At 39.7% G+C, this 115,343-nt stretch carries 98 protein-coding genes, 4 tRNA genes and 3 pseudogenes (2 of these 105 cut by a window edge); 44 read left to right on the forward strand and 61 right to left on the reverse strand.

The window, feature by feature from the left end:
- Positions 1-278 carry the beginning of a hypothetical protein gene (locus tag E0709_RS01160; protein WP_132299723.1) on the reverse strand. The gene continues 415 nt to the left of window position 1, outside the view, so 278 of the gene's 693 nt are visible here — the first part of the coding sequence; its start codon is at positions 276-278; its stop codon lies off the left edge, out of view.
- Positions 279-483: 205 nt separating this feature from the next.
- Positions 484-1,428, reverse strand: a complete 945-nt coding sequence (coaA, locus tag E0709_RS01165; RefSeq protein ID WP_391540685.1) for a type I pantothenate kinase — start codon at positions 1,426-1,428, stop codon at positions 484-486.
- 216 nt (positions 1,429-1,644) lie between these two features.
- Here coaA and E0709_RS01170 point away from each other — a divergent pair.
- From E0709_RS01170 to E0709_RS01210, 9 genes are all read left to right on the forward strand, one after another.
- Positions 1,645-1,720: transfer RNA gene (locus E0709_RS01170), tRNA-Thr, on the forward strand.
- A 30-nt stretch (positions 1,721-1,750) separates the two neighbouring features.
- Positions 1,751-1,835, forward strand: a tRNA-Tyr gene (locus tag E0709_RS01175).
- A 41-nt stretch (positions 1,836-1,876) separates the two neighbouring features.
- Positions 1,877-1,951: transfer RNA gene (locus E0709_RS01180), tRNA-Gly, on the forward strand.
- Between the two features lie 7 nt (positions 1,952-1,958).
- Positions 1,959-2,034 (forward strand) — tRNA-Thr (locus E0709_RS01185).
- Positions 2,035-2,141: 107 nt separating this feature from the next.
- On the forward strand, positions 2,142-3,326 hold the full coding sequence (gene tuf / locus E0709_RS01190; protein WP_132299727.1) for an elongation factor Tu: 1,185 nt from the start codon (positions 2,142-2,144) through the stop codon (positions 3,324-3,326).
- Between the two features lie 177 nt (positions 3,327-3,503).
- A complete protein-coding gene (locus tag E0709_RS01195) occupies positions 3,504-4,166 on the forward strand; it encodes a PIN domain-containing protein (protein WP_132299729.1) in 663 nt (220 codons plus the stop codon).
- A gap of 178 nt (positions 4,167-4,344) precedes the next feature.
- Positions 4,345-5,466, forward strand: coding sequence for an MBL fold metallo-hydrolase (locus E0709_RS01200; protein WP_207905205.1), 1,122 nt, complete (start codon positions 4,345-4,347; stop codon positions 5,464-5,466).
- A 182-nt stretch (positions 5,467-5,648) separates the two neighbouring features.
- A complete protein-coding gene (gene adhE, locus E0709_RS01205) occupies positions 5,649-8,264 on the forward strand; it encodes a bifunctional acetaldehyde-CoA/alcohol dehydrogenase (protein ID WP_132299731.1) in 2,616 nt (871 codons plus the stop codon).
- 258 nt (positions 8,265-8,522) lie between these two features.
- The gene (locus E0709_RS01210) at positions 8,523-9,326 is read left to right on the forward strand and encodes a DAPG hydrolase family protein (protein WP_132299733.1); all 804 of its coding nucleotides are present in this window, start codon (positions 8,523-8,525) and stop codon (positions 9,324-9,326) included.
- A gap of 354 nt (positions 9,327-9,680) precedes the next feature.
- On the opposite strand, the gene E0709_RS01215 is transcribed toward E0709_RS01210, so the two are convergent.
- Both E0709_RS01215 and E0709_RS01220 read right to left on the reverse strand, forming a co-directional pair.
- Complete coding sequence (locus tag E0709_RS01215; protein ID WP_132299735.1) at positions 9,681-10,367, reverse strand: class I SAM-dependent methyltransferase; 687 nt, start codon at positions 10,365-10,367, stop codon at positions 9,681-9,683.
- Between the two features lie 23 nt (positions 10,368-10,390).
- Positions 10,391-11,371 carry a carboxylesterase family protein gene (locus tag E0709_RS01220; RefSeq protein ID WP_132299737.1) on the reverse strand — a complete coding sequence of 327 codons (981 nt, stop codon included), beginning with the start codon at positions 11,369-11,371 and terminating at the stop codon, positions 10,391-10,393.
- Positions 11,372-11,662: 291 nt separating this feature from the next.
- Between E0709_RS01220 and E0709_RS01225 the strand changes: the two genes are divergently transcribed.
- Positions 11,663-12,877 (forward strand): MFS transporter, encoded by a 1,215-nt coding sequence (locus tag E0709_RS01225; RefSeq protein WP_165867190.1) that lies wholly within the window; start codon positions 11,663-11,665, stop codon positions 12,875-12,877.
- Between the two features lie 329 nt (positions 12,878-13,206).
- On the opposite strand, the gene E0709_RS01230 is transcribed toward E0709_RS01225, so the two are convergent.
- From E0709_RS01230 to malT, 4 genes are all read right to left on the reverse strand, one after another.
- Positions 13,207-13,614, reverse strand: a complete 408-nt coding sequence (locus tag E0709_RS01230) for a hypothetical protein (RefSeq protein ID WP_132299741.1) — start codon at positions 13,612-13,614, stop codon at positions 13,207-13,209.
- Between the two features lie 62 nt (positions 13,615-13,676).
- Positions 13,677-14,537 carry a LysR family transcriptional regulator gene (locus tag E0709_RS01235; protein ID WP_132300276.1) on the reverse strand — a complete coding sequence of 287 codons (861 nt, stop codon included), beginning with the start codon at positions 14,535-14,537 and terminating at the stop codon, positions 13,677-13,679.
- On the reverse strand, positions 14,524-14,697 hold the full coding sequence (locus tag E0709_RS12375; protein ID WP_209300502.1) for a thioredoxin domain-containing protein: 174 nt from the start codon (positions 14,695-14,697) through the stop codon (positions 14,524-14,526). Before E0709_RS12375 ends, E0709_RS01235 begins: the two co-directional genes overlap by 14 nt.
- 298 nt (positions 14,698-14,995) lie before the next feature.
- A complete protein-coding gene (gene malT, locus E0709_RS01245) occupies positions 14,996-17,707 on the reverse strand; it encodes an HTH-type transcriptional regulator MalT (protein ID WP_132299743.1) in 2,712 nt (903 codons plus the stop codon).
- 148 nt (positions 17,708-17,855) lie between these two features.
- Here malT and glgP point away from each other — a divergent pair, with 148 nt between their 5' ends.
- The 11 genes from glgP to E0709_RS12565 all read left to right on the forward strand — a co-directional run bounded on the left by glgP (position 17,856) and on the right by E0709_RS12565 (position 32,249).
- Positions 17,856-20,246: a glycogen/starch/alpha-glucan family phosphorylase gene (gene glgP / locus E0709_RS01250; RefSeq protein ID WP_132299745.1), complete on the forward strand. Its 2,391-nt coding sequence runs from the start codon at positions 17,856-17,858 to the stop codon at positions 20,244-20,246.
- Positions 20,247-20,290: 44 nt separating this feature from the next.
- Positions 20,291-22,351 carry a 4-alpha-glucanotransferase gene (malQ, locus tag E0709_RS01255; protein ID WP_132299747.1) on the forward strand — a complete coding sequence of 687 codons (2,061 nt, stop codon included), beginning with the start codon at positions 20,291-20,293 and terminating at the stop codon, positions 22,349-22,351.
- A gap of 102 nt (positions 22,352-22,453) precedes the next feature.
- The gene (locus E0709_RS01260; RefSeq protein WP_132299749.1) at positions 22,454-23,203 is read left to right on the forward strand and encodes a DeoR/GlpR family DNA-binding transcription regulator; all 750 of its coding nucleotides are present in this window, start codon (positions 22,454-22,456) and stop codon (positions 23,201-23,203) included.
- A 212-nt stretch (positions 23,204-23,415) separates the two neighbouring features.
- Entirely contained in the window at positions 23,416-25,176 is a 1,761-nt protein-coding gene (gene fucI, locus E0709_RS01265; protein WP_132299751.1) for an L-fucose isomerase, read from the forward strand.
- A 103-nt stretch (positions 25,177-25,279) separates the two neighbouring features.
- The gene (locus E0709_RS01270) at positions 25,280-26,329 is read left to right on the forward strand and encodes a sialidase family protein (RefSeq protein WP_132299753.1); all 1,050 of its coding nucleotides are present in this window, start codon (positions 25,280-25,282) and stop codon (positions 26,327-26,329) included.
- A 26-nt stretch (positions 26,330-26,355) separates the two neighbouring features.
- Positions 26,356-27,336 (forward strand): tripartite tricarboxylate transporter substrate binding protein, encoded by a 981-nt coding sequence (locus E0709_RS01275; protein ID WP_132299755.1) that lies wholly within the window; start codon positions 26,356-26,358, stop codon positions 27,334-27,336.
- 60 nt (positions 27,337-27,396) lie between these two features.
- Positions 27,397-27,855, forward strand: a complete 459-nt coding sequence (locus E0709_RS01280; RefSeq protein WP_132299757.1) for a tripartite tricarboxylate transporter TctB family protein — start codon at positions 27,397-27,399, stop codon at positions 27,853-27,855.
- A 13-nt stretch (positions 27,856-27,868) separates the two neighbouring features.
- Positions 27,869-29,356: a tripartite tricarboxylate transporter permease gene (locus E0709_RS01285; RefSeq protein WP_132299759.1), complete on the forward strand. Its 1,488-nt coding sequence runs from the start codon at positions 27,869-27,871 to the stop codon at positions 29,354-29,356.
- An 84-nt stretch (positions 29,357-29,440) separates the two neighbouring features.
- Positions 29,441-30,364, forward strand: a complete 924-nt coding sequence (locus tag E0709_RS01290; protein WP_132299761.1) for a dihydrodipicolinate synthase family protein — start codon at positions 29,441-29,443, stop codon at positions 30,362-30,364.
- A 41-nt stretch (positions 30,365-30,405) separates the two neighbouring features.
- Positions 30,406-32,001, forward strand: a complete 1,596-nt coding sequence (locus E0709_RS01295) for a xylulokinase (RefSeq protein ID WP_132299763.1) — start codon at positions 30,406-30,408, stop codon at positions 31,999-32,001.
- Positions 32,002-32,054: 53 nt separating this feature from the next.
- On the forward strand, positions 32,055-32,249 hold the full coding sequence (locus E0709_RS12565) for a hypothetical protein (RefSeq protein WP_341539168.1): 195 nt from the start codon (positions 32,055-32,057) through the stop codon (positions 32,247-32,249).
- 238 nt (positions 32,250-32,487) lie between these two features.
- Here E0709_RS12565 and E0709_RS01305 read toward each other — a convergent pair whose 3' ends face one another.
- Both E0709_RS01305 and E0709_RS01310 read right to left on the reverse strand, forming a co-directional pair.
- A complete protein-coding gene (locus E0709_RS01305) occupies positions 32,488-33,576 on the reverse strand; it encodes an ElyC/SanA/YdcF family protein (protein WP_132299765.1) in 1,089 nt (362 codons plus the stop codon).
- A 140-nt stretch (positions 33,577-33,716) separates the two neighbouring features.
- On the reverse strand, positions 33,717-34,064 hold the full coding sequence (locus tag E0709_RS01310; protein ID WP_132299767.1) for a type II toxin-antitoxin system HicB family antitoxin: 348 nt from the start codon (positions 34,062-34,064) through the stop codon (positions 33,717-33,719).
- A 281-nt stretch (positions 34,065-34,345) separates the two neighbouring features.
- Here E0709_RS01310 and E0709_RS01315 point away from each other — a divergent pair, with 281 nt between their 5' ends.
- Positions 34,346-35,047, forward strand: a complete 702-nt coding sequence (locus E0709_RS01315; protein WP_132299769.1) for a hypothetical protein — start codon at positions 34,346-34,348, stop codon at positions 35,045-35,047.
- Positions 35,048-35,083: 36 nt separating this feature from the next.
- Here the strand turns inward: E0709_RS01315 and E0709_RS01320 are convergent, their stop codons facing one another.
- The 14 genes from E0709_RS01320 to E0709_RS01385 form a co-directional block, all read right to left on the reverse strand.
- Positions 35,084-35,551, reverse strand: a complete 468-nt coding sequence (locus E0709_RS01320) for a NanQ anomerase/TabA/YiaL family protein (RefSeq protein ID WP_132299771.1) — start codon at positions 35,549-35,551, stop codon at positions 35,084-35,086.
- Positions 35,552-35,553: 2 nt separating this feature from the next.
- Positions 35,554-36,732 (reverse strand): sialidase family protein, encoded by a 1,179-nt coding sequence (locus tag E0709_RS01325; RefSeq protein WP_132299773.1) that lies wholly within the window; start codon positions 36,730-36,732, stop codon positions 35,554-35,556.
- 18 nt (positions 36,733-36,750) lie between these two features.
- On the reverse strand, positions 36,751-38,628 hold the full coding sequence (locus E0709_RS01330; protein ID WP_132299775.1) for a TRAP transporter permease: 1,878 nt from the start codon (positions 38,626-38,628) through the stop codon (positions 36,751-36,753).
- Positions 38,629-38,712: 84 nt separating this feature from the next.
- The gene (locus E0709_RS01335; protein WP_132299777.1) at positions 38,713-39,702 is read right to left on the reverse strand and encodes a TAXI family TRAP transporter solute-binding subunit; all 990 of its coding nucleotides are present in this window, start codon (positions 39,700-39,702) and stop codon (positions 38,713-38,715) included.
- Between the two features lie 28 nt (positions 39,703-39,730).
- Positions 39,731-40,897: an iron-containing alcohol dehydrogenase gene (locus E0709_RS01340; protein WP_132299779.1), complete on the reverse strand. Its 1,167-nt coding sequence runs from the start codon at positions 40,895-40,897 to the stop codon at positions 39,731-39,733.
- A 12-nt stretch (positions 40,898-40,909) separates the two neighbouring features.
- On the reverse strand, positions 40,910-41,809 hold the full coding sequence (locus E0709_RS01345) for a dihydrodipicolinate synthase family protein (protein WP_132299781.1): 900 nt from the start codon (positions 41,807-41,809) through the stop codon (positions 40,910-40,912).
- 9 nt (positions 41,810-41,818) lie between these two features.
- Positions 41,819-42,817 (reverse strand): 4-hydroxythreonine-4-phosphate dehydrogenase PdxA, encoded by a 999-nt coding sequence (gene pdxA / locus E0709_RS01350; protein WP_132299783.1) that lies wholly within the window; start codon positions 42,815-42,817, stop codon positions 41,819-41,821.
- 9 nt (positions 42,818-42,826) lie between these two features.
- On the reverse strand, positions 42,827-44,053 hold the full coding sequence (locus tag E0709_RS01355) for a four-carbon acid sugar kinase family protein (protein WP_165867191.1): 1,227 nt from the start codon (positions 44,051-44,053) through the stop codon (positions 42,827-42,829).
- Positions 44,054-44,218: 165 nt separating this feature from the next.
- Complete coding sequence (locus E0709_RS01360; RefSeq protein ID WP_132299787.1) at positions 44,219-45,373, reverse strand: XylR family transcriptional regulator; 1,155 nt, start codon at positions 45,371-45,373, stop codon at positions 44,219-44,221.
- Positions 45,374-45,481: 108 nt separating this feature from the next.
- Positions 45,482-46,609: a sugar ABC transporter permease gene (locus E0709_RS01365; RefSeq protein ID WP_132299789.1), complete on the reverse strand. Its 1,128-nt coding sequence runs from the start codon at positions 46,607-46,609 to the stop codon at positions 45,482-45,484.
- Positions 46,606-48,126: a D-xylose ABC transporter ATP-binding protein gene (xylG, locus tag E0709_RS01370; RefSeq protein WP_132299791.1), complete on the reverse strand. Its 1,521-nt coding sequence runs from the start codon at positions 48,124-48,126 to the stop codon at positions 46,606-46,608. Before xylG ends, E0709_RS01365 begins: the two co-directional genes overlap by 4 nt.
- 74 nt (positions 48,127-48,200) lie before the next feature.
- Positions 48,201-49,202: a D-xylose ABC transporter substrate-binding protein gene (gene xylF / locus E0709_RS01375; RefSeq protein WP_132299793.1), complete on the reverse strand. Its 1,002-nt coding sequence runs from the start codon at positions 49,200-49,202 to the stop codon at positions 48,201-48,203.
- A gap of 279 nt (positions 49,203-49,481) precedes the next feature.
- Entirely contained in the window at positions 49,482-50,825 is a 1,344-nt protein-coding gene (locus E0709_RS01380; protein WP_132299795.1) for an MFS transporter, read from the reverse strand.
- Position 50,826: 1 nt separating this feature from the next.
- A complete protein-coding gene (locus tag E0709_RS01385; RefSeq protein ID WP_165867192.1) occupies positions 50,827-52,245 on the reverse strand; it encodes a family 43 glycosylhydrolase in 1,419 nt (472 codons plus the stop codon).
- Between the two features lie 224 nt (positions 52,246-52,469).
- Here E0709_RS01385 and xylA point away from each other — a divergent pair, with 224 nt between their 5' ends.
- Both xylA and xylB read left to right on the forward strand, forming a co-directional pair.
- Complete coding sequence (gene xylA / locus E0709_RS01390; protein WP_132299799.1) at positions 52,470-53,789, forward strand: xylose isomerase; 1,320 nt, start codon at positions 52,470-52,472, stop codon at positions 53,787-53,789.
- 56 nt (positions 53,790-53,845) lie between these two features.
- Entirely contained in the window at positions 53,846-55,294 is a 1,449-nt protein-coding gene (gene xylB / locus E0709_RS01395; protein WP_132299801.1) for a xylulokinase, read from the forward strand.
- On the opposite strand, the gene E0709_RS01400 is transcribed toward xylB, so the two are convergent.
- The 11 genes from E0709_RS01400 to E0709_RS01450 form a co-directional block, all read right to left on the reverse strand.
- A complete protein-coding gene (locus E0709_RS01400) occupies positions 55,267-55,689 on the reverse strand; it encodes a nucleoside transporter C-terminal domain-containing protein (protein WP_207905206.1) in 423 nt (140 codons plus the stop codon). The genes xylB and E0709_RS01400 overlap by 28 nt on opposite strands.
- 53 nt (positions 55,690-55,742) lie before the next feature.
- Positions 55,743-56,657: a pseudouridine-5'-phosphate glycosidase gene (locus E0709_RS01405; RefSeq protein WP_132299805.1), complete on the reverse strand. Its 915-nt coding sequence runs from the start codon at positions 56,655-56,657 to the stop codon at positions 55,743-55,745.
- On the reverse strand, positions 56,654-57,742 hold the full coding sequence (locus tag E0709_RS01410) for a PfkB family carbohydrate kinase (protein WP_132299807.1): 1,089 nt from the start codon (positions 57,740-57,742) through the stop codon (positions 56,654-56,656). Before E0709_RS01410 ends, E0709_RS01405 begins: the two co-directional genes overlap by 4 nt.
- Before the next feature lie 268 nt (positions 57,743-58,010).
- Positions 58,011-58,430, reverse strand: coding sequence for a putative toxin-antitoxin system toxin component, PIN family (locus E0709_RS01415; protein ID WP_132299809.1), 420 nt, complete (start codon positions 58,428-58,430; stop codon positions 58,011-58,013).
- Positions 58,417-58,695 carry a type II toxin-antitoxin system Phd/YefM family antitoxin gene (locus E0709_RS01420; protein ID WP_132299811.1) on the reverse strand — a complete coding sequence of 93 codons (279 nt, stop codon included), beginning with the start codon at positions 58,693-58,695 and terminating at the stop codon, positions 58,417-58,419. Before E0709_RS01420 ends, E0709_RS01415 begins: the two co-directional genes overlap by 14 nt.
- A 112-nt stretch (positions 58,696-58,807) precedes the next feature.
- Positions 58,808-59,668, reverse strand: a complete 861-nt coding sequence (locus E0709_RS01425) for a ribokinase (RefSeq protein ID WP_132299813.1) — start codon at positions 59,666-59,668, stop codon at positions 58,808-58,810.
- Between the two features lie 10 nt (positions 59,669-59,678).
- Entirely contained in the window at positions 59,679-60,539 is an 861-nt protein-coding gene (locus tag E0709_RS01430) for a MurR/RpiR family transcriptional regulator (protein ID WP_132299815.1), read from the reverse strand.
- A gap of 4 nt (positions 60,540-60,543) precedes the next feature.
- A complete protein-coding gene (locus tag E0709_RS01435) occupies positions 60,544-61,476 on the reverse strand; it encodes an ABC transporter permease (protein ID WP_132299817.1) in 933 nt (310 codons plus the stop codon).
- A gap of 19 nt (positions 61,477-61,495) precedes the next feature.
- Positions 61,496-62,995 (reverse strand): sugar ABC transporter ATP-binding protein, encoded by a 1,500-nt coding sequence (locus E0709_RS01440; protein WP_132299819.1) that lies wholly within the window; start codon positions 62,993-62,995, stop codon positions 61,496-61,498.
- A 22-nt stretch (positions 62,996-63,017) separates the two neighbouring features.
- Positions 63,018-64,064 (reverse strand): sugar ABC transporter substrate-binding protein, encoded by a 1,047-nt coding sequence (locus E0709_RS01445; protein WP_132299821.1) that lies wholly within the window; start codon positions 64,062-64,064, stop codon positions 63,018-63,020.
- A gap of 42 nt (positions 64,065-64,106) precedes the next feature.
- A complete protein-coding gene (locus tag E0709_RS01450) occupies positions 64,107-65,090 on the reverse strand; it encodes a sugar phosphate isomerase/epimerase family protein (RefSeq protein WP_132299823.1) in 984 nt (327 codons plus the stop codon).
- 461 nt (positions 65,091-65,551) lie between these two features.
- On the opposite strand from E0709_RS01450, the gene E0709_RS01455 reads away from it, so the two are divergent.
- The gene (locus E0709_RS01455) at positions 65,552-66,064 is read left to right on the forward strand and encodes a hypothetical protein (protein ID WP_132299825.1); all 513 of its coding nucleotides are present in this window, start codon (positions 65,552-65,554) and stop codon (positions 66,062-66,064) included.
- Here the strand turns inward: E0709_RS01455 and E0709_RS01460 are convergent, their stop codons facing one another.
- From E0709_RS01460 to trmA, 3 genes are read right to left on the reverse strand one after another with little or no spacing between them, the layout of a single operon-like run.
- Entirely contained in the window at positions 66,065-66,820 is a 756-nt protein-coding gene (locus E0709_RS01460; protein ID WP_132299827.1) for a class I SAM-dependent methyltransferase, read from the reverse strand.
- Positions 66,817-67,716 (reverse strand): cation diffusion facilitator family transporter, encoded by a 900-nt coding sequence (locus E0709_RS01465; protein WP_132299829.1) that lies wholly within the window; start codon positions 67,714-67,716, stop codon positions 66,817-66,819. Before E0709_RS01465 ends, E0709_RS01460 begins: the two co-directional genes overlap by 4 nt.
- A gap of 1 nt (position 67,717) precedes the next feature.
- Positions 67,718-68,809, reverse strand: a complete 1,092-nt coding sequence (gene trmA, locus E0709_RS01470) for a tRNA (uridine(54)-C5)-methyltransferase TrmA (RefSeq protein WP_132299831.1) — start codon at positions 68,807-68,809, stop codon at positions 67,718-67,720.
- A 220-nt stretch (positions 68,810-69,029) separates the two neighbouring features.
- Between trmA and E0709_RS01475 the strand changes: the two genes are divergently transcribed.
- Positions 69,030-69,848: a BRO family protein gene (locus E0709_RS01475; RefSeq protein ID WP_243640836.1), complete on the forward strand. Its 819-nt coding sequence runs from the start codon at positions 69,030-69,032 to the stop codon at positions 69,846-69,848.
- A gap of 69 nt (positions 69,849-69,917) precedes the next feature.
- Here E0709_RS01475 and E0709_RS01480 read toward each other — a convergent pair whose 3' ends face one another.
- The 7 genes and pseudogenes from E0709_RS01480 to ltnD all read right to left on the reverse strand — a co-directional run bounded on the left by E0709_RS01480 (position 69,918) and on the right by ltnD (position 76,540).
- Positions 69,918-70,631: an MIP/aquaporin family protein gene (locus E0709_RS01480; RefSeq protein WP_132299835.1), complete on the reverse strand. Its 714-nt coding sequence runs from the start codon at positions 70,629-70,631 to the stop codon at positions 69,918-69,920.
- 63 nt (positions 70,632-70,694) lie between these two features.
- Positions 70,695-71,381 (reverse strand): annotated as a pseudogene (locus E0709_RS01485) (cyclase family protein).
- Between the two features lie 92 nt (positions 71,382-71,473).
- Entirely contained in the window at positions 71,474-72,826 is a 1,353-nt protein-coding gene (locus E0709_RS01490; RefSeq protein ID WP_132299837.1) for a GntT/GntP/DsdX family permease, read from the reverse strand.
- A 153-nt stretch (positions 72,827-72,979) separates the two neighbouring features.
- Positions 72,980-73,759 (reverse strand): 2-oxo-tetronate isomerase, encoded by a 780-nt coding sequence (otnI, locus tag E0709_RS01495; protein ID WP_132299839.1) that lies wholly within the window; start codon positions 73,757-73,759, stop codon positions 72,980-72,982.
- Positions 73,760-73,761: 2 nt separating this feature from the next.
- The gene (gene otnC / locus E0709_RS01500; RefSeq protein ID WP_132299841.1) at positions 73,762-74,394 is read right to left on the reverse strand and encodes a 3-oxo-tetronate 4-phosphate decarboxylase; all 633 of its coding nucleotides are present in this window, start codon (positions 74,392-74,394) and stop codon (positions 73,762-73,764) included.
- Positions 74,391-75,632 (reverse strand): 3-oxo-tetronate kinase, encoded by a 1,242-nt coding sequence (gene otnK, locus E0709_RS01505; protein ID WP_132300278.1) that lies wholly within the window; start codon positions 75,630-75,632, stop codon positions 74,391-74,393. Before otnK ends, otnC begins: the two co-directional genes overlap by 4 nt.
- 2 nt (positions 75,633-75,634) lie before the next feature.
- Complete coding sequence (gene ltnD, locus E0709_RS01510) at positions 75,635-76,540, reverse strand: L-threonate dehydrogenase (RefSeq protein WP_132299843.1); 906 nt, start codon at positions 76,538-76,540, stop codon at positions 75,635-75,637.
- 205 nt (positions 76,541-76,745) lie between these two features.
- Between ltnD and E0709_RS01515 the strand changes: the two genes are divergently transcribed.
- On the forward strand, positions 76,746-77,504 hold the full coding sequence (locus E0709_RS01515) for a DeoR/GlpR family DNA-binding transcription regulator (protein ID WP_132299845.1): 759 nt from the start codon (positions 76,746-76,748) through the stop codon (positions 77,502-77,504).
- On the opposite strand, the gene E0709_RS01520 is transcribed toward E0709_RS01515, so the two are convergent.
- From E0709_RS01520 to E0709_RS01530, 3 genes are all read right to left on the reverse strand, one after another.
- On the reverse strand, positions 77,490-78,029 hold the full coding sequence (locus E0709_RS01520; protein WP_132299847.1) for a GNAT family N-acetyltransferase: 540 nt from the start codon (positions 78,027-78,029) through the stop codon (positions 77,490-77,492). The two genes, E0709_RS01515 and E0709_RS01520, sit on opposite strands and share 15 nt — an antisense overlap.
- Position 78,030: 1 nt before the next feature.
- Complete coding sequence (gene narQ / locus E0709_RS01525; protein WP_132300280.1) at positions 78,031-79,743, reverse strand: nitrate/nitrite two-component system sensor histidine kinase NarQ; 1,713 nt, start codon at positions 79,741-79,743, stop codon at positions 78,031-78,033.
- Between the two features lie 62 nt (positions 79,744-79,805).
- Positions 79,806-80,489: a 2,3-diphosphoglycerate-dependent phosphoglycerate mutase gene (locus tag E0709_RS01530; protein ID WP_132299849.1), complete on the reverse strand. Its 684-nt coding sequence runs from the start codon at positions 80,487-80,489 to the stop codon at positions 79,806-79,808.
- A 162-nt stretch (positions 80,490-80,651) separates the two neighbouring features.
- Between E0709_RS01530 and envC the strand changes: the two genes are divergently transcribed.
- Together envC and E0709_RS01540 are read left to right on the forward strand one after the other, a co-directional pair.
- Positions 80,652-81,869 (forward strand): murein hydrolase activator EnvC, encoded by a 1,218-nt coding sequence (gene envC / locus E0709_RS01535; protein ID WP_132299851.1) that lies wholly within the window; start codon positions 80,652-80,654, stop codon positions 81,867-81,869.
- Positions 81,870-81,875: 6 nt separating this feature from the next.
- Positions 81,876-82,703, forward strand: a complete 828-nt coding sequence (locus E0709_RS01540) for a divergent polysaccharide deacetylase family protein (protein ID WP_132299853.1) — start codon at positions 81,876-81,878, stop codon at positions 82,701-82,703.
- Between the two features lie 11 nt (positions 82,704-82,714).
- Here E0709_RS01540 and E0709_RS01545 read toward each other — a convergent pair whose 3' ends face one another.
- From E0709_RS01545 to malE, 4 genes are all read right to left on the reverse strand, one after another.
- Positions 82,715-84,781, reverse strand: a complete 2,067-nt coding sequence (locus tag E0709_RS01545; protein WP_132299855.1) for an alpha-amylase — start codon at positions 84,779-84,781, stop codon at positions 82,715-82,717.
- Between the two features lie 103 nt (positions 84,782-84,884).
- The gene (gene malG / locus E0709_RS12380; protein WP_207905207.1) at positions 84,885-85,775 is read right to left on the reverse strand and encodes a maltose ABC transporter permease MalG; all 891 of its coding nucleotides are present in this window, start codon (positions 85,773-85,775) and stop codon (positions 84,885-84,887) included.
- A 12-nt stretch (positions 85,776-85,787) separates the two neighbouring features.
- On the reverse strand, positions 85,788-87,332 hold the full coding sequence (gene malF, locus E0709_RS12385) for a maltose ABC transporter permease MalF (RefSeq protein WP_207905208.1): 1,545 nt from the start codon (positions 87,330-87,332) through the stop codon (positions 85,788-85,790).
- 249 nt (positions 87,333-87,581) lie between these two features.
- Positions 87,582-88,772 carry a maltose/maltodextrin ABC transporter substrate-binding protein MalE gene (gene malE, locus E0709_RS01555; RefSeq protein ID WP_132299857.1) on the reverse strand — a complete coding sequence of 397 codons (1,191 nt, stop codon included), beginning with the start codon at positions 88,770-88,772 and terminating at the stop codon, positions 87,582-87,584.
- 410 nt (positions 88,773-89,182) lie between these two features.
- Here malE and malK point away from each other — a divergent pair, with 410 nt between their 5' ends.
- The 6 genes and pseudogenes from malK (at position 89,183) to E0709_RS01585 (ending at position 97,790) form a co-directional block, all read left to right on the forward strand.
- On the forward strand, positions 89,183-90,301 hold the full coding sequence (gene malK / locus E0709_RS01560; protein WP_132299859.1) for a maltose/maltodextrin ABC transporter ATP-binding protein MalK: 1,119 nt from the start codon (positions 89,183-89,185) through the stop codon (positions 90,299-90,301).
- Between the two features lie 152 nt (positions 90,302-90,453).
- Positions 90,454-91,718, forward strand: a pseudogene (locus tag E0709_RS01565) (maltoporin).
- A gap of 87 nt (positions 91,719-91,805) precedes the next feature.
- Positions 91,806-92,705 carry a maltose operon protein MalM gene (malM, locus tag E0709_RS01570; protein WP_132299861.1) on the forward strand — a complete coding sequence of 300 codons (900 nt, stop codon included), beginning with the start codon at positions 91,806-91,808 and terminating at the stop codon, positions 92,703-92,705.
- A 365-nt stretch (positions 92,706-93,070) separates the two neighbouring features.
- Entirely contained in the window at positions 93,071-94,048 is a 978-nt protein-coding gene (locus tag E0709_RS01575; protein ID WP_132299863.1) for a ribonucleotide-diphosphate reductase subunit beta, read from the forward strand.
- Positions 94,035-95,702: a ribonucleoside-diphosphate reductase subunit alpha gene (locus E0709_RS01580; RefSeq protein ID WP_132299865.1), complete on the forward strand. Its 1,668-nt coding sequence runs from the start codon at positions 94,035-94,037 to the stop codon at positions 95,700-95,702. The genes E0709_RS01575 and E0709_RS01580 overlap by 14 nt, the downstream gene beginning before the upstream one ends.
- 123 nt (positions 95,703-95,825) lie before the next feature.
- Entirely contained in the window at positions 95,826-97,790 is a 1,965-nt protein-coding gene (locus E0709_RS01585; protein WP_132299868.1) for a site-specific recombinase, read from the forward strand.
- 58 nt (positions 97,791-97,848) lie between these two features.
- Here E0709_RS01585 and E0709_RS01590 read toward each other — a convergent pair whose 3' ends face one another.
- The gene (locus E0709_RS01590) at positions 97,849-98,421 is read right to left on the reverse strand and encodes a rhomboid family intramembrane serine protease (RefSeq protein ID WP_391540699.1); all 573 of its coding nucleotides are present in this window, start codon (positions 98,419-98,421) and stop codon (positions 97,849-97,851) included.
- Between the two features lie 53 nt (positions 98,422-98,474).
- Between E0709_RS01590 and E0709_RS01595 the strand changes: the two genes are divergently transcribed.
- Positions 98,475-98,789 carry a DUF5389 family protein gene (locus tag E0709_RS01595; protein WP_132299872.1) on the forward strand — a complete coding sequence of 105 codons (315 nt, stop codon included), beginning with the start codon at positions 98,475-98,477 and terminating at the stop codon, positions 98,787-98,789.
- On the opposite strand, the gene glpE is transcribed toward E0709_RS01595, so the two are convergent.
- Both glpE and E0709_RS01605 read right to left on the reverse strand, forming a co-directional pair.
- A complete protein-coding gene (gene glpE / locus E0709_RS01600; RefSeq protein WP_132299874.1) occupies positions 98,782-99,108 on the reverse strand; it encodes a thiosulfate sulfurtransferase GlpE in 327 nt (108 codons plus the stop codon). The two genes, E0709_RS01595 and glpE, sit on opposite strands and share 8 nt — an antisense overlap.
- On the reverse strand, positions 99,092-100,573 hold the full coding sequence (locus tag E0709_RS01605) for a DNA recombination protein RmuC (RefSeq protein ID WP_132299876.1): 1,482 nt from the start codon (positions 100,571-100,573) through the stop codon (positions 99,092-99,094). Before E0709_RS01605 ends, glpE begins: the two co-directional genes overlap by 17 nt.
- A 129-nt stretch (positions 100,574-100,702) precedes the next feature.
- Here E0709_RS01605 and E0709_RS01610 point away from each other — a divergent pair, with 129 nt between their 5' ends.
- Positions 100,703-101,647, forward strand: a complete 945-nt coding sequence (locus E0709_RS01610) for a site-specific integrase (RefSeq protein ID WP_245188794.1) — start codon at positions 100,703-100,705, stop codon at positions 101,645-101,647.
- 36 nt (positions 101,648-101,683) lie between these two features.
- Here the strand turns inward: E0709_RS01610 and E0709_RS01615 are convergent, their stop codons facing one another.
- Positions 101,684-105,187 (reverse strand): HsdR family type I site-specific deoxyribonuclease, encoded by a 3,504-nt coding sequence (locus tag E0709_RS01615; RefSeq protein WP_341539169.1) that lies wholly within the window; start codon positions 105,185-105,187, stop codon positions 101,684-101,686.
- Positions 105,188-105,308: 121 nt separating this feature from the next.
- Here E0709_RS01615 and E0709_RS01620 point away from each other — a divergent pair, with 121 nt between their 5' ends.
- On the forward strand, positions 105,309-105,905 hold the full coding sequence (locus E0709_RS01620; RefSeq protein ID WP_279387412.1) for a restriction endonuclease subunit S: 597 nt from the start codon (positions 105,309-105,311) through the stop codon (positions 105,903-105,905).
- Positions 105,906-105,958: 53 nt separating this feature from the next.
- On the opposite strand, the gene E0709_RS01625 is transcribed toward E0709_RS01620, so the two are convergent.
- From E0709_RS01625 to E0709_RS01640, 4 genes are all read right to left on the reverse strand, one after another.
- Positions 105,959-106,279: an addiction module antidote protein gene (locus E0709_RS01625; RefSeq protein WP_132299882.1), complete on the reverse strand. Its 321-nt coding sequence runs from the start codon at positions 106,277-106,279 to the stop codon at positions 105,959-105,961.
- Between the two features lie 4 nt (positions 106,280-106,283).
- Positions 106,284-106,592 (reverse strand): type II toxin-antitoxin system RelE/ParE family toxin, encoded by a 309-nt coding sequence (locus tag E0709_RS01630; RefSeq protein ID WP_132299884.1) that lies wholly within the window; start codon positions 106,590-106,592, stop codon positions 106,284-106,286.
- A gap of 81 nt (positions 106,593-106,673) precedes the next feature.
- Positions 106,674-107,873: a restriction endonuclease subunit S gene (locus E0709_RS12470; RefSeq protein ID WP_132299886.1), complete on the reverse strand. Its 1,200-nt coding sequence runs from the start codon at positions 107,871-107,873 to the stop codon at positions 106,674-106,676.
- Between the two features lie 6 nt (positions 107,874-107,879).
- Complete coding sequence (locus E0709_RS01640) at positions 107,880-110,402, reverse strand: type I restriction-modification system subunit M (protein ID WP_132299888.1); 2,523 nt, start codon at positions 110,400-110,402, stop codon at positions 107,880-107,882.
- A 138-nt stretch (positions 110,403-110,540) separates the two neighbouring features.
- Between E0709_RS01640 and E0709_RS12575 the strand changes: the two are divergent.
- Positions 110,541-110,672 (forward strand): annotated as a pseudogene (locus E0709_RS12575) (topoisomerase DNA-binding C4 zinc finger domain-containing protein); the annotation flags it as partial.
- A 132-nt stretch (positions 110,673-110,804) separates the two neighbouring features.
- On the opposite strand, the gene E0709_RS01650 reads toward E0709_RS12575, so the two are convergent.
- Positions 110,805-111,605 (reverse strand): IclR family transcriptional regulator, encoded by an 801-nt coding sequence (locus E0709_RS01650; RefSeq protein WP_132299890.1) that lies wholly within the window; start codon positions 111,603-111,605, stop codon positions 110,805-110,807.
- A gap of 211 nt (positions 111,606-111,816) precedes the next feature.
- Here E0709_RS01650 and yiaK point away from each other — a divergent pair, with 211 nt between their 5' ends.
- The 5 genes from yiaK to E0709_RS01675 all read left to right on the forward strand — a co-directional run.
- Positions 111,817-112,815, forward strand: coding sequence for a 3-dehydro-L-gulonate 2-dehydrogenase (gene yiaK, locus E0709_RS01655; protein ID WP_132299892.1), 999 nt, complete (start codon positions 111,817-111,819; stop codon positions 112,813-112,815).
- A gap of 80 nt (positions 112,816-112,895) precedes the next feature.
- A complete protein-coding gene (locus E0709_RS01660) occupies positions 112,896-113,357 on the forward strand; it encodes a NanQ anomerase/TabA/YiaL family protein (protein WP_132299894.1) in 462 nt (153 codons plus the stop codon).
- A gap of 9 nt (positions 113,358-113,366) precedes the next feature.
- Positions 113,367-113,849 (forward strand): TRAP transporter small permease, encoded by a 483-nt coding sequence (locus tag E0709_RS01665; RefSeq protein WP_132300284.1) that lies wholly within the window; start codon positions 113,367-113,369, stop codon positions 113,847-113,849.
- Positions 113,846-115,123 carry a TRAP transporter large permease subunit gene (locus E0709_RS01670; protein WP_132299896.1) on the forward strand — a complete coding sequence of 426 codons (1,278 nt, stop codon included), beginning with the start codon at positions 113,846-113,848 and terminating at the stop codon, positions 115,121-115,123. Before E0709_RS01665 ends, E0709_RS01670 begins: the two co-directional genes overlap by 4 nt.
- Positions 115,124-115,163: 40 nt before the next feature.
- Positions 115,164-115,343 carry the 5' portion of a TRAP transporter substrate-binding protein gene (locus E0709_RS01675; protein WP_132299898.1) on the forward strand. The gene runs 810 nt beyond the window's last position, so the window shows 180 of its 990 coding nt (coding positions 1-180); it begins with the start codon at positions 115,164-115,166; its stop codon lies off the right edge, out of view.

A 115,343-nucleotide genomic window follows, 5' to 3' on the forward strand; every position in this document is an offset into this window, starting at 1 on the left:
CTGAATGTACGGAAACATTTTAAGAAGTCTTCTGCTTTCAAGCCGTCAACTTGCATCACAGCTTGGCTTAATACCAACTCACCATTGCAAGTGTTTGCGAAGTGTTGGAATTTCACATCCATTTCGTCCATTTCTTGTTTAAGAATACGATCTACACCTTCGTGTCCTAATTTAGTTTTGATTAAATCTAAAGCGATATAAGCACGTTCTAATTCTTTGCGAAGTAATTCAATTTCGCTGATTTCTTGACCGTTGATGATTGAACGAATATTTGACATTTTTGTTCTCCTAATTGAGTGATTAATTACATAAAGCTCGTTGGCTTTCAATGGTTATTATTATAAATTGATTACCAACTGAAACAACCAACAGCAATAAGTAGTACTATAGGGATAAGCAGACATATTGTTTATTTTGTATGGATAAACAAATTTTATATAGTTATATTGTTGGGTGAAATCATAAAGTGCGGTATTTTTTCCACTATTTTCTTAACTTCACTAATTCTACCGCATGATCAGCCCCTTTTTTGAGAATAAGATTTGCCCGTTCTCTGGTGGGTAAAATATTTTCTTTCAAATTTAACCCATTAATATCATCCCAAATTTTGCCAGCGGTTTGAATGGCTTTTGGTTCGGATAAATTCGCATAATGTTTGAAATAAGAATTTGGATTATTAAATGCACTTTGGCGGAGTTTTAGGAAACGATGGATATACCATTTTTTTAGTAATTCTTCTTCAGCATCTACATAAATAGAAAAATCTACAAAATCCGAGACAAAGATTTCTGCTTTAGTGCTGATTTGTAATACATTTAAACCTTCTAAAATTAAGATGTCAGGTTGATCAATGATATTAAATTGATCGGGGATAATATCATAGGTTAAATGTGAATAAATGGGGGCTTTGACGTTGTTTTTGCCGGATTTAATATCGGCTAAAAATTGTAGAAGTTTTGGGGTGTCATAAGAAATTGGAAACCCTTTTTTATCTAAGATTTTTTTTTCTTTAAGTATATCGAGTGGATATAGAAATCCATCTGTGGTGATGAGATCTACTTTACGTTCATTCGGCCACTGGCTTAATAAAGTTTGAATAATTCGAGCTGATGTACTTTTCCCCCCCGCTACACTCCCTGCAATACTAATAATATAGGGAACCGTTGGGTTTTGTACGCCTAAGAAACGGTTTAATACGGTTTGGCGGCGGATATTTTCTTCAATGTAATAATTGAGCAAACGAACTAATGGCAAATATATCGTACTGACTTCATCTAAGGAAAGCTCTTCATTGAAACCTAATAGTGGCTTTAGATCTTGTTCTGTCAGTTTTAATGGAACAGATTTTCGCAATTCCGCCCATTGTTCACGTTCAAAGGTTAAAAAAGGACTAAGAGGTTTGCTGTTAGAATAAATAACGTCCGTCACAATAATATCTTTAGTAGAATAATATAAGATATGCAAAATATACCTTAATTTGCGGTAAAGTGGCATAAATTTTTATAACAATGTTAGTGTTTAAAACAGAATGATGAAATTCTGCTTGTTTATTAGTCGAATAATAGGAAATTTCGCTTTTTTTATTAAAAAATACTTGTCAGGGCGTAAAATTTCCCTATAATACGCCTCACTTGCTTACGATATGCCGACTTAGCTCAGTAGGTAGAGCAACTGACTTGTAATCAGTAGGTCATCAGTTCGATTCCGATAGTCGGCACCATTATTTTTCGTAAACAAGCAATTCATTTGTGGAGGGGTTCCCGAGCGGCCAAAGGGGGCAGACTGTAAATCTGTTGGCTCAGCCTTCGAAGGTTCGAATCCTTCTCCCTCCACCATTCTTAATGAATTTGTTTGATGGACAGATGAATTTAGGACTGCGGGCATCGTATAATGGCTATTACCCTAGCCTTCCAAGCTAGAGATGCGGGTTCGATTCCCGCTGCCCGCTCCAAGTAAGCGCTGATATAGCTCAGTTGGTAGAGCGCACCCTTGGTAAGGGTGAGGTCGGCGGTTCAAATCCGCCTATCAGCACCACTTCTTAATTTCAACTTCCTTTGATATAAACCGAATTTTAGTTACATTAGGTTAATGTGGTGTTATTGTACCATCGATAACCGTGTTTTTTAGAGGGACTTCTTAACATGTCTAAAGAAAAATTTGAACGTACAAAACCGCACGTTAACGTGGGTACAATCGGCCACGTTGACCATGGTAAAACAACTTTAACAGCAGCAATCACCACTGTATTAGCAAAACACTACGGTGGTGCTGCGCGTGCATTTGACCAAATCGATAATGCACCAGAAGAAAAAGCCCGTGGTATCACCATCAACACTTCACACGTTGAATACGATACCCCAACTCGTCACTATGCACACGTTGACTGTCCGGGACACGCCGACTATGTTAAAAACATGATTACCGGTGCGGCACAAATGGACGGTGCAATCTTAGTAGTAGCAGCAACCGATGGCCCAATGCCACAAACTCGTGAGCACATCTTATTAGGTCGCCAAGTAGGTGTTCCTTACATCATCGTATTCTTAAACAAATGCGACATGGTAGATGACGAAGAGTTATTAGAATTAGTGGAAATGGAAGTGCGTGAACTTCTTTCACAATACGATTTCCCAGGCGATGACACCCCAATCGTGCGTGGTTCTGCCTTAAAAGCCTTAGAAGGTGAAGCAGAATGGGAAGAAAAAATTCTTGAGTTGGCTAACCATTTAGATACTTACATTCCAGAACCTGAACGTGCGATTGACCAACCGTTCTTATTACCAATTGAAGACGTATTCTCCATTTCTGGTCGTGGTACTGTAGTAACAGGTCGTGTAGAACGTGGTATTATCCGTACAGGTGATGAAGTGGAAATCGTGGGTATCAAAGATACCGCGAAAACAACCGTAACGGGTGTAGAAATGTTCCGTAAATTACTTGACGAAGGTCGTGCAGGTGAAAACATTGGTGCATTATTACGTGGTACTAAACGTGAAGAAATCGAACGTGGTCAAGTGTTAGCAAAACCGGGTTCAATTACCCCACACACTGACTTTGAATCAGAAGTTTATGTATTGTCAAAAGAAGAAGGTGGACGTCACACTCCATTCTTCAAAGGTTACCGTCCACAGTTCTACTTCCGTACCACAGACGTAACAGGTACAATCGAATTACCAGAAGGCGTGGAAATGGTTATGCCAGGCGACAACATCAAAATGACTGTGAGCCTAATCCACCCAATTGCGATGGACCAAGGTTTACGCTTTGCGATTCGTGAAGGCGGACGTACAGTAGGTGCTGGCGTGGTAGCGAAAATTGTTAAATAATTAACGATTTAACGAATATATTTTAGGGGCGTATTGAATACGCCCTTTTGTTTTTCTCAAGTTGAAACTTTAATTCCATCTTAAAATTTGTGATCTTGATTCCAGTTTTGACCTATATTACTTTCTTTAAATAAATTTATTGATAATACTATGTTTTTATTTATGGAATTTCTAAAAATGAAATATGCTTTTATTGATTACGAAAACATCAATTCTTTGGATTATCTTAATCTAACCCAATATGAAAAAATATTTTTATTCATTGGCGCTAACCAAACAAGTATTAGGCTTGCAGAAAAATATACAGTACCACTAAATATAGTCGTCATTACTGTGGATAAGATTGCAGATAATAATTTGGATTTCCATATCGCTTATTATCTTGGCAAATGTGATCACTCGGTGGATAAAATGATTCAATTTGATATTATTTCAAATGATAAAGGTTATTTGGGCATTTGTGATTATATTCATAAGTTAACAACACGACATTGCCAACTTATTCGTCCACAAGATGAGAGTAAAGCACAAAATACATTAGAATCAACCAATAATCAAAATAAACTTGAAAGCAAAGAAAATGTGAAATTGAGTCAATCCATTTCAGATAAGATAATGGAGAGAGCTTTTAAGTTGGTTATTCATTTTCTAACTCAATCAGAAGAACGGCATTTACCGAAGAAAAAGCAAACATTATATAATTATATCTCTAGTAGAATAAATTTTGTGGAAATCACGCAGGATCTTAAACAGCATATCACCAATAATATCATTGAACTATTGGAAAAAGAGAAGTGGATTACGATTAAAAATAGTCAAGTGGTCTATTTAAAAAAGTGAAAAATAGAGATAAAGATAGGTATTAAGTATGTCAGTATAACTTAAATATCCATAACTAAATAGTTAAAGCAAAACTATATCAATAGACTATAGTTAAATATTTATTATTTTTAATCAAGATGGAGAATTATGTTAAGATTTAGATTGTTTTTTTTTATTTTATTTAGGAAAGTAATAAATGAGGAAATTATTCCAATGTGTTAAAAAGATGTCTGCTTTATTTGCTAGCTTATTACTCGGTGCTGTAGCTTGTTCTAACTTGTATCCGGCGTTTGGCGGTTCTCCCGATGAACAAAGTCGGGCAAAAATTAATAAATCGCCAAACTTTGATGGCAAGACTTTTGTTAATTTAGAGCCTACACCAACAGGTTTCCAAAAAGCTGCAAATGGGGAAGAAACTTCATGGTTAAAACGTATTTTTGAAATTGCCTTTCCCCCTGATGGAAAGCAGCCTAGTGAGCCTTTACCGAGCTTAAAGTTAGATACTACTCAGATAGAAAATGGTAGTTTTACATGGCTTGGACATTCCACGGTATTATTTAAGCTTAATGACAAAATTTTAATCACCGATCCTGTATTTCATCGTGCTTCTCCAATCTTTTTTGGCGGTAAACCTTTTACTATGACCTATACACCAAGTGTGGCAGACTTGCCAGCCATTGATGCAGTGATAATCTCTCACGATCACTATGATCATCTTGATTATCAAGCTATTCAAGAAATTAACCCAAAAACAACGCACTTTTATGTACCATTAGGTGTGAAAGGACATTTACAACGTTGGGGTGTACCAGATGAAAAAATTACTGAGTTAGATTGGTATGAGCATGCTCAACTGGATCAACTCCATATTACCTTAACGCCATCTCGCCATTTTAGTGGGCGTGGGCTAACCAACCGAAATACTACATTGTGGGGAAGTTGGGTGATTAAGTCACCATTATTAACAGTCTTTTTTAATGGTGATGGGGGATATGGTCAACATTATAAATTGCTTGGCGAAAAATATGGTCCGTTTGACATCGCTTTAATAGAAAATGGCGCTTATGATGATCATTGGCCTTTGATTCATATGACACCTGAACAATCAGTACAAGCTACTGTGGACTTGAAAGCAAAAGTAGTATTACCAATTCATTGGGCAAAATTCGATTTAGCTAACCATAATTGGCGTGATCCTATTCAGCGTTTTTTAACAGCTGCTGAGAAACAGGATTTTCAAACGGTCACACCTAAAATAGGGCAAACTTTCACCTTGAATAAATTACCACAGGAAGATTGGTGGTCCGTGGTGAAATAGATTGGTTTAGCGTAAATGTTAAATCAAGGTTAATAATTAATTGGTTATCTGTTATTTTTTGCATGAGTATTTGATCTATATCAGATCTTATAACTGTTTTTAGGTAAAATTATGCGGTAATTACTCCAAAATGTTATAATCCACTCCAGTTAAATATTTTACAACTTTTAGGAGAAATCATTATGAGTAATGCTGTTGAAAATGCAGTTAGCCCAGCCCAAGCAGAAGTAAATGCACTGGTTGAAAAAGGTTTAGTGGCGTTGGAAGAATTCCGCAAGCTGGACCAAGAACAAGTGGATTATATCGTTGCCAAAGCATCAGTGGCGGCATTAGATAAGCACGGCATATTAGCCATGCACGCTTATGAAGAAACAGGGCGTGGTGTGTTTGAAGATAAAGCCACCAAAAACCTGTTTGCCTGTGAGTATGTCGTGAATAATATGCGTCATCTGAAAACCGCTGGCATAATTAGTGAAGATGACGTAACGGGCATTACCGAAATTGCGGATCCTGTCGGTGTGATCTGTGGTATCACGCCAACCACCAACCCAACATCAACGGCCATTTTTAAAGCCTTAATTGCGTTAAAAACCCGTAACCCGATTGTATTTGCATTCCACCCATCCGCTCAACAATCTTCTGCTCATGCGGCTCAAGTAGTGTATGATGCTGCCGTAGCAGCAGGAGCCCCAAAAGACTGTGTGCAATGGATTAGCAAACCATCAATGGAAGGCACTTCTGCTTTAATGAAACATCCCGGTATTGCGACGATTCTTGCTACAGGTGGTAATGCCATGGTGGAAGCCGCTTATTCTTGTGGTAAACCAGCATTGGGCGTAGGGGCAGGTAACGTGCCAGCTTATGTAGAAAAATCAGCCAATCTTGAACAAGCAGTGCATGACATTGTGATGTCAAAATCCTTTGATAACGGTATGATTTGTGCATCAGAGCAAGCGGCTATTGTGGATGCAGAAATTTATGATGCCTTTGTCAAAGAAATGAAATCCTACGGCGTTTATTTGGTCAACAAAAAAGAAAAAGCCTTATTAGAAGAATTTATTTTCGGTGTAAAAGCCAACGGTGCGAACTGTGCAGGTGCAAAATTAAATCCGAACGTGGTAGGAAAACCTGCTGCTTGGATTGCGGAACAAGCTGGTTTTACCGTTCCACCAAAAACCAATATTTTATTAGCCGAATGTAAATTAGTGGGCGAAAAAGAACCATTAACCCGTGAAAAATTATCACCTGTGTTAGCGTTATTGAAAGCAAATTCTACCGAAGAAGGTTTAGCCCTTTCAGAAGCTATGGTGAATTTCCACGGTTTAGGTCACTCAGCAGCGATTCACACTAAAAACGCTGATTTAGCCAAAACATTCGGTGAACGAGTGAAAACCATTCGTGTCATTTGGAACTCACCATCAACCTTTGGTGGTATCGGTGATGTGTATAACTCTTTCTTACCATCTTTAACACTCGGCTGTGGTTCGTACGGTAAAAACTCCGTCGGTAACAACGTAAGTGCGGTGAATTTAATTAATATTAAACGTGTGGGCAGACGGAGAAATAATATGCAATGGTTTAAAGTTCCATCAAAAATTTACTTTGAACGTGATTCAATTCAATACTTAAAATCAATGAAAGATGCGGAAAAAGTGATGATTATCACCGACCGTTCAATGGTGGATTTAGGCTTTGTCGATCGCATTACCGATCAACTCCGTCAACGCCGTAATAAAGTGACTTATCAATTATTCTGTGATGTCGAGCCAAACCCAAGCATTGAAACCGTCCGCCGTGGTACAGACTTAATGCGGAGTTTCCAACCAGATACTATTATCGCCTTAGGTGGTGGTTCTCCGATGGACGCAGCGAAAGTAATGTGGTTATTCTATGAACAACCAGAAGTGGATTTCCGTGATCTCGTACAAAAATTCATGGATATTCGTAAACGTGCGTTCAAATTCCCACAATTAGGGCGTAAAGCGAAATTTGTAGGTATCCCAACCACATCAGGCACGGGTTCTGAAGTTACCCCATTTGCGGTTATTACCGATGGTGATATTAAATACCCATTAGCGGATTACTCATTAACCCCAACGGTTGCCATTGTTGACCCAGCGTTAGTTATGTCAGTGCCTTCTCACGTTGCAGCAGATACAGGCTTAGACGTATTAACCCACGCCACCGAAGCCTACGTTTCTATCTTAGCCAATGATTTTACTGACGGTTTAGCTTTGCAAGCGATTAAACTAGTGTTTGAAAACCTTGAAAAATCTGTCAAAGAGTTTGATGAACATGCACGTGAAAAAATGCACAATGCTTCAACCATGGCGGGTATGGCATTCGCCAACGCATTCTTAGGTATCAGTCACTCTATGGCTCACAAAATCGGCGGTAAATTCCATACCATCCATGGTCGTACAAATGCAATCTTGTTACCACATGTGATTCGCTATAACGGTACTCGCCCAACTAAAGTGGCAACATGGCCGAAATACACCAGCTACATTGCGGATAAACGCTATCAAGATATTGCCAGAATCTTAGGCTTGCCAGCGGCTACGCCAGCAGAAGGTGTAGAATCCTATGCGAAAGCCGTTCACGATTTAGCGATTCGTTGCGGAATAAAAATGTCCTTGCGTGATCAGGGCATAGATGAACAAGCGTTCTTAGCTGCTCGCCGTGAATTGGCATTACACGCTTATGAAGATCAATGCACCCCAGCCAATCCACGTTTGGCGATGGTGGAAGATATGGAAGAAATTATGACCAAAGCCTATTATGGTGATGAGAAATAATGTCTAAAAATTTATAAAAAATACACCGCACTTTGGTTATTTACTAAAAAATAATCTGCACCTCAAAAGTTGGACTAATCACCGACCTGTAGGGTGCAGATTTTTATAACCAAATATGATGTTTAGCGTTGAAAACGTAAGTTAGACACAAGTTTTTTTCGCTGCAATGCAACAGTTTGGCATAAGCCAAAATTTTTTGCCATTCTTGTTACTTATAATACTCATATCTTAACCAAGCAATCTTTTGGAGAAAATACCATGACTAAACAAGTGCAAACCTTAAACGGCTTATGGGTAACTCAACCTGAACTGACCGAAGCGGAAAGAAATTCACCACTTTACAAATATTATGAGCAACCGCTCGCCCCAGTTGCCCCTGAATTAGTGGCACAAATTAAGCAGATAGACGCAGCCAGAATGTTGCGTGCGGAAAATCTCAATGATTTGCTCAATGACGGCTATTTAGACACCGAAATCGGCTATTGCTTATTTGAAGATGGTACAGGTTGTGCAGCTTCAATGGTGCAAATGCCTGATGTTACAGCGGAAATGTTAGATTGGTGGTTCTGTTGGCACACAGTTGAGCCGATGCGTTATAAAATTTGGGATAATAAAGTTCATGTGGAAGTGCGTGTCAATGAGCAGGATAGCCAACGTTTGCAAAATACGATAATACCAGCCCAAGAGCGTTTGTGGACAACCACGCATACGGCGGTGGAAGACATCGGCACAGGTGTACAAGAAATTGAAATTGAGTTTCAAAGCCCTGCGGATTTTGGTTTTGATGTGGCACGTTTTACCGATAAAGCCGTTACGGGAATTTTGGCAAAAGCGATGGGTGGATTAGTCAAAATGGGACACATTGCTCGTCCGCACGCTAACGGAAAAGGTATTGAATTACGTACCCGTTTTTGGGTGCTTGCCCCACAAACACCACTTGAAATGGTGCGTTGTTTAAGTTTCCACGCGATGGAAGAATACACCAACTTAGCGGCGATTTTGCCGAAAGTCTATGCTGAATTTGGGCATTTGCCGATTGAGCAAAAGTTGGTAAATTCATAAGGAAAAATCACCGCACTTTGTAGAAGTAGGTAAATAAAATACCGCACGTTATAAAAATGTGCGGTATTTTTCACACTCTTTTCCCCTGTTCTGACTATATCCAAACTATTCTGCCATAAAACGAACAAAATATGGCGTAATTCATACCATTTATTCATCGAATCACCCAAAATTCCTGCATGTTGGCGGTTTGCTGGCAAAGTGCAACCAGCTACCTAATTTCGACTTTCACATCGGTAATTATCTGAGCAACTAAATCATCTTTGCACGAATAATAGGCATAAAAGGCGGAGCGATGCCATTAAGCTGATACCTTGATTTTTGCCAGATTTCATACGTATATTGTTATAATTTTCAACGCCTTATGCAATGCCAACCCACATAAACAGTCGACTGAAAAAATCGGATTGGGGAATAAAAACCTGCCTGAGTACATAGCTCCACAAAGCGATTTTCTGGCACAAGGTGGAAATCTCGTTTAATACGCTCAATACGAGCTAATTTTTCATCTTCACCAATACTGTTTGCAAGTAGATCTTTCAAAATTTTAAGACTTTTATCAAGCTGTTCGCCATCGCCTGTAATGTCCAAAAGAATGAAACTTGAACCACTTTCCAAACGGTCGGCAATATCCTTTAACAAAGATAATTTTTGTCCGTCATCAGGAATAAAATGCAAGACCAACAGCAGCGTAGCAGCCTGAAAACATTGCTCTTTCTGTAAATCGTTTATTGTGCAATTTTTTAACACAATATTTGGGTAATCAGAAAGTTTATGCTGTGCTTGACTAATCATTTCTGGCGAAGGATCAAATCCTGTAATTTGCCAATCATCACGATAATCAGCCAATTTTACAATTTCATTTCCTGTGCCACAGCCTGCTACTAATATGGATTTGGGAGAATTTTGATCGAGAATTTTCGGCAAAAAATCCAAAAAATAATGATAACCCGGTATCCAATTGTCCACAAAATTATCGTAATTACTGGCTCTTTCATTAGAAAAAATTTCTATGTGTGTGTCTAACGGCAAATTGCTCATATTTTATTACCTTGAATTGATTATTATTTACGCTGTTTAAACAACCACTCACGGGCTGGTGTGAGCAAATAGGCATAGTCAAACGAATACATATGCTCGCTTGCACCTTTTGTGCCGTCCACGCCTGTAGGCAACACAGAGCCTTTGCTAAAACGAATAAAATTCGCTTTGTTACCTTTGGTGAGTAAGGCTGCGACTTGGCTGTCTTGCTCGGTTTGTGGCAATTTTGCGGAAAATTCTACTTCACCGTATGGTACATTTGCTTTGGCAAGAATTGCACCTACACCTTGTGCGGTTTCAGTCGCTTTATCGCCTGCGGCGGTTACATATAAGAATTTGTTGTTTTTGAGTGGTTCAAGTGAGTTGATGTCCCATTTACTGCCCACAAACATTGATGCTGCAAAGAAATCAGGGTAAAGACTATTTAAATAAAGTGAAATCATACCGCCCATTGATTGCCCTGTGGTATAAAGGCGATTTTGGTCAATAGCGTACGTTTTTGTGAGTTGTTTAATCAGCGGAATAACGAGATCGACTTCATCGGTGTGTTGCCACGCATCATTAACCGCCACACCACTAAACGCTGGCACAAGCACGAACGCAGGATTTTTCGCTTGCGATTCATCGGTTGCCCAAATAATACCGCCATAACCTTGTTTTAATGGTGCAGCTGTACCTTTGCCTGCAGTGCTAGCATCGGCAATAAACATTACCAGCGGATAGGATTTTTTCGGACTGTAGTTTTTCGGCGTGTAGAGATTGTATTCCAACGTTTTACCTGTGGCTTCATCAGTGAATTTAAGTACTTGGAAGCGTGGTGCGATTTGCTCACGCAGGATGGGAAGTGTGGTGTCGTAGCTTTTATCCGCACCACCGTAAGGACTGGCTGAGTTAGACACTGAACCTAATTGCGGACCGCCCACAGCATTTGGGGTAGATTGGGTATTAGCGTTACACGCACTTATGAGCGTGGAAATTAACATAAGAGATAGGATTTTTTTCATGGTTACTCCTTAGATGGTTGCCAATAAATAATGTCATTATAGTAAAGCCCAAACGAGTGGCAATATCTACCAAATTTGACTTTAATCCTAACTTTTAACCTCTATTCGTGCAATATCCAAACTATTTATTTTTAAAAATGTACTAAAATTTGTACTTTCAGCATCGCTTAGTTGCTGTTTTCCTTATCAATGCAAAAATCGCCAGACAATGTGCAATTTATGCACTTTTATTTAACTAAAGCACAATCTATAATGAGAACAATTGCCATTATGTTATTCATGGAGGGTACCATGAACACGCCTAATTCTGAAATCGAAATCATCCCTCGCTTTATTCTGCTTGCTACGGCAGTATCTTATATAGCGTTAGGTATGTTGCTCGGTTTTACCCAAGGGGGATTGGCACCGATATTGCGTAGTTTGGGTGTGTCCTTGGCAGAGTTGCGTTGGGTATATGTGATTTACCTGCCCTTTGGCTTGGCGTTTTTGTGGTCACCGATGATTGATGCTTGGAGGTTGCCATGGTTGGGGCGACGTAGTGGTTGGATTGTGTCATCTCAACTGCTTGCTACAGTTGCTATGCTGATGGTATCTTTTCTCTCGCCCAGTACAGGGAATTGGGTGATGTTGATGTTGTTAGGGCTCGTCGCTACTTTTGCTGCTGCCACTGCCGATGTTGCCTTAGACGCACTTAATGTGGATTTGCTGCCTGAAAAAAATCGTGCCATGGCGGCAGGTTTAAAAATGGGAGGGTTAGCCTTGGGTACTTTAATTGGAGGAGGTGCCTTGGTGGCGTTTTATCCACAAATTGGTTGGCACGGTACATTTGGGGTCATTGCGGCCTGTACGGCGTGCAGCTGCTTGCCGATACTCGCTTTGGTCAGTAAGGAAAGACGCTTATTTCCCCAATCTTTGCCTCAAGGTGTACAGTTTTTACATTTATGGCGTGATACCGTCTTACGCCAACGTTTACTGCGCTTATCGTTACTGGTCTGTACCCTGTTGGCGTTGTTTAATTTTAACCGTTTATTACTGGTGGATATGGGCGTATCGCTTGAACGTATCGGTACTTTACTCGGTACCACCGGTCCTTTTGCCAATGCCCTTGCTGCCTTGATTGCCACGCTATTATTGCACCGTTTAAGTATTAAACAAACCGCGTGGTTAAGCATTGCCGTTTGCCTAGTGGGGAGTGTTATTGTGTGGCTAGGCGCTTTTTATGCTAACAGTAATACAGTGATTATTGGCAGTATCACCGTAACAGCCACTGCGGCAGGATTGTATGTGGTGCTTGGTAGTCTGATACTGGCATGGGCAAAAGGCACGCAAGCTGCTACCGACTATGCTCTTCTGTATGGCGTGGGGCGTTTTATTGGTACATTCGCTCTGATAGGCTTGCCAGCACTGATTCAATCTATCGGCTGGAATATTTTTCTTGCCTTTGCGATCTTGGCATTTGCCATTTCTGCACTTTGGTTTATGCGGATTGTGGATGCTGGTGTGTGAAAAGACGTGTCACCCGCTATATTGCCTCAATAATTTTGTTTATTTTGTCTATTAAGCCTTTATTTTGCATCCTGAAAAAGTTAATACCTTGCATTAGATAAGACTGCACAGAAATGAGCAGTCTTTTTCTGTCCTATTTCGCAACTCCTCCAAACCCCTTTCTGTCACGCCTTAGTATTTTTCCCCATAGCTTTTTAAAAAACTATTTCAGAGCAGACAAGTTGAGTGATCTGGTCGGTGACTTGTACTTCTATTCGGCATACATTTATCAGTTCCCAGTGGAGTTTGTTGCTTAAGTCACACTATTGTTCGCATAAAAGACTAAAAAATCATTTCAGTACATCAGCCAACTTTGTTTTCACTTCATCCACATTCTCTACCACCTGAAAATTCACGCCTAGGGCGGTACTTAAAGCTGCCACTTGTTTCATTTTTTGTTCACGTATGGCAGGATCTGCGGTAGGGCTGAAAATCGCAGGACAGACCTCGTTTAGTCTAGCATTATTGGCTTTAAGCCACTGCATCCGTGCTTTGTCTTCTTCATGCAATTCAGGGGTGTTGCGGGTGTGTCTTGGGTCGCCGTCTTCAATGATTAATACAAATTTTTCGCCGTAGGCTATCAAAGTTTCTAAGTCATCAATGATTTTTTGTCCATCGCCCAATTGCATTTGGCTGCTGTGGATAATAGCGATGGGAAAATCGGCAACATCAATAAATTTTAGGCTTGGGGTATTCATAACAGTCTCCATTAAAGTTAAAATGTGCGGTGGTTTTTGGGGCAAATTTCAGCCTTATTGCGTTACTTCTGCGCCAACTTCTCCACCAAAAAATCTGCCACAGCCCGTACATTAGGCGAGCGGCGGACACCTTCATGCATCACCATATGTAGGTGTGCAGTAAAAACACTTTCTTTACCGGGTAGGCTTATCGCCGTTAAATTATCACTTGGCAACACATAAAAGTCAGGTAGCACGCTAATGCCCACTTTTTGCATAATGAGTTGTTTTATCACCATAAAATCATTGCTACTCAACACCACAGTGCAATTGGTCAGTAAGTTATCTACCAAATACTCTAAAATGCCGTGGGATTTTACGCCAATAAACCGCCACTCACTTTCCTTATAGCTGCGTAGATAATCATTGTGTGCATACAGGCGGACATTGATGTTAAACAAACGGCGCACCACCAAGTCACCCTGCTCAGGTGAAGGAATACGTAAGGCAATGTCAGCTTGGCGTTGGTACAAATCGCTCAGATTAGATGTGCTTTGCAACACCAAGCGGATATTGGGGTGACGGTGACGAAACTCGGCAAGGTGTGGGGCAAGTATCATTTGCCCGAGTAAGGGGGAAACCGACACCACCACTTCGTGCATCGCTTGGGTTTGTTCGTGGGCGATGCGTTGCAATACCAGCATATTCTTATGGATTTCACGCGCCTGTTGATACAACCGTTTACCATCTTCGGTGAGCAAATAACGCTTGTTGATACGGTCAAACAGGCGAAGTTTTAGCCGATTTTCCAAGCTTTCCATCTGCCGTGCCACAGTACTGTGCTGCACGCCAAGAATCTCGGCCGTGGCAGTCAGGGTCTGTTGTTCTACTAAGGTAACAAAATAGTAGATGTTGTTCCAATCTAGCGCATTAGCATGAGGCATTGGTGTGATACTCGCATAACGTAGCAATACACATCGGCAATGGTGATTTTTGCTCACCACGTTCTAAGCGAATAGCTTGAAAGTCGGCATTCGCCCAATGCAATGCTACATGTGGCACAAGGGGACAAGCACCTTGCAAATAATAAAGTTTTAACATCATCTTCTCCCCAAATGTGAACCAAAAAGCATGGTTGAGATTGTTTCATTATAACTATAGCATAAATTTTTGTGCAAAAATCATCAGATATTGCTAATTTATTCACTATTATATATTTAAAGCACAATCTGACATAAAAGATAATATAGCGTTTAAGTCGCTTTCCGGTTATTTGAAAAAGTGGGAGCGATTTTGGTGAGTAGGAATATAAGTGAACTGCTCCTAAAAAAGTTAGACCAATAACGAATTTACTCAGGGGCAGATCACAAAGTGCGGTATTTTTTTAGCTTATTTTTTTATCCTAACTATACCCCATCAATCTCAATAATTCCTTGGTATAATCAATAGCTTCGGTGCGATTTGCTACGCCGATTTTTTGGTATAGATTGCGGATATGGGTTTTGGTGGTGGTTATGGCGACTTGTAATTCTTCCGCAATATGTTCATTGTTATAACCTGAATAAATCAGTCCTAATACTTGCCATTCTCGTTGGGTCAGTGGGCTGATTTTAAGCAATTCAGGGACTTCAGGATTGTTCAATAAACGTTCTACAAATTGCTCGTCAAAATGGGCAAATTTATGCCGATAGTGCTGATTGATACTGCGTAAAATAAATTGGGCTTTATGTTGGGTAAATTCGTCTAATACATTGCTTAATTGCAAGAGTTGACGAATTTGTTGTGCCATAATATCGCCTTCAAGCACAAATGCACTGATAAAATTCGTTTGTTTGGTTAAGCGAAGTGCTTCAAGCAAATCTGTTTGAGCCAGATTTTTCTCATTCTGTAAGAAATATAGACGGTTACGCAATATTAACGCTCGATTTAAATCACTGGTTAAATTGAGTTGCTGGGCGGTTGCAATGATGCGATCTAAAATCTGTTTCGCTTGGCTAAATTCACTTAGTGCAATGTACGCTCGGGCAATACTTCGCCATTGTTCTTGGCTAAAATGGTTGCGATCAGTGTGGGGTTGTTTACTTTGAATTAACCAGTTTTGCATGGCTTCAAGATTATTATTCATTTGATATAACAATACTTTGGCAGAATCCGCATTGGCTAACCAGTCATCATGATAATCGTGCATACTTTGTAAAATATCTAAGCCTTTAATCAACCGATCAGCGTTATCTAAATCACCACGCACCAGCGAAATTTTGCTTAATAGCGTCACACATTGTAATTTATCAGAGGCTTTATTTAGAATTTGAATGCCCGCATTTGCCATGGCTTCAGCTTTATCAAGATTGTACCATTCCCACAAGATACGCCCTTTTAAGCGGAGTAAAAACTCATACATGGGAATTTTTTGTAGATGATTTTCTTTCACAAACAGGGTGGCTTTATCCAACATATCATAAGCGGCTTGCAAAAAGCCCTGTGCCATTAAAATTTCTGATTGTTGTAACAGCGACCATAAAATATGATGATAAGTATGGTGATGACGTGCCATTTTTTCAGTGTGTTGTTGGATTTTTAAGGCTTGCTCCAGATTACCATAACAATGATGTGCTTCACCGATAATAGAATTTGCCACAATTTGTGCGTAATAGGCATTTTCGGGTAAATCGGCTTGTGCTTTTGATGCAAGGGATAACGCCGTATCTTCATTGCCGTCATTAATGGCAACCTGTGCCAATAATACATCAAATTCCGCCTGATTTTCTTTGCTTAATTGTATGTTATTTTGCTGTAATGCTTGTTTAAATTGGCTAAAAATGCCGATTACTTCATTATGTCGATGTTGACTTTGAGCCAGCCATGCCTTGAGTAAGACTAAATTTGGCTGTTGCATAAATTCGTCTTCATTTAGGCATTGTAAACTTTCTTCCAATAATTGCAGTTCGCCATGATGAAATAAATCCCAAGCATGTTGATTCAAAATGGATAACAAAATGGAACGGTTTTCTAATTGCATCGCATGATATAAGGCTTCGGTGATATAACCTAATTTTAACCATGCTTCTGCTGCCCGTTGATGAAGATCTTGCAATTCTTCGCCTAATTCGGTTTGGCAACATTGCCATAAAAACGTGGCAAATAAAGGGTGAAAACGCCACCAGTTGTCTTCGGAATCCATTTGATGTAAGAATAAACCTTGTTTTTCTAACTCTTCTAAGGATTTGCGGCTATTGGTTACACCGGTTAAATGTTGTGCTAATGCTTCATTCATGGAACGTAGCACGGAACATTGGAGTAAAAATTTGCGAGCTGTCTGATCGAGCTTATTTAGCACTTCATCATTTAAATATTCATTAATATGGGAGTTATTTAACTTCGTTAACCGTTTGGCAGCGTCCTGTAATGAGATGTTTTGTTGCTTAACCGATAGGCTAATTAATTGTAAGGCAGTCGGCCAACCTTCTACTTCATCGCAAAGTGCGGTGATTTCTGGTTCAACTAATTCCGCATCAAGACGAGATTGGAAAAAAGCAATGCTTTCTTGATGATTGAAAGGTAACTGGCCCGCATCAATTTCTAATAATTGTTCTTGTACTCTCAAACTGGCAATGCCTAACGGTGGCACGGAGCGAGAAAGCAAAATCAATGTTATATTATCGGACTGATGACGAATCCAATATTTTAATGCTTCATGAATATCTTCATTTTCAATTAAATGATAGTCATCTATAATCAAATAGAAATGCCCTTTTAAGCCAGCAATCTTAATTAACAGCTGATCGAATAAGGTAAATAAACTGGCTTGATGATTGAATTGCCCATCTTCTATTATGGGTTGTTCTGCATTAATCGCTTGACTAAGAGCAGCACAAAAATAGGTGGCAAAACGTTCGGGATTGTTGTCACTTTCATCTAACGAATACCAACCTACATTTTTAGGTTGTTGCGAATTAATCCATTGAGAAATTAACGTGGTTTTACCATAACCCGCAGGTGCATTAATCAGCACCAACGGATATTCACAGGCTTTATCTAATAATTGTATTAAACGCTCTCGAATCACGCTATTTTGTAAGCGGTAAGAACAAATCAGTTTTGATGGAATGAGCATATATTTAAGGTATCCAGTCTGTGTAGAAGAATACGGCTTCTCTACTTCTTTATAGTCATACTAAGAAGATTATAGCAAGGATGATTTATTTTTACATTGATCCAAGATAATGAAACATAGAGATTTAATAAAAATTTATGGAGTTGCTATGTTACAAAACCAATTTAGTCAGGCATCATTTGATATTGTCGTACAAAAATACTGCCGTTATTTTGATGTGGACAGTGCCGAACAGTTTTCTTTGAGCCAATGGTATCAAGTGTTAGCCGAAGGGAGCCTTGCTTTAGCTTACGCAATACCCGCACAAAAAAAGGCGGATACTCGCCACGTCAATTATCTTTCCATGGAGTTTCTTATTGGGCGATTAACAGGCAATAACCTGATGAATTTAGGTTATTACCAGCAAGCCAAAGCCTATTTAGCCAACTATGGCGTAGAAATCGTTGATGTGTTAGAACAAGAGCGTGATCCTGCATTGGGGAATGGTGGTTTAGGTCGATTAGCTGCCTGTTTCTTAGATTCCATGGCAAGCCTTGGACAACCTGCCACAGGCTACGGTTTGCATTACCAATACGGTTTATTCAAACAAGCCTTTGAAAACGGCGTACAAAAAGAAAGTGCAGATTTTTGGGGACGCAATGATTACCCGTGGCAAAGCCACAACCCAGCCAAAACCCAATTAGTAGGTTTTGGGGGTAAAATTCAGCCAATTAAAGATGATAAATACGAATGGCAACCTGCATTAACCATTCAAGGCAAAGCCTATGATTTGCCTGTGGTGGGTTATCAAAATAATGTCGTACAGCCTTTACGTTTATGGCAAGCGGATAACGATCAAACCTTTAGCTTTGAGAAATTTAATGACGGTAAATTCTTGCTTGCAGACAAAGAAATCGTTAATGCAGCAGCTTTAACCCAAGTGTTATACCCGAATGACAACCATAAAGCTGGGCAAAAACTCCGCTTAATGCAACAGTATTTCCACTGTGCTTGTTCAGTAGCGGATATTTTAGCTCGTCATTTGGCACAAGGTCATCGCCTACAAGATTTTGCTAAATATCAAGTGATTCAATTAAATGATACCCACCCAACCCTTGCTATTCCAGAATTAATGCGAGTGTTATTAGATGACTATGATTTAAGCTGGGATCAGGCTTGGGAAATTTGTTCAAACACCTTTGCTTACACCAATCACACCTTATTACCCGAAGCCTTGGAACAATGGGATCAACGCCTATTTAAACAATTATTACCTCGTCATTTCCAAATTGTGGATAAAATCAATCGGTTATTTCAGCAAAAAGTGCGGTCAGAATTTGGTAAAAATCCGCAAATATGGGAAAAATTAGCCATCTTATTTGATTACCGAGTACGCATGGCAAATCTTTGTGTGGTCACTTGCTTTAAAGTCAATGGAGTGGCTCAAATTCATTCGGATTTATTGGTGACGGATTTATTCCCTGAATATCATAAAATCTTCCCAACCAAATTCTGTAATGTGACCAATGGTATCACACCACGCCGTTGGATTCGTCAAGCTAATCCAAAATTAAGTGATTTATTAGACCGCACTTTACAAACCGATTGGACTAAAAATCTTGAACAATTACAGGGTGTTGAGAAATATGTGGAAGACTACGGTTTCCGTACCGAATATCGTCAAATTAAACAACATAACAAAGCGATATTGAGTGCGGAAATTAAACAGACCCTTGGTTTAAGCGTAAATGAAGATGCCATTTTTGATGTGCAAATTAAACGTTTCCACGAATACAAACGCCAACATTTGAATTTGCTCAATATTATTGCGACCTATCAACAGCTGAAAGACAATCCAAATATGCCGTTCACGCCACGTTTATTTGTCTTCTCAGGCAAAGCGGCACCAGGCTATTATTTGGCGAAGAATATTATTCATGCCATTAATAACGTGGCACAAGTGATTAATCATGATAAGCACATGAAAGATAAATTACAGGTCGCATTTTTGCCAGATTATCGAGTCAGTCTGGCGGAAAAAATTATTCCCGCCGCCGATGTGTCGGAACAAATTTCCATGGCAGGTAAAGAAGCCTCAGGGACGGGCAACATGAAACTCGCCTTAAATGGGGCATTAACCCTTGGTACATTGGACGGTGCCAATGTGGAAATCGCCCAAATGGTCGGTGCAGAAAATATTTTCCTGTTCGGTCATACGGTAGAAAGTGTCCGCGAACTGTTAACACAAGGTTATGACCCGAAAGCCTATTATCAACAAAATCCCGTGTTAAAAAGTGCGGTGGATTTTTTAACCAAAGGGGCAGTGTGCCAAGGCAATAAGGCGATGTTCAAATTGATGATCGACAGCTTAATAGAACGTGATCCGTTCTTAGTGTTGGCGGATTTTGATAGCTATATGGTAGCTCAACAACGCATTGGACAGGCTTATTTAGACAGGGAAGCATGGTTACACAGTTGTATTTTGAATACGGCTCGGCTTGGTATGTTCAGTTCTGACCGTTCCATTCGAGATTATCAACAACGTATTTGGTTGAAATAACAACGTTTTCCCCTGTTACAGCAGGGGAAAATAAGGGGAATATGATGACAACAATATTGAATAAACAATGCCAACAAGCAGGTATTTTGCCGTATTTTTTTGATGAAAGGGGATTAAAAATTTCCCCTAAAACGGAAGTGAAAAAGCGGTTACTCAAAGCGTTTGAAAATAATTTCTCGCAACATTCATTGTTGCCAACGGTGAAAATATTTCGCCAAAAAACACCGCACTTTTTCCCATTAAATACCCCCAATCAACGTGAACACATACAGGGAAAATGGCAGCTTTGGTTAGAAAACCAGACTGAACCTTTGCAAGGGAAAATCAAACGCAATGCGATTCCGTTACCACAAAATTTACCACTGGGCTATCATCAATTACAATTAACCGTAGGCAAACAACAATGGCAATGCGTGCTGATTATCGCCCCTGAACGTTGTTATCAGCCGATTGAACTGCTGGAACACAAAAAATTATGGGGAACCTTTTTACAGCTTTATACCTTAAAATCCGCCACCAACTGGGGGATCGGCGATTTTGGTGATCTAAAACAATTTATCCGAAGCCTCGAGCCTTATCAAGCAGATTTTTTAGGCTTGAATCCGATTCATGCACTCTTCCCTGCCAATCCTGAATCTGCCAGTCCTTACAGCCCATCTTCACGCCGTTGGTTAAATATTGCTTATATTGACATCGGAAGCCTAGTGGAATTTCAACAAAGCCAAACAGCACAAGCGTGGTTTAACTCCGCCGAAATTCAACAAAAATTAACCGCACTTCGAGCCACAGATTGGATTAATTATGCTGAAGTTATTCCGTTAAAATTAACAGGATTGCGTTTTGCTTTTCAGCAAGTGGATAAAGAAAATCCTGCTTTCATCAAGTTTTTACAAAAAAGCGGTGAAAGTCTGCAAGTACAAGCAACCTTTGATGCGTTACACGCCCATTTGAGCCAGCACTTTTCTGAACAATGGGGTTGGGATTTTTGGGCGAAAGCGTATCAAGATTTTAACTCGCCAGCCGTGCAACAATTCCGCCAGCAACATCAACAGGATATTTTGTTTTACAGTTGGTTACAATTTATTGCTGATCAACAACTGGCAGAATGTGATGCTTTGTGTCAGCGACAGGCTATGCCAATCGGTTTATACCGTGATTTAGCGGTCGGCGTAACGGGTAATGGGGCAGAAACTTGGAATAATAAAACCTTATTTTGCCTAAATGCTTCTGTCGGCGCACCACCCGATGTACTTGGACCGCAAGGGCAAAATTGGGGATTAACGCCATTCAATCCACACATTTTGCAACAACAAGCCTATCGTCCGTTTATTGAATTAGTCAGATCTAATATGCAACACTGCGGTGCGTTACGCCTTGATCATATTATGTCTTTATTGCGTTTATGGTGGATTCCGAAAGGGGATAGTGCGGTCAACGGGGCTTATATCCGTTATCCAGTGGACGACTTAATTGCGATTCTGGCACTTGAAAGCCAGCGTCATCAATGCACTATCATTGGAGAAGATTTAGGTACGGTGCCAAAAGAAATTGTCAGCAAATTACGTAACGCAGGCATTCTCTCTTACAAAATCTTTTATTTTGAATTTGACCAACAAGGACAAAGCCGAGATTTACAACAATATCCTTATCAAGCCATGACAACCCTAAGTACCCACGATTTACCCACCATTAACGGTTATTGGCGTGGTTATGATTTTGAGTTGGGGAAACAGTTTGGCGTTTATCCAAACCCTAAAATCTTGAGCATTTTGCAACAAGACAGAGTGCGAGCAAAACGTAAAATCTTAGATCGTTTGCAACAAGCTGGGATAGACATTGAACAAGGGATTGATGAAACCCTTGATTCTCCAGTCAACAAAACATTCAACCATCAATTACAACGCTATGTGGCCAAGGTAAGTAGTGCATTATTTGGTTTACAACCCGAAGATTGGTTAGATATGACTGAACCTGTCAATATCCCCGGCACCAGCACGCAGTATCCTAATTGGCGGCGGAAATTAACTAAAAATATTGATGCGATTTTTGCCGATCGGGAAATTCAGGCGTTGTTGATTGGGGTGAAACAGCAGCGGTTGGGTTAATATAGGGTTTGTACTTTGAAAATCAGGCAAAATGTGGCGTTTGTTCTTCTATTTAAAATGATTTATAATATAAAAATGACCGTTTTGACCGAGGCTAACAAAATGCAAAAACGTGAAGATCTCATTTTGCAACAAATCAACACCATAGGGAAAGTCAGCGTTAATGGATTAGCACAAAGTTTGAATATGTCGGTGGAAACCATTCGGCGTGATTTAACCGATTTGGCTCAGCGGGGATTAGTGCATCGAGTGCATGGTGGAGCAGTAAGTGTAAAAGAAAAAGATCTGGGGCATTCATTTCAAATCAGACAGCGTACTAATATTGAGGCCAAAAAGGCGATTGCCAGTCAGGTTATTGATTATTTTTTTGAAGGATCCGTGATTGGCTTAGATGCCAGCTCTAGCAGTTGGTATTTTGCTCAGTTGATCCCAGATATTCCTTGTACTGTTGTCACCAATTCAATGCACAACATCACCGCATTAGTTAATAAACCCAATATTCGTACCATTGCCACAGGGGGCGTATATTCTAGCAAATATGATGCGTTTTATGGCCCCTTATCGGAACAAATGCTCCAACGTTTACACATTGATTTAGGTATTTTTTCCTGTTCCGGCATTGATAGTGAGGGCAATATTTGGGAATCCAACGAACTTAACGCATCCATAAAACGTAAAATGATGGATGCGTCAGGGCAAAAATTTTTACTCGCTGATAGTTCTAAATTTGAGCGTAAAAATCTCATAAAATTGGCTGATTTGGAACAAATGGATATTCTAGTGACAGATAAATCACCAAGTGAAACACTTCATGCTTATTGTGAACAGCATAATATTTTAATTCTTTCTTAACTTTAAATGCCCGATTATCATTATAAACAACTAAAATCGGGCATTTTAAACCAACTTATCTACCGATTTTTTCCTTGTTTTTTGTGAAATAGATCACAAATCTAGCAAAAACTTCATAAAAAAATAGCGATTCTTATTTTTTTAGTCAAAAATATTCTTATTTCTCGTACAACCAAAGATTCTTTTTGTTTGAATAAATAAGGAAGGAAAAAATGACTACATCAACTCAAATCAAAATTGGTATTCGTCCCACTATCGACGGTCGCCGTATGGGTGTTCGTGAATCCCTTGAAGAACAAACAATGAATATGGCGAAAGCCGTTGCCCATCTCTTACAAACGGAAATCCGTCATCCCAATGGCGACTTTGTGCAATGTGTGATCGCTGATAGCACCATTGGCGGCGTAGCAGAAGCAGCCGCTTGTGCGGAGAAATTCAAACGTGAAAATGTCGGGGCGGTGATTACCGTTACCCCTTGTTGGTGCTACGGTTCAGAAACCATTGATATGGATCCGCATTTGCCAAAAGCCATTTGGGGATTTAACGGTACAGAACGCCCAGGGGCGGTGTATTTAGCCGCTGCCTTGGCAGGGCATAATCAACTTGGCTTACCTGCATTTTCCATTTATGGCACGGAAGTGCAAGAAGCCAATGATCAATCCATTCCTGCCGATGTGCGTGAAAAATTGTTGCGTTTTGCTCGAGCAGGGCTTGCGGTGGCAACTTTGCGGGGCAAATCCTATTTGTCTATCGGTTCAGTTTCAATGGGGATTGCAGGGTCTATCGTCAATCAACAATTTTTCCAAGAATATTTGGGTATGCGAAATGAATATGTGGATATGACCGAAATTAAACGCCGTTTAGACCGCAAAATTTACGATGAAGACGAATTTAAACTCGCTCGTGAATGGGTGAAAACCTATTGCAAAGAAGGCATTGATGTCAACAAAGCCGAACATCAACGCACCACCGAAGAAAAAGAAGAACTTTGGGATAATGTGGTGAAAATGACCATTATTGCGCGTGATTTAATGGTGGGTAATCCACACTTAGCCGAACTCGGTTTTGTGGAAGAATCCCTTGGTCATAATGCCATTGCGGCAGGTTTCCAAGGACAACGTCAATGGACAGATCATTTACCAAACGGTGATTTCTTAGAAGCTATTTTAAATTCCACCTATGACTGGAACGGTGTGCGTCCACCACACATTATGGCGACCGAAAATGACTCTTTGAATGGCGTAAATATGCTATTCGGGCATTTATTGACGGGTCAGGCTCAAATTTTTGCCGATGTGCGGACTTATTGGAGTGAAGATTCCGTGGAACGTGTGACAGGTTGGCGACCTGAAGTAGGCTTTATTCACTTAATCAATTCAGGCTCTGCGGCATTAGATGGTACAGGTCAACATCAAGACAAAGACGGTAAACCAACCATTAAACCAGCGTGGGAAGTGACCGAAGCGGATGGCAAACGTTGCTTAGAACATACTCGTTGGTGTCAAGCGGTTCACGAATATTTCCGTGGGGGCGGTTTGTCTTCTCAATTCTTAACCAAAGGCGGAATGCCGTTCACAATGCACCGTATCAACTTAATTAAAGGCGTTGGCCCAGTGCTACAAATTGCCGAAGGTTGGTCTATTGAGTTGCCTGAAAAGGTTCACGATATTTTGAATAAACGCACCGACCAAACCTGGCCAACCACTTGGTTCACTCCACGTTTAACCGGCAAAGGGGCATTTAAAGATGTGTATTCGGTAATGGCAAACTGGGGAGCGAACCACTGTGTTGCCACTTACGGACACGTTGGAGCGGATTTAATTACGCTTGCATCTATGTTGCGGATTCCAGTTTGTATGCACAATTTGGAAGACGAGCAAGTGTTCCGCCCAAGTGCGTGGAATGGTTTTGGTCAAGATAAAGAAGGTCAAGACTACCGTGCTTGTGCGAATTTCGGGGCGTTGTATAAATAGTATTATATACAGAAATTACCCACCTGCTCTCAACAATATAAGTAAGCTAGGTAAGAATATAGAAATGCTTGAGATTATAATTAATTGCTAATTAAGGAACAAAATGGGATTTTTAATTCAGAAAAAGATGTTTATCTTGGATGAGAAACACCAATTATTCAATAATTGTCATGCATCAACTATTTTGTCAATTCAGCCATCTAAACTTTTAGTTGCTTTCTTTGCAGGTAATAAAGAAGGTGATGTCGATACAGCTATTTGGACTGTATTACAGAAAGATGGTGTTTGGCAGACACCTAAAAAGACAATTGATGAAGTTGGTGTAGCCCATTGGAATCCTGTGTTACACCAAGATCCGAAAACAGGATATATATGGTTGTTTTATAAAGTGGGGGCTGATGTCCATTCTTGGACAACACGCTTTATCTTATCTAAAGATCAGGGTGATACTTGGACGAAACCAACAGAATTGGTTAAGGGGGATATTTCACCAAGAGGACCTGTAAAAAACAAATTGATTATTGCCGATGACGGGACGTGGCTTGCACCTAGTTCCATTGAAAACGATAAATATTGGGATGCGTTTATCGATATATCTCAAGATAATGGAATAACGTGGATGAAACAATCCATACCGCTATTTCATATTGATAATAAAGATTCAGTAAAAGAAACACTTTGGGAGGGACTGCAGAACAATACATTATGGGAAAATGATACTTCACATATATTCAAGTGGGATGGTGTTATTCAACCTTCTCTTTGGAAATCAACGCCTAGAAATATTCATGCTTTAATGCGAAGTACAAGGGGATATATCTATCGTAGTGATTCAAAAGATAATGGAAAAATATGGAGCGAGGCTTATGCAACAGATTTACCCAACAATAATAGCGGTATTGATGTGGTTAAATTAGATACAGATCTATTAGTATTGGCATACAATCCAATATCAGGAAATTGGGGAATTCGCTATCCAATTGCCTTAGCCTGTTCTTCAGATAATGGTATAACATGGTCTGTTCCTTTTTCTTTAGAAGATAATGTGGGGGAGTTTTCCTATCCTGCCATTATTTATTCAGAAGGTATAATTCACTTAACCTATACTTGGAATAGAAAAAATATTGTCTATCAACAAATTATTTACCAGTAATTTTAATTCAATTAAGGAAAACACATATGAAAAAGAAAATCTTCGCTACTATAGTCGGTCTTTTGTCGTTGAGTGTAACACCTTGCCTACAAGCCGATGTAACCTTAACTTATCCAACCAAAAATATTGAAGTTGTCATTCCTAAAAATCCTGGTGGGGGTACAGATACTTCTGCAAGAACTGTTATTGAATTTGCAAAAGATAAAATGCCTGATGGTAAAATCTTTATTCCTGTCAACAAGCCAGCAGGAAATGGAATTACGGGTTTATTAGAGGTGGCAAAATCCAAACCTGATGGTTACAAACTCGTAATGACTACTGTTGAACTCGCCATGTTCCCACATCAAGGAAAATCGCCAGTTACTTATAAAGATTTTACGCCAATTGTTGCAACGATTGCTGATCCTGTGGCATTAGTTGTTAATGCAAATTCACCATATGAGAATTTACAAGCATTTTTTGATGATGCAAAAGCCAAACCAGGTAAATTAAAATTGGGTAATTCAGGCATGGGGGCTATTTACCACTTAGCTGCTGTTCATTTAGAAAAACAACTCGGCGTAAAATTTAATCATATTCCATACAATGAGGGTACAGGTCCGGCCATTGCTGCTTTAGTCGGTGGACATTTGGATGCAGTATTAACGACACCAGGTTCTGTTAAAGCCCAAGCTGATGCAGGTATTTTAAAAGTACTAGGGGTTATGGACTCAACACGTTTTGAATTATTCCCAGATGTCCCTACATTTAAAGAAGCATTAGATTTATCTGATGACATAAAAATTCTAGCTTGGGCAGCATTGGCAGCCCCTGCCAATTTACCAAATGATATAAAAGATCAGTTAGTTGGTTCTTTTGCTGAAGTTGTTCAAAAACCAGAATATAAAGAAGCATTGAAAAAACAAGGTATTATGCCTGTATTTATTGCTGGTGAAGACGCTTACAATATGATGAAAAATGATCATGAAATGTATGAAACTTTAATAAAAGAAATAATGAAAAAATAACCTAGGATAAACACCTACTGATTTATTTAGTAGGTGTTTAAACAAGAGGAGTAATCATCAATGATTAAACAAAATTTACTTATAGGTCTAATGTCAATTATTTTCGGAATAATTATTCTAATATTTTCTGAAGACTTAAATATGTTTGATGAATATGGTGTTCTCGGTGAACGTTTTTGGCCTTTCTTACTGGCAATATTGTTCATTCTTCTAGGAATATTACAAATAGTTAATACATTAAAAGATAAAGCCATTAAAAATAAAGAAATAAATTTTAGTTCATCTGCTAGAAAAAAGGTTTATCTACTTTTTCTATTAATGACTATATATGGTGTAGGGTTAATTTATTTGGGATTTATCATTTCAACTATAATATTAATTCCAATAATCATGAAAATGATGGGAGAGAATCAAAGCTGGAGAATTGTCTTGTCAACTTTAGGCATTGTTTCATCCATCTATATCTTTTTTGAAATTATTTTTAATTCCCCATTACCGGCTTCGCTCTTGTTAGAATAAAGGAGTATTGACTATGAGTCTTATTGAATCGTTTTTTGTGGTTTTTGATTTACAAATGCTCAGTATTATTTTTCTCGGCGTATTTTCTGGTGTTATGATAGGTGCTCTACCAGGACTTACCGTTAATATGGGAATCGCATTACTGTTACCACTCACCTACTCATTTCAAGGAATTGAAGGTATTTTACTCTTACTCGCTGTATATTGTGGTGCTGTATACGGTGGGTCTATTACCGCTATCTTAATTAGTACCCCCGGAACCCCTGCATCGGCAGCTACTGTATTGGATGGCTATCCTATGGCTAAACGTGGAGAAGCGGGAAGAGCGTTAGGTTTATCAACTATGGCTTCTGCATTTGGTGGTATATTTAGTACTTTTGCACTAATTATTATTGCTCCACAATTGGCAAAGGTTGCTACTGGGTTTTCAGCTCCTGAATATTTTGCATTGGCGATTTTTGGTATTAGCATTATTACCAGTGTTTCATCACAATCCATTATTAAAGGTCTTATGGGAGGGGCATTAGGACTCTTTATTGCAACTATTGGATTAGATCCAATGACAAGTAATATGCGGTTTACTTTTGATTCTATTTACTTAATGGGAGGCGTGTCTTTCATTCCCATTTTAGTGGGATTGTTTGCTTTTTCTCAGGGACTAATTAGTTTTGAAGAGGATTATAGAGAAAGACATTCTAAATTTGCAACAAAAACCATCTCCGCTAAAATCCAACGTGTCTTACCGACATGGCTAGATCTAAGACGTGTTTTCCCAACATATTTACGTTCTTCAGTAATAGGCACCTTTATTGGAACAATACCTGGAACGGGTGGAGATATTGCATCATTTATTTCATACAATGAAGCAAAACGTTGGTCTAAACATCCCGAAGAATTTGGTAAAGGTTCACCTGAAGGCGTTTCAGCACCTGAAGCGGGGGCAAATGCAGTAACAGGTGGAACGATGGTACCCTTAATGACCCTAGGAATCCCGGGAGATGGTGCTACTGCTATTATTATGGGAGCATTTATGGTTCAGGGGCTTGCTTTAGGACCACAATTATTTTCAGATCATCCCGTAGAAGTCAACAGTATATTTTTAGGTTTAATGGTTACAAACATTTTATTAGGAATCATTGGTTTTATGTGTATGAAACTGTTTGTTCGTGTTATGGATGTGCCTAGAAGAATTTTGGTACCTATTATCTTTATTTTATGCTCTGTCGGCTCTTATTCCGTAAACCACAGTTTTGTTGATGTTTTTGTTATGATGGGAGCCGGTATTTTTGCGTATATTTTAATGAAACTGGATTTTTCTATGTCCCCTATTATTATCGGTATGATACTCGGTCCAATGGCAGAATCTAATTTACGTCGAGCTTTAACTATCTTTGAAGGCGATCCAACTATTTTTTTAACTAGACCGATTAGTTTGGTTTTTATCATTATTTCATTAATCACGTTATTTTTCCCTATCATTAAATCACTATATAAAAAATAGTGGATAGATTCTTCCGTGATTACCCTACAAGTAAGAGAAATGATTAAAAAATTTAACAAAAGATTAATTAAATTGGAGAAAATTATGAAAACACAAGGCATTATTCCCGTCATGCTAACCCCTTTTACCGCAGATAACCAAGTAGATTATGAGGGGTTAAGAAAATTAACTGATTGGTATATTGATAACGGTTCAGATACCCTATTTGCAGCCTGCCAGTCTAGTGAAATCCTTTATCTTTCATCGGAAGAGAAAATTAAAATTACTCAAACCGTAATAGATCAAACAAAAGGGCGAATTCCTGTGGTTACATCGGGGCATACAGGGGGGACTTTTGAAGAACAGTTAAAAGAATTACAATCAATGTATGAAACAGGGGCAGATGCAGTTATATTAATTACCAATCGTTTAGATCCTAATAATGAAGGAACGGAAGTTTTAAAAGCGAACTTTGACAGATTATTACATGCTTTACCTAAAGATATTACTTTGGGGTTATATGAATGTCCTGTACCTTATCGCCGAGTATTAACAGATGAAGAAATTCGTTATTTGGCGAGTTTTGATAATATGGTGGTATTAAAAGATGTGTCTTGTGATTTAGCCGCTATAAAACGCCGACTTGAATTGACAAAAAATAGCAATTTGAAAATTGTCAATGCCAATGCGGCGATTGCTTTTGAAGCTATGAAAGCAGGCTCACAAGGATTTTCAGGCGTGTGTAATAATATTCACCCTGACTTATATGCTTATCTATATAAACATAAAGATAGCTCCGATCCTATTATTCAAGAATTAGCTCATTTTCTCGCTATTTGTGGTGCTTGCGAAAGTTTTGGTTATCCGAATTTGGCTAAACTTATGCACGTTAAAATTGGCACATTTAAACATTATGGCTCAAGAGTAATTCCTGTTGATATTAAAGAGAAATATTGGGCAGTAGAAGAGTTTCTTGATCATATTATGCAACAATCAGATAAATGGAGAGAAAAATTATCTCTACGCTAATTAAGTCTATTTATGTGATTGGGTAATATAAGGAAACCACGATGCTCAACGAAAAACAACTCATCGAAAATGGCAATGCTGTGATTGGTATTGAACTGGGTTCTACTCGGATTAAAGCAGTGTTAATTGATAATAAAGGCACGATTTTAGCCACGGGTGGCGAAAATTGGGAAAATCATTTGATTGATGGCATTTGGACTTATCATCAAGATGAAATTTGGCAAAAATTGCAACTTGCCTACGCTGATCTTGCCAAAACCGTAAAAGAAAAATACAAAGTGATACTGACTCAGGTCAAAGCCATTGGCGTGAGTGCGATGATGCACGGTTATTTGGTGTTTGATAAAGATGGCAATCAGTTGGTGCCATTTCGCACTTGGCGGAATAATATTACGCTCCAATCTTCACAAGAATTGACCGCACTTTTTCAATATCCCATTCCGCAACGTTGGAGCATTGCGCATTTACATCAAGCCTTGCTGAACAAGGAATCTCATCTCAATCAAATTGATTATCTCACCACGCTGTCGGGCTATGTGCATTGGCAGCTGACAGGCGAGCGAGTGTTGGGCATTGGCGATGCGTCAGGAATGTTTCCCATTGATACGGATCGGTTGGATTACAATCAAGCAATGCTTAATCAATTTGATGAACATATTAAACCTTATCAACTGCGGTGGAAAATCAACGAGATTTTACCAAAAGTGCTGGTGGCAGGGCAATCAGCTGGAAAACTGACCGAGCAAGGGGTGTTATTGCTGGATCCCACAGGCAATTTACAAGCAGGCATCCCCCTTTGTCCGCCCGAAGGAGACGCTGGCACAGGAATGATTGCCACCAATTGCATTAAGGAAAAAACGGGCAATATCTCCGCTGGCACATCCGCTTTTGCGATGATCGTGTTGGAAAAATCCTTGTCTAAACGGTATCCCGAATTAGACATCGTCACCACACCCGCAGGGAAATTAGTGGCAATGGCACACGCCAATAATTGCACCACGGAAATCAATGCGTGGGTGAATTTATTCGGCGAATGTCTGCACCTGTTCGGCAACAAAATTCAAAAAGAAGAATTGTTTGAAACCTTATTCCTACACGCCTTAGAAGGGGATTTGGATTGCGGTAATTTACTGGCTTACGGCTTTCACTCAGGCGAACACAATGTGGGCTTATCTGAAGGCTGTCCGCTGTTTTTGCACCCCGTGAATGGCAAATTTAATCTAGCCAATTTTATCCGAGTGCAACTCTACACTGCTTTTGGTGCAATGAAGTTGGGTATGGATATTCTTATTGAACAAGAAAAAGTCAATATCACCCGAATTTTAGGTCATGGTGGTATTTTCAAAACCGAAAATGTGGCACAAAAAATCTTAGCCTCCGCATTAAATACCCCATTAGCTACGATGAATACCGCATCGAATGGTGGGGCTTGGGGCATTGCGTTATTGGCAAATTATCTAAATAAAGATTATGCAAATTATACGTTGGAAAATTATTTAGATCAGGTTATTTTTAAAGATATCCCTATGAGTTTGATTCAACCTGAAGAAGAAATTAATGAAGGTTATCGGCGGTTTATGGCGAGATATACGCAAGGAATTGAGATCGTTAAACATATAACAACATTAGGAATATAGAATACTAATAATATTAAGCCCCAAATTGTGAAAACAAAAAAAAGCGGTATATTATGTGGTGGCAATCAATCGATTTAGAGAAAAAGGATATAATACAATCAATTACCTGTGATGGTAAGCGTGGATTATTGAAAGATATTTTTAACACACCGATTCAATTATGCCAGTTTCATCAAGTGGCTATTGTGATCCGAAAATTAACCATGAATCTAAAATCAGAAGCGAAAAAGAAAAATATCCTGAACTAAAGATTGAAAAAACAACAAATCGTATAGAAAATTTATTTAGTAAACTTAAAGAAAAACTTATTGTTCACCATGGATTATCTAAGAAGAATAATATCTTGTTTATAAAGAATTTTTTAAATAAATATAGTTAATTATAATTATTAAAATAACCAAAACCAACTATTTTGTCTACTATGCCGATTTTGTCTATTATGCCATAAAAAAGGTGACCACCACGATCACCTATCTCATATAATCTTTAATCCTGTAATGCACCGCTATTAAAAGTCGGCAAGCCGAGTGTTTTTAAGCTATCACGATAGATTCCCAATAAGTCTTTTTCCGTAATTTTCTGTAATTCTTCTAAAGGCTTATCTAAAGCGGAAACGCTTTGCAATTTAATATCTGTAGGTCCACTTTCCCATAACGCAATTTCAAATAAGGTTTGTCCACGTCTAACATGGCTTCCAGAACTAATCAAAACGGCGTTTTTTATATGGTGTTTAGCAAGGGCATAGCGAGAAAAAAGGGCATTATCAACGGAAGACGTTGCATAATTATCTGCATAGATTTGTTTTTCAGGTATGCCTTTACTAATTAACCACTGTTTCATCAAATCACCTTCGGTATGATTATTTTGTGGTACACCACCAGTCACAATAATTAAACTCTGTGGATTTTGCTTCGCTAATTCAAGGGTTTTTTCTAGTCGCTGAATAAGAATATCGTGCATTGAACCATCAGGATTGAGTGCATAGCCCAAGGTAATTATGGCTGAATCGTCTCCTAAAGAGTTATCTAATTTATCTACAATAGGCTGATTTGCATTATGATCAATTAATGCAAAAACTTTCGCTAACAAACTGGCTTTTTCGGGGGATAATTGTTTAAGGCGTGCAAAATATTTTTCACTTTCCGTTTTATTTTGTTTAAAACGATACCAACTAGCAAGATAAATATGCGCTTTCACATCATCAGGCGCAATGGTTAATACTTTCTTATACAAAGGGATTGCTTTATCTACATTGCCATTATAAATATTCGCATTTGCCGCACCGAATAGAAAATCAACTCGGTAAGGTTCTAATTCGTACGCTTGCAATAATAGCTCAGCTATTCTTTCCATATTACTTGGCAATTTAGCCGTAAACCCAGCGTGAGAAACTCTCGCAGGCGACTTTTGAATATTGACAGCCTGTTCAATTAATTGATCGACAACCTGCCGTTGTGTTATCAACTGTTGGTAATTAGCTTGTGGCTGTAAGGTTTCAATATCCGTAGTATTAGCCACAGCAGTAAGTGAGCATGTTGACAATAATGCCACTAACAGTAGTTTGGATTTTAACATACTATACTCCTTGTTTAATGGAAATGTTTATTAACATATTGATTACAGCTAGATTCTGCCTAACTTTAATTAAAAGGTTATCACAATGATAACCTTTATTTCAATCCTATTTAAGACTATCGTCAAATGCTAGGCGATGTTTACAACCGAGCAGAATGTCGCACTTCATTTTCAATGGCTTGGCTAATTACGGCATTAAGTGCAACGCCTTGTTTAGCAGCAATAAAGGCTACTTTTTGGTGTAAATCAGGGGAAATTCTGACGTTAAATTTACCATTAAATGATTTTAATGGTTGAATATTTTGCGTTTGGCAAAGCTCAAGATAATCATCCACTGCGAGTTGAAATTCTTGACGTAATTCTTCTAAATCTCGCCCTTCATAAGTGACTAACCCATTGATATATAATAATTTACCATAAAGCACATTATCATCTAAAGAAAATTCAATACTACCGATAAAACCTTTATATTCAAGTACTTTTTCCATATTTCCGCCTAATTTAGTTTTAATTCGTCTAAGGCAATTTTAACTTGCTCAACAACATATAATTTCAATTCATTACCAGGGTGTGGTTTATGCAAACTAATGGGATATTGTAATTCAGGAAAGTCTACAAAAGGTTTGATTAACCAAAAGAAATGCCGTATTCTAAACGAGTTAGAATACGGCCAATTCGGTTAGGACAGGGGGCCCAGCTTGAATATAAATTCTGCCTTCTTCACACCTATCCAACGATTGGATTATATCAATAGAGAGATTGACTTTCAATGATAACCAATAGAAAACTTGAAAAATATTTATCATCGGCAAGAATAAATGCCTATCGTCAATTTCTTCTTAACTTGGGAATAAAAGAAGATGAGATAGATTGCAAAATTCGTGAGTTATATATATGGAACATTCAGACAAGCAGTGCATTTCTAGAATTTTTTAGTTTTTACGAAGTCGCACTAAGAAATGCTATTTTGTTTTGCGTTGAACACATTCATCGTTATTCCCTTTTAGACAGTCGCTTTATCCAATCCTTGCCACTAAAACATAGAACAAATTTATTAAATATAATTAATGATATATCAGGCGAAAACTATGAATATCAACATAACAGACCACTCAAAATTGATACATCAAAAGTCAATATAAATACTGTTATTGCAAAATTGAATTTTCATTTTTGGGAGTTTTTACTAAGCAGTTCGTATTCATCAAGATATTTAACCCATCATTACAGAAAAAGTTTTAAAAATGCAAAATCCGCACTCAAAATAAAACAAATCCATCGTATTACCGCTGAAATTCGTGAACTCCGCAACCGAGTTTGCCATAATGAACCTATATTCAAAAAGCCTTATTTAAAAAGATTATATTTCAAAGCTCTTATTGTATTAAAACTTATTGATGAAGAACTCTCCGTTTTTGTTGCATTAAATACTGGACGGTTGAATGAAGAATTGAATAGAAAATGGTATTGATAAAAGGTGACCACTACGATCACCTTTATTCCAAGCCTATTTCACCAACCCTTTTGGCACTTTAAACACTGCCTTACGAACAGTCTTTGGCTCATTCACCATGCACAACGCTTGATGTGGCTCACCTGGGTAGAAAATTGCAAAATCCCCTGCTTTTAAATGAATTTCATTGTTCAGTTGTGGATTTTCTAGCAAGTAAAAATCGGGCTTTTTCTCTGGCAATGGGCTATTAATCACATTTTCTAATTGGTAGCCAATAATTTCTTCGCCATTCAATACCACCTGAATATCCAAATATTCCTTGTGATATTCGGTATGGCGGGCTGATTTCGGTGATGTTTGAAAATCACCGACCGTATAAAACCACGATTCCCCTTGTTTTTGATATTTTCCGTCTGCCAATTTAACTAAGTTAGAAAAACTCACTTCGGGTTCGGCTAATATGTTAGCTAATTCAACAGGCAAAGATGCCAACGCTAATTGATTTAAATTTCCAGCAATCATGGTTATTCCTTAACTAAATTCACGTCTGTAATGCGGATATATTTAATCGCTTGGCGGAAATAAGTGTAGCTAATATGAATCGTGCCGTTTTGTCCTTGAATAATACTTGGGTACGAAAATTCCCGATTAATTTTTTGTTGGGAATTATTGCTCATACAATAACCATCACCTTCATCAAGGTTTTTCACCACTTGCCAAGTTAAGCCTAAGTCTGGCGAAATAGCTAAACTCATTGGGGCTCGTGGAGCTCCCCAAAATGCGGTTTTGCCGTGTTTGGTTTGATTCATCACCACTTTGTCGTCTGCGGATTCATCTTCAATTTCATCATAAAGCGATGTTCTGCGTTCTGTGGCATCTAACTGACTAGAATTATTGAACACTAACGCCAAATCGCCGTTAGATAAAGTCGTTACTTGAATAGATGAATTATTATTAGGCAATGTGGTTGGTACAGGATCTGACCAAGTATTACCATTGTCATCAGACACACTGCGATAAATATGATCCGCCCAACGGCTACGGAATAACGCAATCAGCGATCCATTTTTTGCCAAGGTGATATTCATGTGAACGCAACCTACGCTATTTGGCACGATGACATCTCGCCATGTTTTGCCCAAATCTGACGAAATTTTCACCGCACTATAATCGTTATTGCCGACCCATTTTTCCCCTTGTTCAACCACGCAATAAAACACAGGCAACAACCAATCGCCATTGTTTAATACTACTATCGGTTGACGAACAAATGTGCCAGCCTGATTTAATAGGGTTTCAATGTTTCCCCAAGTTACGCCAAAATCATTAGATTTTCGGCATCTCACAATAGCCGTATCTTGATTGCCGGAAATTTGTGCAGTCCAAAGTAACCATAACACATTATCGGGAGCAAGAAATAAAATCGGGTTTTGCTCAGAACGAGTAGGATCATCAGACAATTTTTGTGGGGTTGACCACTGTTTGCTATCTTTTTCTAAACGAGCAAGATAAATGGAAATATCTGCCACACCTTCTTGCGTGCCACCAAACCAAGTGCAAAGTAAATCGCCGTTTGGCAATTCAAACAAGTTGGATGCGTGGTTTTGTGGACAGAGTACAGGGATCATGGCTGTACTGATATATTCATTAATGGCATTCACTTTGCCGTCAGCGACAACGTCGTTATTTGTTGTTAATGTCATTGTTATTCTTCCTTTTTATTATGCTTGAGCGAGTTTATTTTTAACTGAGCCTGATTTCCAACACCAAGCAATCATCACAGCGGCGACACCTAAGAAAACAAACCAAAGTAGCGTGTTAGATTTTTCTAGTACAATACCTAAACTGATGGCTAAGAAAATGATTCTTTCGACCCAGTTGAGATTTTTCTTGAGCCAGCCTTGTAGGAATACCGCCCAACAGAATGTGGCAACGAGCATACCTGCAAAGGCAATCATAATCGCCCCGATACTGCCTTTCCATAACACCACGGGATCGCTGATAAAGCTAAATGGAATTAAGAAAATCACCAGTGCGTATGAGAAAGCAATAAAACCTGTTTTTGATGAATCACTGTTGGCAATGGCTGCGGCAGCATAAGAACAAAGTGCCACAGGTGGAGTTACCATTGAAAGTACGCAGTAATACATAATAAACATATTGGCGGCTAATTTATCAATCCCCATATCCGTTAAGGCGGGAGCAAAAATAATCGCACCAATAATATAGGCTGCCACAGTCGGTAAGCCCATACCCATAATGATACAACCAAGAATCACCATAAGTAGGGATAAATACAGATTGCCTGTCCCCACATCGCTTAAAATCTCAACGAATTTAAAAGCAAGGTTAGATTGAGTTGCCACCACCATAATAATCCCAACTGATGCCAACGGCACAGATACCCACGCCATTTGTTTGGCGGTATCAATTAGCATTGGATAAATTTCTTTGAGATTATAACGTGTATTTTTGCGTAACAAAGGGGCAAGCAAAGCGATCACTGCTCCCACAAAGGCAGCATAGGGAGCGGAATAACCAGCCACTAATGCCACCACTAATAACAATGGTGAAAACAGTAAATGGATTCTTGGCATAATCGGCTCAATCACCAAATCTTTAGCATTGATATTACCTACGCCTGTTTTTCTCGCTCGTAAATCCACAATAACGAATAAAGCAAAGTAAAAGGCAACAGCAGGAATTAAGCCAGCAGCGGCAATTTCGACGTAAGGAATCCCTAACATATCCGCCATCACGAAAGCGGCAATACCCATAACGGGTGGCATTAATTGTCCGCCAGTGGAAGCAATGGCTTCGGTAGCAGCAGCTTGTTCTTTGGTGTAGCCTGAGCGTTGCATAATCGGAATGGTGAGTACGCCCGTAGATGTGGTATTAGCTACTGCAGAACCGCTGACCATACCAAATAAGGCTGAACCCAATAGGGACATTTTCGCTGATCCGCCTGTTAAACGAGCTGTCGCTTTCATGGCTAAATCAATAAATACTGAACCACCGCCCGTCATGGTAAATACACAACCAAACAACACGAAATAGAATACAAAGTTTATGGCGGTACTTGCCGTGATCCCAAAGATCCCTTCGGTTTGCATGCTGATTAATTCTGCCATCGTGTCCAGTGAAAAGCCTTCAAAGGCTGTCCATCCAGGGAAATAAGGACCGAAAAATCCATAAAGAACAAAAACAATCACCACGGAAAGCAAGGAAAATCCCACAGATCGTCTGACGGCTTCAAACAGCATTAAAAGTCCTGCTACAAAAGCGAATTTATCAGCAAACAATACATCATCAATCATTTCAAGACGAGATTCTAATCTTGCCGTAGAAGTGTAATAATGGTAACAAATATAAAGCGTTACCCCAATACAACATAAATCAATCGCTCGGCTTAACCAAGGTAATTTGTCATCTTTAAATGTCAAAGGCTGAAAGCAAAACACCAGCGCCGTTGCCATATAAACATGGACACTGGCAGCCATTAACGGCGACATGGGGGCAAAAAATTGCTGTAATAAAAAGGCAATATAACCGATGCCCAGCACAGCAGAAAGCAATTTTAAGAAATTAGCGTATGTCATAGAAATACCCTTTATTTACTTATGTGAGATGTGGGCGTAATGGCAACCAAAAATAGATGCCATTACGCTAGAGATTGCAAGGGGTTATTTGATCCAACCTTGCTCACGGAAATATTTTGCTGCTCCTGGGTGGAGTTCAAAAATACCTGCGTTTTTGACAATATCTTCTGGTTTCCAGAACGCAAGTGGTGGGTGAGTTTCTTTAAGTTTAGCTTGATTTTCCACTAAGGCTTTAGTGACTTGGTAAACCGTGTTTTCATCTTCTTTCGCATGTGTCACAAATACGGTGGCACTCACTGGATTGATGTAATCTGCGGTTTGACCACGATAAGTATCCGCTGGCATTGTTCCTGTTGGCAAGCCCAATTTGGCTAAATCATCAAGCACTTTTTGTGGATAAGGAATATACACCATATCATTGGTTAAAGTGATTTCCGTTAAGTTCGGGTGCATCGCTGGCACGTTATCAATATACACATCAATGGTATTATCACGCAACATTTGGCTAGCTTGTCCGCTACTGATTTGTACCACTTTGCCTTTGGCTTTCATGGTTTCAAAATCTGTGCCTAGGGATTTAAAAATAAAATCTACAATAATTGGCACTTGTGAACCTGTTGGTTTGGTGGCAATCACCACTTTATCCGCATTAACAATTTTCTCTAAGCTGTCATTGCCGGTGGATTCTACCCAAGATTTACGAGCCACTACAATCGTATGCCCTTCTTGCATACCGTCAAAGATTAAACGCAAATCTTTGTTGGGTTTGCCTTCATATAATTCGGTAATACCATCTCTTGCCCACACGATGGCATTAGATGTGGCAAAACCAAAATCTGCTTTGGCATCATTCACTACCACAGGATTGGTCATACCACCTCCACGTGGAATCACTTTTAATTTAAATTCATTGTTGGTTGCTTCAGGAATTAAACGGCTGAATGTGGTGGCATAAGTGTACCAACCATTGCCCGGTGGCTGACTAATCAAACTGCTCTCAACATTAGCGGAAACGCTGGCAGAAAACACCAGAGTAGAGAAAAGTACTTTTAAAGTGCGGTTAAATTTACGCATATTTTTGATCCTCTCATTTGTGGTTTGGTTATGCAATTAATTTGCGATAAATGGTTTTTATATCATCTTTATTCATTGGTTTTGGGTTGTTATCTAACAATCTTTTCACGCTTAATGCTGCTTCGGATAATTCATCTAACACATCTTCATTAATGCCAACGGCGGTTAAATCGCACTTAATCTCAAGATCACGAATTAACGCATAAAGCTCATCAATCATTTTTTCTGCTGCTTGTCGCAAGGTCAGTCCTTGTACATCTAATCCCATAGCAAACGCCACATTGGCAAATTTTTCTTCACACACAGGCAAATTAAATTTCATTACGTCAGGCAATAAAATGGCATTAGATAAGCCGTGTGGTATATGATATTTTCCGCCTAACGGATAAGATAAAGCATGGACGGCAACGGTGCTGGATGTGGCAATACAAGCTCCACCTAAAAACGAACCTAGCAACATATTTTCACGAGCTTGAATATCTGTTCCGTGGTTAAATGCGGTGCGAATATTTTTGGTGATTAATTCCACCGCTTTCAAAGCGAACATCTCGCTAAATGGCGATGATTTTTTGGAAATGTAACACTCAATCGCATGGCATAAGGCATCAATTCCAGTGTTTGCGGTAATATGTTTTGGCAAACTGAGCGTTAATTCCGCATCTAAGATCACCGCACTTGCCACCAATTTTTCATCGACTACGCCAATTTTGAGCTCACGTTCTGTATCCAACACAATAGAATTTTGTGTCGCTTCCGAACCCGTGCCAGATGTGGTTGGGATCATCAAAGTTGGCAAACTGCGATGAACAAATTTTTTCGTTCCAGAAGTGACTTCCGTTAATGCAATGTCTTTATTATTCAACATTAACGCAACTAATTTAGCGGTATCCATCGCACTGCCGCCGCCCAATCCAATCACAGCTTCAGCATTGCATTTGACGGATTGCTCAAAAATCTCATTCACAGCGGAAATTGGCGGTTCAGGTGGCACATTGCTAATAATATGCACGCCAATACCTGCCTGTTCTAACAACTGTTTTGGATTATTGATTAACCCTGCTTTAAATACGCCTTCATCGGTAATTAATACTACATTTGTGGCGTTATAGCCTTTGATTACATCAGCAATTTGGCTAAGGCTGCCCGCACCGCCAATGACTTTGCTTGGATTAAATAAGGAATAAATCGCTGTCATTTTTTTCTCCGCTTAATAAAGTTTAAACACATCCAACAACGCCCGATCAATCACTTCGTTCACGCAGTTTGACGGTTCTCTTGCTGGACCTACGTTATGTCCGCGTAAAAGTGCGGCACGTTTTACCACAGAATTTGGATTGCCCATTTGCATCACATTGCGAAATGCTCGGATTTTCTTTTGAGCAGCGTTGGCGTTGGCAAAATCGCCTTGTTGCCAATATTCGTAAATAGACACCATTAATTCAGGGAACACGTTGGAACAACCGCTAATCGCCCCAGTACCGCCAGCTAACAATGTCCATAAAATCAACGAATCACTGCCAGCCATCACAGCCAAATTCTCGGTGGTATTTTCAATATATTTCAAGGAATTATCAAAATTACCACTGCTGTCTTTAATGCCGATAATATTGGCGTTGGCTTGGGCTAATTTTTTCACCGTGCTGGCTTCAATATTGTTGCCTGAGCGAGCAGGAATGTTGTACATCAAAATCGGGGCATCCACATTTTTCGCCACCGTGTCAAAATGACGATATAAATCATCTTGGCTAACGGACACAAAATAGGGCGAAATCACCGACAACACGTCCACGCCTAAGTCTTTCACTTGATTAGAAAATTCAATGGTTTCTTTGGTGGTAATACAGCCTGTTCCTGCATACACTGGCACTCGCCCGTCCACGGCTTCCACGGCGGCTTGAATAATCTCCAATTTTTCCTGTTGATTAAAGGCATAAAACTCGCCGTTTGTGCCTAAGGGAAAAATGCCGTGAATCCCTGCCTTAATCAAATAATCAATGTATTCTTGATAGGCTTGCGGATTGAATTTTTCGTTGTCGTCCAATGCAGTTAGCACGGGGGCAACGATACCTTTTGGTTTAAACTGTTCTTTAGACTGTTCTTTAGACATAGTAGCTCCTTATTTCGCAAATTTCTGATTCGCCATTTTGGCACCTAAATACAAGGCTTCGGTCATGCTACGACTATCTGCCACGCCCTTTCCTGCAATGGGGAACGCCGTGCCGTGATCCACCGATGTGCGGATAAATGGCAAGCCTGTGGTCACGTTCACGCCGCTTTCAAAGCCGATTAATTTAATCGGGATATGCCCCTGATCGTGGTACATCACCACCACCATATCAAATTCGTCTAAGTTCACCGCACGGTGGAACAGCGTGTCTGGCGGCAGTGGGCCTTGCACATTGAAACCTTTGGCAAGGGCGGCTTTCACGGCTGGCACGATTTCTTTTTCATCTTCATCTCCAAATAAACCATGTTCGCCAGCGTGGGCATTAAAGCCCGCCACCGCAATTCTCGGTTCAGCAAAACCAAGCATTTGAGCGTATTCTTGAGCAAGATCAATCACGGTAGAAATCCGCTCGGTTTTAATCAAATCGCACGCCTGCCGCATAGACACATGGGTGGTGACATGGATCACGTTTAATTTTTCGCTGGTCAACATCATGGAAAAATCTTTAGTGCCACTTAGTTCAGCCAAAATTTCTGTATGCCCGGGGAAAATTTTGCCGCCAGCATGCAGAGCTTCTTTGTTTAAAGGTGCGGTGACAATGGCGTGAATTTTTTTCTCCATTGCCAACCCCACCGCTTTTTCAATATATTCATAGGCGGCAAGTCCTGCTTTGCCACTGACTTGAGCGAACGGCAAATCGGCCGGCAAATTGTCTAAATCCAAAATATCAATGTAGCCAAATTCGCTGTGAAGTTCGTCCACGCTTGCCACTTTGCGAAGTTTCAGATCGGATTTCACAATGGCTAATGCCCGTTGCATAATCTTAAAATCACCCACCACCACAATCTGTGCCAGCTCATAAATTCGCTTATCTTCCAATGCTTTAATCACCACTTCCGGGCCAATGCCAGCCGCATCGCCCATGGTGATCGCTAAAATCGGTTGCATAAAAACTCCTTAGTTAAAATAGTCTAAAATTCGTTGTAACAATGGCACGGAGCCAAAACCGCCCGCCTTGGTCATCACAGGAATGGCGGAAATGGGGCTGTTGGGGAAATAGCCATAAGGCACGCCCGCTTCAATTTCGCCAGCAATTTGGTAATGATCCAACTGCAACTGTTTCGCCACCGAAAAAGCAATATCGCCACCTGTTAAAAATAACGCCGAAAATTGATACCGCTGTTGTTCTAATAACTGACTGACGAATAAAGCGATTTTTTGGCTAATTTGGTTACCCAATTCCGCACGGCTACAATTTAACTCCGCACAAAGTAGCGAGATATTCAGCCGTTCATTCAGTGAGCTTTCGGTTTTCAACAGCAAATGTTGATGATTTTTCAGCACGGCTTTTGCGGATAACATTAATGTTTCGCTATATCTTTGATCTTGCAGTAAATTTTTAATATTGATCACCAGTGTTGCCACCTGTGCATTATCCTTAATATAATCCACCTGCTTGCAACTCACTTCACTCATAGACCCCACCACAAACAATATGGGCTTTTTGTTTAAACCCGCCGCAATAGACTGAGCCAAGCCTGATGAACCTGCTACGATACAAGGTTGATTTACTTCCTTAATTAGCTCGGCAATGTGCTGTAAATCCTGCTCAGTTTCTGCATCAAAGCTGATAATCGCTTGAGTGTTTTCCGCCATAATGGAATAAATCACCGAGACTGCGGTGTTTTTTTCTGTTGTTTTTTTAAATTCAAAAACAGGCACATCTGTTTGGCTCTCAATAATTGCTTTTACGCTGGAGGACACAATCGGCGTTTTGGGATCGGTGGCAAATTCTGTTTCTAACAACGGCACATCATTCACATATAAAATCCCATCACGCACCACACGCCCTGCTTTTGGTAACGCAGAACATACAAAGGCGATTTTACGTTCACTCGCCGACAAACAAGCGGCAAGCTCTGCCCCAATATTGCCACGCAAGGTGGAATCAATTTTTTTATAAACCTGTTCCGCTTTTGCATGGGCGAACACCTGATAAATCGCTTGTTGTGCATCAGCACAATTCATCGCCCGACTATCCGTATTCACCACCACAACCTCCGCTGTGCCTTGATATTGAGCAAAGTCACTCAATAGCACATCGACCGCAATATGTTGTTGGTGAAACTGTAAGCCTGTGTCGTTAGCACCGGTAAAATCATCAGCAATGACTAATACTTTCATGAACATCATCTCGTTTATTTGATGGCGGTTAGTATAAAGCAACGAAAAAATAAAAACTGTGATCTCGATCACAAAATTGAATATTTATATTCACAATGATTAAATGTAATCATTGTGTTGCACTATTAGATTGGCAGAGATATGTCAAATAATTAATGAAAAAGATTATCGAAACTCTTTCGGCGTTACTCCGAATTCTTTCTTAAATACCGCATAAAAATATTGCAATGATGGATAACCGCAAATTTCTGCGATTTCTTGAATAGATACATCAGTAGATTGAAGTAGATACTGAGCTCGGGCGAGCTTTTCTTCATGAATTACCTGATGAATGGTTTTACCCATTTCTTGTTTGAAACGAGCTTCTAAATTGGAACGAGAAATATGTAAATGATCCAGTACTTGTTCGGTTTTGATACCATGGCAAGCTTTCTGGCGAATAAAGTGCATTGCTTGAATTACAAAAGGATCTTGTAATGAACGATAATCGGTGGATCGTCTTTCTGCGACTTTTAAAGGTGCAATCAGTAAAGGTTTATGAGCAACCTTTATACCGTTCAAGCATTTATGCAACAATTTTGCTGCTTGATAACCAATTTGTGCCGTACCTTGTTGTACAGAAGACAGGGAAATACGAGAAAGGTATTGAATTAATTCTTCGTTATCAATGCCGATAATACATAATTGTTCAGGTACGGCAATTTTGAGATGTTCACAGGCTTGTAGTAAATGTCTGGCTCTGGCATCGGTTACTGCAATAATACCAGTGTAATCAGGCAGGGTTTTAATCCACTGAGCTAATTTCTCTTGAGATTCAACCCAATTATGTGAATGGGTCTGATCGCCTAAATAATAATAGGATTCCTGTTCATATTTTTCCATTAACTGTAAAAAGGCATGTTGTCTTTCTAACGCCCAATGTTTTGGTGTATCCGCTGGGTAGCCATAAAACGCAAAGCGGTTAATCCCTTTTTGTTTTAAATGCAAAAACGCCATTTCCACTAAGGCGTAATTATCAGTAGCCACATAAGGTAAATCGGGATAAAAGCGAGGATTTTGGTATGAACCACCCACGGCGATAATCGGAACGTTGACATTTTGCAATAATTCCACGGTTTCAGGATCATCAAAATCCGCAATAATACCATCAATGGACAGACTTTCAATGGTGTTGCGATGATAGACAAAATCGTCTTCCACAAAAATATCCCAACTACATTGAGACGCTTGAATATATTGTCCAACACCTTCTATTACACCACGATCATAGATTTTGTTGGCATTGAATAGAAGGGCGACTTTGTCGTGTTGTCGTGACATTTTGGTTCTCCTTTGTTTCCGGATAACTATAAGATAAAAAAGATTATTTTGCAAAACAATACAAAAAAGCACCGCAGTTTTCACAAACGGTGCTTAACTTGCCTTATTTTACACTTTTTTCTTACTCATCGTATCAAACCATACTGCAAGCAATAAAATTGCCCCTTTAATGATATATTGCCAAAAAGTTGGAACATCTAGCATACTCATGCCATTGTCTAATAAAGCAATAATGAACGCACCAACCACCACGCCGTAAATACTACCAATTCCACCTGCCAAACTGGCTCCACCAATGACACAAGAAGCTATAGCATCCATTTCAGCACTTTGCCCTGCAGATGGGGCGCCTGCTCCCAGTCTTGCACTTAAAATCAATCCTGCAATTGCCACCAGAAAGCCATTAATGGCAAAAATTGTGAGTCTGACTTTTTCAACGCCAATGCCTGATAATTTCGCTGCATCAATATTGCCACCAATGGCATAAACACTGCGACCAAAGGTTGTTTTACGAGCCACAAATGTGCCGATGATGGTAAGCAAGGCAAGCAATAATACAGGGAATGGCACGCCACGATAATCATTAAGTAGATAAATGGCACCCAACACTAAAACGGCGATTATCCCATATTTTGCTGTTTCTTTGCTTAGCGTTGGAACGGGAAGATTGAGCCGTTGACGAACTTTACGCTGGTAACTAACCCAAAGGGCAAAACAGCCTAATGCTGCCACACCAATCAACATCCCCACAATATCAGATAAATAGCCTTGTCCAATGGCAGTCATTTCGTGGCTAATGGGAGAAACGGTTGTGCCGTTGGTTAGACCAATTAAAATACCACGGAAAGCCAGCATACCGGCAAGGGTCACAATAAAGGCGGGGACTTTTTGATAGGCTATCCACCAGCCATTCCATGCACCAAGTAATAATCCTAACACTAAGGTAACAATTATCGTCAAAGACAATGGCCAGCCCCACCACACGTTGGTAATTGCTGCAAAGCCACCTAATAAGCCCATGAGTGATCCTACCGATAAATCAATTTCGGCAGCAATGATCACAAACGCCATACCAATCGCCAAAATGCCTGTAATGGATGTTTGGCGTAGTAAGTTGGAAATATTTCTGGCACTTAAATAGGCCCCATCGGTTAAAAATGAGAAAAACACCATAATGACCACAATGGCGATAAGCAGAATATACATCTGCAAATTAATGGATTTAAATTTGTTCATAATGTCTCCTTAAGAGCGGCTTCCATCACTTGTTCTTGGGTTAAATTATCATTGATTAAATCGGCTTTGATTTTGCCTTGGTGCATGACTAACACTCGATCACTAATCCCCAACACTTCGGGCAATTCCGATGAAATCACGATGATAGCGATGCCTTGTTGTGCTAATTGATTAATCAATTTATAAATTTCATATTTCGCCCCCACGTCAATACCCCGAGTGGGTTCATCTAAAATCAAGATCTTAGGGTTGAGCAATAAACATTTGGCTAAAATCGCTTTTTGTTGATTACCACCACTTAACCGCCCAATGGCAAGATCTACGCTAGCGGTTTTGACTTTCAATTTAGCAATAGATTGATTAATAATGGTTTCTTCCAGCGGTTCATTAATCACTTTTTTGCCAAAACAAAATTGGGGTAATGCCGCCAGTGTAATATTTTTACCCACCGACATAATGGGAACAATGCCATGTTTTTTGCGATCTTCAGGTACCATAACAATATGGCGTTCAATGGCTTGCGTGCAGTTTTTAATCTCTACTTTTTGATTTTCAAGATAAATATCGCCTTGATATTTGCCTAAATAAGAACCAAACAGACATTGTGCCATTTCGGTTCGCCCTGAACCCACAAGCCCTGCTACGCCTAAAATTTCCCCTTTGTGTAAGGCAAAATGAGCATTATCGACTCGTTTAATGTGCGTATTGGTGGTATGCCAAGCATTAAGATTTTCCACTCGCAAAATTTCTTCGCCAATCTCATGGGGTTCAACAGGATAAAGCGAAGTGATTTCACGCCCTACCATCATGGTAATAATGTTATCTTCGCTTAAGTCTGTGGCTAAATGTGTACCAATATGCTCTCCGTCTCGAATGACACAAATCTTGTCAGAAATGGCTTTTACTTCATTGAGTTTGTGTGAAATATAAATACAAGCAATATTATGTGCTTTGAGATCTTTAATTAGATTGAGCAAAATTGCCGTTTCTTTTTCTGTGAGTGATGCCGTTGGTTCATCTAAAATAAGCAGCCGCACTTGTTTATTTAAGGCTTTAGCGATTTCCACCAACTGTTGTTGCCCTAAACCTAATTCCGCTACCTTGGTATGCGGATCCACATTGAGTTGCACTTGTTCCAGCAAGGTTTGACAACGCAGGTACATTTCATTGTCGTTGGTTATGCCAAATTGAGTAATTTCATTGCCTAAAAACATATTTTCCAACACGGACATCTGTTTTACTAAGGTCAATTCCTGATGAATAATCGAAATGCCTTTTGACTCCGTATCTTTGATATTTTTAGCGACCAGTTTTTCGCCTGCAAAAGTAATCTCGCCTTGAAAATCACCGTGTGGATAAATGCCACATAACACTTTCATCAGCGTAGATTTACCCGAACCATTTTCGCCACACAATGACAGAATTTCGCCCATTTCTAAGGAAATGGAAATATTATTTAACGCTACCACATCACCAAATTTTTTGGTGATATTATGCATTTCCAATAAATTTGCCATACCCGTTTTCTCCATATCGGTTAAAGTGCGGTAAGAAAACCAAAAATTTTTTAATTTTCTACCGCACTTTTCACTTATTGATATACTGCTTCTTTTTTGTGGAAGCCATCTTTAATTACTGTTTCATCAATATTATCTTTAGTGACAGCTATCGGATCTAACAAATAGGCGGGCACATCTTTTAAGCCATTATTCAACGTACTATTGGATTGCACATTTTCATTTTTACCTAATGCTACAGAAATTTCTGCTGCTTTATCTGCCAACGTAGTAATCGGTTTATACACCGTCATCGTTTGAGTACCATCAATAATCCGTTTAATCGCGGCTAAATCCGCATCTTGCCCAGAAATCGCCACTTTACCAGATAAACCTTGCGCACTTAATGCCTGAATTGCCCCACCCGCAGTCGCATCATTAGAAGCCACAACCGCATCAATATTGTTTTTATTGGCGGTTAAGGCATTTTCCATAATTTGTAAGGCTTTTTCAGCTAACCAAGAATCCACCCATTGATCGCCCACGACTTTAATTTTGCCGCTATCAATTAACGGTTGTAACACTTTCATTTGCCCTTTGCGGAATAATTTCGCATTGTTATCCACAGGTGAACCGCCCATTAAGAAATAATTACCTTCTGGTTTTTTCTCGACAATGCTTTGAGCCTGTAATTCACCGACTTTTTCATTGTCAAAGGAAATATAAAAGTCGATATCCGCATTATTAATCAAGCGATCATACGCCAAGACTTTCACCCCTTCTTTTTTCGCCTCGGCAATCACATTGCTTAATACTTCACCGTTGAACGGAATAATCACCAATACATCAATACCTCGGTTTAACATATTTTCAATTTGTGAAATTTGAGCCTGAGCGTCACCGTTAGCAGATTGTACGGAAACTTGCGCACCAAGGGATTCTGCTTTTTTGACGAAAATATCACGGTCTTTTTGCCAACGCTCTAAACGCAGGTCATCAATGGACATACCAATTTTGAGATCTTTTGCTGCAGCACAACTACTAAAAGCAAGGGTAATGGCGGTTGCAACAGCGATTAATGTGGATTTAATTTTCATAAGACACCTCATTTAAATTAGGTTAAATTTCTTGATTTTGTCAGACAAAAGAAACGCCTGTTGGCTCTTTTGTTGAACAGCAGTTTGCGGTGATTTTGGACTAGGTGCAATTGCCAGATTTGATAACCTTATTACGTTTTTTCGTTTTTGTGAGCCAGTTCACAGAAATGAAAAATTAGAGTGGGAAAATGAAAAAACGTAAATTTGAAAAAATATTAATAAAAATACCGCACTTTTCAAGTTAGTAAAAGTACGGTATGTTTGGCTAAATTTAGATTATCAGATTAATTTTCTTTTTTTCGCCAATCCTTCGGCAATTTGCGAATAAATTTTATCCAAATTACAGAAATAAAGAACGACCAATCCAACCACAATCAACCCTGCTGGAACAAACGTGAAGACCCATTTAATGCCTTCAATGGTTTCACTGGTTTGAGTAGCCAACGTACCGTCATAAGCCACCCAAGCAAGACCCCAGCCCACTAACGCACTACCGATCCCGGCCCCCACTTTCATGCCAAAAGATGTGACCGAATTAGTTAAACCATCTAGCCGAACACCTGTTTTCCATTCACCATAATCAATGACATCTGCCACCATAGCGAATAAGCCTGCAGTATGGGGGATACCACCAATGCCGAGTAAAACTAAGCCAATCACGGCAGATGCAAAGCTAGTATCGCTCAATGCCATAATTAACAAGCCAGTGAGTTCTAGCACATAACCTAACATCATACTTTTCCATTTTCCTAGCCGGTTGTTAATATAAGGATAAACAAGATTACCAATGAGTTTAGGGAGAATAAAACATAAGGTTAATGTTCCCATAAGTGTAATATTGCCCAATACATCTTTGGCATAATAAATTCGTAGTCCGTTGTTTACCCCAAGAATGGTATAATTAATGACGAAAATAATCGCAAGCAAGATAAAATACTTATTGGTAAATAAGAGTTTAAATGACGATGTTGCATTTTGTTTATTTTCATTTGGAACAATGTTTTGTTCAATATGTACACGTTCTTTTGTACCAAAGAAAGTGATCAACAATAGAATAATTGCCAATCCGCCAAAAATCACCGACATGCCTGTCCAGCCAAATTTTTCCACAAAATGAATACAGCTATAATTGATAAATAATACCGTACACATAGTAAAGAAAAATCGCATGGAACTCATTGTTACCCGATCTTTTGGATCAGGGGCAGAAACAGATAGTAGGGTGTTATAGGACAAATTACAGGCAGTATAAATCACAGCTGACATCAAAATATAAGAAATACTGGCATAGGCAATTTTGCCGTTGTTGCTGAGGCTATCAGGAATACTAAACATCAGTACAAGCCCTAATCCCATAGGAACTGCTGACCAAAGAATCCAAGGGCGAGCTTTGCCCCAGCGGGTGTGCGTTCTGTCAATGATACCACCCATGACGAGATCAGATAAACCATCTAATAAACGGCTTAATAACATAATCGTACCGATAGTGGCAGCTGCAATGCCTACGCTATCGGTGTAATAAAGGGTGAGAAAGGATCCAATGGTTGTCCAGACTAAATTACAACCGCCATCGCCCACGGCAAAGGCAAAAATTTCTTTGCGTGTTGGTTTATTTTTACTCATATCATGACTCCTTGCCTTTTAAATTTAATGCCATAAGAGAAATATTCCCTTTGCCTTTGTAGATGAAATAAAGTTCTTTTTCTGTTGGGGTAAATTTGATGCAGGTTTCTGAAGAATTCCACCATTTAGATTGGTTTAATTTGATAATGCCCTTTGTTTCACCTAACGGATCCGTACGGATTTCTAAAATACCTTGTTGGGTTGAGCGATAAATCACTTCAATAGCCTGTGTTTCAGCAAGGTTGATATATTTGTACCCAATGAGATTATTATCTTGAACGTGAGTAATGTAGCGTTCGCCATTTCCTGTGGTGATATAGGGAAAATCCACTTCGCTGTTGGTTCTGCCGAGTGATGTTAATGCCCCCATTCGCCCATTGCTGAGATTGCAACAATAGACCGCAGGATAGAAAGCATTACCCGATAATGGCATAGGATTCATGCCACTGGTGGTAATCGTCACTTGTTTTATCTGTCCATCTGGCTCAAAATAAATTTTTTCTGCACAACCTTGTCGGTTGTATTGGTTTAATGAGGTATGGCGATGATAAAAAATGTACCATTGATCATGAATTTGTACTAATCCACCGTGATTGTTGCCAACAGACATTAATTTATCCTGTTCTGAACGCCCTTGATAACCGACATCACCATTACTTACAATCACCCCACCAAATACAAAGTCTTGCATCGGCTTATCACTTATAGCATAACAAAGCTGGTGGGTATTCACGGATGAATAAATGAGATAATATTTGTCATTAATTTTACGAACAGAAGGCGCTTCAAAATATTCATTGCCTGCAAAAGATGTGCCTTTGCTATAAATTAAACTAGGAATAACAATTTGTGGTTTGCCCTTGACGGTGAGCATATCATCTTCCAGCTCTACGACAGAACCGCCTTTTAAATCTTGTCCTTTATATCTTGGAATATTGATCATACAAGGCGCAAAACCAAAATACAGAAAGTTGCCATCTTCTGAACAAATCACAGACGGATCGTAGGGCTGATTATCGGTCATGATCGTGCCGTCAGGATATTGAATCTTACCGTAAAATTGATATTGACCTGCTGGTGTATCACAAACTGCCACACAAATCGCATCTTGAAATTTAACGCAATAATACAGATAAAACCGCCTGTCTTTGCCTTGCACCACATCAGGGGCATAGAGTGGCAATCCAGCTTGATTATCAGGATCGTCTTGTTTGCGATAAATCACGCCGTCATATCGCCAATCGGATAAATCATTTATCGGCGCAGACCAAGCCACATAATCCAATTCACAAAATTCATTGCCGTTTTCTTGGTCATGACTGCCAAATACATAAAGTCGGTCATCAAACACTCGGGGTTCGGCATCGGGAATATGTTCGTAGAGTGGCAAATAGGGATTGTGGCATTGGTTTTTCATCATTTTTTCCCCCATGATATTGTTGTATCGTATGAAAGTTTGCGGAAATTTTAAACAGAGGGCAATTATTAGATTTCACAACCCCATTACGTTTTTTCACTTTTGTGAGCCAGTTCACATAAACCAATAATCAGAATGGAAAAACGAAATAACGTAATTGAATAGATAGACAATTTTCCGCATTATTTTGACAAACCTATTTTTACCAACTTAACAGGAGAATGATGATGACGAGCTTTTTTAACCAAATTGATAAAATACAATACGAAGGTGAAGACTCAACCAATCCGTTTGCGTTTAAACATTACAACCCAACCCAACAAATTTTGGGTAAAACCATGGCGGAACATTTACGTTTAGCAGTCTGTTATTGGCATACCTTTTGCTGGAATGGCAATGATATGTTTGGCGTAGGGTCGCTGGATCGTTATTGGCAAAAAAATACGGATTTGCTCGCAGGTGCAAAACAAAAAGCGGATATCGCTTTTGAATTTTTGCAAAAATTAGGCGTGCCTTATTATTGTTTCCACGATGTGGATATTGCACCAGAAGGCAATTCTTTTAAAGAATATCAATATAATTTCCACACGATGGTGGATATTTTGGCTCAAAAACAAGCAGAAACAGGGCTAAAATTACTCTGGGGAACGGCAAATTGTTTTACCAATCCACGTTATATGTCGGGGGCGGCGACCAATCCCAATCCTGAAGTCTTTGCTTGGGCGGCGGGACAAGTGTTTAATGCCATGAATGCGACGCAAAAATTGGGGGGTGAAAATTATGTGTTATGGGGTGGTCGGGAAGGCTATGAAACTTTGTTAAACACCAATTTGAAACGTGAGCGTGAGCAAATGGGGCGTTTTATGCAAATGGTGGTGGAACATAAACATAAAATCGGCTTTAATGGTACATTATTAATTGAGCCGAAACCGCAAGAGCCAACCAAACATCAATATGATTATGATGTGGCGACCGTGTATGGTTTCTTAAAACAATTTGGCTTGGAAAAAGAAATCAAAGTCAATATTGAAGCCAACCACGCCACACTCGCAGGGCATACGTTCCAACACGAAATTGCCACGGCGGCGGCGTTGGATATTTTTGGATCCATTGATGCGAACCGTGGTGATCCACAATCAGGTTGGGATACGGATCAATTCCCGAATAGCGTAGAAGAAAATACCTTGGTTATCTATGAAATCTTAAAAGCAGGCGGTTTCACCACTGGTGGCTTTAATTTTGATGCCAAAGTTCGCCGTCAAAGTATTGACCCGAATGACTTATTCCACGCACATATTGGGGCGATTGATGTATTAGCATTATCCCTTAAACGAGCGGCTAAAATGCTAGAAGATCAAACCTTGCAAAATCTGGTAGATAGCCGTTATGCGGGCTGGAGCGGTGAGCTAGGACAACAAATTTTAGCGGGTAAAACGTCATTACAAGCGTTGGCTCAACGGGTTGAAACTCAAGGATTAAATCCGCTACCTGTTTCAGGGCAACAAGAATATTTGGAAAATTTGGTGAATCGTTATATTTATAAATAAGACAAAACCGCGGTGTAAAACATTAAAATTTTGCACCGCAGTTTTAAGGAGCAACTATGTACATCGGTATCGATCTTGGCACATCAGGCGTAAAAGTGGTGTTGTTGAATGATGAGCAGCAAGTGATTGCTACGACACAGAGTGCGTTAACCGTTTCTCGTCCGCAACCTTTGTGGTCAGAGCAAGAGCCGCAGGATTGGTGGCATGCCGTCAGTTCTGCCATGCAACAGTTAAGTGAACAGCAGGATTTGCGAGCCGTGAAAGCCATTGGCTTAACAGGGCAAATGCACGGAGCAACCTTGCTGGATAAATCGGATCAGGTGTTGCGACCTGCCATTTTGTGGAATGATGGTCGCAGTTTTGCGGAATGTGCCGAGTTGGAAGCCCTTGTGCCTAACAGTCGTGACATTACAGGCAATTTGATGATGCCAGGCTTTACTGCTCCGAAATTGCGTTGGTTAGCAAAGCATCAACCTGATATAGCCGAAAAAGTGCATAAAGTTTTATTACCAAAAGACTATTTACGCCTGTTGATGACGGGCGAATATGCGTCCGATATGTCTGATGCATCAGGCACCATGTGGCTAGATGTGGAGACAAGGGATTGGAATGATGCCTTGCTCAATGCTTGTGGATTAAGCCGAGAGAATATGCCGAGTTTATTTGAAGGCAATCAAATTACAGGTCATTTACGTCAGGACATTGCTGAACGTTGGAAAATGCCACAAGTGCCTGTGGTGGCAGGTGGTGGTGATAATGCGGCTGGGGCGATAGGCGTAGGGTTGTATCAAACAGGACAAGCGATGTTGTCTTTAGGGACATCTGGGGTGTATTTTGTGGTCACTGATAAATTCACGGCGAATCCGCAAAAAGCGGTGCATAGTTTTTGCCACGCTTTGCCTAACCGTTGGCATTTAATGTCGGTGATTTTAACCGCAGCTTCGGCAGTAGATTGGGTGAAAAATGCGACCAATACGGCGGATGTCGCCACGCTTTTCCAACAAATTGAGCAAACTGCGGTCAATTCTGAAGCGATTTTCTTACCTTATCTCTCTGGCGAACGCACACCACACAACGACCCTTATGCGAAAGGGGTATTCTGGGGATTAAGCCATAACGACAATGCCCAAACCTTGGCAAAAGCCGTGGTGGAAGGTGTGAGTTTCGCCTTGGCAGACGGCATTGACGTATTACACGAAACTGGCGTACAAGCGGACAATATCACGCTCATCGGTGGTGGCGCAAAAAGTGCCTATTGGCGACAATTATTGGCGGATATTACGGGAAAAACCTTGGAATATCGCACAGGCGGTGATGTAGGTCCTGCATTGGGAGCTGCGAAACTCGCTCAAATTGCGTTAAATCCCACCGCAGATTTAGCGGCGTTGTGTAAGCCGTTGCCGTTAGAAAAAGTGTATCAGCCGAACAAAGATAAATGGGCGTTGTATCAAGAAAAACGAGCGAAGTTTGGGGAGATTTATCGGCGGTTGAAAGGACTTTCGTAACAACAGCCCAAAAGTGCAGTACAAAATTTCGCAGAAATTTTGTACTGCACTTTTTTGACGTTTAAATTCTGAGCTAATCCAATAAACAATCTAGCAATAGTTGCACTCATTAAATTGGATAAGGTCGCAGCTAATAAAGCTCTAAAACCAAGTTTAGCAATTTCACTGGTGCGTTCTGGCACAATGGCTCCAAACGCTCCGACAATCACACCAATTGAGCCGAAATTGGCAAAGCCACATAAGCCAAGGGCAATAATCACAATGGTTTTTGGATCGAGATTGCCTAAACCTTCTTTGAGATATGGGCTGAAATTCATATAAGCGACAAATTCGTTAATGGCGATCATTACCACAAACACCATTACAACCGTGGCAACGCCAACCGCAATTCGCATGCCGACCATTGCCCCATAATCATTTCTCCTTAAGATCGTGAATTATTTTGTCGTTACAACATGGCAAATTCTCGTGCAATTTGGCTGGCTAATTTTGCATTATTCAATACCAAATTAATATTAGAACTTAAACTGTCGCCGTCTGTGAGTTCACACACCCGAGCCAGCAAGAATGGCGTGCTGTTTTTGCCGTGAACGCCTTGCTCTTCCGATTCTTTCAAGGCTTGTTCAATGGCGGCGTTGATGGTGCTTTCTGGCATTTCAAATTCGCGTGGAATTGGGTTGGCAATCACTAAACCGCCGTTTAATCCCAGCTGCCATTTGGCTTGCATTGCTAAAGCAATTTGTTCGGGCGAGTCCAGTCTGACGCTCACTTCAAAATTGCTGCGACTGGTGTAAAAGGCTGGCAGTTGCTGGGTTTGGTAGCCGATTAACGGCACGCCGAAGGTTTCTAAATATTCGGTGGTTAGCCCTAAATCCAAAATCGATTTTGCCCCAGCGCAAACCACGGCCACGTTGGTGTGAGCCAATTCTTGCAAGTCGGCGGAAATGTCAAAAGTCGTTTCCGCTCCACGATGCACGCCGCCGATGCCACCTGTGGCGAACACCTTAATGCCAGCCAATGCTGCTACAATCATGGTCGCCGCCACGGTGGTCGCTCCGTGTTTTTTGGCGGCGACAATAAACGGCAAATCACGGCGGTTGACTTTGGCGATCGCTTGCCCTTCTTTGCCTAAAATTTCGATTTCATCACGGCTTAAACCCGCTTTTAATCGCCCGTTAATAATCGCAATGGTGGCAGGAATTGCCCCGTTATCCCGAATGACTTGCTCGACTCTCAACGCCGTTTCGACATTTTGCGGATAGGGCATGCCGTGCGAAATAATGGTCGATTCAAGGGCGACCACGGGGTTGCCTTGTTGCAAGGCTTGTGCCACTTCAGGGGCGATGTCTAAAAATTTGTTCATTGTTGGATCTCCAAAAGTTTGTTAACGCTATCGTCTGATAGATTAGGATTGTGAGTAAATTCAGAAGAAAGAGCCATAGCAGAGCAGGCTTGGGCATAGCAAACCGATTCGGCGAACGCCTTATTTTCCAAATAACAACAGGCAAGCCCTGCCATCATCGCATCGCCTGCCCCCGTTACATTGACCACATTAGTTTTTAACGCAGGTTGAACCGTCGCCACACCGCCTTTTTCGCTATAAAAAATGCCGTCAGCACCAAGGCTAATCACCAATCGCTGCAAACCTTGGCGATGAAACCATTGTGCCACGGATGGCAAATCTTGTTCGTTGTTAATTTGAATGCCGCTTAGCATTTCTGCTTCCAGCCGATTAGGTTTTAAGGTGTGAATTTTATGCAAATAGTCTTTGATTTTTTCGGCTTTGAAAGTCGAAACGGGGTCAACAAAAATCGGCAAATCGCCACAATTATTAAACAGCCAAGCCAAGGTTTTTTCAGGCAAATTGCAATCCAACACAACGACATCGGAATGCTGGATAAATTCAAGGCGAGAAGAAAGCAGTGCAGGGGTGAGCCGTTGCAAAATCGCCATATCATTAATGGCGACCACCATTTCGCCTGCAGAATCGTGCAATGAAAGATAGGTTGATGTGGTTTCATCAAACAGTTTATAACAGCGATCCACCATCACGCCAGCCAGCCTTGTGGTTTCCAACACCGTTGCCCCCGAACTGTCATCGCCCACTACTGAAATTAAATGCGATTCTTGCCCGAGCATGGCGATATTCTGAGCAATATTTCGCCCAACGCCACCTGCACTGCATTTGATTTTGCCAAGATTGGAATCCTGCGGCTTGAGCGGCGACAACGCCGTGCCTGCAATATCCATATTCGCTCCCCCAATGGTTACAATCCGTTTATTGGGAGCAAGAATATAACCCTTGCCACGAATTTTTCCTTTTTTGGTCAAATTCATGATATAGCTTGCCACGTTTGAACGGGTTAGCCCAAGCTGCTCGGCAATTTCATTCTGTTGTAAAAATGGATTTTTGGCTAACAGTGCCAAAATTTGTTGCTCTTTATTCATATCAACACCTGTTATATTTTTAACAACTGTTGGTATTTTCTGCTGGTTTAAACAAAAAGCAATCGGGTTTTGCTGGAAATGTGAACTGGATCACAATAAATTTTCAATGCAGAAAAAAGTGCGGTGAAAACTTACAAAATTTTGCGATTTTTTACCGCACTTTGAGTTAGCCACAAAATTCTGTTGGCGTTTGGTGAAATTCTTTTTTGAAGACGGTGTAAAAATATTGTAATGATGGATAATAGCACGACTATGTTGTGTTTCTTTCCTAATCGTTCAGCAAAAATTCAGTAGCTGTAATAATGGATAAATGGCGATAGGGATTCATTGAAAGCAAATCTTTTTTATCACCTGTTACCAATAATCTTGCATTCGCTGCAATTGCTATTTCTAAAAATTTGTTATCTTTCGGATCTTGGCAATCCGTGATAGTTTTTGTGATTTCAATTTGTTCAACCGCTTTGGAGAAAAATTGAATAAAGTGTTCTCGCTCTACAACGCTATTAAAATAACGAGAAAATTTAGGTCGTCGTATCACTTCGATAAATTCATTCAATGTCTGTTGTGAAACAAAAACTTGATAATATTGCAAGGCTTTTTGCAACACCTGATTGGGAACGGAATGAGGGAAAATTGCCGCATTAATTAGAATATTAGTATCAATAACGATACGATTATTTCTGAGCATAATAGGCTTCGATCTCTTCGTTAACGAATTGATACATTTCTTCTTCACTTAATGGCGATGGTTGAGTTTGACCGTTACGCTCTTGCAAAAGTGATAACATTTTCTCTTTGGCTTGTAATTTGAGTACATTAATGCCGTCATCATATCGCATAAGTAACATTGTTGGTCTACCATATTGGGTAATGGTTACTGGTTCTCTTCCTTTCACCATTTCAGCAATTTCGCCAAAACGGCTTTGAATTTCTTTGGATATAATTACTTGCATAGCTTTCTCCTTTGAAACATGATTTTCATCTTAGCTATCTTGGCTATAAAAGTCAAAAAATAAACAAAAAAGCACCGCAGTTTTTTTGCGATGCTTAACAGGAATTGATGTTTTATCTCGCTAGCATTGAAACATGCTCTGCCGCTTTCTGATTGGCATAGCCTACGGCAGATTTGAGTGTTTCACCGTTGATTAAACTGGCACATAAATGCCCCACGAAACAATCGCCTGCTCCGAGCGTGCTGATTAATTTTACTTTTATGGCTGGCATTACCCCTTGTTCTTGTTGATTGGCAAATGCCACACCATCGCCACCAGCGGTTACGACCACTTGCGGAAAATCTTGCTGCAAGCGTTGAGCGGCTTTTAAGGCAGAAGTTAAATCCGTGACTGCGATGCCACACATGGCTTCGGCTTCAACGGCATTGACAATCAGAATATCAATGAGTTTGATTAATTCTGGGGATAATTTTTTAGCTGGGGCCGCGTTAATACACACTGGAATATGTCGTTGATTGGCTTGTTGGGCGGCATTCAGATTGATTTCATCGCTGACTTCATTTTGTAAAATTAACATTTTGGTATCTTGCCAAAGGGAATCTTGTTCCAATACAGCTGACTCAATGGCAAGATTCGCCCCTGATACGACCACCGCACCATAATCCCCTTCGCTGTCCATAATGGCGACACTCATTCCTGACCCGAATTTATCAGTTTGTTGAACAAAGTCGGTATTGATCTGATGTTGTTTTAAATGTTCAAGTAAAAATGGGGCAAAATTATCTTTGCCTACACAGCTCACCATAAAGACATCGCAATCCGCTTTGGCACAGCCTACGGCTTGATTGCCCCCTTTACCACCAAATTTGGCGAACCATTTTTTACCTAACACCGTTTCGCCTTTGACTGGACGATGGGAAGATTCCACCACGATGTCATAATGCAAACTGCCTACTACAACGACTTTATTCATGTTGTATTCCTCATTTTATTCGTTTACTTTCTACGGCTGCTCTCGTTTTGGCAAGATAATTTTCTGCACGATTCAAATGGCGTTTTGCGACAGCCACGTAAAGTGCATCTAAAATATTTAATTGTGCCACCCGAGATGCCGCATTTTCGCCCAATAATAATGAACCTTGGGAAGTGGAGGTTAATACCACATCGGCGTATTGGGTAATCGGTGAAATGGCGTAATTAGTGATCACAATAGTTTTCGCCCCATTTTTGCGAGCCAGTTGTACGGGTTCAATCACATCAATGGTGGTGCCTGAATGGCTAATGGCGATCACGCAACTTTGATCATTACATACCGCACTGGACATTAACATCATGTGCGAATCATCATAAACCGAGGCTTTAATCCCAATACGTAAAAATTTATGTGCCATATCTTTGGCAATTTGAGCTGAACCACCAATCCCAAGTAAATCAATATGTTGAGCATTGGCTACAATCTCTACACAACGATCAAAGGCTTCAATATCCAAAATCGCCATGGTTTCTTCTAATGCTTGAATGGAGGTTTCAAACACTTTTTTGATCAACTGTGCAGAGGTATCCTGTTCAGAAATTTCATTGTGCAAATTTGCCACTTCTAATTGTTTGTAATATGCCAACCCTGAGCGAAAATCCCGAAAACCTGAAAATTCTAATTTTTTCGCAATTTTTACAATCATGGCTTCAGAAACCTGATTTTCTTCTGCCACTTCTTTTAACGGGGTTGTTTCAGAAAAATCTGGCTTCGCTAGTATCCTATCCAACACTTTCAATTCTAACGGGGTAAGTTGTTGTCTGCGGGTGCGGATATGTGCACCAATGGATTTCGGATCTAACTGTGCCATAGTATTATTTTCCTCTAGTTGCTCTATCAATTAACATGGCAACAATAATGATGATACCAGTGGCGAGTAATTGATAGAAGGCTTGAATATTTAGCAATGTTAACCCGTTGCGTAATGCCCCGAGAATAATTGCCCCTAAAATAGTGCCTATAATACTCCCTTTTCCGCCCATAAGCGATGCCCCACCGATGGCTGCCGCCGCAATGGCATCTAATTCCCATAAATTACCCAGCGTTGGATCGGCTGCCCCTAAACGTCCAACTAAAATTAATCCAGCTACAGCGCTCAAGAAACCTGAAAGCACATAAACCGTCACTTTAGTTTTTGCCACAGGCACACTACATACCCGAGCCGCTTCTTCATTGCCACCCACTGCAAATATATATTCACCCAATGGGGTTTTGGTCAATACAATCCAGAGAACTAAAGCAATCACAGTCACAATAATAACCGAGCTTGGAATCCCCAATAATGTGCCGTTCATTAGGCTACGGAAGTCTGCAGGAATCCCAAAAATCGGATTGCCCCCCGTGTAAATTAACGATAATGCACGGTAGAGTGATAATGCACCTAAGGTGACAATGAAAGGTTGTAAACCAGCGTAAGCAATTAATACACCGTTAAATAATCCCGTTAAAACGCCGACTAACAACGCCCCCAGTATGGCTAACGGTACTGGCACACCAGCCACCATTAAACTTGCTCCCACTACGGCAGAAATTGCCGCCGTTGGTCCCACTGATAAATCAATTCCAGCGGTAATAATCACCAATGTCATACCCAGTGCAATAATTGCATTAAGTGATGATTGTTGCAGAATATTCAATAAGTTAGGTGTGGTGAAAAATACGGGTGATAAAAAAGAGAAAACCGCAAAGATGATGATCAATCCCACCAATGTTCCCATATCACGCACATTTAATTTAATCATTGACATAATTTATTCCTCGCTTTGATTAATGTGTTTTATTGTTGCCAATAGAATAACGACCAATATTGTCTTCATTGATGTCCGAACCATGCAGTTCCGCTTTGATTTCACCTTCTTTCATGACCAACACGCGATCCGATACCCGAATAATTTCAGGCATTTCCGATGAAACCACCAACACCACATTGCCTGCTTTGGCAAGATTTTCAATTAAATTATAAATTTCCGATTTGGTGCCAATATCAATGCCTCTGGTCGGTTCATCAAATAAATAGATTTTGGTACCCGCTGCCAGCCAACGTCCGATAATGACTTTTTGCTGATTACCACCACTAAATGTGCCAACTGTTTTATCTAAATCGAGTGGTTTTAAATTTAAATCCATCATTAATTGATGAGAAATCGCATTTAAATAATCTTTGCGAAGAAAACCAGCCTGACTAAATCTATCCATAGACGGCATGGCAATATTGATAGACACACTGCGATCCTTCAAAATGCCTTCTTTTTTGCGATCTTCTGGCACCAGTCCAATGCCCATTTTGATGGATTCTTTCACGCTATTGAGTTTTAACGGCTGCCCATTAATGAGTATTTCCCCTGATGTGGGCTTATCTAAGCCAGCGATTAAACGAAATAATTCTGTACGTCCAGCTCCCACTAAGCCAGCAATGCCCACCACTTCGCCTTTATTAGCAAAAAAATTGATATTTTTCACCGCACTTTCACGGCTTAAATTTTTCACTTCTAGCATTTTTTCATCCGTGGCATAACTCTGATGTGACAATTTTTCTACTTTCCGCCCTACCATTTTGGTGACGATACTTTCTTCGTTTTCATCGGCAATATTGACACAATCAATAAAATGCCCATCTCGCAAAATCGTTGCTCGATCGCAGACTTTGAAAATTTCGTCCATTTTGTGTGACACATAAATAATAGATACCCCTTGGGCGGTGAGCTGTTTGATCAAGGCAGCAAGGCGTTCAAATTCGCTCGGCGTTAAACTGGATGTCGGTTCGTCCATGGCAATAATTTTGGCGTTATCCAATAAGGCACGGGCGATTTCCACAATTTGTTGCTGTGCCACTTTTAATTCCTTAATCGGCACATTGGGATCAATGCTTGGGTCAAGATCTTTTAAAATGTCTAATGCCATTGCACGTTCTTTGGCTTTATCCACAAACAAGCCAAAATGCTTTCTGACCGAACGCCCCAAAAACATATTTTGAAAAACAGAGAGTTCTGGAATGTTTTGTAATTCTTGGTGAATCATCGCTATACCATTTTCTTTGGCAGAACGTGGCGAATGAATTACCACTTTTTGCTCATCAATATAGATCTCGCCTGCAGTGGCTTCTCGCACGCCTGAAAGCAGGTTGAGAAGCGTGGATTTTCCCGCTCCATTTTCACCAATTAATGCGTGGGTTTCGCCTGCGACTACGTTGAAAGAAACATTTTCTAACACCGTCACTTGCCCATATTTTTTTGTCATTCCACGCATACTTAATCTATCTGAACACATAGAACTCTCCTTTTTTTCAATGTTATTTGGCTAACACTTTACGCAATTCTTCAGGATTCGCATTAAAGTAAGTTTTCGCATTATCTTGAGTAATTAACGCTTGTGGTGTCGTGACCACACGAGAAATTTGTTGTCCTGCGGTTAAACGCAACACCACTTCCATTGCCACTTCGCCTGTTAATACAGGGAAACTATCCACCGTACCCGTTAATTCACCTGCGAGAATGGATTTATAAGCATCAGAAATCCCGTCTGTACCAAACACAGCCACTTGTTTTTGTAAATTCAACGCTTTGACCGCTTCCACTACACCTAACGCCATACCGTCATTGTTGACATAGAAACCGATTAAATCAGGATTACGTTGTAAAATGGTGGTTGCCACATTATAGGCTTGTTCACGACTCCAGTTAGCTGGCACACTTGCCACTACATTGAATTTGCCTGATTTGTTAATGGTTTCAGTAAATCCTTCGGTGCGTTGTTTCGCCGCAAATACCCCCGGTGGACCTTCTACGACCGCTACTTTTCCGCCATCAGGACGATTATCAATAAACCATTGTGCGACTCGTACACCGTTATCTTTTTGCACATTCCCCACATAATGGGTGGCTGTTGGCATCACCGCATCATTCACATTCACCACAGGAATATTTTTTGATTGGGCGACTTCTGCCGCTGGTTGCAAATTCACGTCCGTTTGTGGCGAGAAAAGTAATGCACTATAACCTTCTGTGATCATGGTTTCGGCAATGGAAAGTTGTCCTAATTGATCACCTTCGTTTGCCGCAGCTTGATAGGCGACAAAGACATTGTATTTGGTAGCAAAACTTTTATAACCATCGCCTAATGAACGCCAATATTCATTGGTTAAGGTTTTGGATACGCCACCAATTTTGACTCCGCTTTGAATGGCAGGAAATGCACCAAATTTAGCGTCTAACTCCGTCCAATTAACCCGATCTTGTTCCGTATCCGAATTGAGCGGTGCAAGATTGGCATAGGCGGAGCTACCGATCACCGCAGAAAGTGCGGTGGAAATAAGCATGGTTTTTAGAAATTTACGCATAACATTTTCCTTTTTAGTTGGATTAACGATAGAAATAACGAATTATTTCCCTAGTAAAAATTGATTGACAATGGCTTGGCTTGACACCGCATCTTGGCGTTCAATGGCTTGTTGCAATTCATCAATGGAATTAAGTTGGTCAGCAATGGCAATAAGTTTACGCACTGTTTGAATATTCACTTCACATTCATGCACAGGATCAAGTCCACTGGCATCAGGGAAAGTGTCAAAATAATAGGCCCCATTAAAACCTTCTTTGCGTAATTGCCAAATCAGTTCTAAGGTCGCTCGTGGATTGACCGAAGCCACCATTAAGCCATCATCACGCTTGTGATAACCATCATTTAAATGCAAGCCCATAATTTTGGTGCGGCGAGCAATCTGGGCTGCCGCATAAGCAGGAATTTCATCAGCATAGAGAACATGAGCAAAATCCAAGGTTACGCCGACATTTTTTGCTCCAATATCAGAAATAGCAAGAAGCGTGGTGGCGACATCAGGTAAGATACTAAAGGAACGGGGTTCGTTTGGTTTATATTCAATACTAATATCGCAATCTGGAGCGTAAGCCGCCACTTCTTGAAAAGCGGTAATTAAATCGTCCCACATTTTGTTGTAATTCGCTTGGAAACTGTAATCAAAACCATCTTGTCCGAGCCAAATGGTCATCAAATTTGTGCCTAATTCCCGACCGCAATCAATGCCACGTTTGGTTAATTCAACAGCTTCACGGCGAACCTTGGCATCAGGGTGAGTAAATGCTCCTAATTGAAATTCAGGGTTGGTGCTATACCGCATCGCCATGCCATTGACATTCAAGCCTTGATCTTTGATAAATGCCCCTAAAGATTTCGGGTCTTCGTTTAAATGCTGCGGATAATTCAAATCCACATCGGTCAAACCTTTCGCTGTGGCAGCTCGTTCAATCATTTGCCGAATAGTGGGTTTTCCTTTAAGATCTGGCCAGTAAGAATGCGCTTTAGAAGCAAAAGAATTTAATCGAGTAGCAAAACGTAAATCGTTCATGTGATGTTCCTTTTCAATTAATCAATATTATGTAAAGTAAAATATAACTTTATATACTTTTGTAAAGTATTAAATTTAAATTTTGTGATATTGATCACGTTTTTATAAGAAAAAAGTATGAAATGAGAATTCCGAATAAACTATAGCGAATATGTTGTAACAAATTATCCATAGTAGTAACATCATATGTTTAATCCGTTTGATGATTTAATTCTCATCCACTAATATCGGCGGCGGAGCAAAAAGTGCCTATTGGCGACAATTGTTGGCGGATATAACAGGAAAAACGAGCGAAGTTTGCGGAGATTTATCGGCGATTAAAGGGAATATAATCTAGATGCCATGCAGATGAATATTTTGGAAATTAATCAAACAGATATAAATTTTTTACACTATTTACTAATCAAGGTACAATTATCTGAATTCATTTTCCAACATATTCATCTTCATAGGATAAAATAATGAGATTATTCACGTCTTTAATTGTTATGACTTTATCTGCCTTTGTTGCCATACAGGTAAGTGCTAACACTACTCAAACTGCCTCTAAAACAACTTCTACCAATAGTAAACAACGTGAAGTAAGCAAAGAAACCTTGTTAAAACGGTTTACCCAATCTGTTTCAATACAATATCTTGGAGCAGGTTCGGGTGTAAGTTCAGACCAACAACCTACAGTAGAATTTAAATATCGCTTGAAAAATGTAGGTAAAGAAGCAATTAAAACCGTACACTGGGTATCACAATTTACCAATAACGGACAGGCTGTATTAAATTTAGATGCACCAGTTAATTTTAATAAAAATGGTTTGAAAGCTGGTCAGGAAGTTGAAATGGCTCTACCTATTGCTGTGGCACAATTGCCTGCTGACTTTATACAAGCAACCCAAGCAAAAGACGCTCATTTAATTCTTTCAAATATTGCCATGAAAATTGTTTATACTGATGGGGCAAGATTAGTCGTAAACAAATAATCAGTGTGTGGCAAGATACACATCAAAGCGGTGATTTTTGGTTTCTCGGCTAAACTGCGGTGCTTTTTGGGCGAGAAATTCAGCATAGTCGGGACGTTTCACCACCACACGTTTTTGTGCTAATTGCAAGGCTGGGGCAAGCAACTGGTCGGCATCTTCATCCGCTCCCACAAGGTGTTGAAACAGACGCATTTCTTTTTTGACCAAAGCAGATTTCTGTTTATGGGGATACATAGGATCGAGATAAACCACATCAGCCTTGTGTTGTTTGGGATCCAGTTCGTGAATACTCGACACTGGCAAAAGCTGCAAATTCTGCTGTAATAGATTGCCAATTTCAGGATCAAGATAGGCACGACGTAAACCATCTTGTAACAATAAGCGTACCACAGGATGACGTTCTACCAGACGAACTTGACAGCCAATACAGGCTAACACAAAGGCATCTCGTCCTAAACCAGCCGTAGCATCTATTACGGTTGGTAATTCACCGCTTTTTACACCAACCGCTTTAGCAATGGCTTCACCCCGTCCACCACCAAATTTACGGCGGTGTGCCATGGAGCCATTCACAAAATCCACAAATACCGCACCAAGTTTCGGTTCGTCTAATTTACGTAATTCCAACCGCACTTCATCATTCATTGACGTTTGCACTAACGCCAACGGGCTGCCGGGGATGTGAATTAACCCTTGTTTAGCACAAAGTAAGGTGAAACAATCTGAATTTTCAGTTTCACAAATCAGTTGAATCATATTAAGCCCCGAGCCCTTTCTAAATCCACAATAGATTTCGGTTCTTGGTGAATCATAATCTCCGCATTAGGGAACATGACAAGAATTTTTGCTTCTAATTCATCGGTAATTCGATGGGCTTGAAATAAGGTTAAGCTGTCATCTAACTCCAAATGTAACTGAATAAACCGCACCGCACCGGCTCGACGAGTACAAATACTATGAATGCCGAGAATATTACGATGTTGTTCTGCCATGACTTTAATCTGGTCGATTTCTTCCTGTGGCAAAGCCTTATCCAGTAAAATCTGCAACGCATCCCACGCCATTTTAAAGGCATTATAGGCAATATAAAGTGCAATCCCAATCGCAAAAATCGCATCCGCATAAATAAAACCGTACATATTTAACAACATTGCTACAAGAATGGCTACGTTCATTAATAAGTCGGTTTGATAATGCAAACAGTCCGCTTGAATGGCAGGGCTTTCGGTCAGTTTAATCACTTTTTTCTGATAACCTACTAAGGCAGCAGTAAAGGCAATGGAGATAATACTGACACAAATCCCCATTTCTGAGTTATCAATAAATTGCGGATTGGTTAATTTGTGGATACCTTGCAACAGCAGAAACACTGCTGAACCGGCAATAAACGCACTTTGTGCTAAGGCGGCCAATGATTCTGCTTTACCATGTCCAAATGCATGATTATGATCGGGCGGTAACAGGGCAAAACGCAATACTAAAATACTAGTGATTGACGCAAATAAATCCACCACGGAATCAGTCATGGCGGCTAAAATCGCAATGGATCCCGTTTGCCACCAAGCAAAGGCTTTAATTAAAATCAGCATGCTCGCCACAGCAATGGCAAGCTGGCTGGCACGTTTTACAAATTTAGCGTAATTTTCTTCCATATTATTTTCTCACTAACCACACACCTGCTTCCATATGCTCGGTGTAAGGGAATTGATCGAACAAGGCAGCTCGCTCAATACGATGGGTTTGGTTTAAGGTTTGCAAATTATCACATAAGGTATGCGGATTGCACGAAATATACAAAATCCGATCATAATGTTGCACCAATTTTAGGATATCTGCATCAAGCCCAGCACGTGGTGGATCCACAAAAATCGTATTGCATTGATAGGCGTTCAAATCAATGCCTTTCAAGCGATTAAATTCACGTACACCATTTATGGCTTGAGTAAATTCTTCCGCTGACATGCGGATAATCTGCAAATTATCAATGTGATTGGCCTTAATATTAAACTGTGCCGCACTCACTGACGGTTTGGCAATTTCGGTAGCTAATACTTGACGAAAATTCTGTGCCAACGCCACCGAAAAATTGCCGTTACCACAATAAAGCTCAAGTAAATCTCCTTGGCTATTTTGTGTACAATCCACCGTCCATTCCAACATCTTGCAATTTACTTTCGCATTCGGTTGAGTAAAACTGTTTTCCACCTGACGATAGACATAATTTTTACCGTTAATCGGTAATATTTCATCTACATAATCTTGGTCTAAACAAATTTTTTGCTTGGACGCTCGCCCAATAATTTGTACCGAAAACCCTTGATTTTCCAACCGCAGTTTGAGCTGTTTTGCTTGTTCAACCCAGTGTTCATCAAGATTTTTGTGATACAACAGGCTCACGATAATCTGTCCGCTTAAGGTGCTTAAATAATCAATTTGAAACAACCGATTTCGCAACACATCTTGCTGTTTTAATAACGGCAATAGGCTTTGCATCATCTGATTAATCAGCTCACTAGCGATAGGAAAACTGTCCACCCGATAACGCTTTTTGCTTTCTTGATCGAACATAATATGATAAAGATCATCCCCATCATGCCACACCCGAAATTCTGCTCGCATGCGGAAATGTTGCGTAGGCGAAGCGAATACCGCTAATTTTGGTGCATTAAAAGGGGCAAAAAGTGCGGTGAGTTTTTCGCACTTTTCGGAGAGTAAGTTATCGTATTGTTCAGTGGGTAAGTTCATTTATCGGTTAATTAAATAGCGTAAAAATATTGGCAAGATTCTAGCATAAAATAACCTTTAAATATATTGTATCGGCAGGTTCACCAGATTTTCTGTTTATCCCAAACCCATTTATCAAAGGGAAAGATTGATCAACAAAAATAAATTATACAGTATTGACTAGTTAAAAAATCAATGTTAATTTAATCAGTATATTGATTGGGATAGAATGAGAAAAACAATGAGCCTAAAAGTTTTTGAACAACAAGAAATCCGTTCCCACTGGGATGAAAATCAAGAAAAATGGTACTTTTCCGTGATTGATGTGGTGGCAGTTTTGACTGAAAGCCAAAATCCAAGACGTTATTGGAGCGACTTGAAAATCAAGCTACAAAAAGAAGGGAGCGAACTGTACGAAAAAATCGTACAGTTGAAAATGCAATCCCCAGACGGCAAAATGCGTTTAACCGATGTCGCCGATACGGAGCAAATATTCCGCTTAATTCAATCCATTCCATCCCCTAAAGCCGAGCCATTTAAGTTGTGGTTAGCCCAAGTGGGACGTGAACGATTAGATGAACTGCAAGATCCTGAACTCACTATTGAACGAGCGTTGCGAGATTACCAACGGCTAGGCTATTCAGACGATTGGATTAACCAACGTCTAAAAAGCATTGAAATCCGCAAAGAACTCACGGATGAATGGAAACGCACAGGCGTGCAGGAAGGGCAACAATTCGCCGTTCTCACCAATATTTTAACCAAGGCATGGAGCGGTAAAACAGTGAAAGAATACAAACAGCACAAGGGGCTAAAAAAAGAAAACTTGCGTGATAATATGACCAATACCGAACTGATTTTAAATATGCTTGCCGAAGCATCTGCCAAAGATATTTCACATGCAATCAACCCTGAAAATTTTGAACAAAATAAACAAGTGGCTCAACAAGGCGGTGAAGTAGCACACACCGCTAGAGTGGCATTGGAACAACGCACTGGGCAAAAAGTGGTGAGTGAGCTATCAGCGAAACAGTTGAGAATTGGTAAGGAAAAATCGTGAAAAAGTACCGCACATTCTTTTCAATCTCCAAAATGTACGGCAAGTGTTTATAACAGTTATTGTTTTTTCTTAAAATAGTCCACGATATAATAACGCTGCCAACACAGCACCAATTATCGGACCACAAACAGGTACCCAAGCATAATCAAAATGAGATGATCCTTTATTTTTAATCGGTACAATAGCGTGAACTAAACGTGGCATAAAATCACGAGCAGGATTAATGGCATAACCTGTTAATCCACCAAATGACATTACACCACCAGCAACACCAGCAAAAACAAAAAACATTGCTACACCATTAGCTGGTTGTTGATGTCCTAATGCAAAAAGAATAAATAATAATGAAAAAGTAGCCATAATTTCAGATAATAAATTACGCCAAGGGTTGGAATTAGACGCAATAGTTGCAAAGGAACCTAACTGGCTATTTTGATCGCTTTCTTCATCTAGGTGATCCTTAAATAGTTGCCATATAATTAACCCACCAATAAATGCACCAATAAATTGAGCAATAATATAACCTAAAACTAACTCTGTGGGAAAACGTCCGACTGCCCAAAAACCAATAGTGACAGCTGGATTAACATGAGCTCCTGTTAATGGACCAAAAATAACGGCGATGGAGACCATTGAAAGCCCCCAGCCGCAAGCGGCGACAATACCTCCACTTCCAAACATCCCCGATTTTTTCAAGGAAATATTCGCACATACACCTAATCCTAAAACCATAAAGAAAGCTGTACCAACGAGTTCTCCTAAATAAAGATTAATGTTTTCCATACTATGATTCCTTAAATATTAGGACGAGTAGGTTGTTAATACTACCTACTCGCTTAAGAGCATTTATTCGAGTTCAACGATACAAGTCACCTGGCTTGAATCTAAACCCGCAATCCGCCAAGGTGCATTGAAAAATTGTTTAATTTTGGCATTTTGGGGTAACTCAGCAAGGTGCATATCTTCAATAACTGTTGTGAAACGCCCAGTGTAATAACCTAAAATGGCACGATGGCAATTCTTTGGATTTTCAGCGTCTGGTACTCGAGAAGACGGTGAGCCAAGAGCAATAAAGTCAATACCAACACCTTTAAGATTAGTAAAATTATCTGAAAGATATTGTCCCGCACTGGTTGCAATATAAGGTCCTTCATTTTGATAAATTAATGGATTACTCTCCCGATATTGTTCAAATCCAGTACGGAAGAAAGCAAAAGATACTTGGGATAAAATCTCCGCATAAGGTTCAAGATCTTCTTTGGTAATACCTTCAGCTTCACCCTTTGGAATTTCCAGTAAAGCGACTTTTTGATGGCAAAAATATTATAATGAAAGTTCGTTGATGCTTAGTCCATCTTTTACAAAATGGCGTGGAGCATCCATATGTGTTCCACAATGGTTTGGCAGCTTGGTAAGTAAGCTACTGAAAGGACAATCTTCTGTCACATCGGTACAACGAGTGACTTCCACAGTGGGTTCACCAGGCCACGCTAGATCTTTTGGATCAAGTAAGTGCGATAGATACATAAACATAGTTTTCTCCTTGTATGATTATGGTTAGTTAAAAAGTGACTTATAGATAAATCAATGAGCTAAATCAAGTAACTCATCTCATTTATTTATTATTAAACAACAACCCAAATCAAACTCACTAAGCCAAAAGCAATACAGCCATAAATAGTGGTGAGTATGCTCCATGTTTTTAAGCCTTGGGAAACTGAAATACCAAAGAATTTTGTCCATACCCAGAATAGGCTGTCATTGACGTGAGATAAGGTCATTGAGCCTGCACCAACGGCGGAAGTAATTAAGGCAATATGAATACCGTCATAACCTGCGGATGTAATCATTGGAGCAAGGATAGTCGTGGTCGTAATTGTTGCAACCGTGGCAGAGCCTTGAGCTGCACGTAATAGGGCAGATAAAATAAAACCCAGAGCGAGAACATGTAATCCAGTACTGGATAATACATCGGAAAGTGCTTTGCCTACGCCACTCGCATCTAATACCTTACCGAACATACCGCCAGCCCCTGTGATTAAAATAATCCCAGCAATTGGAGCTAAAGCAGAATTTAAAATTTCTTCTACTTTTTCTTTATTCCAACCACGGCGGAAACCTAATACATAAGAAGACAGACATACCGCTAACAATAATGCAAACGGTGAACTACCGACCATGCTAAAAATTTGGCGAATGATATTTTCTTTTGGTAAGGTTGTCGCCGTGATTGTGCCTGACATAATTAACACTAAAGGAAAGGCAATCATGGATAAAACCGTTGCAAATTTTGGCAAACCACTCGCATTTTGAGATAATTGCTTTTGATATTGCAGTAAATCAGTAGATGTTGGAATTTCGACAAAATGACGTTTGGTAAAAAATGGAATAAACACTTGACCAACTAAAAAGGTGGGTAACGCAACGGCTAAACCGACACCTAATACTAAGCCAATATCTGCATTTAATAATTGTGAACCTGCAACAATCCCCGGATGTGGTGGTAACACAACATGAACCATTAACATGGATAAACCAATTGGTAACGCATAAGTGAGCATATTGCCACCGATTCGGCGTGCGACACTAAAGATAATCGGTAATAACACAAGGAAACCTACATCTACAAACACAGGGATACCAAAAATAAAACCTGTGGCACCTAAAGCAAAGGGGGCATTTTTCTCACCAAATTTATCTAATAGCCAACCAGCTAATACATCAGCTCCATTGGATTTTTCGATAATTTTACCGAGCATCGCCCCTAGACCGACAATCAACGCTACGCTACCTAGTGTGCCCCCCATCCCTTTCACTAAGGTTGGGATAACATCAGCCATTGGAATGCCTGTACTTAATGCTACCGCAATGCTCACAATACCTAACGCCAGAAACGGATGAACTTTGCCTTTAATCATAATAAATAACAAAGCAAAAACACTGGTAACACCAATTAAAATAAGAACTTCGTTTGACATAAAGATTTCCTTTTTTGACTAAACATTCTAAAACGAACGTTTTCGATCATATTTGCTTTCAAACCTCAAGATTTCCGGCAAAACAAACCCTCTCCCCCTGATTTCTCAGGGCGAAAGGATTTTATATAAATAAAAAGTGCGGTGTTTTTTTAGCTAGTTTTTATACTTCTCAAACCAACCCAATCCCGCCACGGTGTCGCCTCGTGGTTTATATTCACAACCCACATAGTCGTCATAACCAATTTCATCGAGTTTGTCGAAAATATATTGATAATTGATTTCCCCTTCATCAGGTTCATGACGATCTGGCACGGAAGCGATTTGAACGTGGGAGAATTTGCCCTTGAGCTTGTCGGTTAAGCGAGCTAAATTGCCGTCCACATTTTGAGCGTGGAAATAATCCAGTTGCACAAAGACATTATCACGATCGACTTTTTCCACAATGGCTAAGGTGTCAAACTGGCTTTTGAGCAGATAATTGGGTTTCACTTCGGGACTTAAGGCTTCAAGGCAAATATTAATGCCGTGCGGTTTGAATTTCTCGGCAGCGTAACGAACATTTTCCACAAAGGTATTTTCATAAGCACTGCGATTCTCCCTTTCTGGCACAACCGCTGCCATAATATGTACGGTCGGACATTGTAACGCTAAGGCATATTCCAAGGCTTGGTCAATATCTCGGCGAGCATCGGCTTCACGGTTCGGAATAGCGGCAAGCCCCCATTCGCCGTTTGCCACATCACCTGCACTGGTATTAAACAACACTTGTTTTAAACCGTATTGATCTAATTTCGCTTTTAATTCTTCCGCTGGATAGTCATAAGGCCAAAGATATTCAACATATTTAAAACCTGCCTTGGCGGCGGCTTCAAAGCGATCTAAGAATGGCACTTCATTAAACATCATGGTTAAGTTAGCTGCAAATTTAGGCATAATCATTTCCCCCTGTTTTCCAAATCTTTCACTTCGTCATCGGTGAGATAACGAATTTTCTGTCCTTGCAAAATAAATTGTAATTTTGCGGTTTCTTCCAATTCATCGGCGTTGTCGGCGGCATCAAGCAAATCAGAACCTGTGACCACAATGCCGTGATTAGCCAGCAAAAAGGCTTTGCCTGTTAAAGCTCGCTCGCTTAATTCTCGAGCAATTTCAGGTGAACCGGGGCGATAGTAAGGGATTACCTGTAATTTTCCAACACGCATCACATAATAAGGCGTGAACGCTTTAATGGCGTTGTCTTGATCCAGATCGTCTAGGCAAGAAAGTGCGGTCAAATAAGTGGAATGTAAATGCACAATGGCATTACATTTTGGATTTTGCTGATACAATGCCAAATGAAATACATATTCTTTGGACGGTTTATCGCCTGAAAGCACATTGCCTTGCATATCTAATACAGATAAACGATCTGCATCTAATCTCCCCAGCGATGAACCCGTTGGCGTGACCAAAATTCGGTTGTCATCTAACCGCACCGATAAATTACCTGCACCGCCTACGCTATACCCACGTTGATAAAAGGATTTTGCCAGTTCAACCAGCTGTTGTTTTTGTTCTAATTCCGTCATGAGATCATTCCTTGTGCATATTCAAAAAAGTTTTCTTTACCAAAATTGCCTGATTTTAACGCCAAATAAATCGGTTCTTCCACAGCTTTCAGCCAAGGTACACCTGGGGCGATTTGTTTACCAATATGGAAACCGCTAAAGCCAAGTTGTTGCACCACAATACTGGACGTTTCACCGCCAGCGGTGATGAAATTGGTTACCCCATTGGCTTTGAGTTTTTCTGCCAACTTGGCGAAAACTTGCTCAATAGCATGGCTTGCTTTATCGCCACCAAATTGGTTTTGAATTTGTTTAAGCTGATCGGCTGGGACAGTGGCATAGACCATTGGTGCAAGTGATCCGCCCAAATTTTCCGTGACCCATTGATATAGTTCATCCACATAGTTTTCATTACTGATGGCTTGTTCCACATCCAAATAATAACTTGGTGCAATCACTTTATAGGCGTTCACCTGAGCATTGGTCATCACTGAACAAGAACCCGATAACACCACAGTTTTACCTTTTCTTGGCACAAAAGCGTCAGTGCCTTGTTTGCCACCACTTAAACGAGCCGCCATATAAGCTCCCAAACCTGAACCTCCTGTCACCAGTTTAAAATCGGCAACAGCTTCGGCAAGTACCGCAAGTTGGCTATTATCCACCGCATCCACCACGGCATAGCGATAACCGTCTGCTTTTAATTGAGCAAAGCGTGCTTTCACATTGTCTGCCCCTTTAATCACATCCGAATAGGCGACCAAGCCTGTTTTGCCTTGTGCTTGTGCATCCATTAATCGCATTAAATTGGCATCCGTCATCGGCGTAATCGGGTGATTTTTCATGCCCGATTCACTTAACAACTGCTCACCTACAAATAAGTAGCCGTTAAAAATCGTGCGACCATTCACGGGCAAAGCTGGTGTAATCACGGTGAAATCAGCGTTTAATTCCGCTAACAACGCATCCGTCACAGGACCAATATTACCTTTCTCTGTGCTATCAAAGGTTGAGCAATATTTAAAATAAAACTGATTACAACCGTTTTCTTGTAACCAATGCAACGCTTTCAAGGATTGCTCAATGGCTTGTTCCACTGGATTAGAGCGTGATTTTAAACTAATCACAATGGCATCTACCTGAGCTTCCAAAGGCTCACTAGGAACGCCGTTCATTTGCACCGCACTGAGTCCGTTTTCCACAAGGAAACTGGCAATATCGCTGGCACCAGTAAAGTCATCTGCAATAACACCTAACATCATTACTCTCCTTTTTTCGGCAGATTAATGCCACTGAAAATTTTAATCACCGCACTATCATCTTCTTTGCCAAAACCTGCATTACTGGCTTCGGTAAACATGGAATAAGCGGTGCTGGCAAGATGTAATGGGAAGTGTAAAGATTTTGCGGTATCGTTCACTAAACCTAAATCTTTCACAAAAATATCCACCATGGAAAGCGGTGTATAATCGCCGTCCACCACATGTTTCATGCGGTTTTCAAACATCCAAGAATTACCTGCCGCATTGGTCACCACATCATACATCACATCGAGCGGAATCCCTGCTTTTGATGCTAACGCCATAGCTTCCGCTCCAGCGGCAATATGCACACCCGCCAATAATTGATGTACAATTTTCACGGTCGCCCCTAAGCCGATTTCTGCCCCAATGTTGTAAACTTTACCTGCCACCGCATCAAGCACGGGTTGTAATTTTTCAAAGGCTTGTTGTGATCCCGATGCCATCACCGTCATTTCACCCGCTGCCGCTTTGGCAGCCCCACCTGAAACAGGGGCATCTAACATAACCAAACCAAGCTCTGTTAATTTTTGTGAAATCGCTTGAGCATCTCCTGCTGCCATGGTAGAAGACACCATCACTGCTGTGCCAGCTTTTAATTTCGCAGCTAAGCCATTTTCGCCAAATAATACGCTGTTGGCTTGAGCGGCATTAACCACTAAAATCACCACAGCATCCAATTCTTGAGCAAAATCATTGCCATTAGTAGCCACCGCTTTTGCCCCAGCTGCTTTCAATTTTTCTAAGGCAACAGGGTTTAAATCAATGCCGTAAGTAGTTAATCCTGCTCGAACACAAGATAATGCTGCTCCCATCCCCATTGAACCTAAGCCTGCTACGGCGACTGAATAAGATGAATTTGCCATAATTAGTTTCTCCTAGTTAAAAATCTAAATGTATTTTGATGTTTTATATTATGCATGAATGAAAAAATAAAAACTGTGATCCAGATCACAAATATTAACATTTTACGTGAAATATAGATAAATTTTGTGAATTAATATTATTGGTTTAACAAAATTTAAAAGTTTATAATAGTAATATAAATAAAGAACTTTTTATGATATAGCAATGATCCCAGCAGAAAGACAACGAAAATTACTCAATTTAATTAGTCACCAAGATATTGTCAGTATTAATACGCTTGTTGATGTATTAGGCGTATCCCATATGACTGTTCGCCGTGATATTCAAAAACTTGAAGATGAAGGCAAAGTTATTTCCGTATCAGGTGGAGTACAAACTCTCGAACGTTTAGCAATCGAACCGACACACAATGATAAATCCTTATTATCCCCTAAAGAAAAAAATGCGATTGGTGAAAAAGCCGTTACACTTATTCCAATGGGAGCATCGATCTATTTAGATGCTGGCACAACGACATTGGAAATTGCTAAGAAACTCGCCGAACGTGAAGATTTATTAATTGTCACCAATGATTTTGTGATTGCAAACTTTCTCATGGAATACGGTAAAGGTGAGATTTTTCATACAGGCGGGCGAGTGAATAAAGCCAACCGCTCATCCGTTGGTGAGTTAGCGGCTCAATTTCTGCAACATATTTCCTTAGATATTGCGTTTATTTCTACTTCTTCTTGGAATATGAATGGGTTAAGTACACCCGATGAAAACAAAATCCCTGTCAAAAAAGCGATTATCAATTCAAGCCAACAGCGTATTTTAGTGTCTGATTCGTCTAAGTGCGGTAAAGTTGCCACGTTTTTTATCTGTCCATTAACGGTATTTGATAGCATTATTTGTGATAATGCTTTGCCAGATAATTTACAAAAAAATATTGCGGAAATGGAGATTACGTTATATTTGGTTTAGCTGCTGAAACCCATACACCAAAAATGTCTGTAAGCTATCGCCCATATTGGCGATATTGGGATAACGTCCCCACCGCTCAAAATGGTTTTTTTCAAATAAACGACGGCTGGCGTGGTTTTCTTCAATCACGTAAGCCATGAGCGTGTTGATGCCGCATGCTGCCATTTGGCTTTGCATAAATTGCAGTGCTTGACTGCCGTAACCTTTGCCTCGTGCATTTTGGTCAAGATAAAGACTAATTTCAACAGTTTGGTCAAAAGCGGCACGTTTGTAAAAGGGCGAAAAGCTACACCAGCCCAAAACTTTTTCATTTTGTACCGCACTTTCAACAGTGCTTTTAGCATCGTTTTCTACCATGACCCATAAGGGGTGCGTGTCGTTGTTTAAATGTTCTTCAAACCACGGACGGCGTTGTTGTGTCGTGACGGGTGTGAGATCCGCGGTAATGCGGCGAGTGGGGATCGCTTGGTTATAAATCTCCACAACGGCGGATAAATCTTGTGCTTGTGCTAGTCTAATTTTCATATTAATGGGTTGTTTTTATTATATTAGGTAACAGAATCTTGACTTCTGTTCCTCCGCTGGTTCGGTTAGTGATGGTTAAGGTGGCATTAAGCTGTCGGCTGCGTTCTTCCATAATGCGCAAGCCGTAATGTCCTTCCGGTTCTTCTAGGCTTGGAATGCCAATACCGTCATCTCGTACGAGTAATTCTTGCTCACCGTCTATGTTAGTGTGAGCAATAATCTCAATATGTTTTGCTTTCGCATGTTTCACCGCATTTAATGTTGCTTCACGGACAATTTGCAAGGCATGAATTAATTGCTGTGGCGTGAAGGTTTGTGACGGTAAACTGCATGCTACACTGAGATGGCTTTCCGTTTGATTACGCAAGCTATCGATCACCTGTTCTAAGGCTAATTTTAAATTGGCTTCTTGCACTGTCAAGCGGAACGTCGCTAATAATTCGCGTAATTGTAAACAACCATCGCTCAGTGCTTGTTCAAATTCTGTTAAAATGGCTTGGCTTTTTGCTTTCGCTTGTTCGCTGTCTTTTGCCAAAGAGTGTTTTAGTAAGGTTAACTGAATTTGCAAAAATGACAAGACTTGCGCTAATGAATCGTGTAATTCTCGTGCAATAATAGAACGTTCTTCCATTAACAATAATTGCTGTTGTTGGCGTTGTGTTTGGTGGAAATACAGGGTACGAGCAAAAATTTGGGCGATATTTTGCATAGTACGTGGATCAGGACAAGGTAAGCCAGCTTGCCAGCGTAATACTCCTAACTGCTGCCCTTCAATTTCAATATCCGTCATTTGCCAAGTTAATTGTTGCAACGGTTCACCGAGTAAAATATTCCAATGTTCCGCCCCGATAATCTCTAATTCCAACACGCGTAAATGTTCCGTTGCCATGACATTTTGTAACACGCTGCGGAGATGTTCGCGATCGATATTAACCAAGGTTAATGTCTGCGAACAATAATATAACATGGCTAAAGTGCGGTTCGTTTGGATGAGTTTTTGGGTTTTATCGTCAAGGGTTTGTTCTAAATTGGAATAGACTTTACTTAATTCCGATGACATTTGGGTAAAGGCTTGTGCCAAGCTACCCAGTTCGTCATTGCGATAAATATCTAATGGGATATGCTGGAATTGCCGCATTTGAATTTGCACACTGGCATCGGTTAATTGTCGAAGCGGTGTAACAATTCTGGTACGCATAAAACTGATAATATAAGCCACCATAATGACAATGGCGAGCAACGAAATCACGATAATGGCGGTGGTATAAATCAGTTTCTTTTCGGCAAATTGTTGCAAGGCGAACACGAAATTATCCACTTTTCCCACATAGGGAACAAGCTCTTGACGATAGGCCTGTTGATTTTGATGCAAGGCGTAATATTCCAATTTTTGCCATTGACGAATCAGATCGTCATAATGATATTTTAAACTGTCTGGGGTAATAAATTGTTGATCAATTTTGCGTAATGACGACGCATGGAGCGTCTTGCGATATTCGATTAAATGTTTTTTGACTTGTTCAGGCTCATATTGTAATTCATGCAAAATACGGTAGCTTTGCATACGCAAAGAACCTGCCACATTAATGACTTCGGCATCCGAGCGGTTACTTGCCATAATGGCAAACGCCACGGCAGCAATAATACTGACGAACCCCATCACGGCTAACAAATAATTGGAAACAGAACTGGAAACGGATGTTTTTTTATTCACAACAGAACCTACAATGATAAAAAATGGCACAATCGCTTGTGCCACTTTCGTTCACTTAACCATTAAAGATAGCGTTTGCTGACTACTTTTAAGTTATCATCTAATTCATACACTAATGGCTGACCGGTTGGAATTTCTAAATCCATAATGTCTGCATCAGAAATGCCTTCAATATGTTTTGCCAGAGCGCGTAATGAGTTACCATGCGCGGTCACTAATACACGTTGACCTGATAATAAAGCCGGTGCAATTTGATCTTCCCAGAATGGAAGTACACGCTCTAAGGTCACTTTTAAGTTTTCGCCATCTGGTACCACATCAGCTGGTAAATGAGCATAACGGCGGTCATTATGGGCTGAATTAGGATCTTTCGGATCTAATAATGGTGGTAATGTGTCGTAAGAACGACGCCAAATGTGAACTTGTTCATCACCATATTTTTCCGCAGTGGCTTTTTTATCTAAACCTTGTAATTCGCCGTAGTGACGTTCATTCAAACGCCAGTTTTTGACTTGTGGAATCCAAAGTTGACCAGCTTCTTCTAACACGATGTTACAAGTTTTGATGGCTCGAGTTAATACAGACGTGAATGCGATGTCAAATTCAAAACCAGCGGCTTTTAATTTTTGCCCTGCTGATTTTGCTTCTTCCATACCACGTTCGGTTAAGTTCACATCACGCCAACCGGTAAATAAATTTTTTGCGTTCCATTCACTGAAACCGTGACGAATAAAGACTAATTGCATAGGGATCTCCTAGTTAATAAAAATAAATAAAATAATACCTCGCTTTTATAGCAAAATTTTGCAAAATTTGAAAGTGAAAAGCCATGGTTTCCTGATCTTTCTCAAAAATAATGGTATATTTAGTCAGAAATTTGATGATATGAGAGAAAAATCGGAAAAAATATGTTGCTTTGTTCATTTTTTAAAAAATTGCCAAAATTAACCGCACTTTTTTGTGTGGGGCTATTAATTTCGTTTGTTAGCCAAGCCGCCGATTTAACCCAAATAAAAACCCAAATTAAACAGCAAGAACAAAAAATTGCACAACGCAAACAGGAGCAAAATAAACTGCAATCTGCGTTAAAAATTCATGAAAATAAAATTAATAATGTAGTAGGGACATTACGTGAAACGGAAACCAGTTTAAAAGAAACGCAAAGAATTATCGCAGAAACCAATCGTCAAATAAAATCTCTTGAACAGCAGCAAAAGGCTCAAAAAGCAAAATTAGCCAAGCAGTTAGATGCCATTTATCGTTCTGGAAATCCAAATTCAGTGGTGGAGCATTTATTGTCCGATGACGCTAAAAATAATGATCGCATGATGGTCTATGCGAAACACATGAATCAATCTCGGTTAGCTTTATTAGATGAACTGAAAGCGACACAACAACAATTAGAGCAACAAAAAGCCTATTTATCGGATCAGCAACAAGAGCAAAAAACGCAATTATCGGCGCAAAAAAAACAACAACAAGAGCTACAAAAAGCTAAAAATGAACGGCAGAGTACCTTAAATCAGTTAAATAAAACCTTAGCACAAGAACAAAATAAATTAGATAGCTTAAAAGCCAATGAACAAGCCTTACAAAATGAAATTAAACGTGCAGAACAAGCAGCGGCAGCGCAAGAAAAGAAAGAACGTGAACAGTTAGCTCAGAAAAAGCAAGATGAAGAAAAACGCACCAATAAGGTTTATCAACCGACCGCTCAAGAACAACAATTAATCCGTTCTGGAGCAGGGTTAAATGGTAAATATGCCTATCCAGTTTCGGGTAAAGTGCTGCATCATTTTGGTTCGATCCAAGCTGGTGAAGTAAAATGGAAAGGGATAGTGATTTCTGCCAGCTCTGGCACGGCGGTAAACGCCATTTCAGGCGGGCGGGTGATTTTATCTAATTGGCTGGCGGGTTATGGTCAAGTGGTGGTGATCGATCATGGTAAAGGCTATATGTCATTGTATGGTTTTAATCAGGCGGTGTTTGTGAAAACGGGGGCGTTAGTGAACGCTGGACAAAAAATTGCTGAAGTTGGTAACAGCGGCGGGCAATCTCGTTCAGGGTTATATTTTGAAATTCGCCGTCAAGGTAATGCGGTGAATCCGTTAAATTGGTTGAGATAGAAAGCCATGGCGTGGAAAAAATTTTTGTTTTTAAGCACCGCACTTTGGGCTGGTTTAACTCAAGCTCAACCAGCAAAGCTCGCCATTGTAATAGACGATGTTGGTTATCATCAAAAAGAAGATGCCGCCGTTTTTGCCATGCCAAGGCAGATTTCGGTGGCTATTATTCCTGCCGCACCCTATGCTCGCCAACGTAATCAACAAGCACGAGAGCAAGGGCGAGATGTGTTAATTCACATGCCGATGCAACCTAAATCTAAGATGAAAATTGAAGGGGGCGGATTGACGCTAGGTATGTCGCAAGATGAAGTAAGTCGGCGCGTACAAACGGCTAAGAGCATTGTTTCCGCTGCCATTGGTATGAATAATCACATGGGTAGTGCTGCAACCTCTGATCGTGCGTTAATGACATATTTAATGCAAGAACTCGCCGAACAGCATTTATTCTTTTTAGATAGTCGAACTATCGGCAGTAGTGTGGCGGGTAAAGTGGCGAAAGAACAAGGGGTAAAATCCTTAGATCGGCATATTTTTCTTGATGACAGTGATGCTCTTGCGGATGTACAACGTCAGTATCAATTAGCAATTCAACATGCCAGAAGACACGGCACAACCATTGTAATTGGACATCCACGTAAAAATACCATTGCGGTATTGCAGGCTGGGCTGGCGAATTTACCCGCGGATATTCAATTAGTGAGTATGGGGAGCCTATGGCGTGATGAGAAAGTGATTCCACCAAAACCATTTATTTTATTGTTTAGTGATTTGCCCGCCCCAACCAATGTTGCACCTTACACACCTGTACCGATGTTGCGTGGTGTGCCTGAATAATCAAAATCTATCTATTGCCCTAACCAAACCACCATAACTTTATCGCTGCCATGTTCTCGACTAAAAGCAAAATATTTATCATTTTGCACCGCAGTTTGTATGCCTGTCCCTACTGCTGGGTGGCGTTGACGGAATTGAGCAAGTTTTCGCCAATGTTGCATCAGCTGTTGTTTGGCGGAATGATCTTTGAGATCTTGCCAGTTCATATCTGATCGGGTACCTTGCATGGGGTCAGTTCCTGTTGCCCCAAATTCTCGTCCGCTTTCGTCACCGTAATAAATTTGTACGCTACCTGGGGCGAGTAATAATAAATTGGCGGCGGTTTTTTGTTTATCAATATTTTCACCACTGTCTGAATGGAAAAATAAACGGGTATCGTGTGATGATAAATAACTCAATACATTAAAATCTTTCAGCTTATTAGCCATTTCAGTATAAATCGGTGCAATATTGGCAAAGCAATCAAGGCTCTCTTTGGCTTGATCTTGAAAGTCAAAATTAATCATGGCATCAAAGCCATTGGCATAATAATCACTTTTAAACACACCATGTCCCCAAGCCTCACCTACCATAAAGAAAGGTTGGTTAAAGCTCGCTTTTGGATTCGCTTTTTGCCATTGGGTTAAGGCTTGTTGGGCAGACTTCTTGAGTTGTAACCAAGTGGATTTTTCCACATGTTTAGCGGTATCGACTCGGAAACCGTCCACGCCATATTTCACCACCCAATCGGAAAGCCAATGAATTAAATAATCTCGCACTTTGGCATTCGGCATAAATTGCGCTTGCGTGTCGGTTTTTTGTTGATAAAAATTGGGTAACTGCACCGCACTTTCGCTTTCGGTTTTGAGATCAGGCAGCGAAGCCAGTGACATTCTGAGATCATCATATTTCGGGCTATCATAATCGCCAATATCGGTTCTCACCCAATCTTTGCCCCACCATTTCGCCCAAGCGGTTTTATCGGAGAAATTAATATAGTCATTAAAACTATGCCAATTTTGCCCTGCTTTTGGTCGCCAATTTGTCCAATTCTCGCCAAGGGTTTGTTGAATTTCCGTGTCTTTTAAATACAAGCTACCAAAACCAAATTGCTGCATATCAGCAAGCGTGGCGTAACCCGTGTGATTCATCACCACATCAAATAATACGCGAATTCCCCGCTGATGAGCTTGTTCAATCAGGTTTTTAAGATCGGCTTCCGTTCCCATATTCGCATCGACTTTGGTCCAGTCTTGATGATAATAGCCATGATAGGCGTAGTGAGGGAAATCACCTTTTTCACCGCCACCCACCCAGCCGTGCATTTGTTCTAGTGGTGAACTAATCCAGAGTGCGTTAATACCGATCTGTTGCAGATAATCCAATTTTTCTGTTAAGCCTTTCAGATCACCGCCATGAAAAGTGGCAATTTCCTGCATACCGTCTTTTTGTCTGCCGTAGCTGTTGTCATTGCTTGGATCGCCGTTATAAAAACGGTCGGTAAGCACAAAATACACCGTGGCATTTTTCCAATCAAAAACAGCCGAATTTTGCACCGCACTTTTTTCCAGTAATAGCAATCCATTGGCATTTTTATCAGGCTGAATACTAATTTTGCCATTTTTGACTACAGCGGTTTGCCCTGAATAAAAATCTCGTACGGTTTCACCGTCAGCAAAGGTAGTAGAAACATCAATTTCAACGTTCTCCCCTTGCCACGCAGGACAGGTTTTGGCGAGAGTTTCCGTGCTTTCTTTGGGTTGTTCAAGGCTTAAACGTAATGTTGGCGTGCCACTACGTAAATCAATTTGAGCAGTATAATTGCCTGTTTTGAATACACGTAACGGCAATGCGTCACCAGAACAAGCCACCAATGAAATTTCTTGATTTAATTTCACCGTGTTGCCTGTATTTTGTGGCATAAAACATTGATTATCCCATTCAAATTTTAATGGATAATTGCCTTTAGTAAGCTCGGCTTGAGCCACCCATAAGTGCGGTGTATTTTCAGTGAATTTTTGAAAATGGGGATGTTGGATTGTTGCCGCTAAGGTTGGTGAGGCAAATAAAGCGAGCCATAATAATTTTTTGTTTTTCATTGATGAAACTCCATCTTGTTCCATGTAGGGGCGTATTGCATACGCCCTGATAAGATCGAGCGTAAGGGCGTATGCAATACGCCCCTACAGTATGTTAAGGTTTTTAACCTTTCACCCCACCCGCCGTTAAACCACCGACTAACCAGCGTTGTGCGAGTAAAAATACCACGGTAATTGGAATGGCGGATAATACCGCTGCGGCGGCGAAATCACCCCATAGATAATTTTGTGCATACAGATATTGTTGCATACCCACCGCCAAGGTATAGCTATTCACATCACGCAATAACAATGAAGCCACTGGCACTTCAGTAATCGCAGCGATAAAGGAAAGAATAAATACCACCGCTAAGATCGGGACGGAAAGGGGTAATAAAATGAGACGGAATGCCTGCCATGGCGTTGCACCGTCGAGTGCGGCGGCTTCTTCCAATGAGCCGTCAATGGTTTCAAAATAGCCTTTAATAGTCCAAACATGTAGAGCGATACCACCAAGATAAGCGAAGATTACGCCAGCATGGGTATTTAATCCTAAAAATGGCACATATTGCCCTAAGCGGTCAAATAAGGCATATAACGCTACTAAGGAAAGCACCACAGGGAACATTTGGAAAATTAACATCGCTTGTAAAATTGTCTTTTTGCCTTTGAATTTCATGCGAGCAAAAGCGTATGCACAGGTAGTAGAGAGCGTAACGATCCCCACTGACGTAATAAAAGCGACTTTAATTGAATTCCATAGCCATAATAATACGGGGAATGGTGGTGGCGTAATTGAACCATCAGGATTGACCACATCAAAACCAAGGGCTAATTTCCAGTGATCCCACGAAATTTCTTTTGGGATTAAATCCCCAATCGCCAAATTCCCTGGGCGTAAAGAAATGCCGATCACCATTAATAACGGAAACATAATTAAAGCGATAAACAGGATTAAAATTAAATGTGTACCCAATAAACGGTAACGAATTGATTTAGGTTGTACCATTGCCATGATTATTTCCCCCTAGTCCAATTTAAATTTAGTGGCTTTTAAGTTAAGCATGGCTAAACCGCCTACTAATAAGAAGATGATGGTGGCAATCGCCGCCGCTAAACCAAAGTCTTGTGAGCCACTGCCTTCAAAGGCGATACGATAGGTGTAACTTACCAATAAATCGGTGTAACCTGCAGGTGTTGTGGTGCCGATCATATCTGGACGACCGTTGGTTAATAATTGAATTAACACGAAATTGTTAAAATTAAAGGCAAAAGACGCAATCATTAACGGGGTTAATGGTTTTAACAATAATGGAAAGGTGATTTTGCTAAAATTTTGCCAAGTTGATGCACCGTCCATCGCAGAGGCTTCGTATAAATCTTGCGGAATCGCTTTGAGCAATCCCATGGCTAAAATCATCATATAAGGATAACCCAACCATGTATTGACAATTAAAATCATCGATTTGGCGAGTAATGGATCATTAAACCATTGCGGACTAATGCCAAACAAGTGATGTAGAATCAGATTGATTTCACCGAAACTTTGGTTAAATAATCCTTTGAACACCAGAATAGAAATAAAAGAAGGTACGGCGTAAGGTAAAATAAGCAGTAAGCGGTAGATTCCCTTGCCTTGCAACGGTTCCCATTGTACAAGGCAAGCTAACACCGTACCTAAAATCACGGTAAACACCACGGTTAATGCGGAGAATACCACTGTCCAAATAAAGATTTGTACGAACGGTTTTTGAATACCGCTATCGGTAAAAATCTTTAAAAAATTCGCAAACCCGATGGTCACGGTAAAACCGGGTTCTAAGGTTTCGCTTAACCAGTTGCCTTGATCATCAATTTCCTGAAAGAATCCTGTATCATAATTAGGGCGATAAACTTTGCCTGTTTCGTTGTTACGTAAATCTTGCAAGCTATCTTCATAGCTGAAACGGGCTTTTTGTTCCGAGAATTGACGTAATGAACTCATGGTCAGTTCATTGCCTGTGGGTAGGCTCACCACCATTTGTTGAAGTGCGGTGCGATTTTGGGTAATTATTCTAAGTGGTGCGACTTCGCCAGTGGGTGCTTGTTCTTGTTCGTGTACGGCGACATTGTGGTCGCTCAAATGAATATTATCGGAAACAAAAAACTGTCCCGTATTTTTATTCTCTAGGCTGAGTTTCCATTGGTTATTTTCTTGCGGATAGAGTTTAAAGTCGTATTTATCACCCGCAAAAAAACGTTGATCTTGTAATACCGTTAACGCTCGCTCAAAGGCAAGTTGGTTGGTGCCACTGTAATTGGTAAAGGCAATGGCAATGGTGGCGACCAATGGGAATAAAATAAAAATTGCCATCCCCATCATACCGGGGTAAACATAACGCCACGCATAGACTTTTTTACTGCTAAAAATATAGATACCTGAAGTGAGAATGACCAGTGTTAACATGGCAAACAAATATTCGCCTTGCAAGTACATTAGCCCCACAAGATAGAAATCAATCAGTAAAACGATGCCGACTAAAAACATTTTCAGCCATTTTAAGCCAGATTGAGAATGGGTTATTTGTTGCATAGAAACACCTATTTATGGATGATTAAACAAAAAAATCAGTCAATACAGCGTGAATTAGATCACGCTGTATTCGGGAGAAAGCAGTTGTTAATAAATTCTTTGCTTGGAACTCCTTTTTCGCGTAGAGATGAATCAACGCGTCCGTCAAAAATTTATGGGTGAATAGGAGGATTCACCTCTATGTCATATTCCCTATTTAAAAATAAATTATACTTAACAAGTTACTTTCTCCCAAATGGAGATAACACCTTATTGTTGTTTTTGAATACGGCTATGTGCATCATCTAATGCGTCTTTCACGCTTTGGCGTTGATTTACCGCATTTATAATCGCACTACGTTCAGCATACCAGAACGCACTCATTTGTGGAATATTTGGCATAATTTCACCTTTTTGCGCATTTTCCATGGTTGCGGCAATCCGTGGATCTTTCGCTAATTCCGCTTGATAAGATTTCAATGCTACCGCACCTAGCGGTTTATCTTTATTCACCGTACTTAATCCGTCGTCGGTTAATAAATAATTTTCTAAAAATTCCGTGGCTAAATCTTTATTTGGGCTGGCGGAGTTGATACCGGCACTTAATACACCCACAAAAGGCTTAGACGCTTGACCATTTAAAGTGGGTAACACTGCCACACCATAATTGATTTTACTTTGTTCAATATTGCCCCAAGCCCAAGGTCCGTTAATGGTTAAGGCGGTTTGTCCTTTATTGAAAGAAGCTTCTGCAATAGAGTAATCCATATCCGCATTGATGACTTTGTCTTTCACCATATCCACCACAAATTGTAAGGCTTTTTGTGAACCCTCATTGTTTACGCCAATATCATTGACATCATATTTACCATTGCTGAATTTAAAGGCATAACCGCCATTTGATGCAACCACTGGCCAAGTGAAGTACGGTTCAGATAAATTCCACATAATGGCATTTTTGCCTTCCGCTTTGAGTTTTTTATCTAACGCGACAATATCTTCCCAAGATTTTGGTGCTTCTTTAACAAGCTCTTTGTTATAAATCAAGGATAAAGATTCGATCGCTACTGGGTAGCCGATAATTTTGCCATTATAAGTTTCGGCATCCCAAGCGAAATCCACAAATTTCTCTTTAAATTCTTTACTTGGGTGAATTTCAGCCAGTAATCCAGATTGTGCATAACCACCGAAACGGTCATGCGCCCAGAAAATAATATCCGGACCATCACCAGTAGATGCCACTTGGGCAAATTTTTCTTCTAATTTATCTGGATGTTCAACCAATACAGAGACGCCAGTATCTTTTTCAAATTTTTTACCTACTTCAGCCAAACCGTTATAACCTTTGTCACCATTAATCCAAATGACTAATTTACCTTCGGTCATTTTGGCCACGACAGAAGTCGATAATACTAAACTTGCTGCTGCCGTTAAAGCAAATTTAATTACTTGATTTTTCATAGTTTTCTCCTATAATATAAAGGGATATTAAGTTGAATATTCATGTCATTATTCACAATATCTCGTTTATAACGCAATGAAATTCTGTATTTACTGCCGCTAAGAATGAAGATTTTTTATCAATTATTCATCATTCCCCACTCTACGCCCCCCACTCCAAAAATGTGATCTACTCCATAATTTAAGCAGAAATGTGACTAAGAGCATAAAATTTTTTGTCAAAAACGAGACTTGGATCACAAAATTAATAAAAAAAAACGGCGAGTTATTTTTTTTGTGAGAAAACACAAAATAATCACTCATACTTAAAAAAATCCTTATAGGATGATTTGTTTTTTAGTAAAAGACTCCACTATATTGACCAACTTCATGGGTATAGCGGAAACGAAAATATATAATAAGAGGTATTTATGTCTAATGTATCATTACGCAACGTATGCAAATCTTATGGCGACGTTCATATATCCAAAGATATTAATTTAGAGATCCAACAAGGCGAATTTGTGGTTTTTGTGGGACCGTCTGGTTGTGGAAAATCCACTTTATTACGCATGATTGCAGGACTTGAAGATATTACTTCCGGTGATTTGTATATTGGTGAAAAACGCATGAATGATGTCGAGCCGTCCAAACGAGGTATCGGTATGGTATTCCAATCCTATGCGTTGTACCCCCACCTTGATGTAGCAGAAAATATGTGTTTTGGTTTGAAATTGGCGGGTGTCAACAAAGCCGATAGAATGAAAAAAGTCAATCAAGTGGCAGAAATTTTACAATTAGCCCATTTACTCGATCGCAAACCCAAAGCCTTATCTGGTGGACAACGTCAACGTGTTGCCATTGGTCGTACACTGGTTTCTCAGCCTGATGTATTTTTATTAGACGAACCCCTTTCCAACCTTGATGCTGCATTGCGAGTGCAAATGCGAGTAGAGCTTTCAAAATTACATAAACGCTTAAACCGTACCATGATTTATGTGACCCATGACCAAATTGAAGCCATGACCTTGGCGGATAAAATCGTGGTGTTAAAAGCGGGTGGTATTGCACAAGTGGGTAAGCCATTGGAATTATATCATTATCCTGCCAATCGCTTTGTGGCAGGCTTTATTGGTTCACCGAAAATGAATTTCTTACCCGTACGAGTCACGGCGGTGGAAAAAGAGCGAGTTCAGATTGAATTACCCGATGCCAATCATCACTGTTTTTGGATTCCTGTTTCGGGTGTTGGGGTAAAAGTCGGGGAAAGTTTATCGCTCGGTATTCGCCCTGAACATTTAATTCCGTCGAATAAAGCACAAGTGACCTTACGAGGTATTGTGCAAGTGGTGGAATTGTTAGGTAATGAAACCCAAATTCATCTTGAAATTCCAGAGATTAAACAACCCACATTAGTTTATCGCCAGCCAGACATTATGTTAGTGAATGACGGTGAAACCATTGATATTGGTATCGTACCAGAACGCTGTCATTTATTTAAGGAAGACGGCACCGCTTGCCAACGCTTATTTAAAGAAATTGGCGTGTAATGCACAAAAGTGCGGTGTGAAATGGATAAGATTTTTTAGGGATTGTGAGCATCAGAAACGCATTTTGGTATTCATACATTATGAACACCATTAAAGATAGCAATACTTGCAAAGTATTGCATTGTATAAACTAAATATAAGAGGCCAATATTATGAATAGTAAAAAAACTCTGCTTGCTTTAGCTGTAACAGGTGCTATTTTTTCATCTCAGGCGTTTGCCGTTGATTTCCATGGTTATGCCCGTTCTGGTATCGGTTGGACATCAGGCAGTGGCGAACAAACTGCATTCGGTGTGAATGGGGGGGGGCTAAATATCGTTTAGGTAACGAAGCGGAAACCTATGCGGAATTTAAATTAGGTCAAGAACTGTTTAAGGACGGCGAAAAATCTATTTATTTAGACTCAAACTTAGCCTATTCCGTCAGTCAACAAGGTGACTGGGAAGAAACTAGCCCAGCATTACGTGAAATTAACGTACAATTCAAAAACTTTGCCGACAGCTTACCAGGTGCCACATTATGGGCTGGTAAACGGTTCTATCAACGTCATGATGTTCACATGAATGACTTCTATTACTGGGATATTTCAGGTCCTGGTGCGGGGGTTGAAAATATTGATTTAGGTTTTGGTAAATTATCTTTGGCGGTGACTCGTAATACCGATGCTGGTGGTGCTTATAGTTGGAGTTATAACACAGAAACCAGAAGATGGGAATCTAATAAAGATAAAGACGTGAGTAACGATGTATTTGATGCCCGTTTAGCGGATATTAAGGTGAGTGAGAATGGTCGTTTAGAATTTGGTGTAGATTATGGTCGTGCTAGAACTAAAAATGGTACTTGGCTAGAAGAAAATGCTTCAAAAGACGGCTTTATGGCAACTATTGAACATACGCAAGGTAACTTCTTCGGTGGTTTCAATAAATTCGTGGTACAATATGCCACAGACTCCATGACATCTTGGAATACTGGACATTCACAGGGTTCTTCTGTTAATAACAACGGTAAAATGATTCGCGTTATCGATCACGGTGTGGTGCAATTAAGTGATAAAATTGAAACCATGTATGCCTTAATCTATGAAAAAACTGATTTAGATAACAATCAAGGTAAAACATGGTATTCGGCGGGTATTCGCCCAATGTATAAATGGACGAAAACCATGAGTACCTTAGTTGAATTAGGTTATGACCGCATTAAAGATCAAGCCTCAGGTAAGAAAAATGATTTAACCAAAGTGACCCTTGCACAACAATGGCAAGCCGGTGATAGCATTTGGGCAAGACCAGCTATTCGCGTGTTTGGTACTTATGCACACTGGAATGATAAATTTAATCAAAGTAACCGTACTGATGCTGGCTATAAAGCCAAAGACGGTGAATTTGTCATGGGTGTACAATTTGAAGCTTGGTGGTAATCCTGAGCTAAAACTTGGCTATCCGTTTATTGATGATCCTAAACGGATAGCTATTTCCTTTTTTATTCATATTGTAGAGAGGTTAATATGAAAAAATCTTTATTTCTCACCGCACTTTTCGCTTGTTTTGCCTTGCCTGTTTCTGCTCAAACGGTGCATATTAATCCGCAAACCATGGAAAATTTGCCATGGCAAGATGTTACTTTTTCTAAAACCCTAACCACTGAATTATCCGAACAACAAAAGCAAGCCTTTACTACGTCTTTCGCTGGTACAGAAAGCCCTGTAGCCGCTTATCGGATTCCTGCCAATCAAGGTCCATTAAGTATTGAAATTACCAGCCCAGTTGCCGATAACAATGTTTTTATTCCAAGTGCGGTGATTTTAGATAGCAATTTTAATCTTGCGGCACAATATGATTCTTCGCACTTCCAATTTAAAGAAGAACGAGGTATGCAACCTAATCGCTTTACCGCAGAATTAGATTTAACCCCAACGGCAAATCAGGATTATATTTATTTGTTAATCTATACCACCGCACAGGATTTAAGCAAAACCACCACGGTGCCACATCCTGCTAAAGCCTATGCTAAAGCTACAGGCACCCAACCGCCAGCGATTGATGATATTGTGGTTAAACATAGCCGCCATGGTGAAGTGGCAGTGAATGTAAGCAATGGCTCAGGTACAAGATTTATTGGATTATCCGATATTTTGCCAACCACTAAAAAAACGACCAGTACAGTTGTTGGGACAACAGCAACCACGGCAACAACGACAGCAACTGTCGCCAAAGCGAGCCAAGGGAATAAACAGGCGGTTACGACAGCAGTTGATAAAGATACCGAAGCGTATTTCAATCAAGCGGTAAGCAAAGCATTAAAAGCCAATGATATTAATAAAGCGATGAATTTGGTCAATGAAGCCGAAAAATTAGGCTTAACCAGTCCAAGACAAACGTTTTTAAAACAGGTTTCAGCGAAATAATCATATATCCCCCCCGCACTCATATCCCCCGCACTCACGTACGGGGTTAAGCAAATCACGCCCCGCAGGGGCTTGGCTAAATTAAGATGCGGAGCATCGTCACATCCGTAGCCTTGTACGCCAGTGCAGGGCGATTAGTCCCCCGCACTCACATACGGAATTTGGGCATAAACACAACATATTGTGTTTTCTAACTATAAAAACCCATATATATGCTAATAAAAAAATTAAAAATTTTTTCCTTTATAAATCAAAACACTATTAAAAAGATGTTAAATTTGCCATTTGTCAAGTCTTGTTATCTGATTTTTTTTGTCTAAAATAACCCCCACATTTTCATTTTTTCACAGGTAGGTGAACCCATTATGTCCAGAAATCTTTTTGAAAAACGCTTGAATATTAAGCCTTATGAATATCCCGAATTGCTTGAGTTCAAAGATGCTATTCGTCATTCTTATTGGTTGCATACCGAATTTAATTTCACCGGTGATATTCAAGATTACCGTGCCACTATTAACGATCACGAACGCCAAGTGTTGACGCGCGCGATGTTAGCCATTTCGCAAGTAGAAGTGAATGTAAAACGTTTCTGGGGTGAGTTATATCGTTATTTCCCGAAACCAGAAATGGATGATGTGGGTGGCACCTTTGCAGAATCAGAAGTACGCCATAAAGATGCCTATTCTTTCTTGCTAGAAAAATTGGGTTTAAACGATATGTTTGCGCAAATTCAGGACATTGAGCCATTAATGAAGCGTATTCGTTATATGGAAAGTTTTATGAAAGAAAAAGATGCTGGCAAAGGCGAGTTTGTATTGTCTTTAGTTTTATTTTCTTTATTCGTGGAACATATTTCCTTGTTCAGTCAATTCTTAATTATGATGTCATTCAATAAGCATAGAAATCTATTCAAAGGGATTTCTAATGCGGTAGAAGCCACTTCAAAAGAGGAAGAAATTCACGGTAAATTTGGCATTGCGTTGTATGAAATTTTACGTGATGAACATTCAGACTTATTTACTGAAGAATTTTTTACCGATCTCAAAACTTTATCCGACCAAGCTTTTGAAGCAGAGTGCGGTATTTTAGACTGGATTTTTGAAGGTGGTGATTTAAGTTTTATCCGTAAAGAAACGGCGTTAAATTATATTAAAAGTCGTTACAATAATTCATTAACTACCTTAGGATTGACCGCCCCACATAATATTGATCCTGAATTATTAAAAGAAACCCAGTGGTTCGATATTGAAATCCTTTCTACTAAAGAAAATGATTTCTTCTATAAACGTAGCACTGATTACAGTAAAAAAATGAAACAGATTACCGCCGATGACTTATTCTAATCCAAACCGTCCAGACTTCGCTTGGTTAAACGAAGATAGCCGTTTGTTCTTGCAACGTGGTTACTTGCTCGAAGGAACATCCGCATTAGATCGTATTCGCTTTATCGCTGAACATGCCGAACACAAACTTGGTATCGAAGGCTATGCGGATAAATTTTATCACTATATGGCACGTGGTTATTTTTCTCTTTCTTCACCAATTTGGTCAAACTTTGGTTTAGATCGTGGTTTGCCAATTTCCTGTTTTGGTAGTTATATTGGTGACTCCATTCACGAAATTATGGTCACTACCGCCGAAGTGGGTATGATGAGTAAAATCGGTGGTGGAACGTCAGCCTATTTTGGTGATATTCGTCCACGTGGAACTAGCATTAAAAATAATGGTAAATCAGATGGTTCATTTAACTTTACCAAACTGTTTGACACCGTGATTGACGTGATTTCACAAGGCACCTCTCGTAAAGGACAATTTGCTGGTTATATTGATATTGAACATGGTGATATTGATGAATGGTTGGATATTCATACTGAGGGTAATCCGATTCAGTTAATGTATTATGGTGTTTGTATCGGTCACGAATGGTTAGAAAGCATGAAAGCAGGTGATCCGTATAAACGTCAACTTTGGGCGAAATTATTACAACGTAAAACCGAAACGGGTATTCCGTATTTGTTCTTTAAAGATAATGCGAACGTTGGGCGTCCAGATGTGTATAAAGATAAAAACATGGTGGTACATGCCTCAAATCTTTGTACCGAAATTATGCTACCTGCTTGTGCAGACGAAAGTTTTGTGTGCTGTTTATCATCAATGAACTTGCTTTATTTTGATGAATGGAAAGATACCGATGCCCCTGAAGTATTAACCTATTTCTTAGATGTGGTCATGAGCGAATTTATTGAAAAAAGCCAACATGTGCCGTTTCTAGAACGTGCTAACAAATTTGCTCGCCGTCACCGGGCATTGGGCTTAGGCGTGTTAGGTTGGCACAGTTATTTACAAGCCAGCAATATTGCTTTTGATAGCTTTGACGCGATGCAAAAAAATAATGAAGTGTTCCGCCTCTTAAAAGAGAAAACCTTAAACGCATCAAAAGAATTAGCACGGCGTTTTGGTGAGCCGGAATTATTACAAGGCTATGGTCGCCGTAATACCACATTGATGAGTATTGCGCCAACCAAATCCAGTAGCTTTATTTTAGGCAGTGTTTCACCCTCTGTTGAGCCGTTTAAATCCAATTATTATGTCAAAGATTTAGCCAAAATCAAAACCGTTTATAAAAATCCATTCTTGGAAAAATTATTACAAGAGAAAGGCTTAGACAAAGACGAAATTTGGGATAGCATTTTATTGCATGATGGCTCGGTGCAACATTTATCACAGTTGACTGACGAAGAAAAAGAAGTATTTAAAACATTCTCTGAAATCAGTCAGTTAAGTGTGATTCAGCAAGCGGCACAACGTCAAAAATATATTGACCAAGGGCAAAGTATTAACATCATGGTTCATCCAGCTACACCAGCAAAAGACCTGAACCAGTTATACTTAACCGCCGAAGAATTAGGCCTAAAATCTATTTATTATCAATACAGCATGAGTGCTGCACAAGTGTTTAATCGTAACCTATTAAGTTGTTCAAGTTGCGAAGGCTAATAGCTAAATAGAAACCTGAAGTGCGGTGAAAAAATCAAACTTTTTTCACCGCACTTTTTTGTAGCTTGAACTTTTGGTCTCAGAATGTAATCATAATAGGGTTACACAAAGAAAAGGGAGATTATGACCATACCATTTATTCAACAACGACTGGATCAATTATTAGCGGATATTGAGCAGCAAACCGATCCTTTTGTTTTGCTCCAGTTATTTTGTCAATATTTACGTGATGGCGGACAATTTCAAGTAAATGAACGCATTAAACTATTTACTGAGTTATTACAACAACATCCAACTTTAGCCAAACGCATTGCCACCTTATTATGCCGTTGGCTCTGTCAAATACGTTTATATCCTTTGCTGGTCAGTAGTGGCATTTTAAGCCGTGACGGTTTTGGCAAAGAAATGAAGCAACGTTTATATGAAAAACTCAATCCTGCCTTTAAAGACAGCAAAGATTTGCGTGATGTGTTTTTTATGTTATTTCATGATCGTAAAGATATGGCGTGGCTTAAGGCAATTTCAGCCAAAACATGGATAAGCCTATTTGCGACATTGGAACAATATACTGAGCAACAAGATCAGAATTGGTTGTATCAACATCTTTATCACGAAGGCTATTCAGCCATTGAAATGTTAGCGATTTGGTTGGCGGCGGAAGATTTGGAGCCCGAATTAATGCGATTAGATCCAACGTTATTAGATGCTCATTCGCCTTTTGTCGCGTTACAAAAAGAAGTGGCATTGTGGTTAACCGCCCAACAACAGGGTGAAGATTATGATGATAGCCATTTACAAGTCATGATATTGCAATGCCGAGAACAAATTGATCGTTTTCACAAACGTGGTGCCGTGGCAGGTTCTTCATTAGCGGTCGCCCATTTATTAGAACGTTTAAACCAAACTCTTGAGCGTTTGGTGATGCTTAAAAGATTATTTAGTGAGAGAAAATTATCCCTACTCAGCGTACTACAAGCCACGGAAATTTTTGCCAGTGCAGCCACTGATCAGCATAATATCGGCGTCCTTTGGAAACAGAGTGCCGGTATGTTATCTCGTACTATTGCACAAAATACCAGTGATCATGGTGAACATTACGTTACTCGTACGAAAAAAGAATATTTTGCGATGTTCTATTCTGCGGCGGGCGGAGGGATTTTAATTGCTTTAATGGCGTTATTTAAAATTCATCTTGGTGATATTATTGATGATAAAACGTGGAAAAGCCTAGCATACGGGCTAAACTATGGTTTAGGCTTTATGCTGATTTTTATGTTGCATTTTACCGTGGCTACTAAACAGCCCGCCATGACGGCAGCCCGTTTTGCCGAAGCGGTAGAGCGTAATCCACAAGGACGAGCGGTGAACATGAAATTAGCTCAACTGTTGATTGACGTATTACGTTCACAAACCATTGCGGTGCTAGGCAATGTGGCTTTTGCTATGGGATTGAGTGGGTTAATTGCGTATATTTATGCAGAAAAAACAGGATTGCCATTGTTGGATTCTGCTGCGATTGACTATCAACTCCATTCCATTGATCCAACCCAAGGGACATTATGGTTTGCTGCCATTGCTGGTGTATGGTTATTCTGTTCAGGGATTATTTCGGGTTATTTTGATAATCGTAGTAACTATCTCAATCTCAGAATGCGATTACCGCATCATCCACTACTGAAATATATCATGCCAGAAAAATGCCGCATTAAATTCGCTCATTATTTACATGATAATTATGGTTCCTTAATGGGAAACTTCTGTTTCGGTATGTTGCTTGGTTTAACAGGATTGGTGGGTTATTGGCTTGGCTTACCATTAGATATTCGCCATGTGGCATTTTCATCGGCTAATGTGGGTTATGTGGCAGTGAGTGGTCATTTCGATTGGCAAATGCTAATACAAAGTATATGCTTTGTTTTGCTCATTGGTGTGGTGAATTTAGTGGTGAGTTTTACGTTGGCATTAAGAGTGGCATTAAGGGCGTTAAATGCAGAAATTGACAGTTGGTGTGAAATTTGTCGCTGCTTGTGTGAAATTATCCGTAAGCGACCGTTAAGCCTATTTTTGCCAGTGCAACTAGACAGATAAAGGAAAAGTGCGGTGAAAAACACCGCACTATTTATATGTTGCTATCATTTATATGCCACTATCCAATTTTTGCTCGCAAAAAGCCAAAGATTAATCCAATAATTAAGCCAGAAATATGTGCTGCATTCCCCATTTCAACGCCAATTAATGGGCTGATAAAACCAAACGCAATCCCAACCATTAACATGGTGAAAAAGCCTTCGGGTAAATCAAATTGCGTATTGGGACTAAATTTATCCACACAAAAGACAAACCCCATGACTGCATAAACCACGCCAGATAGTCCGAAAAACCAAGGACCGGTTGACCAATTTTGCACAACACCAGAGCCGATACCTGATACTAAATAGAGCAAAATCAACGTGAACGAGCCAAATCTTTTTTCAATCGCAGCACCAAACAGCCACCACCACGCTAGATTGAAACCAATATGGGTGATGGATAAATGGATTAAGGTATGGCTTAAATAACGCCAATAATCTTGTTGCTCAAATTGATCTGCTGGAAAGTGCATGGTATTCAATAAAACCTCAGTTTCCAGATCAATAGTATTACCAATAATATACAAAATTACGCAAAGTGCGGTGATAAATAAAGTAAATTTTGCCGGATGACTTCTAAAACTTGACAGCATTTGTTATATTCCTTTTATTTTTTAGCATAACTTAATATATGGGGATAAAAATGGAAAACAAAAGCTTGCCAGACGGGTTTAGTGGTTTTAGTTGGTTATTAGCTGGATTTTGCTTGCCTATATTGTTTTGGCCATTATCCTTGCTGCTTTCCCCCGCTATTTTTGATAATCCAGAGCTAGATTATTTCAACCGCACTTTTATTTCATTTTCTATGTGGCTTTATCCTTTTGTATTAGCCATTATGGCACGGATTTTATTTAAGCTAAACCAACGTCATCCCAATTTGGCGAAAAAAGCATTAATTGCAAGTGCGGTGATTTTTTGGTGTGTTGTTGGCTATGTAGTGATTGTGGGGTTTAACTAAACCCCTGTTCAATCGGCAATCCAGCTTTTTCCCATGCCTCAAAGCCACCAATAATACTATAAACCTGTTCATAGCCTTGCTCGATTAAATAGGTGGCGACACTGCGACTACTCACGCCGTGATAACAAACTAAAATCACGGGTTCATCATAATCATATTCATTTTGGAAATCGCCATAGCTTTGATTCGTTAAATGAAATGCCTCGGGAATATGGCTGTGGCTATAACGTTGCCAATCACGCACATCTAATAAGGCACAAGTTTGTGTTTGCAACATTTCCCATGCTTGTTGAGGGCTAATATCAATTATTTGTGTCATCTGCGTTTTCCTTTAAAATCAATAATTTTTCCGTTTCTATATCTTGATGTAATAATTCTACGTTCGGTAAAGTTTTAGTAACTTTGGCAGATAAATCCTTAAAGCGTTCTACTTTACCCACTAAACCTTGTTGCCCGACTAAAGCCGTCACGGTGTCGTTATAGCGAGAGCTTGCGGTGGCTAATGTTCCACCTAATCTTGCCAAACGTTCTGCTAACAAGCAAATTTGATTATAAATATCCCCTGCTTTTTCACTGATTTCTTTGGCTTCTGCGTTGCCCCGTTCCACTCGCCATAAATTCGCCACGGTGCGTAAAATTGGCATTAAGGTGGTATGTGACACCAAAATCACATTTTTTTGATAAGCAAAATTAAATAACTCTACATCTGCTTTCATGGCTTCAATATAAGCAGGTTCAACCGCAAAAAACATCAACACAAAATTCGGACTACGCATACCGATTAAATTGCTGTAATCTTTTTGTGATAAATCATTGATATGGTTGCGAATCGCCTTAATATGTTCACGCATAAATTGACTGCGTTGTAGTTCATCTTCTGCATTCACCGCATTTTCATAGGCGACTAAGGACATTTTGCTATCAATGATTAAATGTTTGTTATCTGGCAAATGCACCACAAAATCAGGGTAATTATGGTTGCCTTGTTCATCTTTAAAATGGGCTTGAGCAGAGTAATGATCGCCATTTACTAAGCCAGCTAATTGTAACGTCCGTTCTAACTGAATTTCCCCCCAGTTGCCTAAGGTTTTCTTTTCTCCTTTTAAAGCAGAGGTAAGATTATTGGCTTGTTGTGACATGGAAAGCCCAATTTCAAGCACTTTCTTTAGTTCTGATTCTAACAGGGTATTGCCTTTCACACTTTCCGAATGGACTTCATTAACCCGTTTTTGAAAGCTCTCAATTTGCTCACGGAACGGTTTTAATAAGCTATCTAACGCCTGTTGATTGGATTGACTAAAAGATTGTGATTTTTCTTCCAAAATACGGTTTGCCAAATTTTGAAATTCGACACTTAATTGCTGTCTACTTTGGGTAAAGGTTTGTTGTTGTTCTTGTAAACTTTTTTCTTTTTCGGCTAAAGTAATTTTGGATCGAGCTAATTCTTGTTGAAGCGCGGTTAGAATTTCACGAGTTTTGTCTAATTCAGCAGTGCGTTTAGTGATAATGCGCTCTCGTTCAGCAATTTCCACATTTAAATATTCTTCTTTGGTTTGCAACTGCATAACAGCTAAATCTTGCTGACTTTTCACCGCACTTAGGTTGTCAAATTTATCCACTAATTGATTATAATCATTAATATTTTTATTTAAATCCTGCTGTAATTCCACTACATCACGATTTCGCCGTGAGAGTACAAATAATAAGATTAAACATAAAACCAACAGACCCGCTCCGACCCCAAGTACGGTTAAAAAATAGGGATGTTGTAATAATTCTTGCATGGCATAATCCTTCTTAAAACAGTGGCTAGTATAAACGAAAATACCATTGATTAGATAATTTTTTATTGTGTCAATTTCCTAAAATAGTGTTGCACCATAATGTCGTGGTGTGTTAACAAAAGGAATGTCATGATGAAAAAAACAACCTTATCTCAACAATATTTCTGTGATTATTTTCGTGAATGGGTCGTCACCTACAAAGAGGGTGCCATTCGTTCAGTAACCATGAAAAAATATCACGCCACTTTATGGTGGATTAAAACCCTCGCCCCTCAATTACGTTTAAGTGAGTTAACCCGAATCAATTATCAAAAATTGCTCAATGATTATGCTAAACAGCATGAACGTCAAACTACCATGGATTTTCATCATCAATTAAAAGGCGCAATTTTAGATGCGGTTGATGAGGGGCTATTATTGATTGATCCCACACGTAAAGCCATTATTAAAGGCAAGGCACCAGCGGTCAAAAAGAATAAGTATTTAAATCAATTTGAATTACAAGCCCTATTGAACCATTTAAATTTATCCACCTCCTTAACTTGGGACTGGTTTATTTTATTGGTGGCGAAAACCGGTATGCGATTTTCCGAAGCGCTGGCGATTACACCGGAAGATTTTGATTTTTCGCACCAAACCTTACATGTCAACAAAACATGGAATTATAAAGAACAGGGCGGATTTTCACCGACGAAAAACCGTTCTTCGGTACGAAAAATCCAAATTGACTGGCAAACGGTAATTCAATTTTCACAATTAATCAAAGCCTTGCCGGAGGGGAAACCGATTTTTAGCCACCTTATTTTAGGGAATGGACGTGTGTATAATTCCACCCTGAATGGCATCTTAAGTCGCGCTTGCAAAAAAGCCAATATTGCCGAGATTAGTATTCATGGCTTACGCCACACCCATGCTTCCTTATTGCTTTTTGCTGGGGTTTCCATTGCCAGCGTAGCAAGACGGCTCGGGCATTCGAGCATGACCACCACACAACATACCTATTTACACATTATTCAAGAACTTGAAAATCAAGACACAGATATTGTGATGCGACATTTAGCTGGGCTATGTTAAACATAAAGCCTTGTAGCAATACAAGGCTTTTATTGATCATCTTGCTAATAATAATCGCTCAATTTCAGCTTTAATTTTATCGCGTAAATAACCTTTTAATTTTAACGCTGTTGGCTTTTCATTAACACGTTCTGACAAGAACGCATCACGTACCAGATCATTGTCTGCACTCTTGGTTAATTTCTCCAACAAACCATAATCCTGCCAGTCGTCTTTACCTAATACATGCTGATTTAACAATTTAATGAACATTTCTCGATCGATGCCTAAGGTATCGACAAATGCCGAAATACCCTGATTTTCTTTGCTATTGCGATATTGATCCAATACCGTGGAGAAATCATCAATATGTCCCAAATCACCCCTTTGAATATCCAACAAAATCATTTCCGCAATGCGGCGATCATTTTCTCGTAAACTATTAAATAATTGGTGAATATCTTGTTTGAGTTCATCTAATTTAGCCTGATCGATCTGTGCTTCGGGTTGTTGTACCATATCCGATAATTTATTTAACAGGCTGGCGAGATAGGTCACATCAATGCGGAATTTTTCCCCTGAAGATAATAACGGCTCAATATCTAATGGTCCCTTTTGGATGCGTTCGGTCGGATCTTTATTGGCTTGTGCTAAATCATCATAACGTGCTTGTAATTGTGCATATTGTTGCTCCGTAAATTCAATTTTCGGTAGATCAACAGCATATTGTTGTGTTTCCCAACTAAAGCCTTGCTGACGCACTTTAATCATGGTTTTTTCCAGTTCGTTCATTAAACGCACAAATTGATTTTTGTTATTATCTTCGGGCAATGTCCCAAAATCAGGCTGATTCTCTGCGTTTTTGGGAAAGAGTTTCACCATTTGTGTAAAATAATCATTCAGTTGCACAATATTTTCCGCTTGATTATTCACATACATCAACCCTTTGGCATTTTTATTGCTATACAAACTAAACGCCTGATCAATATTTTGCTTCATTAATTCAGGGCGACGATAATACTCAATAATCCCAAATGGCTTACGTGAATCGGTAATGCGATTGGTACGTGAAAAAGCCTGAATTAAATTCGCTCCCTCTAACATTTTATCCAAATAGAGCGTATTTAAATAAGGGGCATCATAGCCAGTTAATAATTGCCATACCACGATCACCAAATCAAGCCGTTGTTCGGGGTGATTTTCCACATCTTGATATTCATCACGGCGTGATAAACGATTCATTAAATCGTCTTTATAAGCCGTTACAGAATTTAATCCAAACTCGGTCTGATATTGTTGATTATAATGAAAAATCGCTTTCTCAAGGGCTAGTTTATTATCTAGACTATCATCTTCATGCTGATCACTGTCATCATAAATCATGGCAATTTTTAAGCCCAACGGATTGTCTTTTAACAACTCAAAATAAGCCACCGCCGATTGAATATCACGCACCGCTAACATGCCAGAAAATAAACGCTCAAACGAATTGGCATCCCATTTGCGTAACAGGCTTTTGACCACATTTTGACGATGTTCATCACTGGTGTAATTGCTTTCGGGAACGGCTTTCACCACATCCACATCCGATTTATCGTGTATCCATTTAAAATATAATTTCCCTTTGCTCGGATCTTTTTGTAACGCCACCTGTTGACGAATGGAATCACGATCAAAAGTAAATGTCGGACGCACATCAAACGCCAACACATTATTATCCGCAATCCCATCTGCTACTGAATAAATATGTAACGGATTGCCAAATAACTGAGCGGTTTCGCCCATCGCATCAGCGTCTGCACTGTCATCACTCAATAATGGCGTGCCAGTAAAACCAAACCAAATGGCGGTTTTAAATTGTTGTCGAATTTGAATTAACATTTCGCCATTAGTCGAACGATGGGCTTCATCAATGATAAACACAATGCGGGTATTGTCGAGTTTATCTTGTTTGCCCATTTTAGACACATTACTCATCTTTTGAATACTGGTCACAATTAATTTATCCTGTCGGCTTGCTAGGGCTTTGAGTAACGCATAGGAATTTTGTGTATCGGTAATTTCATCTTCATGATCGGCAAAAGAATCATATTCCTTATGGGTTTGATTGACTAACTCATTGCGATCCGCCAAGAAGATCACCTTATCAACTTGTGGCAACTGACTGACTAATTGTGCTGCTTTAAACGATGTCATGGTTTTGCCAGAACCCGTGGTGTGCCAAATATAGCCACCATTATTAATATCGGCAGTTTCAAAATTGGCTTTGCGGAGTTTGTCTAAAATTGCTTCGACAGCAAAGATTTGATAGGATCGTAACACTTTTAACGCATTTTTCTTATCATCTAAAATCGTATAAAGTGACACCAATTTATGCCCCATCGGCACAGACAGCACATCTTCCACAAAACGCCCCGCATCATTAATATGCTGATTCTGGAAATTTGCCCAAGGAAAGCAAAATAACGGGTTGAAATGGGTATAATGACCAGGATTGGCAAAATAACGGCTTTCATCTGGATTTAAAATAGCAAAAATTTGTACCAACGAATAAAACCCAGTAAAGTCCCCCGCCTCGGCATATTCTCGCAGTTGGTTATAAGCAGATTTTAAACTGACTCCCGTTCTTTTTAACTCAATATGAATAACAGGTACCCCTGAAATCAGCAATGTTACATCAAAACGGTGATCTTCACGTCCTACTTTGCTGGCAGAACGATAGGTCTGATTGACAATTTCATAGGAATTTTTACCTGTTCCCACATCATGTCGCCAAAAAAATTCCAGAAATTGCTTGGTGTTTTCATATCCTTTAACATCCCGAACCAATTCCAATAGCCCTGTATTTAACAATTTTCCTGCTTCAATCGGTGTTTTGACCTTGAAAATTTGCTGTTTAAGTTGTTCAAACTCTGTATCGGATAAAGGAATATGATTTAGACGATCTACATTGCGTTCAAATAAAATCTCGCGCCAATGGGCTAATAATTCATCTTCTGTTTTATAACTTAAATCCGCCCGATATGTCCATCCATGTTTGCTTAAACGGGTAATAATTTCTTGTTCAAATTTCGCTTCAGGTTGTTGATAAGACATAGATAATTCCTTTTTTAAGAGAGATGAAACAGGATTTTGGTATTCTAACACAGAATAGACAGAGAAATAATAAACACCCTGATGATTAGCGATGGTGTCATCGAGCTGCTTGAAGAAGTTGCCGATTTGGGTTTGTTCGGCTTTCTGTTTGGGATAAAAAATCTCAATTTTAGCCAAGTCTGTTGAGCTAATCGCTGGATAGCTTGTTCCTGTACAACGCTCTAAAACTTTGTTTACAAAGTGATCAGTTTGAATCTGAGTTAATAGGTAATAACTATCCACATTATTAGATCTAATTTGGATATAACCAGTTGAAAAAACATAATTATTACTCTCTAAATCAAATAAATAATTATTTTTCTGGTACGGTCTGACAGCTTGATAAAATAAATCTCCTTTCTTGGCTAATCTTCTTGCTCTTGACGGAGCAGTTCTTTTATTCTCTTTTCTATGGGAAATAAGCATAGTGTCGAGAACAGACTCTAAATCAACGTACTCAAAATATTCTGGAACTTCTGAATAAGGATTAATTTCCCCTACTTCCCCCAACTTCCGCCGTTCCCAAGCGTTAGTTTTTTATTGTAATATCAAATCATTAAGTTATACAAACGCTTGGGAACGGCGCAAGTTGGGGGATATTGCAGAACGTATAACTAGAAAGAATGGTGATTTATCTGTAACCTTGCCTTTAACAATTTCTGCACAAGAGGGACTAATCGCTCAAACAGAATTTTTTGATAAGCAAGTGGCAAGTAAAAATATTAGCAACTATTATGTTATCGAAAATGGTGAGTTTGCATACAATAAAAGTTATTCAAATGGCTATCCATTTGGAGCTATAAAACGTTTAGATAACTACAATAATGGTGTATTATCAGTACTTTATATCATATTCAAGCCTAAAGATATTTACTCTCAATTTTTAGTATCTTATTTTGATTCAAATTATTGGCATAGTGAAGTGGCAAGTATTGCAGTTGAGGGAGCTAGGAATCATGGATTATTGAATATATCTTCTAATGATTTCTTTGATATTAAATTGAATATACCCAAATCTCTAGAAGAACAAACCCAAATCGGCAACTTCTTCAAGCAGCTCGATGACACCATCGCTAATCATCAACGAGAACTGGAAAAGTATCAAAAAATAAAATTAGCGTATTTGGAGAAGATGTTTGTTTAGGGAAAATTGAGATATTTTAGGGTGTGAGATCACACCCTAAACATCCTCTAGGTTTACACTGTTGCCTGTTTATATTGTGTCGTCAACTGAATATTTAACGCATTTAAAATACGTAAAATAGTTTCAAAGCGTGGTTTAGTTGTACCATTTAACGCTTTATATAGGCTTTCTCGTGCGATACCAGTTTCATTGGCTAATTGGGTCATACCTCTGGCTCGAGCTACATCAGATAACGCTTCTAAAAATTCAGCCTGATCACCACTGGCAAGACTTTCGGCTAAATAAGCATTGATGGTTTCTTCATCAGTCAAACATTCAGCTGGATCGTAATCAGTGATACCATATTTTTCGATTTTTTCTTGTGAAATGACCATTTCATTATCCTCCGTTATTATTTTTTAAATCCGCCCATATTGCTTTGGCTTTATTAATATCATCTTGCTGTGTCGATTTATCCCCACCATTAAGCAGGAAATAGATTGTCTCTCCATCTTGGGCATAATAAACACGATAGCCAGCCCCTAAGGGTATTCGCATTTCATATACACCGCCACCAACACTCTTGTAGTCACCAAAATTACCATTTATAGCTCGTTTAATACGAGTATTGATAACCGCTACTGCTTGACGGTTTTTAAGGTTTTGTAGCCAGTCAATAAAAATAGCCGTACGTTTGATCGTATTCATTTTTAATCCATATATCTATAAAAATGTGAATATAATTGTAATCCGCAGATTACAATTAATCAAGTGAAAAAATTTACTCTGTTAAACAAACATCTTCTCCAAATACGCTAATTTTATTTTTTGATACTTTTCCAGTTCTCGTTGATGATTAGCGATGGTGTCATCGAGCTGTTTGAAGAAGTTGCCGATTTGGGTTTGTTCGGATAACGATGGTAACGAAATTACGGCATTTTTTATATCATTTGAATTTATTGAATCAAAAGTTGACCCAGTGCTTAAAACATCCCAAAAGCCACGTAATTTCATTCTTATTAATGTTTGATAAATAAATTCATTTCCCTTTAAACTGGCAACACCACGCCCAAGAACCACATCATAGCTAGTTTTAGCAATATCTCCAACAGGTGCTCTAACCGTTAGAATTAAATCATGTTTCTTAGCTAATTTTGTAATTTGCTTTGTCCAAACTCTAGGAAATACTGCACCATTTATAATATCTGCATTACCTTGCACTAAAATATAATCTTTAGGATCATTAGTATAATTCTCTGAATTAGGCGATTGACCCATGGTAATTTCGACTACTTCCCTCAACTTGCACCGTTCCCAAGCGTCCGTGAAATTTGGGAATCTTAGCTCTGGAAATGCCTTATTTTCCTTTGGAAACATTTTTTCTAAATAAGAAGTCTTTAAATTTTTGTATTTTTCAAGCTCTCGTTGATGATTAGCGATGGTGTCATCGAGCTGTTTGAAGAAGTTGCCGATTTGGGTTTGTTCAATAACAGATGGTATTGTAATATTGATTCCTAAAAATGCTTGTTTGCTTATATTGAGCAATCCGTCCATTCTTGCACTAGAGCTAATTAATTTTCCCAATTCTCCATCGGGAATTTTAGACCAGAATAAATATTCTAAGAATGTAGGGTTTGCATATTTAGAACATTTAATACTATGATATACCTTTGGAACAAGGGCTTCATTAAGATCTTTTAATTCAATTACAACACCGTATTTTGCTAATTTAGAATTGCCATGATTATAAGATAATTCACCTTTTCTTAATAAAGTGTAATTCTGTAACTGATTTCCTGCAATAACCTGTGAAAATCGTTCTTTTTGTTCTAACCATCCCAAACTTGCAGATATAGTTAATATGGGTAAATCGGTTCGACCGTCATTGCCTGACACGTCTTTTACCACATCCCCCAACTTCCGCCGTTCCCAAGCGTCCGTGAATCCAGCAAAGCGAATAGCTGGCACATTGTTGTTTTTCTCGCTCATCGCTCATTACTCCCCAATTAATTGCTGTGCCAACGCCCAAAAAGCGGCTTCTGACTGTTGACGCTGTTGCTGAATTGCTTGTAGTGTTTCGGCATAACGTAAATGCAAGGTTTTTAAACGTTGTGCTAACTGGCGTGAATGGCTATGCGTAATATTTTCTAAGTCTGCGACTAATCTGGTCAGCCATTTTTGGGCTAACAGGGTTTTGATTTCAGTGACGGTTAGAGTTTGGTAACGTTGTTCCACCTTGATGTCAAGGGCGGGTTCTTTCTCCTTTAAGGTCGATTTTAAGCTCTTAATCTGTTGACTCGTCTGCTCAATAGATTTTAATAGGGCGAATTTGTCGCTGGCATCTTCTTCGCCCAGTAAATCCAATAATGCCGTTTTCGCTTTGTTGGCATTGCTCTTAGCGGTCTTGATAATATCGGAAAGTGCGGTTAAATCTTCTTCATTTTCCACCGCACTTTGCAGTTCATCTTGAGCAGTTTGTAGCGGTTCTTCTTGTTGTGTGATTTGATTTTTTAGTTCGGCACAGAGCGTCACATCATCATTAAAAAAGGCTTCTGCAATCAGGGAGTTAGGCAAAAGCACGCCCTCATTGCCGTCTTGTACTTCCTTACCAGATTTAATAATCATATTGGGTTGTAACGCTTTTGCGTAACTAAAATCTAAATCATGTTCAGCAATCAGCTCAAGATCGGGCTGAATTTGATTACGCCAGCTATCCACAAATAACTGATAGGCCTCATAAGGATCGGTAAAATGGGATTGTTCAAAATAGCCAAATAATTGTTGTTCTAATTGCTGAAAACTTAACAAAATTTGTTCAGAATCTAATGCGGTTTCTGCCAATAACAGATTTTTGACGTTCTGTTGCCATTGTTCAATGTTGGCGTGCATTTGGGTAATAAACGCCTGATAATCGGGGTCTTGTGAGATACAATTAAAAATATCGTCTGGCTCCACATTCAAACTGACGAATTTCGGGCGTAATGGGCGAAATAATTTTTCTTTTAACGCTGGAAAGGCTTGCCAGAACCGATCAAAATGTGCAATGTCTTGTTCTGGAATGCCCCCTTTTAAATGGGCGTCAATATTTTGGCTTTCTGTTTGATTGATCGGAGTGATATAGCGTGGAATATTCAAATTAAATTGATTTTGCTCAATTTCAGTTAAGCTGGCAATATGGCTAAAACCATCAAGTTCAGCACGGTTCAAATAAACATCCAGAATTTTCTTAATATCACGCTCACGCAAGATGTTGGAATTTTTTTCTTTGCGGAAACCTTGCGATGCATCAATAAACAATACATTGTTATATTGAGTGGTTTTTCGCAACACTAAAATAATAGTGGGAATACCTGTGTTGGTGAAAATACCTGCTGGCAAGCCAATCACGGCATCAATTTGACCCCGTTTAAGCAGGGCAGTACGAATTTTTTCTTCTTCATTACCACGAAATAACACGCCATGGGGTAACACAATCGCCATGATCCCATCTTGTTTTAAATGATATAAACTGTGTAATAAGAACGCATAATCCGCTTTAGTTGCGGGTGCTAATCCATAATCCCGAAAGCGTGGATCTTTTAATTGTCCGTTTGCATTATCCCATTTCGCAGAATACGGCGGATTTGCCACCACACAATCCACAAACAGCGGATCATTTTTACCACTAATAATCCCATTCGGCCAATCTTCTTTAAGCGTATCGGCATTGCGTAATACCATATTGGCTGGTGTTACACCTCGCATTAATAAGTTCATTCTGGCAATATTGTAGGTGGTGGAATTATTTTCTTGTCCGTAATATTTAATATTATGGTGATGTTTAGAATGGTTGGTTTCATCCCCCACAGCAAACAGCAATGACCCCGATCCAGCGGTTGGGTCATAGACCGTACAATGTTCTTTGTGCCGTAATTCATTTGCCACAATCATCGCCATAATACGAGAAACTTCATGGGGCGTATAGAATTCCCCCGCTTTCTTGCCTGATGCCATGGCGAATTGTGCGATTAAATATTCATAAATAAAGCCGAACGTGTCATATTCTCGATTGCTATCACTAATATTAATTTCATTTAATAACATGATTAAGCGACGAATGGCGGTTTCTTTTTCTGCTGGGTTGCTACCAAGTTTTTCTGATGTGAGATTGACATCTTCAAAAATTCCTTCAAAGTCATCACGTTGGCTGTCGTTAATATTTTCTCTAAAATGGCTTAATGCGTCAGTGACGGCGGAAATTTTCCAGTTTTTGTTTTTAATATTCTCCACCCAAGTGGCATAAAGATCCGCCTCAAAAATAAAATAGCCTAAATCTTCTTGAATGGTGGCGATATCGCTTGCATCGACTTCTTTGGTAGTGATTTGATATTCTTTGTGTAAATGTTTTTCTTGATGTTCAGACAGAAATTTATAAAAAAGGAAGCCCAAAATATAATTTTTATATTCACTGGCATCCATTTTGCCACGTAAATCGTTCGCAGAAGCCCACAGTTTGTTGGCAAGTTGTTGTTTATTCATGAAAATTATCCTTTTTTTTGAGCAATGATACGTTCGCTGTGATTGAGCGTAGGGTATTTTACGCTTATTTTTAGCCATTGTGCAATTCTGGCTTTTACGATAAGATTTTTGTGATATTAACTGAATTATTTCATGATCATGAGCGAAGCACTTTTCCCACACCGCAAACAACCAGAAATCTGCCCTCAATGTGGTTCGCCGTTGCATATTAGGCAAGGTAAAAAAGGGCTGTTTTTAGGCTGTTCGGCTTATTCAAATTGTGATTTTCTTGTGCAAGAACCAGCAGATAAATCAGCAAGATGTTGTTTGTTCTGAATATGGTAAAGGGAATTAATCGCTCGTCGTGGGAGGCAAAGTAAGACTTTTTATGGGTGCAGATCATTTTCACCTCACTTTCTTATTTTAGACCGGTATTTCCTCCATAAACCCCAATTCTTTTGAAATCAATAATGCCGTTTTTCTAATTTCACTGAGCAAAAAATCGATACCCATTTTTTTAAGTCGATAGATGGATGTGGAAATAGACACCGCATATTCCACTTTATTAAAAGCATCAAAAACTGGACAAGCCACACAGACTACACCTAATTCATTTTCTTCCTTATCCATGGCAAATTGAATTTGTCGGATTTCTGCTAATTCCTGTTGCATCAGGTGTAAATCCGTAATGGTGTTTTTGGTTAATTGTTGAATATTCTTTTGATGAGATTGCCAATAATTTGCGACATAATTACTATTATTTTCATAGGCTAGATAAAGTTTTCCCATGGCAGAACAATAAAGTTGTAGATATTGACCAATGTATGCCCTTGTTTTTAACATACCTGTGGTCGGTTCAAGTTTATAAATCATAATGGCATGATCATCTTCTCGTTTGGAAAAATTCACAGTCTCGCCAAGGGTTAAATTAAGTTGCTCTAAATAAGGGGAAGCAATATGGATAATATTAAAAGATGAAAGGGTTTTTTGTCCAAGATTCAGACATTTAGTGGTTAAGCGATAGCTACCTTGCGTATTGGTTTGTTTGATATAGCCTTCCGCTTGCAATCCTTGTAATAAACGGTGTACCGTGCTTTTATTAAGCTCAGCCAATTCCGCCAATTTGGCTAAAGGGCAACCATTTGGATAATCGCTCAACAATTCCAATAATTTTAACCCACGAATAAGACTTTGATTTCCCGTGTTTTTTGCTTCATTTTGCATAATTCTCCCCCCACAATCCTTGTTGACGTTTCACTATGTGAAATACTTTTCTATAAAAATGAGATCTAGCTCACAAATTTAAAAAATAATATATAACCATTTGATTTATAAGTATTTATATTTCATTGCTTAAATTGACTTTTATGGTTGATAAGTGTACTTTATAAAACGTGATTTTACAATTTGAAATTTAGAAAATTTGGAGTACGCCATGAAAGTTTCTTATGAACAATTAAAAGCAGAATTTAAACGTGTATTACTTTCCCGTAAAGTACGTGAAGATATTGCAGAAGAATGTGCAACAGTATTTGCTGACACCACCCAAGCGGGAGCCTATTCTCACGGGGTAAACCGCTTCCCACGTTTTATTCAACAACTGGAAAACGGCGATATTAATCCAGAAGCCGAACCGACCAAAGAGTTGTCTTTAGGAGCGATTGAACAATGGGATGCTCATCAAGCCATTGGTAACTTAACTGCTAAGAAAATGATGGATCGAGCGATGGAATTAGCGGCAAAAAATGGTATCGGAGTGGTCGCATTACGTAACGCAAATCACTGGATGCGTGGCGGCGCTTATGGCTGGCAAGCGGCAGAAAAAGGTTATATTGGGGTGTGCTGGACCAATGCCCTTGCGGTGATGCCACCTTGGGGCTCAAAAGAATGCCGTATCGGCACAAATCCATTGATTATTGCTGTACCAACCAGCCCAATTACCATGGTGGATATGTCTTGCTCTATGTATTCTTACGGTATGTTAGAAGTGCATCGTTTACAAGGTCGCCAAACCTTTGTGGATGCTGGGTTTGATGATGATAATAATCCAACTCGTGATCCTGCCACTGTAGAGAAAAACCGTCGCTTAATGCCAATGGGATTCTGGAAAGGATCTGGCTTATCTATCGTGTTAGATATGATCGCAACGCTGCTTTCTAATGGTGAATCTACCGCAGCAGTGACGGAAGATAAAGACGATGAATATTGCGTTTCCCAAGTGTTTATTGCGATTGAAGTGGATCGTTTGATTGACGGCAAAACTAAAGAGGCAAAACTTAATCGTATTATGGATTATGTGCGTACCGCAGAGCCTGTGGATCCAAATCAACCTGTACGTTTACCGGGTCATGAGTTCACCACGATTTTAGCCGATAACAAAGCTAATGGTATTCCAGTAGATGATACGGTTTGGGCGAAATTAACATCGCTCTAATTTAGACCGCACTTTGGCTTGCAGATCAGTTCAAAGTGCGGTGGCTTTTTCGTGAATTTTACAACATTAAGGATACTATTATGTTTTTTGGTCATATTGCTAAAGTCGAGCCGAACCGTTATCCGCAAGCGATTCAACAAGCCTTGAATTATCTTAAACAGACCGATTTTGATTCTCTTCCCGCGGGGCGCTATCCATTCCAAGGCGACAGTTATGTACAAGTGTTAGATTTACAAACCCAGCCAAAATCAGCCTATCTGCCCGAAGTTCACCGTAAATATTTAGATGTGCAATATTGGCATAAAGGCAGTGAACGTATGGCGGTCGCACCTGATTTAGGCAATAACCCTGTGGCAGAAGAATATAGTGCGGAAAAAGATATTCTGTTTTATCAATCTATTCCAAATGAGCAAGAAATTCTGTGTCAAGCAGGCAATTTTGCGGTGTTCTTTCCAGAAGATGCTCACCGCGGGGCTTGTGCTGAACATGAAACTGGGCTTATCCGTAAAATTGTAGTAAAAGTCGCAATAAATGAACTTTAGGAGTCAATGATGAAATCCTTTGCCTTATTAGTCGGAAAAGCGATTGAAGCGATAGTTGTGGTGATCCTTGCCGCGATGTCTATTCTCGTTTTTCTGAACGTTGTCTTAAGATACGGCTTTAATAGCAGTATCAATATTACCGAAGAAGTCTCTCGTTATATGTTTGTGTGGTTAGCTTTCTTGGGGGCAATTCTTGCTTTTAATGAAAATCAACACGTTAAAGTCACGATCTTAACCAATAAGTTATCAGAAAAAGGACGTAACCTGTTAGGTATTTTGACTGATGCAGTAATGCTGTTTTGTTGTTATTTAATCGTAGATGGTGGTTGGATTCAATTTCAATTAAATTTATCAAATTTAGCCCCAATTTCAGGTTTACCACAAGGCATTACTTATCTTGCGGCAGTGATTGCAGGAGCGTTAATCGGGGTATTAATTGTGGCTCGTTTAGTTACCCAAATTGGCATGTTAATTAAAGGAGAAACCAAATGACCGTTGTAATTTTCCTTTCTGCCTTATTAGGTGCGATCCTGCTCGGTGTGCCGGTTGCCTTTTCTTTATTGGTTTGTGGCATTGCGTTAATGGTGCATTTAGATTTATTTGATGCTCAAATCTTAGCCCAACAAATCGTGAGCGGTGCCGACAGTTTCTCGTTAATGGCAATTCCATTCTTTATTCTGGCTGGCGAAATCATGAATGAAGGGGGATTATCCAAACGTATTATTGATTTACCGATGAAACTGGTGGGACACAAACGTGGCGGTTTAGGCTTTGTAGCCATTATCGCCGCCATGATTATGGCAAGTCTATCAGGTTCTGCGGTGGCAGATACCGCAGCAGTAGCAGCGATGTTATTGCCAATGATGAAAACCACAGGTTATCCAATGGATAAATCCGCTGGTTTGATTGGGACTGCGGGTATTATTGCGCCGATTATTCCACCAAGTATTCCCTTTATTGTGTTTGGCGTAGCCAGTGGTGTTTCCATTACCAAATTATTCCTAGCGGGGATTTTCCCTGGTGTGATGATGGGGCTTGCTTTAGGCACGTTATGGTGGTGGCAAGCTAAACGTTTAAACTTAATGACATTTTCTAAAGCGACTAAAGAAGAACTTTGCATTTCCTTTAAAAATAGTATTTGGGCGTTATTGTTGCCAGTGATTATTATCGGTGGTTTCCGTTCAGGTATTTTCACCCCAACCGAAGCGGGGGCAGTCGCGGCATTCTATGCTTTAGTGATTTCCTTATTCGTGTATCGTGAGCTAAAAATCAAAGATCTTTATCGCATTATTTTAGCTGCAGGCAAAACCACCGCAGTGGTGATGTTCTTGGTAGCAGCCGCCAATGTAACAGGTTGGTTAATCACGGTGGCTGAATTACCACAAATGATGACCGAATTACTTGAGCCATTAATTGATAGCCCAACATTGTTGTTAATCGTGATTATGTTTGCGGTATTTATTATCGGCATGGTGATGGATTTAACCCCAACGGTGTTAATTTTAACCCCGGTGTTGATGCCGTTAGTGGAAGAAGCGGGTATTGATCCCGTGTATTTCGGTGTGTTATTTATCTTAAATACCTCTATCGGTTTGATTACACCGCCAGTAGGTAACGTGTTAAACGTCATCACGGGGGTGTCAAAACTGCCGTTTGACCGAGCAGCGAGAGGTATTATGCCTTATATGCTAATGATGATTGTGGTTTTATTCTTGTTTATTTTCTTCCCTTCACTGATTTTAGTGCCATTGGGTTGGATGCTGTAAAAACAATTCATTTTACTTAACTCTCAAATGGAGAAATCTTATGAAATTTTTTAATTTAAAAACTTTAACTGCATTTGTCGCTGCTGCGACTATGTTTGCAGCAACTAACGCTAGTGCTGATGTTAAATTACGTTTCGGTTATGAAGCACCGCGTAGCGATAGCCAACATATTGCCGCGAAAAAATTTGATGAATTATTGAAAGAAAAAACGAATGGGGAG

Origin of the sequence: Lonepinella koalarum (genome assembly GCF_004565475.1) — a bacterium.
Classification (GTDB): Bacteria; Pseudomonadota; Gammaproteobacteria; order Enterobacterales; family Pasteurellaceae; genus Lonepinella; species Lonepinella koalarum.

Bases quoted from the DNA above. Each gene is read 5' to 3' on its own strand.
- tuf (WP_132299727.1), top strand. From the start codon at position 2,142: ATGTCTAAAGAAAAATTTGAACGTACAAAACCGCACGTTAACGTGGGT.
- E0709_RS01195 (WP_132299729.1), top strand. From the start codon at position 3,504: ATGAAATATGCTTTTATTGATTACGAAAACATCAATTCTTTGGATTAT.
- E0709_RS01200 (WP_207905205.1), top strand. From the start codon at position 4,345: ATGAGGAAATTATTCCAATGTGTTAAAAAGATGTCTGCTTTATTTGCT.
- adhE (WP_132299731.1), top strand. From the start codon at position 5,649: ATGAGTAATGCTGTTGAAAATGCAGTTAGCCCAGCCCAAGCAGAAGTA.
- E0709_RS01210 (WP_132299733.1), top strand. From the start codon at position 8,523: ATGACTAAACAAGTGCAAACCTTAAACGGCTTATGGGTAACTCAACCT.
- E0709_RS01215 (WP_132299735.1), bottom strand. From the start codon at position 10,367: ATGAGCAATTTGCCGTTAGACACACACATAGAAATTTTTTCTAATGAA.
- E0709_RS01220 (WP_132299737.1), bottom strand. From the start codon at position 11,371: ATGAAAAAAATCCTATCTCTTATGTTAATTTCCACGCTCATAAGTGCG.
- E0709_RS01225 (WP_165867190.1), top strand. From the start codon at position 11,663: ATGAACACGCCTAATTCTGAAATCGAAATCATCCCTCGCTTTATTCTG.
- E0709_RS01230 (WP_132299741.1), bottom strand. From the start codon at position 13,614: ATGAATACCCCAAGCCTAAAATTTATTGATGTTGCCGATTTTCCCATC.
- E0709_RS01235 (WP_132300276.1), bottom strand. From the start codon at position 14,537: ATGCCTCATGCTAATGCGCTAGATTGGAACAACATCTACTATTTTGTT.
- E0709_RS12375 (WP_209300502.1), bottom strand. From the start codon at position 14,697: ATGATGTTAAAACTTTATTATTTGCAAGGTGCTTGTCCCCTTGTGCCA.
- malT (WP_132299743.1), bottom strand. From the start codon at position 17,707: ATGCTCATTCCATCAAAACTGATTTGTTCTTACCGCTTACAAAATAGC.
- glgP (WP_132299745.1), top strand. From the start codon at position 17,856: ATGTTACAAAACCAATTTAGTCAGGCATCATTTGATATTGTCGTACAA.
- malQ (WP_132299747.1), top strand. From the start codon at position 20,291: ATGACAACAATATTGAATAAACAATGCCAACAAGCAGGTATTTTGCCG.
- E0709_RS01260 (WP_132299749.1), top strand. From the start codon at position 22,454: ATGCAAAAACGTGAAGATCTCATTTTGCAACAAATCAACACCATAGGG.
- fucI (WP_132299751.1), top strand. From the start codon at position 23,416: ATGACTACATCAACTCAAATCAAAATTGGTATTCGTCCCACTATCGAC.
- E0709_RS01270 (WP_132299753.1), top strand. From the start codon at position 25,280: ATGGGATTTTTAATTCAGAAAAAGATGTTTATCTTGGATGAGAAACAC.
- E0709_RS01275 (WP_132299755.1), top strand. From the start codon at position 26,356: ATGAAAAAGAAAATCTTCGCTACTATAGTCGGTCTTTTGTCGTTGAGT.
- E0709_RS01280 (WP_132299757.1), top strand. From the start codon at position 27,397: ATGATTAAACAAAATTTACTTATAGGTCTAATGTCAATTATTTTCGGA.
- E0709_RS01285 (WP_132299759.1), top strand. From the start codon at position 27,869: ATGAGTCTTATTGAATCGTTTTTTGTGGTTTTTGATTTACAAATGCTC.
- E0709_RS01290 (WP_132299761.1), top strand. From the start codon at position 29,441: ATGAAAACACAAGGCATTATTCCCGTCATGCTAACCCCTTTTACCGCA.
- E0709_RS01295 (WP_132299763.1), top strand. From the start codon at position 30,406: ATGCTCAACGAAAAACAACTCATCGAAAATGGCAATGCTGTGATTGGT.
- E0709_RS12565 (WP_341539168.1), top strand. From the start codon at position 32,055: ATGTGGTGGCAATCAATCGATTTAGAGAAAAAGGATATAATACAATCA.
- E0709_RS01305 (WP_132299765.1), bottom strand. From the start codon at position 33,576: ATGTTAAAATCCAAACTACTGTTAGTGGCATTATTGTCAACATGCTCA.
- E0709_RS01310 (WP_132299767.1), bottom strand. From the start codon at position 34,064: ATGGAAAAAGTACTTGAATATAAAGGTTTTATCGGTAGTATTGAATTT.
- E0709_RS01315 (WP_132299769.1), top strand. From the start codon at position 34,346: ATGATAACCAATAGAAAACTTGAAAAATATTTATCATCGGCAAGAATA.
- E0709_RS01320 (WP_132299771.1), bottom strand. From the start codon at position 35,551: ATGATTGCTGGAAATTTAAATCAATTAGCGTTGGCATCTTTGCCTGTT.
- E0709_RS01325 (WP_132299773.1), bottom strand. From the start codon at position 36,732: ATGACATTAACAACAAATAACGACGTTGTCGCTGACGGCAAAGTGAAT.
- E0709_RS01330 (WP_132299775.1), bottom strand. From the start codon at position 38,628: ATGACATACGCTAATTTCTTAAAATTGCTTTCTGCTGTGCTGGGCATC.
- E0709_RS01335 (WP_132299777.1), bottom strand. From the start codon at position 39,702: ATGCGTAAATTTAACCGCACTTTAAAAGTACTTTTCTCTACTCTGGTG.
- E0709_RS01340 (WP_132299779.1), bottom strand. From the start codon at position 40,897: ATGACAGCGATTTATTCCTTATTTAATCCAAGCAAAGTCATTGGCGGT.
- E0709_RS01345 (WP_132299781.1), bottom strand. From the start codon at position 41,809: ATGTCTAAAGAACAGTCTAAAGAACAGTTTAAACCAAAAGGTATCGTT.
- pdxA (WP_132299783.1), bottom strand. From the start codon at position 42,817: ATGCAACCGATTTTAGCGATCACCATGGGCGATGCGGCTGGCATTGGC.
- E0709_RS01355 (WP_165867191.1), bottom strand. From the start codon at position 44,053: ATGAAAGTATTAGTCATTGCTGATGATTTTACCGGTGCTAACGACACA.
- E0709_RS01360 (WP_132299787.1), bottom strand. From the start codon at position 45,373: ATGTCACGACAACACGACAAAGTCGCCCTTCTATTCAATGCCAACAAA.
- E0709_RS01365 (WP_132299789.1), bottom strand. From the start codon at position 46,609: ATGAACAAATTTAAATCCATTAATTTGCAGATGTATATTCTGCTTATC.
- xylG (WP_132299791.1), bottom strand. From the start codon at position 48,126: ATGGCAAATTTATTGGAAATGCATAATATCACCAAAAAATTTGGTGAT.
- xylF (WP_132299793.1), bottom strand. From the start codon at position 49,202: ATGAAAATTAAATCCACATTAATCGCTGTTGCAACCGCCATTACCCTT.
- E0709_RS01380 (WP_132299795.1), bottom strand. From the start codon at position 50,825: ATGAGTAAAAATAAACCAACACGCAAAGAAATTTTTGCCTTTGCCGTG.
- E0709_RS01385 (WP_165867192.1), bottom strand. From the start codon at position 52,245: ATGATGAAAAACCAATGCCACAATCCCTATTTGCCACTCTACGAACAT.
- xylA (WP_132299799.1), top strand. From the start codon at position 52,470: ATGACGAGCTTTTTTAACCAAATTGATAAAATACAATACGAAGGTGAA.
- xylB (WP_132299801.1), top strand. From the start codon at position 53,846: ATGTACATCGGTATCGATCTTGGCACATCAGGCGTAAAAGTGGTGTTG.
- E0709_RS01400 (WP_207905206.1), bottom strand. From the start codon at position 55,689: ATGCGAATTGCGGTTGGCGTTGCCACGGTTGTAATGGTGTTTGTGGTA.
- E0709_RS01405 (WP_132299805.1), bottom strand. From the start codon at position 56,657: ATGAACAAATTTTTAGACATCGCCCCTGAAGTGGCACAAGCCTTGCAA.
- E0709_RS01410 (WP_132299807.1), bottom strand. From the start codon at position 57,742: ATGAATAAAGAGCAACAAATTTTGGCACTGTTAGCCAAAAATCCATTT.
- E0709_RS01415 (WP_132299809.1), bottom strand. From the start codon at position 58,430: ATGCTCAGAAATAATCGTATCGTTATTGATACTAATATTCTAATTAAT.
- E0709_RS01420 (WP_132299811.1), bottom strand. From the start codon at position 58,695: ATGCAAGTAATTATATCCAAAGAAATTCAAAGCCGTTTTGGCGAAATT.
- E0709_RS01425 (WP_132299813.1), bottom strand. From the start codon at position 59,668: ATGAATAAAGTCGTTGTAGTAGGCAGTTTGCATTATGACATCGTGGTG.
- E0709_RS01430 (WP_132299815.1), bottom strand. From the start codon at position 60,539: ATGGCACAGTTAGATCCGAAATCCATTGGTGCACATATCCGCACCCGC.
- E0709_RS01435 (WP_132299817.1), bottom strand. From the start codon at position 61,476: ATGTCAATGATTAAATTAAATGTGCGTGATATGGGAACATTGGTGGGA.
- E0709_RS01440 (WP_132299819.1), bottom strand. From the start codon at position 62,995: ATGTGTTCAGATAGATTAAGTATGCGTGGAATGACAAAAAAATATGGG.
- E0709_RS01445 (WP_132299821.1), bottom strand. From the start codon at position 64,064: ATGCGTAAATTTCTAAAAACCATGCTTATTTCCACCGCACTTTCTGCG.
- E0709_RS01450 (WP_132299823.1), bottom strand. From the start codon at position 65,090: ATGAACGATTTACGTTTTGCTACTCGATTAAATTCTTTTGCTTCTAAA.
- E0709_RS01455 (WP_132299825.1), top strand. From the start codon at position 65,552: ATGAGATTATTCACGTCTTTAATTGTTATGACTTTATCTGCCTTTGTT.
- E0709_RS01460 (WP_132299827.1), bottom strand. From the start codon at position 66,820: ATGATTCAACTGATTTGTGAAACTGAAAATTCAGATTGTTTCACCTTA.
- E0709_RS01465 (WP_132299829.1), bottom strand. From the start codon at position 67,716: ATGGAAGAAAATTACGCTAAATTTGTAAAACGTGCCAGCCAGCTTGCC.
- trmA (WP_132299831.1), bottom strand. From the start codon at position 68,809: ATGAACTTACCCACTGAACAATACGATAACTTACTCTCCGAAAAGTGC.
- E0709_RS01475 (WP_243640836.1), top strand. From the start codon at position 69,030: ATGAGCCTAAAAGTTTTTGAACAACAAGAAATCCGTTCCCACTGGGAT.
- E0709_RS01480 (WP_132299835.1), bottom strand. From the start codon at position 70,631: ATGGAAAACATTAATCTTTATTTAGGAGAACTCGTTGGTACAGCTTTC.
- E0709_RS01490 (WP_132299837.1), bottom strand. From the start codon at position 72,826: ATGTCAAACGAAGTTCTTATTTTAATTGGTGTTACCAGTGTTTTTGCT.
- otnI (WP_132299839.1), bottom strand. From the start codon at position 73,759: ATGCCTAAATTTGCAGCTAACTTAACCATGATGTTTAATGAAGTGCCA.
- otnC (WP_132299841.1), bottom strand. From the start codon at position 74,394: ATGACGGAATTAGAACAAAAACAACAGCTGGTTGAACTGGCAAAATCC.
- otnK (WP_132300278.1), bottom strand. From the start codon at position 75,632: ATGTTAGGTGTTATTGCAGATGACTTTACTGGTGCCAGCGATATTGCC.
- ltnD (WP_132299843.1), bottom strand. From the start codon at position 76,540: ATGGCAAATTCATCTTATTCAGTCGCCGTAGCAGGCTTAGGTTCAATG.
- E0709_RS01515 (WP_132299845.1), top strand. From the start codon at position 76,746: ATGATCCCAGCAGAAAGACAACGAAAATTACTCAATTTAATTAGTCAC.
- E0709_RS01520 (WP_132299847.1), bottom strand. From the start codon at position 78,029: ATGAAAATTAGACTAGCACAAGCACAAGATTTATCCGCCGTTGTGGAG.
- E0709_RS01530 (WP_132299849.1), bottom strand. From the start codon at position 80,489: ATGCAATTAGTCTTTATTCGTCACGGTTTCAGTGAATGGAACGCAAAA.
- envC (WP_132299851.1), top strand. From the start codon at position 80,652: ATGTTGCTTTGTTCATTTTTTAAAAAATTGCCAAAATTAACCGCACTT.
- E0709_RS01540 (WP_132299853.1), top strand. From the start codon at position 81,876: ATGGCGTGGAAAAAATTTTTGTTTTTAAGCACCGCACTTTGGGCTGGT.
- E0709_RS01545 (WP_132299855.1), bottom strand. From the start codon at position 84,781: ATGAAAAACAAAAAATTATTATGGCTCGCTTTATTTGCCTCACCAACC.
- malG (WP_207905207.1), bottom strand. From the start codon at position 85,775: ATGGCAATGGTACAACCTAAATCAATTCGTTACCGTTTATTGGGTACA.
- malF (WP_207905208.1), bottom strand. From the start codon at position 87,332: ATGCAACAAATAACCCATTCTCAATCTGGCTTAAAATGGCTGAAAATG.
- malE (WP_132299857.1), bottom strand. From the start codon at position 88,772: ATGAAAAATCAAGTAATTAAATTTGCTTTAACGGCAGCAGCAAGTTTA.
- malK (WP_132299859.1), top strand. From the start codon at position 89,183: ATGTCTAATGTATCATTACGCAACGTATGCAAATCTTATGGCGACGTT.
- malM (WP_132299861.1), top strand. From the start codon at position 91,806: ATGAAAAAATCTTTATTTCTCACCGCACTTTTCGCTTGTTTTGCCTTG.
- E0709_RS01575 (WP_132299863.1), top strand. From the start codon at position 93,071: ATGTCCAGAAATCTTTTTGAAAAACGCTTGAATATTAAGCCTTATGAA.
- E0709_RS01580 (WP_132299865.1), top strand. From the start codon at position 94,035: ATGACTTATTCTAATCCAAACCGTCCAGACTTCGCTTGGTTAAACGAA.
- E0709_RS01585 (WP_132299868.1), top strand. From the start codon at position 95,826: ATGACCATACCATTTATTCAACAACGACTGGATCAATTATTAGCGGAT.
- E0709_RS01595 (WP_132299872.1), top strand. From the start codon at position 98,475: ATGGAAAACAAAAGCTTGCCAGACGGGTTTAGTGGTTTTAGTTGGTTA.
- glpE (WP_132299874.1), bottom strand. From the start codon at position 99,108: ATGACACAAATAATTGATATTAGCCCTCAACAAGCATGGGAAATGTTG.
- E0709_RS01605 (WP_132299876.1), bottom strand. From the start codon at position 100,573: ATGCAAGAATTATTACAACATCCCTATTTTTTAACCGTACTTGGGGTC.
- E0709_RS01610 (WP_245188794.1), top strand. From the start codon at position 100,703: ATGATGAAAAAAACAACCTTATCTCAACAATATTTCTGTGATTATTTT.
- E0709_RS01615 (WP_341539169.1), bottom strand. From the start codon at position 105,187: ATGCTTATTTCCCATAGAAAAGAGAATAAAAGAACTGCTCCGTCAAGA.
- E0709_RS01625 (WP_132299882.1), bottom strand. From the start codon at position 106,279: ATGGTCATTTCACAAGAAAAAATCGAAAAATATGGTATCACTGATTAC.
- E0709_RS01630 (WP_132299884.1), bottom strand. From the start codon at position 106,592: ATGAATACGATCAAACGTACGGCTATTTTTATTGACTGGCTACAAAAC.
- E0709_RS12470 (WP_132299886.1), bottom strand. From the start codon at position 107,873: ATGAGCGAGAAAAACAACAATGTGCCAGCTATTCGCTTTGCTGGATTC.
- E0709_RS01640 (WP_132299888.1), bottom strand. From the start codon at position 110,402: ATGAATAAACAACAACTTGCCAACAAACTGTGGGCTTCTGCGAACGAT.
- E0709_RS01650 (WP_132299890.1), bottom strand. From the start codon at position 111,605: ATGCAAAATGAAGCAAAAAACACGGGAAATCAAAGTCTTATTCGTGGG.
- yiaK (WP_132299892.1), top strand. From the start codon at position 111,817: ATGAAAGTTTCTTATGAACAATTAAAAGCAGAATTTAAACGTGTATTA.
- E0709_RS01660 (WP_132299894.1), top strand. From the start codon at position 112,896: ATGTTTTTTGGTCATATTGCTAAAGTCGAGCCGAACCGTTATCCGCAA.
- E0709_RS01665 (WP_132300284.1), top strand. From the start codon at position 113,367: ATGAAATCCTTTGCCTTATTAGTCGGAAAAGCGATTGAAGCGATAGTT.
- E0709_RS01670 (WP_132299896.1), top strand. From the start codon at position 113,846: ATGACCGTTGTAATTTTCCTTTCTGCCTTATTAGGTGCGATCCTGCTC.